This window comes from Helicobacter fennelliae (assembly GCF_900451005.1).
In the GTDB taxonomy this organism is placed as follows: domain Bacteria; phylum Campylobacterota; class Campylobacteria; order Campylobacterales; family Helicobacteraceae; genus Helicobacter_B; species Helicobacter_B fennelliae.
On sequence record NZ_UGIB01000001.1, the window covers coordinates 804398 to 919740 of the forward strand.

Genomic DNA, 115343 nt, shown 5'->3' on the forward strand with positions numbered 1-115343 from the left:
ATTGGGAAATAACAAAAGTATCCATAATTATTTTGCAATCAAATCAAGTGAATTAGTAAAAGACAATGGAATCGTAAGTTTTGTTATTACAAGTTATTTTTTAGATAGTGAGAGAAATGCCCATAGAGAAATCCTGCATAAAAAAGGAGACTTCCTTTCCGCTTATAGATTACCAAATGCAGTATTTAAGGAAAGTAACACTAATGTATTAACTGATGTTTATTTTTATCAAAAACTTAGCAAAGATGGTTTGGAGCGAAGAAAAAAAGCTTTTAAAAAAGAAGAGAGCTTAAAACAAAAACAAATAGCTTTTGTTAAGACTGCATTATTTGCCGAATTAGTTTCTGTAAATTCTCATTTTAATAAGAATGTAAAACATATTTTAGGGGAATTTGAAATTAGGGAAAACACAAGGTATGGACAAGAAAATATTAAATATGAAATGCTTGTGAAAGATAATGGAAATTGGAGTGAAACTCTTAAAAAACAATTAGGAGATTTAATCCCTGTATTCAAAGATAATGCACCCTTTGAGAAAGAATTAAATTTGATTAATTTCTCTCTTTTAAGCACTGAAGAAGCAATTAAAGTTAATAGTTTGAGGGTTGGAAATCTCTTTTTTATGGATAATAAAATTTATGTGAAAGGTGAGTATTCAAGTTGTGAAGAGGCTTATTTTAGTGATAGTTTAGATATAAGTAAAATGGATTTAGTGCCAAAGGCGCATATTCTTAGAATAGATAAAAAGAATTTTCAATATAAAAGCTTTTTAAACAGAGATGAAGTGCAAATTGCTAAAAAAAATCATAGATTTTAGAGATTTGTTTAATGAGAATTTAAAAAGTGAAAAACATTATTTGGACGATGAAGAGAGCAATACAATTATTTTGAAACAAAAAGAAAGATTAAGAGAGTTAAGAAGCGAAATTTTACATCTTGCGAATGTTAAATCTTTTCATCAAAATAATAGGAACAAGACAGATAAACAAGGAATAGTTTTGCAGCATAATTTACAAAATATTTTAAATTTGGATAAGCTTGCGCGATTTAGTATTCTTGCAACAGAAATAAAAAAACGATAAGGGAAATTATGAACTATATTCTATATTAAAGATGAGAGTTTATAAGCCTTTACAAAAAAGCCTAGCTAATTCAAATGAAGAAGCTTTACAAAAAACTATCAATGAAAAAGGTTTTATTGATGAGAAAACCTTGCAAGACTATAAACCAAATACACCACTTAATGAAATATTACAAGTTTATGCGAGAAACAATTAATCTTTTATAGGATAGATAGAGACCCACAAGATGATGTTTTTTATCAATTAGCAGGTGAATTTTTAAGCGGAAATGTAAAAGCAAAATATGAAAGAGTGCAAAGTTTAATTAAGCAAAAACAAGAGGGAACTTTTATAGGTTTCCCAAAGCCTCATTTAGATTTAAACCAAACAGCTTTAGCTTTGAAAGAAGCTTTCCATTCATATTTGTATTATGAGGATATAGAAACTTCTTTTGGTGCTAAATTTGTGCCAATAAAATATTATGAAGATTTTATTAAAGAAAGCTTTTTTAACGACCCAACTAAAGCTATTGTAAAAGTTAGTTTTTTAAATGGAGCATATTCTTTAGAAAAATTTAAAATTTTAAGAGAGGATTTTAATGATGGTGAAATAGTTTTAAAAGAAGTTGAAGCCTCCAATTATGATTTTAATGAAGTTGGACTAAGCTTAGAAATTTTGAGAGAAGATACAAGCACAATGTTTGCAAAAGAATCTTTTATTGAAAATGTATTGAATGGCAAAAGTCTTGAGGTTTATCATTTTGAGCCTCACCCACACGAGAAAGATAAAAAAATTAAAGTAAGCGAGAGTATTTCCACAAAAATTGCCCTAGAAAAAGCGGAGATTCTAAAAGAATCTTTTTCTAATTTTTGTTTTTCTAGTAAGGAAAGAAGAGAGACAATAGAAAAAATCTATAATGAGACTATTAATGTCTTTACTCATAAAAGATTTAATTATGGAAACTTCTTGGAAACTCCGCACTTAAATAAAGAGATTACTTTAATGACGCATCAAAAGAATGCTGCTTTTAAAGCGATTTCTAAAAATTCTTTACTTTTAGACCATCAAGTTGGAGCTGGAAAAACTTTGGCTGGAATCGCCATTGTAATGGAGCAAATTAGAATGAGTTTGATTAAAAAAGCTTTAATTCTTGTTCCAAATCATTTAAGTGTGCAATGGGGAGAAGAGTTTAAAAGAGCTTATCCAAACGCAAATATTTTAAATGGAGAATGGAAAATGTAAATGACGACCCAAAGAAAAACAATGTTTTAGCCTGCACGACAGATGCTAAAAAGCCGCACTTGATTTTAGACTTATAGACCAAAATGCACAAGACTATGGAGATTCTAAGATAAATAAGATGTGTGAGAAAGTCTTGCTTCACTACAAAGATGAAACCTATCAAAATGGCACACAACTTATCTTTTGTGATATGGGCGTGAGTAAGCAACGCTCTCAAAAAAATTGATGTTTATGCTGAAGATAAAATAGAATATAAAAGTATTGAAGATGTAGCTAGAGAAATGAATTTAGTGTTGCTCTATGATGAAAAAAATGAGGAAAATTTCTATGCTTTGCTTAAAAACTTTGATGAGCCATTAGAGGCAGAAAGTAATGGGATTAAGAAACGATATAGCATAGAAGACTTAATGGTATTGCAAGTAGAAAAATTTGATGTTTATGGGGATATACTTAAAAAACTTGTTAAGTCTGGAATCCCACAGGAGCAAATTGCTTTTATAGGCGATGCAAAGACCGACAATCAAAAACAAGAACTTTTTATGAAAATGAATGAGGGTGCAATAAGGGTTTTAATTGGTTCAACTACAAAAATGGGAACAGGCACAAATGTGCAAAAAAGAATTATCGCATTATACGAGCTTGATTGTCCGTGGAGACCTTGTGATTTAGAGCAAAGAATGGGAAGAGGGATTAGGCAAGGCAATATGTTTTTTGAAGAAGAATTGCAAAGAATGTTGGAAGCCTTGAAAGAAAAGGATTTGAGTTTGGAAGTAAAAAATCAAATCCTAGAAGAGAATATAAAATTTAATATAGCCCATTATCGTTATGCCACTGAACAAACTTATGATGCGAGAATGTTCCAGATTAATGAGCAAAAACTAAAACCTCTTGTGCAACTGAAATCTTTAAATTTTAACGATGGACAGAGAGTTTTTGAAGCAATAGATGCCGAAGTTGCAAATGTAGCTGAAATGAAAGCAGTTGCAACAGGAAACCCTTTTATTTTAGAAAAACATAAAATTACTTCACTTCTAAAAACAGAGGAGAGGTATTATGAACAATATAAAAAAGTATTTTACAAAACGAACGAAGCCTTGAGGTTTTAAAAGCCAAAAAACAAAGGCTAGAAAATGAAAATGAAATCTTAAGGGAATTTGTTAATAATAAAGAATTTGAAAAAGAAAATTATATCATAGAAGCTTTTGGGATAAAAATACACAAAAAGACTATTAATAAAGAGGAGGAAAAAGAACACAAAGCTTTAAAAGAGGCTATCAATTTAAATATTGAAAAAATATTTAAAAATCCTAGCAATAAAGAAGTAGAGGTTTTTAGGGTAAATAAAATCAAAGTCGTTTTAAGAGGAAAATTTAGCGAACTTGGTGGAGATTTTATCTATACAGGGATAATGATTGATGAAAAGAATAGAGAATATGTGCCAAATAATATGTTTTTTAAAGCTCAAGGCGGGTGTTTAATCTTTGATTCTATTCCTAACCTTGATGGGCTTTTAACAAAAACAAAAAATATAATGTCTAAAGCTTCAAGTTTTATTCATAAAAACAGCGAGAATCTAAAACTTATAATCAGTGAAATTACGCAAAAAGAAAACTTTCTTAAAAACAATACTTTAGGTAGTTATCCAAGAAAGATTTTGCTTGATACTTTAAAAGCTGATGAGAAAAATATCAATGTAATTTTTGAATTAATTGCACAAAATAAGAAAGAGGGCATAAGAATTACACTTGATAGCAAAGAAATTCAACATTTGCTTCCACAATATCCAAAGCTTTTAGATGAGAGAGGGAAATTTAATTCTCAAAATACACAGAGTATCAATATCAGTGAAAATCAAGAATCCAAAATGTCAGATTCAACGAATAGAGCAATTTCTAAGGTAAATTGGAGCGAGGAATCACAACCTATACAATGCAAAACAGAAGCAGATAAAAAACTTAAAATCTCTGATGAAGAGAAATATGTTGCATTAATTGACAACAAAATTATACAAATAGAGGAGGCAAACATTGAGTTTCAAACTTTTAGCAGAAAAGATGAATTGGAATATAGAATTGCTATCTTAGAGCAGAATCAAGCAAATATTTCAAATGCAAAAAGAAACAGGGACATATTATGAGCGGCAATATTGACTTATTCATAATATATCAATATAATTACTTTGTAATTATATTTTAAAGGGTAAATTTGATGACAAAGTTAATAAAAATTGGCAATTCTTATGGCATTCGTATTCCAAAAGTTTTTATAAAAAAAGCTCATTTAGAAGACGCTGTTATTGACCTAAAATTATTTAAAAATGGGCTTTTATTAAGCCCGAATAAAACACATCGTTCAAATTGGGATAGTGCAATACTTAGAAAAAGAGCAAAGCAAGAAGATGATAAGCAAAACACAATCTCTTTGCAAAAAGATTTTGCTTGTGAGGATATGAGGGAATGGGAGTGGTAATATTGAGGCAGTTTGAGATTTTTTGGATAGATTTAAATCTTACAAAAGGAGCGGAAATTTCTAAAAAAAAGACCTTGTGTGATTATCTCACCCAATGAATTAAACTATTTACAAACAAGACTTGTCGCACCTATTACTTCAAAGGGATTTGATGCTCCTTTTAGAGTAAATTTTGAATTAGAGGGTAAAAAGGCTAGAATCCTTTGCGACCAAATTCGTTGTGTGAGTGTGGATAGATTCTTAAATAAAATTTGTGATTTAGAATCTAGTAAGCAAGAGGCTCTAAAAAATATTCTCTTAGAGATGTTTGCTTAAAGTTTAAAGATAAGGAGGCTAAATGATATTGGATAATCAAGAATATATGCTAGATTTGTGTATAAGAATGGCTCATCACAGCACAGCAATAGAAGGTAATACGCTTACTCAAGATGAAACAGCCTCTATTATCCTAGATAATTTCATTCCAAGAGCAATAAAAGATAGGGAATTTTATGAAGTAAGAAATTATAAATACCTCTTGCCTTATTTTATAGAAAAACTTAAATCAAATACAAAGATTGACTTAGAACTTATAAAATTTTTTCATTCTTTTATAATGAAAGATTTGCACGAGGAAGCGGGGAAATTTAAAACCTTAGAAAATGCGATTATAGGTGCAGATTTTGAAACAGCTAAACCTTATTTAGTATCTTCATTGCTTAAAGATATGTGCGATAACCTATATTATAAATTAGAAAACTCTAAAAATGATGAGGAAAAAATTAAGGCAATTTTGCAATCCCATATTCATTTTGAAAAAATTCATCCCTTTAGCGATGGTAATGGGAGAACAGGCAGGCTTTTGATAGCCTATTCTTGTTTTGAGAATAATTTAACTCCTATCATTTTGCCCAAAGAAGAAAAGGCTTATTATATTTCTTGTCTAAGAGCAAACAAAATAGATGATGTGATGATTGATTTTATTAAAAAAATTCAAAAGGAAGAACAACAAAGGATAGAGAAATTTAAGTCGGTTGCTTTGAGTCTTAAGAATGATTTGAAGCCAAAGAATAGAAAATAAACTAAGGAGAACACAATGCTAAATTTAACTTTACGAAGAGTTGATTTCAATGAATTAAGAGTTGAGGACATTTCAAAAAGACCCATTTTAGAGTCTTTGCAGAAGTTTTGGAGCAAAAGTGAAAATGAATATATAGATTTTTTAGAAAAAAATAATATTGACTTTTACAAAAATTTCTCTTCTATTGCAGAGCTTAAAGAAGTTATGAAGCACGATATTACTATTCTTAATACCATAGCAGAGCAAGGCTTGGATAATGCCTTTGATTTTAAAACTATTAACTTGCTAAAATCTAAGAATCTTAAAGAGATACACGACCACGAATTTATGAAACTAACGATTGATTTAAGACACATAAACAATCCTGAATCTAAAGAGCTTATTAAAGATTTATTTTTAGAAACCAAGAGTGTTTCTTTGGTTGATTTCGTAGATGTCAATGAGGATTCTTGTTCTCTTATCTATCATAAGAAAGGAGCATTTTATTATAATGATGAACCCTATATGTGCAATACGAGAGAGAGTTTAACTTTGTTAGAAAATTATGAAGTGCCAAAAGATAATAATTTTATCCTTTCAAGACTTTTACTTGATTTAGCAAATAAGCTAGAAGAGAATGGCGTAGAAGAGAGTTTTTGTGTGCAATACAATAATGGAGAAGAAAATAATAAAAATATCCACGAAGTTATTTATTGGGGGCATTTGAGTGCAGAAGAAAAAAAAGAAATTAAAGCTGAAATGCGAGAGCAAAAAGAGTTGAATAATGAGGCAAAAAGTCAAGCAAAACAAGAACTAAAGGTAGAAGCAAATAACAATAGAAATTCTCTTAAGCCTCAAGAGGCGAAAGAAGTATTAGAACAAGAAAAGAATGTGCGTCTTTATAATATTTCTGAATTTGCTAAAGAACAAGCGGAGAATAAGACACAGGAATCTTTTAGTGAAGCAAAAGAAAGACAAGAAACGAAGATTAATGAGATTATTGCTAAAAGTATAGAACTTTATAAACAAAAAGAACAAGAAAAGCTCAAAGCAAAGCTAGAAAAAGCAGAAAAAGATTCCGCAAATGCTTATAATGATTTAAAAGATTATCTCCACAATGGCTTAAGTATCTTAGAAGCCCTTAAAAATATTCAGCAAAAATATCGCAATGAAGATACAATTAATTTTGCTTCTTTACTTTTTAGCAAGGATATTTTAAATCTAAGGAGCAAGGAAGAAAAAATCATAAGTCTTACCCAAGAAAAAGGAGAGTTAAGGGCAGAGTGTGAAAATGCTTATAATGAAATAGAAAAAAGAGAAGAGACTATTTCTAAGCTTAAAAGCACGCTTCAGAGCAAGATTAATGAAATGCAAAATTATGAATATGAGTTAGAAAAAAATTTTGAGGTAAAACTCCAAGAAAAAGAAGCAGCAATGCTTAAAGAGCTTGAAAGTTTGCAAAAAGAACAAGAGAAGGTAAATAATGAATATGAGCAAGAGATTAAAGAGCTTGATTGTGCAAATGAGGAATTAAGCAATGAAAATAAAAAGATTAATGAACAAAATTTAAAGCTTAACTCTCAAAATGCAGCTCTGCAAAAGTCTTTAAGTGAGATTGAAAATAGATATGAAAAAGACAAGGAGCAAATGAAGCAAGAAGTAGAAGTGTTAAATGATGAAAATAAAAAAATCAATGAAATAAACTTCAAATTAAGTTCTCAAAATACTCTCTTAGAATCTCATTTAAAAGAACAGAAAAAAGAGTTAGAATCCTTACAAAAAGAATTTAAAGAAAAGCTAGAGGTAGCAGAATCACACATTAAAAAACTCTATAAACTTGAAGCACAAGTAGAAATTTTTAATGACAAAGAAAATATGTATAAAGAACAAATCAAGGAGCTTAAGAGCAAAAATACTGCTTTAGAAGGAAAACTAAGTAACATAGTTGAAAATATGATGAATAAACAAAATAGTCAGCCACAAGCAAAAACTGAAAAATCCAAAAGAAGCAGAGACATATTGGGAGATATATAGAATGCAATATGTTTTAAAAAACAAAGACAAAGTGGTTTTAGAGTTTGAAGTAGAAATTGATAGTGAAATTCTTAAAGGACAAACCATTCATTATGTCTCTTTAAAAAATGCAAAAATTTTTAATGAAAATTTGCTTCCAAGAATGGTTGATAAAACAAAATTATTAAGCTCATTAGAATCTTGGATAAAGCAAAGAAAAATTCCTAAAAATAGACAATTTGCAAAAAATGTCCTTGCCTCAATTCCTACAAACATTGAAGATAATTTAATGGCTTATGTAGATATTTCTTTTGCACTTTCTCTAAATGATTCTTATTGGATAATTCCCACAAATAAAGATTACAAATGGAAAGATTATAATCTCTATGAGAATGAGTTTAGCGAGGCTTTAGCCTTAAGTGCTTTTGGGCTTAAAATGACAAAGGCAAATGGCTTTACAAGTTCTCCTGAATACACTACCAATGGAATGTTAAAAAAATGTTGGTATAGGGAAAATGATAAAGTTTGTCTTTATAAATGTATTAGCGAAATGTATAATGGTTTAGGCGAAGCATATAGTGAATATTATATGGCTCAAATTGCTGAAATTATGGAATTTGAACACATAAATTATGATTTAAAAATGTTTCATAATCAATTAGTGAGTTCTTGTGAAATCTTTACAAGTGAAAATGAGGGTTATTTGCCAATTTACACACTTTTAGATGAATCAATCAAAAACTATAATAAATTAAGATTAATGAGAGAGATTCCAAAAATTTATGGTGAAAATGCTTTTAATGACCTTATGGTTTTTGATGCTTTAATTATGAACATTGATAGACATTTAGGAAATTTTGGAATGATAGTAGATAATGATACAGGAGAGATTCTGCGCCCTGCACCTATCTTTGATAATGGACTATCTTTTATGGCAACTTTGGATAAAAATGATTTTTGTAATATAGCAAATAGTTTAGATAAAGATATAAGTTATTTTGAATTACAATTTGATGAGCAACTTAAAATATTCATAGAGCCTCGCCACGCTAAAAACCTCCAAAAACTCTCTAGTTTTAACTTTAAAAGACACGAAAAATATAACTTAAGTGAGGAATGGTTACAACCCATAGAATCTTATATACAACAAAGAGCCAAAATGGCTTTGAGATTTATAGAGGAGAAGTATATAAATGTAACCGATGAATTAGATATATCGCAAATTAAAGATGAGATTGTAATGAGCAAGGAATCTAACCTTAATGGTATGACAAGCCATATGGAAAAATTTCCATTGCATACAAGGAAAAAAAGGTGAATGAAATCCTTGAAATTTTACTTAGAGAAAAAAGGAATTCTCATAAAAATGGTTTGTATCATTATACACAAGTTCATTTTGCTTATAATTCCAATCACATTGAGGGAAGCACACTCACAAATGAACAAACAAGATTGATTTATGAAAAAGATACTTTTTTAGCAAATGAAAATCAAATCATTAAAACAAACGATATTTTAGAAGCAAAAAATCATTTTGTAGCCTTTGATTTTATTTTAGAAAATGCTTTGATTGATTTAGATATTGATTTTATTAAGAATTTACACTTTTTAGTAAAACAAAATTGCACTGATATAAAAACCATAGGTGATTTTAAAAAAAGCCCTAATTTTGTAGGCAATATTAAAACAACCCCACCAAGTCAAGTTTTAAAAGAAATGAATATTTTGCTTGAAAATTACAAGAAAGAAAATTCTTTAGAAAAAATTATAGAATCTCATTTTCACTTTGAGAAAATTCACCCTTTTGAAGATGGTAATGGTAGAGTAGGAAGACTTTTAATGTTTAAAGAATGCTTAAAAAATAATGTTATTCCATTTATTATTGATGAGGAACATAGATTGTTTTATTATAGAGGTTTGAAAGAATATCCTAACACAAAAGGATTTTTAATTGATACTTGCCTTTCTTGTCAAGATAAATTTAAAGAGATTTTGGAATATTTTGAAGTAGAAATTTCAAATAATCCTCAGGCTCAAAACACACAAGAATATTTAAACGAAAAATCAAATTCCCATATCAAAAGGAAAAGAAAATGAGAAATTTTCACAATCAAAAGGAAACAAGTAATGGCAATCTATTTTTTTGGTGATACTCACGCAGGAATTGATATTGATAAAATTTTCTTTGTGAAAGATTATACAAAAGAAGATTTTATTATAGTATGTGGAGATTTTGGAGTATTGTGGAGTGATTTAGATGGAAAATATAAGCAAATTGATGCCCTAAAAATGGAGGAAAATTTAAAAGAAAGGATAGAAAAACTTCCCTGCACTTTACTTTTCATTGATGGAAACCACGACAATTTCAATCGTTTAAAGGCTTTAAAACAAGTCAAAAAATTTGGTGGTGTGCTTGGAGAATACTTAGAAAACAAATGCTATCATTTGAAAAGAGGGCAAATTTATAACATTGATAATAAATTTGTCTTTACAATGGGTGGGGCTTTAAGTATTGATAAATATAGAAGAGAACCAAATTTAAGCTGGTGGGAAGATGAGGAAATCAGTGAAAAAGACCTTGAGACCGCCCTAGAAAATATTTCAAACTTCAAAGGAAAACTTGATTTTTGTGTAACACACACTTGCCCACAAAGTTTTTTTAAAAAACTTGGCGAACAAATGGATATAAGCCATAAAATAGAGGATAAGAATCCCTATAAGTTAGAAATCATCTATCAAACCTTATTTAAACAGAATAAGATTCCAAAATATTTTATGTTTGGGCATTGGCATAGAGATATTAGCTTTAATATAGGCACAACCACCGCAAATTGTCTTTATTATCACACTTTAAAAACAATAGAAAATGATGCTTTGGAGAGGAGAAATTATAAAGATGAAATTAAATGGGTTAAAAGACATAAAGGCATACTTTGTTAAGGAAAAGAATATGTTAAAAAAGATGTTTCAATCACAAAAATCAAATAAAAGAAAACTTAGATGAAGTTTGTTGAATTAAAATTTTGTATAAAGAGATTTTGCTAATGCTTCAAGCTGCAAGAAGTGAAGAATCAAGAAGTTTTTTAAGAGAGCTTGAATTTTCCCTTGTATTGATAGGAAATCCTAAAGCGAGAAATTATTTTTTAAAGAGTTTAGGACAAGTTAATGCTAAGCGTAGTGGTTCAAGTGATAGTGCAGGTAGCACAAGTGGCAGTTCAAATAAGCAAACAGGCGAAAAAGATACAAAAAGTGAGATTTTGGCTTATCTTAGACAAAAAGGTTATGTGCAAACAGCAAATATATGGGCAAGAGCCTTAAGTATAGATAAAGAAGATATTAATGAGCTTTTAAAAATTTTACAAATAAGGCTTTTACAAGAGGAAATAGAGGGTATTTTAGAAGTTCATTTACAAGATAGAGAAATTAATTCTCCCCATATTCAATTTGTGGGTATGAATGCTCCAAAAGCAGAGGTAATTATAGCGCAGACTTTGGTAGAATTAAAATATGAAACAAGCATAGAATCTGCACCAAGTAAAAAAGACTTTAGACCTTATTATAAAATTAATCCAAAAGCAAGGTATCCAAAGCATAATGATTTAGAATCCGAAATAAAATATCGTAAAAGTATTCAAATCAAAAAAAGTGAAGAAGAGATAGAAAAGCTTATTAATACTTTTGACAAAAAACTCTCACAATTAAAGCAAACACTGGAGAAAACAAAGAAAATTGCACTTAAGCCAAGCACTTTTGAAGCGAAACTTCAAGAAATTAGGACAAATAATACGAAATCTCTTACAAAACTTAGAGAACAAAGAATAAGATACAGAATAAGAAGATTAAGAAGACGAGGATAGTTTATACCTTAAAACCTGAATAGAGGAGTAATGAGATGTTAATCCTCTCATTTGAGAGTTTTTAAGTTTATTTTTATATTATTTTTTTGCCTTTTTGTTATATTTGTAAAATTTTAAAAAGGGCAAGTTGATGAATATAAAGGAAATTGTAGCGGAAGGCGTTAATAAATTTAACAACAAGTATAAAGAGTTTAGTAAAAAATGCAAAAGAATTTCTTTTGATTTGGAGCAAAATAAAATTGATATTAACAATGATGATTCTTTAGCAGATAAAACCTTTTTTGCATTTTTAGCAGACTTACTTAAAGCATTTAAAAAAGATAAGCATAGTGAATTAATGGATGAACTTAAAGAGAATGAGAATCTCACACGAGAGAAATTAAACGCAGTTTTAAAAATAGAGCTTGAAAACAATGATTCTTTGAGTAAAGAACAAAAAGAAAGCGTGAATAAAGTATTAAATGCCGATAATGATTTTTGTGTGGAAATAGTGGGTAATAAATTTAAAGAAATTAATGATTTTTTGGGAAAAGCAAAAGAACTTGGAATGGACAAGATAAGCATACAAAGCAAGCTTGATGATTTTGCATTTTCCGCTAAAGATGTGCAAAAGATTACAACTCAAAACTTGCAAAATTCTATGCAAAACATCGTCAAAGATGTTGCAAAAAATGCAGTTAAAGCTGTATTAAAAATTAAGTAATGCAACAATATCTTTCAATTTTTTTATTTTTCTTGCCCTTAGAAATTTTTGCAAATCAGATTTCATTAGATATTGCGAACGCTTTAAAAAAAGCTTCTTTACAAAGTGGTATAGATAAAAAAATGCTTTATACTCTTGCGAAGATTGAAAGTGAATTTAATCCGCATATTATTGCTTTTGTTAGTAAAGAGAAATTTAATATTGCTAAAGAAGCTAAGAAAAAAATTCATATTAGAAATATCCCCTATAAAAACAAATATATCGTGCAAATTAGAACTGATAAGGAGAATCTAAAGCACATTGCTTCGCAGCTAATAAAGCAAGGGTTTAGTGTTGATATGGGTTTGATGCAGATTAATTCAAGCAATGTATCCGAGAAAGAATTGAATCATATTTTTGAGTTAGATTATAATCTTGCCAAATCAACAGCTATTCTCAAATTTTGTATTAAACAAAAAAAATCACTCAAAGAATCCATAGAATGTTACAACAAGGGCTTAAGAAAGGTTACAAACTATAATTACTATGAAAAATTCAAAAGAAGTTTTATTAGAGATTTTGCAAATATTAAAAATTAAATCTTTTATCCTCTCATTTGAGAGTTTTTAAGTTTATTTTAAAGTAATTATTTTATTCGTTTAATACAATGTCTCATTTTATTCACAAGGAGAATCTAAACAATGCTTATTGAAAAGGCTGTTGCATTATTAAATGAGTTTGCAGAAAGCAAAAAAGATGATGAATTTAAAGAATTTGCCAACAATTTAGCTCTTTTCACCCTTAAATATAAAAATGAACACAATATCAATGATATAAAAGTCTTTGTAGATTTAGTCAAACAAAATACTAATGATAAAGATAAAGAGCAGTTAAAAAGAGCAATTTCAAGTATTTCTTTGGCAGAAGAGTGTATTCAAAATGGTTTTGTAGATTACGAGAAATTCTACATAAATTTTAGAGAATATAAGATAGATATTGCTTCAATGCAAGAAAATATAGATGCAGAGATTTTAGAATCTAATACAGATAAAGACACTATCTCTAACGAATTATTGGAATCTTTGCAAGATTTAGCTACTCTAAGTGAAGATTCTCAAAGCAAAAAGCAAGAAATCAAGAAATTACAAGAAGTAAAAGAAGATAATGATTTCTATATTCCTAAAGACGAAAAAATAACAAATTCAATTCATAGTCCTAGTGTTAGTGAAATGCTAAGTTTTATTAAGGATAAAGAAAATACACAATTCCCTTTTTCAAAGGAAGAAACGCTCAATAATAAATTTTTTATGTTGGATTTCAATAAGCAGTTAAAGCGTATGAGTGTGCAAGAGATTCAAAAATTGATTGATAATATAAAGGCTAAAAATGAAGCCTTAAGAAAAGAAATTGAGGAGCTTGATGAGCAAAAAATTAATTTAATGAAAGAACTAAAAGGAGAGTTAATAGATAATCAAAAACTTAGCACACTGAATGAAATCAATCAAAAAGATGCAGAGCAAAGATTGGAAGAAAATAAATCTAGCATAGAGGAATCTCCTAAGCATAATATACAAAATGAAAAATTTTCAAAAGTTTTTAAAGCAACAAAAAATAGGAATAGATAATGAACGAAGCCATTTCAAAAGCACAATATGCTTTAAAAGCAAAAATATTCTATTTTTTATTTTCTAAACTCAATATTCTTATATTGGTTTGTGTCTATGTTTTTAGCGATAGTTTAGATGCCTTTTTAATAGCTTATATTGCGCTTGCACTTTTGGCTTATAAATTTGTTTTTTCTCAAACAAAAATGGATAATCCCTATAAAACTTACCTGCTTGATTTTATTAGTAGATTTATAAAAAATCTAAGGAGCAATGTATGATGAATATGAAACATTTTATCTTAAATGAATTACCTATTTCAAGTGATATTCAAAACAAAATTGATTTCATTAAGACATCAAAATTAAGTTATGATGATTTTAGTAATTTTAGATTTTTAATGAATAATTTAGATAATTTCAGTGTGAATTATAAGCTAAGCGAGGAAAGTATTAAAAGAAATATCAATAATTTTGTGCATAAGCTTATTAAAGATTTAGATTTTATTGTAGATAAGGTTCAAAATACCCAAGAACAAGGACAGAATGAAGCAATAAATACCCTAGAGAATCAAATCTCTTTTTTTGATTATTCAAAATCTAGCAACACTTTGTTCTATGAGGCTTTAGCAAGAATAAGTGAATTTAATGAAAATAAAGAGACAGATAATATCCAAATGGGGAATCTAATACAAGAAGTGCAAGAGCTTCTTTGGAATAAAGAAGAGGATTTCAATAAAGAACAAAAAGAAATTTTAGATGAAATTGTATCCACATTAAAAGAAGAATTTGTTTTGTATTTAGGAGATTCCAAAAATATCCAAAATATAGTAGCCATTCCACGAGATGAAATCAAAGAACTTGAAAAATTGGGAATGCTTGAAAAGGTAGAAAATGAAAATTTAAATGTAGGACAAGAATTTTCAGAAGATATAAAAAAAAATTTTAAACAAGCCTCACTTTTTTCTGAAGAATATAGCGATGAAGCAAAGCACATAAGGAGACAAAAATGAAAAAATTTATACTCTTTGTGTTGATAAGTGCTGTTTTTAGCACAAATTCTCTTGCTTGTCTTTGCACACCTTTTATGGCAGCTTCTTTCACGGCTAGTGCAACAACAATTAGTGGATTCTTACAAGCTCAAGTTGGAAGCTTGCAAGTTTTAAAACAAAGCGTAGAAAAGGTAAGCGCAAACATTAAAGAGCAGAATAATTTGCTTGACAAAGAAAATAAGCTTTTGCAAGATGAGGTTATACGAGATAGTGAGCTTATTTTTTATCTCAAACAAAAAAATCAATTAAGGTAAAAAAAGATGGAGAATACTTATATAGAAACCATAGAAAAGCTTGATAAGTTAGATTATAAAGAACTAAGTAAAGCTATTTTTTATATTGTAAAGTCCTATGAATTTAAAGAGCAGTATAAGCTTAATGAGAAACAAGCTGATGAAGTTTTAGAAAGAACTTATGATTTCTTTATGGAGAGTGATTTAGGAAGCTTTGTTGATGAGAGATTGCTTGATAAGATTGATGAATTTATTGATGAAGTGTTGAGAGAAGAAAAAGATTTACAAGATTCCAACCAAGAATCTAAAACTCATAAAAAGAGACGCCAATGAGTGAAAAAGAAAGAGAATTAGCGATTTTTCATCTTTGTAAGGCTCTCGTAGATTTATTGGGAGAAGAACAAGCCATTGCTGATTTACAAATTCTATATGAACGACACCCTGAAATGTTTAAAAACAAAGATGAAGTAAAAGAAGTGATAGAAAAAGTAGTAAGTGAGCCTGAAATCATCATTAAAAATCCCTCTCCAATGAGTGAAAAGGACTACATAGCAGGGAAAAAGCTTGATGATAAAAAAATGGGTGAAATTGGCGTTAGGCAAGATGAGAATATTGTTAAGATTTTTCACGCCGATGAAAAGAATATCAAACACTTGAAGCGATTACATAAAAAAGAAGTTGTATATAGGCAATCGGTGGTAGGTTCGCTCAATTCCTACACTCAAGCCCAAAGTCTTGACGAGCGGCTGGTTGATAACAACAGTTCACCGACTACCAATGACATTATACCACAAGAAGTAAATGAGATTTTTCACGCAAACAAGAAAAATATTAAAGAATTTGAAAGGTTGCAAAAGCAGGTAGAAACAGGCAGTAGGGACGCCCATTTCCTACACCCTGATTTACAATCAGCTTGGGCTGGCTCAAAAGAGCATTTACCTGCAACTACTAAGGAAATTATACCACAAAACGAAGTTTCTTTAGAAAACAAAATTTTTTTACAAAACCCAAAGGATAAATCCCACTTTAACAACCTCTCCTTAGAGGAGAAACTTACTCACTTAACAAATAACCAAAACTATATAGAGAATCTCCCAAGAGCAAGAGATATTTTAAACCAACAAAGCACAATGAATTTACAAAATCCAATACAAGAGAAAGAATCTAATCAACAATTAAACGACTTGCAAGATTCCAACCAAGAATCTAAAACTCATAAATTTAAAAAACACAGATAAAGGAGAAAGTTATGAGACTCTTCATTGCCGAAAAACCTGAACTTGGACGCTCTATTGCTGAAGCAATACAAGGAACACAAGAAAATAAACAAGGCTATATTGTCAAAGGGGATTCTCTTATCACTTGGGCTTTTGGACATATCCTAAAACTTGCAGAACCTGAAACTTACAATCCAACCTATGAAAAATGGAATCTTAACGCTTTACCTCTTAATTTGCCTTATCCTCTTAGGAGAATCCCGATTCATAATGCACAATCTCAACTTAAAACGATTATAGGATTAATCAATAAAAACGAAGTTACACAGATAATCCATTGTGGCGATGCTGATGAGGAGGGACAGATTCTCATGGATGAGATTTTAGAATATACAAAAACAAACAAACCCATTTTAAGATGTTTGATTAATGATATTACTCCCAAAGCCATACAAAAAGCAATGTCTTGTATGCAAAGTAATAGCAACTTTAAAGGTTTAAGCGAAAGTGGCTTTGCAAGAAGTGAGGCAGATTTTATCGTGGGGCTAAATGCTACACGACTTTATACACTTTTAAACCAAAGAAATGGAGGGCAAGGCGTTGTAAGTGTAGGTAGAGTGCAAACTCCTATTTTAGCTTTAATTGTAAATAGGGAACTAGAGAATAAAAACCATAAGAGTTTAGAGTATTTTTCTATTAATGGAGATTTTTGCATTCAAGATTCTATGATAAAAGCCCCCCTAAAGATTGAAAAAGAGGAAAGAATCACAGAGGAATCCCAAGCTTTTAATATTAAAAATCTTTGCGAGGGACAAGAAGCGAGTTTAACGATTACAAAAGAGGAGAAAAAAGAATATCCACCGCTTCCTTTTAATCTTTTGGAGTTACAAGCAGAATGCTCTAGGCTTTTTGGTTATTCGCCCGATAAGGTTTTAGAAAAAACACAGAGCCTAAGAGAGAAACACAAAGCCATCTCTTATAACCGAAGTGATTGCCAATATTTACCCGAGAATCTTTTTGCAGAATCCCCACAGATTATAGAATGTCTCAAAGCAAACTTTAAAGAGGATATAGGACAACACAATGCAAATACAAGCATTAAATCTAAAGCCTTTGATGATTCTAAACTTTCAGCCCATTATGGAATTATTCCTTTGCAGACCAAACTTAATTTAGATAATCTTGATAATGCAGAGCTAACAATTTATCAATTAATTGCAAAAAGATTCTTAATGCAATTCTATCCCCCTTGTCTTTATCAGAGTTTCAAGTTTAGTTTTCAAGTTAAGGGCTATATTTTTGAAACAACCAAACGACAAGATGTAGATTTAGGATTCAAAGCCACTTTTGAAAAGGAAGTAGAACCTAACAAAGAAAGCTTAGATTTTAATACCCTTTTAGATTCTAAAGTTGCAACTGCTCAAAGTGTTTCTTTGTCCAAAGAAAAGACAAAACCAAGACCGCTTTATACAATGACAACCTTACTAAAAGATTTAAATCAAGTCTCTAAATATGTAAAAGATGAAAAGATTAAAAAACTTCTCTTAGAAAAAGATAAAGATAAAAAGGGAGAGAGTGGAGGCATAGGCACACCTGCTACAAGAAGCAATCATATTAAAACACTTATTGAGAGAGAATATATCAGTGTGAGCAAGGATAAAAAACAAAACATTAAAGTGTTGCCTAAAGGGTTTAAGTTAATAGAGAATCTCCCGCAAATGCTAAGTGGAGTAGATATGACTGCTCTTTGGTATGAACAACAAAAAGAGATTCAAAAACAAACTTTAAGTAGAGAGGAGTTTTTAAAGGGCATTCATACCTTTATCTTAAATTTAATCCAAGAAAACAAGGAAAGTAAAATGAGTTTTAATCAAGCAGAAGCAAAAACAAATTAAATGTCCTAAATGTGAGAATGGAATCCTAAGAGAGATAAATGGAAAGTTTGGCAAATTCTTTTCTTGCTCCAACTATCAAAGCGGTTGTGATTTTAAAACAAAAAGCATTAATGGCAAACCTGATTTGAATCCACAACCCAAACAAGAAGCACAAACAAGTGAATACCAATGCCCACAATGCAAAAAAGGATTCCTGATTAAAAAAGAGGGAATCTCTAAGAAAACAAACAAGCCTTATACTTGGTATGGTTGCAGTGAATGGAGGAATGGTTGTAAGTTTAGTTGCTTTGAGAAAGAGGGGAAACCTAATTTAGAGGGAAATAATGCGGGCGGTTGAACTTATAGAAAAAAACAAAGACAAAAGAAAACAAATAAAAGGAGGCAGTAGATGAAACCGCAAGACATTGACTTTAGGATTTGGAATAGGTTGCGAGAGATTATTTAAAAGACCACTCATTCGTAAATGAAGGGTATCGTTCCGAAATTAACTTTTGTATAGGGCAAGGAAAAGTCTTTGCAATCGATGATGAAGACGAAGTAGTTGATATAATAAAAGATTACGATGTAGAATTTTACACAGGTTTTAAAGATAGCAATGGCGATAAAATCTATGAGGGAGATATAGTAGATACAGGTGATTTTAGAGATGTTGTAAAGTTTGAAAAAAGTATGGGGTGGATATTACAAAAAACACTAGACCGCTTAGATGATTATCAGGATTGGCAACTTAAAGTCATAGGTAACATACACGAAGATAAAAATCCTAATGAGGATTCCATAGAGCAAAATGAACCAAGCAATACCAATAAGACAAGGAGAATGCGATGAAAATCTTTAAGATTCTTTTATATTGTTTTCTCCTTACAAGTTTTTCTTATGGAGCAGCTGCAAGTGTAGCAGTTAATGCAATGAATACATCAATATTAACTTTTTATGCTACAACGCAACAACAGAATAATCAGATAGAAAAATACCTTAATTTAGAAAAAAGAGTTCTATTAGAGGACAAAAAAGGCATATTTCTAGCTAAACAGAGAAATGAATTGCTTTTAAATTCTTTGCACATTGAAGTTACCAATGAAAAATAATTTAAATAAAGGAGTGAAAGTGAAGTTAGTAAAGTTTGTAGTTAAATTAGGGTTGGGACTAGGAATAGTAGCTTTAGTTTTTAATGCGTGTTCTGATAAAACAACTCAAAAAAAGCTTGAGTTTTTAAATAACTTGGGAGAGAGCAAATTAAGCTTTAGTGAAAATGAAAAGATAGAGCGAATCAAGGCTTTTTATAGGGAAAAATTGCATAACATTGAGGATTTAAAGATTGATTTTGTAGAGAAAATTAAGGCAAATGGCGATTTAGAGTTTGATGCCTATGTGTTTGATTTTAGTGTCAATGGGGAAAGTCAAAAAGAGATTTTATTTGTCAAGGATAATTTTTTCTTCAGTGATTTTGCAAGTATGGAAACTCTTAGCACGAGTAAAGAAAAGGCAATCAAAATTTTAGAAAAAGAAGCAAATGCTCGTATTATAGAAGCTTTAGAAGAAGATAAAGATTTTATTATTACTCTTGGAAGCGGTAAAAAAGAAGAGTTTATTTTTAGCGACCCCTTATGTTCATTTTGCAAGGAACATTTAGCAAAAATTGATAATAGTTATCTTAAAAGCCATACTTTACACTTTATTTTTGTAAGCGTTCACGGAGAAGCTGGGTTTGATAGGGCAAATTTGATTTATGAAAATATCCAAAAAGCACAAAATGATATAGAAAAGTTAGAGATTATTAAAAATTATTATGAAGATAATATCAATCAAGAACCACTCTTTGCACAAAAGTCTTTGGATTTAAAAATACTTTTTGATAAATATGCAAATTTAGGCTTAAAATATGTGCCTTATATAATTGAAAAGTGAAATATATGGATTTAGGAACTTCTAGCACTCAACTCATTGCAACAGCTTTTACTTTTGGGCTGTCCGCTTTGGCTTTTGCTTATTTGCCTTTTATTTTTGTGCTTGTTAATGGACTTGTAAAGGCAAATGGAGGACACAATGCACATTCAAGCTCAATTCTTAGTATTTTTATTTTTGCTTTTGCTGTGCATTTTATCTCTTGCATATTTTTTATGATGGGTATAAAAATGCTTGATATTTTAGGGGCTTTATATCAAAACAATTATTTGCAAGACAAAATCTTTCCTATTTTTTGGGCTAGGGGAGAAACGAGTGTTTTTTCCTTAGCAAATGCGAGTGGGAGTATAGAGGATAAGGGTGCATACCTACAACTTTATATTGTGCAAACTATTTCAGATTGGTTGGAATTAGTAGGAGTTTGGGTAGTATTTTTTACCGCTTTTGCGTATGCAACGATTCAGACAAAAAGAGATGTGATGCAATTTAATGTTGTGAATTTTCTTGTATGGCTTATCATTGCTAATATCGTTGGGTATTTCGTGTATTTTCTGTGGGCAAAAATTGCAACTTTAGCACTTTTTATTCCAGATTCTGATTTGGTAAAAAGAATCGTAGAGAGCTATAAAGAGCTAGTTTCTTAAAAATAAAGGAGTGTAAAATGTTTATTTTTATCTTGTTTGCCATTATTACCTTTATGTTTTACCTTAAAAGTAAATTTGGCAATGAAAATGAAGAGATACTCACAATGATAACTTACAATGGATTCTGATACTACGCCTAAAGAATTAGGACGATTGATTCTAGGATTGATTAAAGGAGTAGCCGCTCAAAAGGCAAAATTTGCAAAAGAACCAAAGATTCCCTTTGCGTGTTTCTTAGATGAATTAGGAAGTTATGTCATAGAGGGATTTGGGAGATTAGAATCCAAAAGTAGAAGTCTTGGAATCTCTATTTTTCCATTTTTTCAAAGTCCAGCCCAAATTGATGTCGTTGCAAAAAATGATTATGAAAGAAAGGAAATCATAGATGTAACAGGTGTGCATATTTTAATGAAAAATATGCACCCTGAAACCACAGAATTTTATGCCAAAATGGTAGAGAAAATCAAAGTGATGAGTAGAGACTTTGTGAAGCGAAGAGATTTTGCAAAAGGACAAGGCGCAGTAGAGGATACTTATAAAGTAGAGGAAAAAGATGCGATAGAACACAATGAAGTGGTTAATATGAATAATGGAGAAATGATAATCTTTGCTAATGGTAAATTACATAGAGCCATTGCTCAAGCAGAATCCTCATTGCTTTCAATGGGCAAGAAAACAACTTATCAAGGTATGAGTGATGAGAAAATCCCTTTAACGCAATATGTGAGCAAGAGGGAGTTTTTTAACAAAGTGAGCAATATTCTAAACGAACTTCAAAATGTAGGATAAAAAATATTAAGAATAGAAAGGCAGATACCATTCCATTTTAAAAATTTGTTTAAATACCAATTTATTAATGACTACCAATATAATATCTATGTAACATAAAAGAGCAATGATTAACACGATAAGTGTTAGAATCTTAAAAACTCTATTTTCTATGATATAAGTGCTAACATAAAAGAACCATACTGCTACTAAAGCAGGAGCAAAAAAAACAAACATTTTTCAATCCTTCAAATAAGATTTCAGTATTATACAAAAAATTTTAAATCCTCTCATTTGAGAGTTTTTAAGTTTATTTTTATTTTTTAATTTCTCTCTTTTTCTATACTTCTTTAACTTTTTACAACAAAGGAGTATAGAAATGTTAATGTTAAGGAACATTGTAAAAATCTTATTGGTGCTTGGAATTTTTGCAAGCTTTGGCTTAGGTGCTAATGAATTTAGTGATGCTGAAAACATTGTAAGCTCTGCTTCAACTTCAGGAAAATCAGTGCTTGGAGAAGGTATTAAATGGGCAACTGCTGTTTTTTTACCTCTTGTTTGTCTTGTCGCTGGTATGGTTATGGGTTATTCACAACAAAAGAAAAAAGCAGAGCAGGACCAAAATACTAACAAAATTTATTTTGTAACAGTGATTGCTGGACTTGTAGGATTTTTTGTTTATATCCTTATTGCTACGATTATTTCAAAAATGCTTTTTGGGGATACTTCTTATTTATTTAATGTTATTACAACATTTTGGAAAAATGCGGTTATCTAATGAGATTTTTCACTCAAGTTTTATTTTTATGTTTTTCTGCTTCTTATGCGTATTGTGCTTGTGCCAAGATTCATTGTCCAAGCACAATTGCAAAAGGTTTTGAAAAAGTAGCAGAATCTACTTTGAATGCTAGTTATAAAAGTGTTGATAGTGCATTAAAGAGTGTCAAAAATCAATATGATGATTTACTAGAGAATCTTAAAGAAAGCAATAAGAAACTAGAACTTGCCATCAAGCTTAATCAGCATAAGCTCTTAAAAGAAAAAGAACTCGTGTTTTTACTCAAGCAGTTTAATTCGCTGCAAGGAATACAAAATGGCATCAGAGCTGAAAATTTCAAATAAAAATGGATAGGACAATGAACAAAAAATTAGTATTGCGAACAGCTAAATTTCCTTATTTCTTTTGGAGTTTTAATAGGGCTTATACTTGTGAATTGGATTTTGCAAACCATACCTATAAAAACTTAGATAAAAAGACACGCTATGTTTTTAGAGATTTTAATCCTTATGTCTTTTTATCTTTGAAATATTTACCTATTCTTTTAGTCTTTTATTTTTGTTTTAGTATGTATGACTTTAGCTTTAATAAAAATACAATAGTTGCTTATGTTTTAGCTTTTATTCTCACTTTGAGCGTAAATTTCTTAGAGAATTTAGCAAGAAAATTTACAAGTGCAATCATTTTATTACTTTCTTTTGGCATCGGGTTTTTTATGGAAAATTATTTTTTAGTTGCTTATGTTTTAAAGTATTTTTTATTGATTTGTGTGTTTTTGATTTTTTATTTAGATTTAGGATTTAAACCTTTTAGTCTGATAGAAAATAATAAAGTCATTTAGAACCAAAAAATTTCATTGCTCCAACGCAGCAAGAATTAGTCCAACAACAAGCACAAGGTGGCAAACAAGAGGATTTAAGTGATTTAAAGACAAATGAGTTTTACTTAAATTTGACTTCTGAAGATATTAAAAATGTGCAAAATAAAGATAAAGAAATAAGAGAGGCTTTTGATGGATTTTCTCAAAAAGAAATTAATTATAAGCCTGTAATTCGTCCAATAGCTAGTATGGATTCTATTTCCTTACATCCTTATTTTACCTTTTCTTTGCTTTTACCAGCTGGAAGTATTATAAGTCATATTGATTCTTCTTCTGCAATGGCTGTCTTAAAGTATGAAAATAATGCAGTAATGATTCGTCCTAATGCAGATTTCAAAGTAGCAAACATTACCATATTGTATAAGCTTGGTGATAAAAACCATATTCTCAATGTTTTAGCTACATTTTATGAAAAAAATAAAGAACTTGATAAGCTTAATCTTGTTTATGCTTATGAAAATACGCCAAAGCTAGATGATTTAGCTGTAATTGAAGCTTATGTGCGAGAACACAACTCATTGCCAAGACAAAAATATTCTTACATTCAAATTAATGATATTTCTTATCGCATTGTGGAAGATAAAGAATATGGCAATGTATTTATTGACAATAAGAAATATCGTGTGGATAACAACACAATCTATAAATAGGAAAGAAAATGGATAAACAACAAGAACTATTATCTGTTAGCGAGAATTTTGTAAATCTTATTTTTGTTTTACAAAAAGAAGTAGGGAGTTTAAAACAAGAGAATAAGGACCTCATACGAGATTTAGAAATTTTAAAATCTTGCATTGAGATTTTAAGCACACATATAAATGTTTTAGAACAGAGAAATAAGGGATTTAGCGACCGCTTTAAACTTGGGATATTTAAAACTAAAAGTATCAATGAGGATTTAAAGCGAGAGTTAAGTCAATTAAAAGCTACCAAAGAATTTTTTATTCTAAATGACGATTAAGGAGCAACAATGGAATCACTAAAAGCAATTTTGTCAGATGTTACAAATGCAATAAAAACAAGAAATTTTAAGAATCTAAATCCCCATTCCAAAAGGATTTTAATCTTAAGTATTATCGTTATTGTATTATTTTTTCTAAGTTTGTGGTTAATGAGAGATAGTAGTAGCCAAACACAAATTAATAAAGAAATTTCCCAATCTTATGAAGAGACGCAAAAGGAAAATACAGGTGAATATGTTCCTCCAAAAATTGATATTTCAAAAAATAATGAGCAAAAGCAAGAGACAAAAGAAAATTCCAATGTTGCTACTCCCCCTCAACCTATTAATCCATTTGTAGCGCAAGATAAGGACAAAGAGCAATTTTCAAATATTCCAGATTTAAGTGGGCAGAATCTTTCTCAACAGGAACAAGAAGAAGTCATCAATCAAATTGCCAAAACACAAAAACCAAGCGATATGATAGCTTTTCTTAAAGAGGCACAAAGTAAATTTGACTTTCTTAAGACACAAAAGCGGTTTAAATATGATTTAAAAAATTATCAAATAGGAGACATTTTTTTATGGTGGGAAATTGAAGAGATTACACCTGTATATATACGTTTTAAAGATGAAGACTATTCTTATAATTTAAGATTTTTGGAGGATTAATATGGAAGTACTGAATTTAGCAGATTTAATTGCAGAGTTTAAAGCACTAGCAAATACTTTAAGGGCAAGATTGGCAAAAATTGAGAACGCAATTAATGCTCTTGAAGACATTGAAGAAGAAAATGCAGAGATTCTCACGAATGTGCAACAGATAGAAAAACATATTTCAAAAAGGAATGCACTATGAAAAAAATAATTTTACTAGGTTTTTTAGCAATCAGTCTTGCTTTTGGTGCGAAAATGAATATAGAAATTTATGAGCCAAACTCTAAAAATTTTAGAGATGGTTTTGAGGCTGGCATTAAGGCATTAGATTTTCAGGCAAAAACTGATGGTTTTCAGCAGAAGCTTATAGTAATTAATAAACCTTATTTGCTCGTCTTTGATATTAAAAATACTCCTTTCCACGAAGCATTATTTTTGCAAATTATTAGTGCAAGGGAAGGATTTGATACACATTTTACGAAAGAATTTATAAGTCTTGGGGAGTTTGAGCGGGATATTGATGCTAAAGATGCAAAAGAATTGATGATAAGAAAATACAGGTTAAATCCCAATGATTTAAAGATTCTGACTAACCAAAGTAGCATCGTTACTTATCCTTTTCTTTTCCATAATTTTTATAAGAATATTTTAAATGAAGTTCAAAAATTGGGATATGTAATTAAAACAGAAGTGGCATATACAAATAAAATACAGATAAATACGCCCAAAAGAACAACTCCAACAAAAGTGATAAGCAAAAAAATTGTTTTCAAGAATCCTAGAGCTATGGGATATATTTTACAAGGAGATTTTAAATCTTCCTCAAGTTTTGTAGAAAAAGGCTTACTCAAAGCAACAGACTATGAGTTTGAAAAAAGTATTACGACAGATGAGGGAGAGATTTTTGTAAAAGTCAAAGAACAAAATCTTTATTTTCCAAATTCTGATGTTAGTATAAAATAGGGAGAGAAAATGAAAAATATAAAGGTGTTTATTTCGGCTATCCCTCTTGCATTTTTGTTTATTGCTTGCAGTGGAAAAGTGCAAACAAATAAGATTCCTAATGAAACAAAATATTATCTTCCTAAAGGTGCTAAAACATCGGATAAAGTAGCCTTAGATTCTAAGGAGTTGCAGAGTTATTCTCTTACTTTGGAAGAATTTTTTAAAAGAAATGTCAAAGCTGATGAAGAAAAGAAACAAGATATTTATCAAACAGGGATTAAGAGGGGATATTTTCAATGAGAAGGTTATTTTTCGCACTTCTTTTCTTTGGTTTTCATAATCTTCTTGCAAATGCAAGTGATGAAGCGAATAATATTATTAAAAGCGCAAGCGAGGGAAGAGAAGTTATTGTAGAAAACAATGCAGAAGAAGAGAAAGCACAACACAAGAATGATAAGTTATTTTATAATGAGGTTATATTAAATTGGCATTATTCATTTCAAAAAGAAAATAAAAGATTTAACGAAGCGGTAGGTAAAAGTGCTGAAAACTCCCTTGTGAAAAATGTTAGTGCAAGTGAAGATAAAGCTAAGGATAATCAAAGCACAAATGAAAAATTAGCTGTAATAAAAGGATATTGTTTTATTACAGATGAAATTAATGTTGGCAAACAACCAAGCTCTCTAAGAACAGAGTGTCAAACAAACTATGGTGCAGTTACACTCTTTGGGAATCTTATTAATCTTAATGAGAAAGCAAGCCTCGTTTTAGATGCGAAATACATTGAGAAAGATGGCTATCGCTTTGAAGTTGTTTCTAGCATTGTTACAAACGAAGAAAAAACAAGTTATAACATTGCAACTTTTGTAAATGATAGAAAGATTACACAAGTTGGTTTAGAAAGCTTATCGCAAGCAAGCACTGAAGTAAAAACTTATACAAATCAATATCTTAAAGCCCTAGAACAATCTAAAACTAGACAAGATGTTGTTTATACTACCACAGCAAATGGCTCAAATGCCTATGTAACACCTACTACAACTACAAATACGCAAGCACCAGACCCGCTCAATTATTTAGCAATAGCAGGCACAAATATCATTACTTCAGCAGTTAAAAGCACAGCAGACATCTTCAAAAAAGATTTGCCTTATCTTTACCAAATTGTAGGCAAAAGCAAAATTTGGATTGATTTGCAAGTGAAAGAAGAGGGAGAATATGTCAAATGAAACGATACATAATATTTAAGGAGGAAATAATGAGTAAATTAAGTAGGGGTTTTGCAAGTCTTGTAATATTTGCAAATTGTGTTTTCGCAAGTGGTGGCACAAGCACAGAAGACTTTTTCTACCAAAGAGGTTATGAAGTAGGTTTTTCTAATGGATTTGAGGAGGGTGTTAAGCAGGCAATGGCAGAATCTAAAAAAATGTTAGAGCTTTATGGCAATGAACTCAAAGCCTATGAAATAGGAAAATATCTTATTAAAACACAAAATCTTACCTACCCTCAAGTATGGCAAGAGCTTGATGAAAGTAGCGGTATGGTAAAGCTTAGAATTATCCCCTCACGCATAGAAAAAGAGCTTAATGTTGATGAACTATTTAGTAAATTTACCCAAATTCCAACAATGAACTCTTTAACGCAAAATAAAGCAAAACTAAGTTTAGAAGAAAAGAATAGCGTATATCTTTCAAATAGGGATTCCAATATTAATGCTTTGCCTCAAAGTGTTAATAGTGCTAGTAATCAGCATACTTTAAATGTGAAAAAGACATCTAAGAATTTAGATATTTTAAAACGAGCTAATGTTGTTTTTAGTGATGAGGGAGAAACTTATAATGTGCTTTTCTTTACAAATATAGAAAAACAGGATTTTTGTAAGCAATATGAGATTTGTAAGTGAGTTGAAAGGAGTTTTCAATGTTTTTAATTAAAAGAGTTTGGGTATTAGCTTTAGGTATTGCTTTCTTTTGTGGCAATGTGAATGCAGTTAATATCAATAGTATAGCTGGTGGAGCTTTAAATTCTGCACTTTCAAGTTTAGATTCTAAATTTGATAATCTCTTTAGTAATTCTGTTAATTTTGCTAATGCCTGTTTTAATACAGATTTTAAATTAGGTGTTGATACCACAGATATTTGTGCCTTAGCTTCAAAACTTGATGGTGTTAAAGTCAATGCGTGTAGCGTTTTTGGCGGAAACTATAATGTAGGATTAAGTGGTTTTAGAAGGCTATGCAATACCCAACAAAAAGAATTTAATGATTATGCTTCAAAGGGTGCAGTAAATTTTGCAGAGTGGGCGATGTTGCAAGAGGATAAAACAAGCACAAATTTCACAGCCAAACTTCCAAATGGAATGGACTTAAATACCTTTAATAGAACTTGGGATATTGATAATATTTTAAAAGATAATTCAGCGACAAACATTGTTGGAAATTACCTCAAAGATGGGAAAATGAAAGAGTTATCATTGCTTATGGATTATTCCAAAAGCTATGGCTCAAAAACCAATCCATCAGAGATTAAAGTTGAAGATATAAAAGCACCACAGGATTTGAATGCTTATAGGCAAAGCATTGATGAAAGTGTTAAGAATCATAGAGCTATTTTAAAAAGCGCGAATCCCACCCAAAGTGCAACTTTAGCAAGAACTAAGCTCTCTAAAAATTCCACAGCCGATATGAGAGAATTAACTAATCAACTAAAAAGTGAATATGATAATGCCAAGATTGCGGAAATTGGTAATACCCTAGCTATTAATGATTATAAAAAGTTAGCCATTCCTACACAAGAATATGTTAATTCTTTAAGGAGTGATTTAAAAATCAGTGCCATTGCTCAAATTAGAAAGCAACAAGCCACAGAAGTTGCGCTTATCACTCAAATAGAAGAAAAGTGGGAGAAAAAATATAATCTTGCTAAATTATTGATTGATAAAGAATCCATTTTAGCCCAAAAATTTGATGAGGTAAGTGCCAAAAAAGAAATAGAAAAGATAGCCAATGGAATCTAACAAGGAACAAAATATGGAGAAGCCTAAAGAGACAAAAACAATAAAAAAAGAATCTCTAAATTTTAAATGTGAGCAATTCTTTGGTAAAAATTGGAAATATGTTGCTTCTTTTTTAGGAATTGCTATTTTAGTTGGAGCGTATGAATTAAATAGCATAAGCCAAAGAATGCAAAAACTTGAACAAGTTGTCTTAGAAAACAATGAAAAAGTTGTTTTAACAACAAGTGATGGTAGGGCAATCAAAGTTACTAAAGAACCTTTAAAAGCGGAATATTTGAAGCAATTTGCAGTTAGCACCTATGTGAATAATTTTATTGTCTCACGCTCTCAACTCACTAATAACTTTCAGCAATCGCAATTTAAAGATTATGGGGAAGTAATGGATAATGTTCCTCAAATTAGAAACATTTTAATAAATTTTATAGATTATAAAAATGATGAGGAAAAAAATATACAAATCAATCAAATTGCAGTAGGAGATTTAAGAGCTTATGTTCAATGGCTGATTTCTGCAACTGCGCAGGATAAATTACCCGAATATATGGCAATTAAAGATTATAGTGTTGAAAAGTATGAATACACAGGTAATAAATTTAGCATTGAAATTATTATTAAAATAGTTGCACAGAGCTACATTCTAAGTGAGAATGCTTATAAACAGCAACAAGGAAATTTTAAAATTGTAAGTGAGGGAAGTTTTGATTTGGGAAAATCAAGTGATATTAATCCCTATGGTATGCGTATAGAAAAGCTCAAAATTGAACCAATTACAAAGACAAAGGGGAATTAATGGACTATTATCAAAAAGTAGAAAAACTCAACGAACAATTAACAGAGCTTACACTTGCTTTGCAAAAAGAGGTTAAGGAACTTAAAGAGGATACCCTTGTTAATGCTCAACATATCAAAGTGCTAAAACAAAAAAATATAAAAAATTTAGGTGTTGTTAATGATAAGCTTAAAGAACATATTGATGCGACTGCTGATTTAGCTGAAGATTTGGGGCAAATGAGTGAAGAAAAAGAAAACAACAATTATGCAAGTTTTTTAAAAAGCCTATTGGAATCTGATTTCAAAGCCTTACAAAGTGAAATGTTAGAAGAAAGCAAAAGAGAAATTTTGAATGCAAAAACTTCAAACAATACAAAAGGTAGTTTCAGTTTTGGAATCATCTTTAATATCCTTAGTTTAGTAAGCTTTGTGCTTATTGTTTTTATCTCGGTGAAATATAAGCTATTTTTTGGATAAGCAATGAAAAAACTATTATTCATTATTAGCATTTTTGTTTTTGCGCCAAATCTATATTGTGCGATTCCTCCCTGCTCTTTTATTATAGATTCTGGCTCTAAAGAAGCTTATGGAGACTTGGACAATTTTTTAGAAGAAGAGAACAATAAAATTAAATCTTATTGGGAAAATGAAATTGGGCGAGTAATTGAGGAAATCAAAAAACAAAGCGAGGAAAGAGAAAAGCAACTAAAGATTCTTAAAAATTTAGAAAAAGAAAGGCTTTTTGCAAACAAAGAAATAGAATTTTTATTAAAACAGGAAAGCGAACTTTTAGGCAATGAAGCAAATATTGAATCGGAGGTGAAATAATGGAATAAGCAGGATTATTAAAATAAGTGCGGCTTGTGGTTATGATAAAACAATAAAAAAGGAAGCAAAATGAATTACAAAAATAAAGAAACTTTGATTCAAAGTTTTAATGGGAATATTGACCAAGTTTATTTTTCACATCTAAACAAAAAAGCAAAAATACAATTTTTAGCGGACAAAAACGAAAAGCTAGATAAAGAAGTTGATAAATTTAGTGGAGCGTTGAAGCTTAATATATGTGGTGCTTTGAACTTAATTGAAAGACTTACAAAAATTTTAAAGAAAGAGTTTAAAAAAAGAGATAAAAAAGTCTTTAAAGAGTTTAGCAAAAAGCTTAAAGCACAACAGAGGCTAAACATCAATGAAGAAGTGCTAAATAAAGTTGAGATTCCAGATAGAGAGATACTTCATTACTTTGCTGATTTGCATTTTATTATTGATAGGTTAGAACAAAGCAATACCAATAAGACAAGGAGAATGAAATGAATACAATCAACTTAAACCAAGAAGAGCAAAAAGAGCTTAAAGGTCTCTATGCAAAGCTAAGCAATCTCTATAAAGAGAGAGCAAAACTAGAAGTGCTTAAAAAAGATAGAGAAGAAAATCTTAAAGAAGAAATAGCAAGTGCTTGCAATATTATCAACAAACAAGGAGAAACGCAAAGCTCAAAAGTCAAAATGCCTTTGGTAAATGCCATTTTAGATGAGCTTTATAGAGATAAGCCTAACAAAGAGGAAATCAAAGCAAGCACTATGGAAGATTATAAGCTTGCTATTAACAATAAAGAAGTCAATGAAGATTGCATTAAGAGCTACATAAGCAGCGATGAGAGCATTAAGGAAAATAATGATTCTATCAAGGAAGTCTATAAAGAAAGCTCAATTCTTTCTAAAGAGATTTTAGACGCACTGAATGCTCTATTAAAAGATGAATATAAGCTTCATTTGAATGATGAGCTTGTAAAGGGAGGATATGAAATCAAAGAAACAAAAGGTAAAGAAGAGCTATTAGAACTTAAAGAGCTAATAAAGAAGTTGGTAGGATAAAAACAGCAATGAGTGATAAAGAATTAGAACAAGAAATCCTAGCTTTAGAAAATGAAGTCAAAAGACTAGAAGATTCTACTAAAGAGATTATTCAATCTATCAAAGAAAGAATCCAAAATCTTAAAGACATTGCTTGGGAGAGAGAATCCAAAAAAGAAAGCAGCAAGATGTATAAAGTGCTAGAGAATGATAAGCCCAGCACTATTGTAAGAAGCAATGTTGGAGATGTGGTTGTAGATAGGGAGTTTATGGAAAAAGAAATACACAAACATCTTGATAATCCAGCATTAAGAGGAATGGTAACCACAGAAGAAATGCTCCCTTATCCTAAAGTAGCTAAGAATGTGGAGGCTGAAATAGATAAAAAGCATAAAAACTTTACTTGGAAAGTAAAAGCTGATGATGAAAGTATATTGGCTTATGGAAGCAGAGAATATATGAAAGATGATAAAGAAATTAATAGGCTTTTAACTGCTCATAGTAAAGCAGAATCAAATGAAAGAATGGCGGAAGTGGATAGGCGTGGTCATCCCTATCATTCCATATTTAACGACTTCAATTTTCGCAAATCCGCCAACAATGAAAGTATAACACAAAATGATTACATTATTCCACAAGAGAGAAATATATTTAACGAAAAAGACATTAAGAAAATATCTCTTGATGAAAGACTAACCTTATTACAATCTAATCAACAAGAGATTGCTAATCTCCCAAGAGCAAGTGAAGTTTCAATCAAAGAGGAAGAAGATACAAAGCATAATAACAAGTTAGATGAGGTAAAACATATCAAAAGGATTAAGCAATGAATTTAGCCTTAATGACTTTAGTAGGAGCAAGTGCTTTTGCGCTCTATCAAGGAGCGAAAAAGCAAGATAATAAAGGTAATTATTTCTTGGAAAAAATTGCAAGACCCTTTCATAATCTTTTCATAGAATATCACTCTAATTCTTTATTTCATATTGATTATATTAAAGAAGACCATATCATTTGCAATACTCCTTATGAAAAGCTCTTTGGCATAGAGATTTTAAGCAATGAGAATATACAAAATTTTTTACATAAGGAAGTGATAGAATCTTTAATAAGAGATAATAAAGATAATGAAGATGCTTTTTTATACTATGTTTTACATAAACAAGGAAAATTTCAAAAGCAATATATTTTCTCCCATAATAAAATCATTGTAAAGACTCTAGCCGATTATTTTGATGTGCAGCTTTTAAGTGGATTAGAATTAACCAATGCTCTTTATAATCAACTCTTGCAAAATAGCTTTTTTATTGAAAATAAACAACTCAAACAAAGCCTTGAAATCCATAAAGACACACTAGAGGCTGAACCTGAATTTGTAATGTTTAAACGCCTTGCTAAACAAGCTATTGCTAAAAACTACAAGCAAATAGATATTTATCAAGCATTTAAACATTTAGAAATCAATGAAAGCAATATTCAACAATTATTCAAACTCAATTTTGAGGGTTCTATTTGGTTTTATATAGATATTGCCACTAAACATATCCAAAACCATATTACGAGGCTTTTAAACTATGCTAAACTCGTTGGAGATAAAAAGCCTTTTATTGAATTGCAACAAGCTTATAATGCTAAAGAATGTGATTTAGCTATAATTAATGCTATTGCTTATTTAAAAGATTATGATGATGAAATTATAGGAAATTTAGGTAGTTCTCTTAAAACAAGTTTTATAAATAAAGAGCTTTTGCGTAGTGCGCATTTGCAAAAGAATCTTATTAAATTTAGAGATAGCGATTTTGATTTCCTTGTAAAAAGCGATTATTTGTATCATTTTATTGCTTCAGTGCATAAAAGAAACACAAGTAAGCCTGATATTTATGGCGTAGATAAGAATGGCGCATTCATAAATTATTCTTTTTCTAAAGAAAATGATAATCCTCATCTATGTCTTATTGCAAAGCCCGGTTCAGGTAAAAGTGTGAGCAAACAAAAGATAATGGCTCAAATGATAGGGCTTGACTTTAGCAATGGAGAATGCTCACATCTTGGTAAAGAAGCTGGGCAAACTAGAATTAGAAGTTATGATATAGGATTCTCTGATGAGAAGTTCATCACTTTGCTTAAAAATAATCCACACAATAAAGTTGCCCATATAGAATCTGCTTTTTCTAGCTTTGCTTATAATATTGTTAATCTCCCAGACCCTGAAAAAAATGCAGAGATTTTTGAAGCAGATATGCAATTTAATATAGACTTAGCAAGTGTTATCCTTGAAACTCAAAATGCACAAGCTTTAAGTATTAATGAAATGGCATATTTTAAAGAGATTTTGAGAAAAGTATATAGAACAAAAGAATATCAGAGATATAGAGTTAGGGACCTAGAGACAAAAAATAAGGAAAGTCATCAAAAGCTTTTAAACTTAGGTTATGACAACACAACATTTTTACAAGATATTAAAGAGAGCGAGTTTGCCTATCTCAAAGTGCCAAAGCTAATTGATATAGTTAAATTCGCTAGAAAAGAGGGGCAAAATATGCAACTCAAAGAAAGTGATAGAGCTGATTATATAGAATTAGCACGAAAGCTTGATGCGATTGAAAAGCTAGATTTATTTAGTGAGTTTGATAAAATTAATATTGATGATGTAGATGTGCTTTCAATGGATTTAAATAACTTCAAAGAATCTAGTCTCTTTACTCCTATCTTTTTAAGTATCTTTCAAAAAGTGTATCTTAAAGATAGAGAATATGCACTCTCTTGTAAAAGAGCCAATCGCCCAGCCCCTAAACTTTTTTATGCCATAGAAGAAGCAAAGAACTATTTTGTCGTGCCCTATTTTACAAGAATGCTTGAAAAGGTAGCCTTAGAAGCTAGAAAATACAATGTGCATTTGTGTTTTGTAGTGCAAAATGCAGAACATATCCCGATAGGAATTTTAAAGAATTTAGATACAAGAATCTTTCTATTAAGACCTGATAAAAAGTTAGAAGTGATTAATGAAGCAAAAAATAACTTAGAGATTCCAAAAAATGTAGAAATAGGACTTTTAAATACTGATAAACACGAACTTTGTGTATGGTATAGCAGTGGAGTATTTCATTTGAAATTTGAAATTGATGAAAATGAAATGAAAGTCTTTAGCACAAATCCAAATGAGGTGTAAAATGAAATTTATAAAGAGCAAAATTAAGAAAAAATACATTTTAACATTTTGCTTGATTATTCTTGGCGTAATTATTAGCCAATTTAGCAATTTTAATCTTACCTATCTTATGCCAAGTAAAGAAGTGCAAGGAAGTATTATTAAGGTTTATGATGGCGATACTCTAACAATACTTCATAATGGAGAGAAGTTTAAAGTAAGGCTTTATGGCATTGATGCACCAGAATCTAACCAAAGCTATGGCAAAGAGGCTACATCTCATCTTTTAACTCTTTGCCCCATAGGAAGTAATGCCACACTTAAAATCAAAGATAAAGATAAATACAACAGAATTGTAGCCATAGTCTTTTGCAATGATATTGATGTCAATGCAAACTTAGTAGAAAATGGTTTTGCTTGGGCCTATAAAGAATATTCTAATGCTTACACTCATTTAGAAATAAAGGCAAGATTAGCTCATAAAGGCTTATGGAAAGATTCCAATCCTATAAAACCGAGTGTGTTTAGGAAGCAACCTAGAGGAAAGAATAATGAACCTTAAAAGCTTTGCACAAAAATTTAAGGACATTAGTAAAGAATTACAAAAAGAAACAAGAGGAATCTATAATGTAACTTTTAATGATAAGAATGCTACGCCTATTAATTTAGAACCTGATTTACTAGAAGAATTGATTGAAAGCACAATTAAAGAAGCTATTATAATGTATATGAAAGGATTTCACGATTACAGAAGAGACAAAGGCTTGGGTGCAGAACATATTAAAATCCATTTAGAAAAAGGGAGCGAGGGAGAAGTTAATATAGAAGAGCTTTTAAATCTTGGAAATTCTTTGAGAGAATATCTAAAAAACTTCAATGAACCTTTTATTGACAGCGATGGTAGAAAAATCTATGAATGGAAAAATGATAAAGGGGTAAGGTTTAGAGCTGTAAGCGATTGTATATCACAAAAAGTATTAGAAAAAATCAATCAAATGGGAGGGAGTCAGCTTCCACTTTCCCCATTTGAAAACACTATTATAACCTTTTACTCTGATAGAAACTTTAATGAAAGAATGGAATTTAAGAGTCCCAAAGTCAAGGAATATTATGAGAATAAAAACAATACATCAAAAGTAAGGAGAAAATAATGAAAAAAGTATTATTGATAATATTGTTAAGTTGTGGAATTTCAATGGCAAATACTACCACAGGAGTAAGCATTGAGGCAAAAATATTTTCAAACCCTAATGATAAAATTATTAATGGAGGTGCTTGTTCTTGGGAATGTAGAGATGTGAATAGTGGCTAAAATTATAGGGTTTGATTTTAAAAGCGGAACGACATATTGTAAAGCTTTTAATGACAACAATTTGGACCAAGATTTGGGCGTTGATGCAAGTCGTATTAACACAGCTTGTGCTTTAAAACCTAATATAGAATCAGAGTATAATCAAATTATTGGAGGTAACGCTTCTAGTTACAACAGCAAGAGAGAAAGCTCCATTGCCTATGTTCAAAATGATAAGCATATTAACCTCACAACATTTCTTACTTCTCTAGTAACGCTCAATCCCAATATAATAGATAGAGAACAGACAAAACTTTTAGGAGAGATTAAATTAAAAAATGGCTTGGATTTCCATAGTGTGCAAACCATTACTCAAGGTCGTATGGTTGAAATGTCTATCCTAGACTCAAAGTGGCAAGGAATTAAAAATGATGCACAATATATGGCAAATGCCTTTAAAGATTGGTTCAGCGAAGAAAAACCAGCTTTATCTAGTCATACAACAAGCTATGAAAAAACCTCTGCTACTGATGGCTTTAATAAAAGCAATATGGCTTATTTTTCTGACCTTTTTTGGCTCATGAAAAGATTTATCAACATTTACAGATTCTACTTTTTGTCTTAGTAGGAGGATTTTTCGTAACTCAAATTGGTGCGAATAAGCTTCAAGCGTATTTGGAGAATAGAGGAGAGAGTAGCGCAAAAGAACCTTATTTGCATAAATTTTATATCCCATTACTAATGGTTGGAACATTTTTTATGCCAATTCCTGAAGCAAATGGAATGGCTCATTCTACAATCGTTCAAAATGTGATTCGTAGTTTTACAATGATTAATGAATTGTTTATATTTCTATCAGTAGAGCAATTTAGCGGAATTGAAACAAGTTGGTATAATTTTCATACAAATTTTATAACAGGAGCTATAACAGGACTTTTAATGATTTTTGGCACACTTGCTTCAGGTTATATTATGTGGAAACTCATTGTTTCAGGACCTGCTTGGACACTCTCTTTAGTTGGAATTGATGGCAAGCAAGATGATGTCATAGCAAGTGGTATAGAATCTAATTTAGCAAAAAGAGCCTTTGTGGCTTAAAACTTAATAATTCTTAAGTTTTAAGTTGCGTTTTTTTGGTAAAATAACTACTTTTATTTTTGAAAAGTAGAGGTGTTGTATGATAAATATAAAGCAGTTGAAGCTATTAGCAAGTGCAGTGGTATTATTGTTATTTGTAGGTTGCACAAGCCATTATGGCAATCAAACTCTTGCCAAAAAAAGCCCAGCGGACTTAAAAAAAAGAGCTTGTAAAGGGTAAAACTACAAAAGCGCAAGTTGTAGAAATGTATGGAAAGCCTGAACAAACAAGTTTTGAGGACAATGGCGATGAGGTTATTTTATATAGCTATTCAGAGGGTGATTTTGATGCAACTAATTTAGTGCCTGTTGTTGGGACCTATATTGCAAAAGATGAAGTGAGAATGAAATACATTTATATAATTTTTAACAAAAAGGGAATTCTTAAAAACTACACGATTACCGAAATGGCACAGCAAACAGGTAGAAAAGGCATAAGTTTTTAGAGGAGCAAAAAAGTGTTTAAACTCACAAAGGAAATCATCTTAGAATATCTTAGCAGCATCAAAGAAGAACTAAATCAAGATGGTATTGTAGAGATAGGGCTTTTTGGTAGCTATGCAAAAGATAAGGCAGACCTTGCAAGTGATATAGACATAGTGATTTGCTCAAGTGAATCATTTTTAAAAAAGTTTAGAGGTTTTGAGAGTGTAATTTACTTAGATGATTTACGACAGAAAATAATGAAACATTTTAAGATTCAAGTAGATATTTGTGATACTTTTTCTATGAATGAAGAGAGAAAGAAAAATCTTTTAGAGAATGCAATTTATGTGTAGCGAAGAGAATATAAAAAAATTGCGTGATATAAAAGAAAGAATCGCATATATTCTTGAACTTTGTAATGAAATAGGCATAGTCAAAGCCCTTAAAGATGTCAAGGAGAAACAACCTGCTATTGTAATGCACCTTATTGTCATTAATGAAAATCTCCAAAAGTTGCAAGATAGTTTTGATATAAATATGGCAGACATTTTTACCAAAGAGGATATTAGGGGGCTAAAAGCGATTAGAAACATTGCCTCACACGATTATGAGGGATTAAATTTAGAGATTATAGAAGATGTAATTAGATTTAAACTACCCCCTATTCAGGAAAAGATTAATGAGTTTTTAGCAAATACCAGCTCTAAAATTAAAAAATATTCTCGTAAATAATATTTAAATTTTATACAAAGAAAAGGTTTTTTATGAAAGAAAATGAAATAGAATCTTATGAAATAGAAAATGATATAAGATATGATGAAGAATTTAGAAGCTTTCTTAAAAAGGTTCTTGGTGTTTTATGGACTTTGTGTATTGTTGGTATCTTTGTAGGTGGAGATTTGGAAGGCAGCAAAGGACTATTAAGCTATTTTGTTAATCTAACATTATTGCCTATTACTACAATACCTATTTGGTTTATTTTTGGTAAATGGAAGTTTGTGGCTATACCACTTAGTATTTCCTTATTTTTGGCTTCTATGGCTCTAGCAGGTGCGATACCAGATAATAAATATATAGTTGTAGGGGTTATGATTCTTTCTTTGATTGGTATTACAGGAACTCTCTTGATAGCTTTGATAAGAGCTGTTTGGAGCTTGATTAAAAAAAGGAAATAAATAAAACAACTTGCAGGATTAGGAACTAGAAACGAACACAGCAATAAAAAGTTTCTTAATCTGAATGATTGTTGATAATTCCATTTACATTATTTTGTATTCGTATGTTATTAACTTCAAGGTCAAATACAGTATAGACAAAAACTCCTACAACGATACATAGAGGCAAAGCAATTAAAATTTTTTTAAGATACATTCTTTGAAAATTTTGCCAAAAACTCTCCTTGATAATTCCATCATAAGCTTTTGTAAAAGCTAGTTCTTCATCAACATCATCATATAATGGTATGAGGGAAGAAGCGATATTATTGCAAAAAAACAAAATTCTTTCTTCCACATCTTTATTATTTGAGTATTTGCCTTTGTAGCCCAATACAAGGCAGGCATAAATAAATTCTAAAAAATCTTTATTTTTTGCGGGATTATTAAGCCAAGAAGATGTTATATCATAAAAATTATCTCCCCCTAAAGTTTCGTCAAATAAACGCACTGTTAGGGTATTATTTGCCCAAGAGCTATTAATAAAAAGCTCATTTTTCATTAACATCTCATCAATAAAAACACAAAGGCAATATCTAAGCCTAATAATATCTTTTTCATCATATTCTTTTAAAACACTAAGTTTAGAACTCCAAGTTAAAATATCATTGACAATTTTTTCTCTAAGGGATTCTATGGTGCTTGTATCAAGTAAGGTTACTTTAGATAGTCTAAAAGAGAGTAAAAGAAGTTCCAAACAATAATCAACAACTTTATTGTTTTTAAGACCGCTTAAATCAGAACTTAAAAGTAAGCTAAATTCTTGTGTCTCTGCATTTGATTGTTTTTGCATTTTATTTCCTTAAAATACTGCCCACATTTTTATATCAGGATTCTTAATATTATGAGTAAGGTAAATACTTATTGCGTTTTCTCCTTTAAAATGTTTAAATAATTCATCTTTTTTATCTAGTTTATAATAAATATAGCCATTTAAATAAGGGATAGCCGAAGGAATATTTGGAATTTGGATAACATTTAATCCTTTAAGTTGGGTGGCTACTATATTTTTGATTTTACTCTGCGTATGAATTTTGCTTTGTGTTTTAAAATTTTTTAGTAAATATTCGTGATTAACATCAGCATTAATGGCTAAGAAAAGTTCGGCTTCTTCCAAAATTCCAGCATTATCAAATAACAAATCATAGAAACCATTGCTATTATCTATAAGTTTTGCCATTGAATATCTCGGAGAAGTAATTTTAGCAAATAGAATCTTTATGTTGTTGATTAAAGGGAAGAAAGTTTCATTTAAATTATCGTGTTGGTAAGCAATAAACTCTAAAAAGGAATTTTCAACACCAAATGCTCCAAGTTCACCCTGAAACTCAATAAGCTTTTCATATAAATACTCGGGATGTAATTTGTCTTTATGGATTAGGCAAGAAAAAATTAAAAACCATTTTTTAAGAAGATTTAAAGATAAATAAGTGCTGAAATCCAAAGTATTTTTTGTTTGGTCAATGCCTTTAAAGATTTCCCAAAGTATTTCTTTATGTTGTTTGATAGAATATAATGTTTCTTCTAAAAAAGACTTGACAATAGAAACTTTATTGATATTAATACATGTAGGAATAAAATTTTCTTCAAGCTCTATTTTTTTGTTTGAATCTATATTTTTAATTTTGGCAATAGGAATCTCAAGTTCATCAGGTGTTGCATTGCCTAAAATTCCAAGTTTCAGTCTCAAGCTCGCAAGGGTTAAACTGATTTTTTCTTGGGTAAAAGTTGCATTTTGTAAATCTCTTTCATCCTCTAATAATTCTTTTGAAATACCTATATTATGGTTATCATCATAAGTTCTTGAGGCGATAATACTTCTTAGGGCTAGATATTTAGAATTAGGAAAATTATTTTGTAGAGCGACATCAGCAATGCTAGCAGAACCCAAAGGAATTTTTAATACTATAACTGAATTTTCTAATGATTCGTAATTGATTTCTAAAGCTTCTGGCAATAAATCTTGTTCTGGAGCGTTAAAAATACTTCCATCTTTAGCTATCCCAGAAATTTTTTCTAATGCAATTTTACCTTGTATAAGCATTTCATCAGAGAACTTTAAATTAATAATTCCATAAAGGTTACTTAATATTTTAATAGTTTTTAAATCTATATTTCTTTGAAAATATCTTTCTTGTTGTTCAAAATGAATTTTATCAATATTTAAGCCATTAAACCAAGCAACTTTTAGTTGATTTGCCATATTAATATCCTAGAACTCATTTAATCGTTTTAATTCCTTTTTGTGTGATTTCAAATTTTAGTGTTTTTTCATTCCAAAATCTACTCCAAAATCCACTTGCATCTTTCGTTTTTACCCAAGCTTTAGTTACTTTTTTTGTATCATTGGCAAATAAGGCTAAAACGCCAATGTAAGGAACTTCTTTGTCATTAACTTTTATTGCTACAATTTCATTTTTAGGAGCAATTTGTAATTTGATTGAATCTATTTTATCTTTACCAAGAGATCCATCTTCTCTAGTAATTAAGTCTTTGTCGCTTGCTTCTTCAAATTTTTCAATATTCTTGAGCTTATAGATGATAAGAGTAACAGGAACATCATCAAGTCTATTGTTAAGATTTGATTTTTCAATGTTATTGATTCTTACACTCACAGTGTTTGAGCAAGCTCCAAATAAAAGGCATAAAACCAAAATCAATATTTTTTGATACATTAACAATATCCCCTTTTTAAATTTTTCTAAACCTTAATTATGTGATAATTTTAATATTTGATTGCTAAAACTTTTATAAAATATTGGTGAGGAATTAAATCAATGCAATTTGCTAGTCATTTAAAGGATAATTTGGATAACTTGGAAATTTACCATTTCCTTGAAGATGAGATGTCAAAATATAAAACATTGAATCACGAGAATATAAAGTGGAACAAGGTTTATGAGTATTCTTTAGAAATCCTACAACAATTTTCTATGGATGCTAGAATTTATAATTATTTTGTTTTATCGTGTATAGCATTAAACAATGAAGAATCTTTCGGGACAATGAGTAAGCTATTTGAATTTTTGGTTGATATTTTGCAAAATTCTCCTAAGAATTTAGGCAAAAATGTTGAAATTTTAAATACCCAGAAAAAGAAGATAAAGAGTGTCGTGCAACATTTTATAATAGAAACTGACAGACTTAGTTTATCACATTTTCCTCAGATTATAATGGATTTAAACCATACATTCAGGATTTTAGGGAAAATTTTAGAGTGCGATTTTAAAGAGATTCAAGTTAAACAGGAGATACAAAAAAGTGAAGTTATATCATCAACTATAAAACAAGTTGAATTTCATACTCAAAACCCAAATACCAATTCCTTAAATGATAGAGAATATAGAATATTTTTCAACCATTTAGCTTTCGAGCTTTTGGAAAAAAATAAAGATAATCTTAATGCTTATGCTATGTTTGTTGAAGCAATGTGGGGGAGGATTAGAACCCTTCCTGTCGATAGTGAAAGTATTACTCAAATTAAGTATCCAGATAAAAATTTAATACAAATTTTGCTTGAAAATAATTTTGATGAATTAGAACACATTAAGTGTTTTATGTCAAATCTTGTGTTAAATCCTTTTTGGATAGAGGGCTTAAAGTTTTTTTGTGAATTTTTATACAAGCGTAAAAAAACAAATGCTTCCAAATTGCTTAATACTTTAACTAGAGAGTTCCTTATTAAATTTAAGGAGATTTCTAATCTTAAGTTTAGCAATGGCGAATCTATGTGTGAAGAGCAAGTTTTTAATTATTTTTTGAAGCAAGGCATAGATTTTAATTGTATAAAGCCTAAAGCAAATAAGGACAGGCAAAATAATATAGATGAAATTTTATTAGATATGAATACTCAAAATAGTAATAACTCTCTATTTGCACATATAAATGCTTTAATTGAGATGGCTAAACTTTTTGAGGAGAAAAATATGCCAAATAATGCTAGGATACTTTATATCCAAATCAAAGATTTAATGGAGAAAACATTACTAAAGGATTATTTATTAGAAGATTATTCAAAAATTAAAATAAAAAGTGAAAAAATGTAAAAATTTAGCTAAATTTTTACATAGTTTTAGTTATAATGTATCTTAAAATTGAGAAAGTTTTAAAACAGAAAGGATTTGAACAATGTCTGATGGTTCTAGTGCTCCAAAAGAGCGTATTAATATCACATACAAAGCAAAAACGAATGGACAAGAAGCAGATGTTGAGTTACCCTTAAAATTGATGGTAATGACAAATTTGACAGGAGGAGCTGATAAATTACCTTTGGAAGAGCGAGAGATTTTACAAATTAATAAGGTAAATTTTAGTCAGGTAATGCAGAAATTGGATATTAGTTCTAAATTTAGTGTTAAGAACACCTTGGGCACAGGAGCAGAAGAGCTAAGTATTAATCTTAAAATTTCTAGTATGAAAGACTTTTCCCCAGATAGTATAGCAAAGCAAATTCCAGAGCTTAATAAACTCATACAACTAAGAGAGGCTTTAGTGGCTTTAAAAGGACCTATGGGTAATATTCCAGATTTTAGAAAAGCAGTTTTAACCGCTTTAAAAGATAAAAAAACAAAAGAGAAATTGCTTTTAGAAATTAAAGAAGAAGTCAAAGAATAGGAGAGAAAATGTCAAGCGATAAAGTGGTTGATACACCTATTATTGAAAGCATTATGGAAAAAAGTAAGTATTTAAAAAATGATGAAAGTTATAGTATAGCTAAAAGAGGTGTTGCCGAATTTATCTCTGCTATTGTTGAGAATGATGATGTAGAAGATAAAATCAATAAATTTGCTTTAGATGAGATGATAGCACATATTGATGATTTAGTATCTAAGCAAATGGACGAGATTTTGCACAATGAGGATTTCCAAAAACTAGAGTCTGTATGGAGAGGCTTATATTTCTTAGTAGAAAGAACAGATTTTAATGAAAATATTAAAATCAACCTTTTTGATGTAACCAAAGAAGAAGCTTTAGAAGATTTTGAGAACAATCCTGATATTACCCAAAGTGTCATTTATAAAAATATTTATTCTTCAGAATATGGACAATTTGGTGGAGAGCCTGTTGGTGCTATCATAGGCGATTATCAGCTTAGCACCAATAGCCCAGATATGACTTTTTTAAATAAAATGGCAAGTATTGCTGCAATGAGCCATTCGCCATTTTTAACCTCTTGTGCTCCTAGTTTTTTTGGGTTAGAGAATTATTCAGAGTTAGCAAATATTCAAGATTTAGGAGGTTTGCTTCAAGGTCCTCAATACACTAGATGGAGAACCTTTAGAGAAAATGAAGATTCAAAATATATAGGGCTTATGGTAACAAGATTTTTAACACGCTCTCCTTATAGTCCAGAAGAAAATCCTATCAAAACTTTTAATTATAAAGAAAATGTTCATAATTCACATAATCATTTATTATGGGGCAATTCAGCTTATGCCTTTGCTACAAGATTAACTGAAAGTTTTGCAAAATATAGATGGTGTGGAAGTATTATAGGTCCAAAAAGTGGAGGGAGCGTGAAAGATTTACCTACTTATCTTTACGAGAGTTTTGGCACTATGCAATCCAAGATTCCAACCGAAGTGCTTATTACAGATAGAAGAGAATATGAGCTTGCTGAAGCAGGGTTTATTGCTTTGACTTTAAGAAGAGATAGTAATAATGCAGCTTTTTTCTCTGCAAATTCAGCTTTAAAACCTAAAGTATTTCCAAATACACCTGAGGGAAAGGAAGCAGAAACGAATTATCGATTGGGAACACAGCTTCCTTATATATTCCTTATATCAAGATTAGCACATTATCTTAAGGTTTTACAAAGAGAAGAAATAGGTAGTTGGAAAGAAAGAACTGATATTGAAAACGGACTCAACGAATGGGTAAGACAATATATTTCAGACCAAGAAAATCCTCCTGCTGAAGTCCGAAGTAGGAGACCATTTAGAGGAGCTCAGATCAAAGTGGATAATGTGGCTGGAGAGCCGGGATGGTATAAGATAGGGCTTAGTGTTCGCCCTCATTTTAAATATATGGGCGGAAATTTCGAACTTTCATTAGTGGGCAAACTTGATAAAGAGTGAAGATGTCATTGCTTGGCAAGATCATTCATCAGTTAGACGATCAGTGTCAAAATATTCCTTTTTATCAAAACGAATTTGAGGATATTAAGACCAACATTCAAGCTTTACTTAATACCAAGTTAGATGATTGTATTATAGCTAATGATTTGGGTTTGTCAAATGTTGTAGAATTTAATTTAAACGCAAGTGATTTATGCTTCAAAATGGCTAAAGAGATTCATTTCCTTATAAGCAAATATGAGCGGAGAATTAGAATCTTATCTATTCGTTATGACAATTCTTTGACGCCTTGGCAAATTTCATTCTTTTTGCAATGCAATTTTTTTCAAGACCATTTTAAAGAATTTAGTTTAGAAATTATTTTTAAAAATGATAGATATTGTGAGGTCTTTTAGTGAATAATGAAGATGTATTTTACTACCAAAAAGAGCTTTCCTATCTCTATCAAACAAGAGAATATTTTGTCAAAAAATTTCCAAAACTCGCACCATTTTTAGCTCTTGATAGTAAAGACCCAGATATTGAGAGAATTATTGAAAATCTTGCTATTTTGACTTCTAAAATTCATCAGGAAATGGAACAAAATATTCCATACATAGCAGAATCTTTGTTGAATGTAGTCTCTCCTAATTATACTAATCCACTACCTTCTTTGTGTATGCAAGAGTTTCTTTTAAATAAAGATAGTAAAAAAAATAAGATTATTGTTCCAAAAGGAAGTCGCCTTCAGTCTATAACCATAGAACAAATTGAGTGTGAGTTTAGAACGATTTATGATGTTTATCTCTACCCTTTAGATATTGATGAAGTGTTTATGAGCAGTGAAAAACAATATCACACAATGGATTTAAGGTTAAAGGTTAATAAGCCTGATTTAAAAATTTGTGATATAGGATTAGATTGTTTAAATTTATATCTTGGAGATGACATCTACACTTCCGCAACTTTACTTTTATTCATTCACCTTTATTTGGAGGAGGTAAAAATCATTTCTTGTGATACTTCTGAAAAGTTTAAGCTTAATTCTTGCAACATTAAAACAATAGGGCTTGAACCAAATGAAAGTTGTTTAAATTATGATGATTTAGGGTTTGAGGCTTTTTCTTTGCTTAGGGAGTATTTTTTTATCCCTGAAAAATTTAATTTTATAAGAATACAGGGTTTAGATATTTTAAAGGATTGTCAAGGCTCAAATTTGAGTATTCAATTTAAGTTCAATAAAATTTTTCCAAAGAATTGCATCGTCAGAGCAGATTTATTTTCTTTAAGCATTACGCCTATTGTGAATATTTTTCCCAAAAATGCAGAATCAATTATTAATGACCATACCAAAGATGGATATAGGATTTTTGTAGATAGGGTGCATTTAGATTCTTATGAAATTATCAAGATTAATCAAGTCAAAGCTCACAATAGTGATAGTGGAAGAAGGATTCTTAAAAATTATAAGAGTTTTGAACGTTTTGAGTTTTTAAAAGACAATCAAAATGAATTTTATAGTATAAATGTTAAAAAAAATTCTAAAGGTGAAACATACAAAGAAATTTCTTTTTTTTCAGAGCATTCTTACAATGAGATAATTACCATTGATGCTTTGTGTTGTAATAAGAATTTACCCTCTAAGCTTAAGATAGGCGATATAAGACATATTAATTTTGAGGATATATCCACTAAAAATATTAAAATCCCAAGTATGATGAGAGAATATAGCGTTGATGGGCATTTACTTTGGAAGCTTGTATCTATACTCTCTTTTAATTATCAAAGTATTCTTAATACAACTTCATTTTTTGGAGTATTAGAAAGTTATAGTTTTGTCAATGACAAGGAGAATGAAGAAACTTATAAGCGTTTAAAAAATTCTATTGCATATATAGAATCTAAATCGACTTACCTCGTTGATGAATACATTACAAAAAAGGGAACACTCTGTATAATGGGCATTAAGGATTCTAATTTTTATTCTTTGGGAGAAGTTTATAAATTAGGGCTTATAATATCTAAATTTTTTGCTTCTTTTGTAAGCATTAATTCTTTTTGCGAATTAAAGATAAAATGCTTGGATAGCAAAGAGATTTTGTATTATCCAGCTACTCGCGGCAAAAAAGTTTCTTTATGAACAATACGACTTATTTTACTTTCCATAAGCTTCTTTATAAGCTTCTTAAAAAATACGACAAAAGGGACATTTTTTTAAGAACCAATAAAAGCCTCAAACACCCTCATAAAGAGATTGAATACATTGAAGAAAATAAAGAGTTTTTGATTGAAATAATGGTAAATTTTATGGGATTGCAAGGCAATACATCACAACTACCCTCTTATATGCTTGATAAGCTCTCAAGGAATGAAGATGGAGGCTCTGGATGGACATTATTCTTTGATTTTTTTAATCATTATATTCTTTGGCTCTTTTTTGAAAGCGCGAATTTGAAAAATTATTCTAGAAGTTTCAAAAAAGATTTTAGTGATTCTATTTCAAAGATTTTATTTTCTATATTGGGCATTAATGATAGAGAAATTGCTAAAAATTATTTGCCTTTTGCACCTTTGCTTTTAAGTGCCTCTCGTCCTAAATATTATATAGAAAAAGTATTGCAAAGTAATTTTAATTTGCATAATAAATTATATATCATTGAAAATCTCCCACATCAGATTTTCATCGCTCCTTCTCAAAAAAATAAATTAGGTATTAAAAATGATGTTTTAGGTAAAAATTTTATTTTAGGGAGTAAATTCCTCTCTTATCAGAGCAAGATAGGTATTTATATCAAAGACATTGAATACCATAGAGCCATAGAATATTTACCCAATCAAAATAAACACGAAGAACTCAAAGAGAGCATACTATTTCTTACCAATCATCAATTTTGTATTGACTTGTATTTGCGTATTAACCATAATGAAAAAATGAATTTTATTCTAGGTGATGAAAGTGTAGCAAAACTTAGTTGGGGATTAGCATTAGGGAATCTTAATAAAAAATATCATTTAATGTGTATTAAAATGTATGAGTAAATTTTTATATTTCCAAATTAAGTAATTTTATTGTTTTTTATGTTGGATTCTGCTCTAATCATAAAAATTTAGGGGACGCATTAATGACTGGAGAATTATTAGCCAAAACAAAACAACAAACACAACCTGAACAATTAAAACCTTTAAGCACTGCAATGCTTCACCCTCTACTAGAAGATAATGAAATAAAATGTCCTCATAATGGAGTAGTGCAATTACAATCTAATAAGGGTAAAAGCATTACAGATAAGAATATCCCTTTTATATTAGAAACAGATTTACTCTATAGCTCTATTGTAGGTTGTCCTAATCCTCATATAAGTGGAGGACCTTGCACACAAGTAGCATTCATACTTCCTAGTGCTAGAGGACTAAAGAAACATAATGATGATTATCCTATAATGCAAGATTTAATTATATAATTACAGAAAAGGACAAATAATGAAATACTTTATCTTAATTTTTATTAGTCTTATAACTTTAGTCATTATTACTTCTTGTGGGTTGATTCGAACAAGTTCAGCTGATAAAGAAAAAGTAAGAATAGCAGAGGAATATGGCGGAATCTATGTCTTTGATAAAAAACTAAGAGATGAGATAATACAGAGGGAAAAGGAAAAGAAAGAATATAGAGGAAAATATTTAGGGGAATATATACAAGTAGGGAATGAAACACATTTTGTGGATTTTACATACCTCAATAATAAATTCCCTCAAATCCTTTCTAATGGTTGCAAATATTTTGCTAAAGGGCTTTCAGTGCAAGAATATGAAAGAACAGATTTAAGTCCTTATAAGGAAAAAATCAAAGAATATACGGGGGAAGAAGCATATAACATACTTCATAAAGGTTTATCTGTATCAAGTTATTATGTTGATAAAAATAATAAAGTAATACCTATAACATTCTATACCTACATCTATGATACCATAACCACTTATGGACTCTATGGTGATGAGGGAGCAGGGTTTAGGCTTACAAATCGTTATTCTGTTGGTATAGCAGGTGGTAATATCTTTTACCTAGAAAATGGTAAATTTATAAAAAGTGATGAGATAAGAAAAGGGGAACGAGAATGACGCCCAAAGACTTCATAGAGCATGCTAAAGACTATGCAGATATAGCAGATGCAAGTTATGCTATGTTGCACTATATAGATAATAATGAAGAAATTGATACTTTCTTAGATACTATGAAAGCAAACAATCCTAATCCTAAAGTAAGACCTCCTGCTAGATGGATATATGCTGATGGGATACATCTAGGATATGAGATACAAGACAAGCATTTAAAAGATGAGAGAATTAAAAATTTTATAGAGAAAAATCAAAGAGAGTTAAGACAACCCACTGCTTATGCTTTAGCTATAGAGGCTAGATTTAGTAAAGATATAAAAATCTTTAAGCCTAGTGAAAACGATTCTGTAAAAATCAACAATGAAATCCAAAGTTTTATTGATAGGGATAAAGAAGACTCAAAAGCCACCCAACAAAAAATCCTAGTCGCTATCAATAAATCCCAACAAGACGCAAACAAAGACCTTACCTACCACCTCTCCCCTCGCACTAAATATTTCACTTCTCGCTTTGAGATACTCCATCATCAACTTAATACTTCTATGAGTGGATATTCTCACACACTCTTTAAAGACCATTTAGCTAAAGATTCTAAAGACACTTATCTTTTAGCCTTTCGCGGCACAGAAATAAGAGGGGCAGAACTTTTTAAAGATATAGTTTTAACTGATGGCTCTATTGCTATTGGAGTTGCTATCCCTCAAATCATTTCTTTAGTAAAATTTAAAAAAGAAGTCTTAAAAACTATTGAAAAAGATATAAAGGATTCTATCTATAAGCTTAATGTAGTAGGGCATTCTTTAGGAGGACATCTTGCACAAGCCTTTTGTCTATGCCACAAAACAGAAGCTATCCATAAACTCTATACTTTTAATGCGCCGGGATTTGGAGGAATACTAGCTAGTCTTTTAAATATTGCCATAAGAGTTATAAGGCTTGTAGGCAAACTCATTGTCAAATGTGCAAAAAAACTTTTTAATCTTTTAGGCTTTACAAGAAAAATAATTGATAAATGTGTCCATACTTGTAATCCCAATGATACTTTAGAAAATTATACAGAATATGCAGATACACTTAAACAAGAAATAGGAGAAGAGGAGATTGAGAATCTTGCGATAAATGCAAAAGAACTCTCTAAAGCACAAACAAAAATAGAAGTGCATCATATAGAAACTATAAAAAATCCTCTACCTAAAGAAGAATCTTTTGCAAGAGAATGGAAACAAACCCTAGAACCCTCAATATCTGTGATTTCTGATTTAGGATATAAGTATGGATTAAATATTATAGATAAACTAGATTATAAAAACACACAAAGGCTACATTTACTCTATGTAGGAGAGCTAGAAACAAGTTATGTAGCGACAAGTCATTTCTTGGAAAGTATCTTACAAATATTGTATTTTTATAATTATCTCCTGCAATCCCCAAGTAATCAAGCCAAAATACAACTTAGCCAAAGTATAGAAAAAGCACTAGATTATCTTAACTCCTATTCTAAACTGCTTATGGAATTAATATATGGCAATAAGCTTATAACAAATGCAACAACTATTACAAAGACAAGCAAAAATGATAACTATCTTAGTGTGTATCAACAAGAAATTTTACATATTTTTGTTCATAATCCTAAAAAAATGGCACAAAGATATGAATACGATTTCAATGGAAAAAGTGAAGTGATACAAATGGAGGATATAAAAGAGAGAGTTATAAAGAAAGAGCTAAGCAAGAATGATACAATGAATACCTTTTTACTTTTACTTGCTCTTGAGATTTATACTAAAATTGTAGATAAAAATGATATGAAATGTTTGCTAAAAGGAGCATAAATGAATAAATACAGAACGCTCTATAAAGCCTTACCTTTTTGTATAGAAGACAAAGAAAATCAAGATATATTAGAAAAAGAAAATATCTATAAAACTTATACTTATAAATCCAATTTTGCCAATATTGTCTTATCTGATGATAACGAAGAATTTTTCAATGCTAAAGAAAAACAAATAATTAATTTACTTTATGATGAAGAATGCAAAAGCTTGTATCTTGCTAATCAAAATAGTGAAATACAGGCTACATTTAACCCTATGAGCTCTACCATTTATATAGATACACAAACAAAAGAGTTATATCTCTTTGCCAACGATAAAGATTTCATTGATTGTGATACAATCTATGAACAAATCAAACAAGAATTAAATCTACAAGAAAGCATAGAGGAATTACAATCCTATAAGCCCTCTCTCTTTTTTTATTCCACCCTTCTCACAGGCTCATCTGAAATACAATCTAATCCCTTTTTCTTTGGCAAATTAGATTCTAAGTCTAACACAGGATTAGACGAATCTCTTCCTATCTATCACTTCTCCCCCAAAGATGAAGAAAATAATCTAGGCACACTTACTATCTTTTTAAACTCTTCTACTCTTACTCTTTTAAACTACTCTCTCTTAGATTCTACTCTAAATATTAAACTCACATTAACAAACAAAGAATCTAAAGCCAAACAACAACAAGCTAAAGCCAAAACAAAACAACAAAAACAACCTGAACAATTAAAACCTTTAAGCTTAGCTATGCTTCACCCTCTACTAGAAGATAATGAAATAAAATGTCCTCATAATGGAGTAGTAAAGCTAAAGAGTAATAAAGGCAAACCTTTTAAATCTAAAGGTATTCCTATGGTTTTAGAATCTGATTTATTACATAGCTCTATCATAGGCTGTGCTAATAATACATTAACATCAGATTCTAAGACATTCTCTACAAATCAATGTATAATACCTAAAAACAAGGCAATAAATGCAAGTTAAAAGCTCAAAGTGTAAGAAAATGCTCCATATTATAGCAGGAATTGTTGTGCTGCTCTTTGTGTATCTAGCCAGTGGTTGCTCTATCTATTATCCTACAAGCCCTCGGGCATTTATCCCTAAACAATGGGATAGTGAATATAAAGAATATGAGAGGTTGTGTGAGGCTTCTAAGAAAGGCATTATCTATTCTCGCCCGATTCCACAATACATACAAGATTACTATACGACTATGCAAAAAACAGGGTTTAAAAATAGCTCCATAAAGACTCCTACAAATAATATTCCTTGGGAGTCTGGTTGGGATAGATTGTGGCTTGATGAAAAGCCCAATGGTTTTGTACGTCTTGCTAAAGGAGACCAAATAGTCTTATATCGTAGTTACGAACTTTTATCTAATGAAGCAAGCAATAAAAAGCTTATTCTTCCCCAAAAACATTTCATATTTCTTAAGCCTTACATATATCTCCTGTATGCCGAGATAAAGATGAGTCATACTTATGCTTATGTATATGCTCTTATAGATTCTCAAAATGGAGAGATATATGCGTATTTCATTACGGGCGTGAGGTATCATACAGGCTGGAGGCAAAGTCCATATCTTACTTGGGGTCCTCCGAACGAACGTAAAATATATTGCAAAACCTACAAGGAAGATGACTATTTTTATGCGGCAGACCCCATTGCCTCCTTGCATACATTGCAATCAAAGGGCGAGAAACAAGATATAGAATTTTTGGAGCAGATTGCTACATATTTTACACGCAAACAAGCAGACTTAAAAGATTTGATATTCCAAGATGAAAGAGAGGATACACAATGACAATACAACATAAGCACTACAACATAACATATAGTCTAGGAATCTATGTGAATGACTGGGGCTTTATGATGGGTAGTGAGGGAAATCCTCATGTATTTCTAGGATTAAAAAGAGAGAAAGTAAAATGTAATGATATACAAATAAACATGCAAGAAGATTTGTATCGACATTATCTAAAATACAATAGCTGTGCTAATACTATATTTCTACAGAATCTAATCCCAAATACATTTGATATAATACCTAAAAACAGGACAGCAAATGCAAGTTAAAAACTTCAAGACAAAGTGTAAGAAAATGCTCTATATTGCGCTAGGAATCTTTATAATATTTTTTGTGTATCTAGCCAGTGGTTGCTCTATCTATTATCCCACAAGCTATCGAGCTTTTATCCCTAAACAATGGGATAGTGAATATAAAGAATATGAGAGGTTGTGTAAAGAAAATATAGGCAAGGTAGTGTATGCAAGACCTATCACACAAGAGGAGTTTGAAAAAATGAAAGCCTTGTATGCTGAGATAGGATACTATTTTTTTTCTTATAGGTATGTCCCTGTATCAAAAAGTCTTTATGAGTATCGCATGAGTCTTCATAAGGATTTCCGAACTTACCCAGAGCATGAGAGTTCTAGGATTGTTTATCAAATGGTTCTTGGTTATGCGTACGACCGGTATTGGACAGAATTTATCTTTTTTACTAAAGGAAGCCCGACAAGTGAGAAGTTTTTAAAGTGCAAAAAAGAGACCCCCAAAAAAGATTTATTCTTAACTATGGCTTTTAAAGAACAACGCAATATTGGCACAAAAAATGATGTAAGGCTTGGAGAACATGCGAGGATTGAATTTGCAAGGAAAGATAACAATGTCAGATAAGCTTTATCAAAAATACTACACTCTAGGAGTATATGTAGATACTTGGGGTTGGAATGAAGGAAAAATCTCGCATGTCTTTTTAGGACTTAAAAAAGAATATCAGCTTGTTAATGAGAACTTTAAAGGCACATTAAGTGATGAATTAAAGAAAAAATATATAGTAGAATCTGAACTAGAACAACATAGTAAAACCACACAAATAGAACTTATAAATAACCTTACGCAAGAATATGAAAACAATGAAACAAATAGAGCAAAATGGACAGGGCAAACAAAGGTTTTTGATGAAAATTATCTATTCTTTAGACGAGGCTATAAGGACATAACGCTTCCAGCAAAGCAATACTTTAAAGGTAAAACACTCTATCATTATCAAGCTTATAAAGATTCTCTAGCAAAATTTATCCAAAGCAATGTAAGTAACATATATGACATAGAGGGATTCTTTGGCTTTGCTCCTTATAGTTCTGCCCCCTTAAGGACTTCTAGCTATGGAGATAGGGAAAGAGGGGGCAAAGTCTTTCAAAATAATCACTATGAGTATGAAAGAGGGGAAAATAATAATACTGACAAAGAAAAACAATCAAAAAATAGTGATAAGAACTTAGAGGATAATGAATTAAGCACATATTCCTTTAGTAAAGGACATATTCTTAAGGGCATTCGCCCATTAAGCACTTTCCAAAGTGAACACGCCTATGCTATCAAAATACCAAATGAGAAGTATATAGAAGTGGCAAGCAAGGTATTAGAAGATGTGCTTATTTCAGATGATGACTTAAGAGGTGGCTTTTCTTTTGTAAGCAATGATAATCAATTTAGATTCTACGCACTTATAGGTCGTTCGTGTGTAGATTTTGTAATAGATAAGCTTAAAATTCTTTTTGGTAATAGATTAAATTGGTGGGATAATGTTACTTGGACTCCGCAAGGAGCTTATGATGTAATAAAAAAACATTCAAAACAATTTAACACACAAGAAACTTCAATGCTGCAATCACTTTTGGATATAGCCATTTTCTACCAAAACTACGCTACCTTATGTCAGATAGATTCCACTTGGGATTGTGAGAAAGGCTTGAGGGCTTTTAGCACATATTGTTATAGCACTTTACATAGTAGTCTTTTAGACGATACAAAGCTTAATCGTTTAGGAGAGCATAAGATAGAGCCATTACCAAGAGATAATGCAATAGAAAATATCGCAGATGATATAGCTATGCGTATCAACACAGGCTTATGTATCAATGCGTATTTTCAAGATGTATTGCAATACGATAACAATCTTATGTGTGATGTTGCCTTGCTTTGCGTAAAAGAGCTTAATGGCAAACAAAGATTTGTTAAAGCAGATTCACAAAGTGATTTTATCTATCAAGATTTTGACTTTGCTAGTGATGATGAGATAATACAAAAGTCCTATAATTTAGCTATGGATAGGCAACAGCCTATTATTTTTGCTAAGATTCCACATTACAATGTGCCTCATATTGCAAAAGAAAGCAAAGGAGTGTATATCCAATCTTTCTTAGAAAGATACGCTGGGCAAGATAGAAGTATTGGGGATTATAGAGATATATTAGAATCTAAGGAAACACACAATGCCTAAACCATTTATCGAAAGAAAAAATAATGCCATACTAGATGTCATAGAGCTACAAAAAGAGGGCTATACTGATATACATTTTCAAGGTGTCCATTTACTAGGCGGCTCTGAATCTAACAAACCTTATAACGAATGCTTCTTTGGCGAATTAGATTCTAAAGATAATAATCTAGGCTTAGATACTCTTAAGCCTATTTATCACTTAATCGGCGAAATAGATTATGATTCAAAAGATTCTAAAGAGAGCTTTACTCAAACCCTCCAAGTATTTCTAGGTAGCAATACCCTAACACTCTTACATTACTCTCTCCTAGATTCTAGCCTTAACATTAAGTTAGAATGTAACTCTAAAGAATCTAAAGAAATACTAGAAAAAGAACAAATACAAAGAGAGCAGATACAAAGAGATTCTAACCCCATAGATTCTCTAACAAGCACCGCAATGCTTCACCCAATACTAGAAGATGATGAAATTAAATGTCCTCATAATGGAGTAGTAAAGCTAAAGAGTAATAAAGGCAAACCTTTTACTTCCAAAGGTATTCCATTAGTCTTAGAATCTGATTTATTACATAGCTCTATCATAGGTTGCGCTAATAATATAGCAGGAGTGCCTACTCCTTGTGCCTCTGTATCTGTAATACTCCCTAGTGCAAGAGGATTAAAAAAATTTAATGATGATTATCCTATAATGCAGGATTTAGTAAGCTCTGGAGTATTCTCTGATAAAGGCTTTCCTCTTATTTGCACACCTAAACCTAATAGTTATAAAATCAATGCACCTAGTCCTACTCATACTAAGAATATAGACAAAGAAGCTTTAAAGACACAAATAGAATTTCATAAACCTATACTAAGATTACACTATAAAATCTATCCTTCTCAAAAAGATAATCTTCCTATATATAGAATAAAGCTTGATGATAGTATTATAGAATCTAACAATGATACACCACTAGATGCCCTTAATATTGATATAGCTAAAGATACAAAAACATTAGATACAGGAACATTAAATGATAGTAGTTTAGATTCTAATCTGCAAGATATACTCTCTAAAATCTACTCTAGCTTAAAACAAACTTATGCCAAAGACTATCTTTATCAATATCTATCCTTACAATTAGATTCTAATGTCCTTATTCTCATACTTCTTATCCCTCAAAGGATTCCAAAAGTCTATAAAGAGCCTTATAAAAACTATGAACATAAAGACTATGGCATAGGGAAATATAACTATCTCTATGAATATTGCACTTTTACAACACTTAAGATAGCAGATTCTATGCAGGCGGGATTAGATTCTTATCCTAGCAATGCTACTATCCTTACATTACACACACCTTATAAAGCACAAAGACTAGAGTTGCAATTAGCAAGTGGATTAGATAGTGTGATAGAATCTGATAGAGAGCAAACACAACAAATCATAGATTCTCTACTCACACTTCAAGTTATCAATGGAGGGCATGAAGAGAAGCATTGGGGATTTAGAGAGGAGACAGAAAACAAAGATACACAAGCAAATCCCGTGCAAACAAATATAAATACAGAAAGCAAAGATTCCAAAGCAACACAAGAAAACAAAGACAAACAAATACTAGAGATATATTTTAGTTATGGTGATGATATGACGAGATTACAAGGAGATTCAAGACACACACAAGATGTGAATTTGCATATAAAAACACAAGGGTATAGCAATGGGGAGGAGATACATACAACATTGGAGATTCAAGGGAAAAAGCTTAGTGTAAGTGGCATAATACAAGATAATCAAGCTATAATTATGAATGTGTTAAGCTCAAAGGATAAGTGATGTTAGATACAAATGTGTGTAGAGTAAAATGTGGTGATAAAGAGATAACAATTAGGATTCAAAGACCAGATTTTGTAAGTGTAGAAAGTGCGTATAGGGAGATAAATATAGTTGGACGCATAGAAGCAGAAGAAGCGTATAAGAAACATTATGCTGAAACAGGTAATAAAGAGGAATCTGACGAAATATACTCTTTAACTTTAATTAAAAAGAAATATGAAACGGTAGGTGGAAATGCTTACGCACAATTCATAAGTGATATGGATAAATATTACAACACCTGTGCCTTGCGTATTAGCTATGCCTTGAATTATAGCACCCACCCTATTAAAAATATGAAAAAGCAAGTTGTAGGCAGAGGCTACAAAGGTAAAGATAACCACACTTACTATTTGGGTGTATTTGACATTATCGAACTTCTAAAATTAAATTGGAAAGCGTTATCTTGGACTAAATCCACTTATAATCAAGTAAAAGACAAGATTCAATGTGGTTGCTCTGAGGATTTTTACCACAATATGACCTCAAAAGCTGAAAATCAAAAGTTTTTTAAAGAATTGCAATCCATTAAAAGAAAAGGCATTGTAGCAATGATTGGCACAGATGGGCTAAGACACACAACACTATGGAATGAAAGTAATTTTGTCGATGTAGAATTTAATTATTATAATTTCTTAGATGGAACAAATTACATTATCAAAGAATTATATTTTTGGGATTTGTTATGAAAAAAGTTCTTGTTGCATTGTGCTTCTGTCTTTCTTGTGTGTATAGCAGTAGCGATAGGTATAATATGTCGCTTCAGTTGCATTTACTGAAAGCAAGGGAATACATAGATGCTCTAAGGTCATTGGGAGTAGGGTATTGCTTGGGATACGATATAGAAAAGCTTTATGATGAAGCAATATTGTGGTTTGGTTTTGATGATTCTAAACGCAATGATGTAATCAATGAAATAAAAATGCTTATCAATACTCAAAAAATAGAATTTGTAAAGCCTAAAAGAAAATATGATGAAAAGGCACAATTATTTCATAATTGTTTTTTAATGTACAATTCTAGCGTGTATCAAGATGAGATAGAGAATATAGCAAAGAAATATTGTAAAAATGCTGAAGTTTGCGAAAATATAAAACGACTTACAGAGCGGAAAATATGGAAAGATTGCAAGATATTACGTTAAGGGCTACCGTCCAAGCACAAAAGCGGTATGAGAAAGTAGGAGGACAAGCCTTGCGTGAATTTAATAGAGATTCTGAATCTTATATAAACACCTGTGCTTTTAAATTGAGTTATGCACTAAATTATGGGGGTATGCCACTTAATAAATATATATCAAGACAACAAATAACAAGCAGACCGATTGCTTTTCAAAACGCTTTAATTCTTGGGGATAAGGCCAATAATAATTACTTTATGAGAGTAAAAGAAATACGACAATTCCTTCAGTTAAAAAGTGTTTGGGGTAACGCAGATGAACCATATAATCCTAAAATTATGAAAACCAAGCAGGAAAACATCGATTTTTACAACAACGAATTTTCAAAGTTTGATAAAAGTGGAGTAGTAGCAATGATAATTAGTGGGTGGAGTGATGCTGGAGGGCATATCACGCTTTGGGATGGAGCAAATGAACTGAATAAAGTATTCTTGGATTATGATGAAAATTTATACAATAATTATTTATTATACGGAAATGCTATTGTAACAGAGCTTTATTTTTGGGAACTAAAATAAAGGAGGTTGGATTGAGATATGCTGTAATGACAATAGCGATAGTTTGTTGTTTATTGGGCAGTGAATCTAGTGATACAGAATGGGATAAACATAGATTTATAAGTAGGAAAAATCTTGGATTCACTCTTTGCTTAAAAGAATTTTACAAAGATTTACCAAATGAAATAGTCAATGCTGATAGGTTATTTGGCGTGATTGAGTTAGCTGACCCAGATGATAAGAAAAGATTTATCGATTTTATTACAACCAATATCAATAGCTATATACCACATTTTAAATATCCTGAACTTTATCCTAAGAATTGGTATTTTGTAGCCTGCCTGAATATGTATAATTCTCAAGAATATGAGGATATGATACAGAGAAAGGGTAAGTATGCGAAGTGAAAAAGGACATACGACTTTGTGGAATGGAAAAGATAAACACTTTGAGGACTTTGAGATTAGCGAAAATTATTTAATTGGTAACCATAATGTGGTGGATTTTCAGTTTTGGGAATTAAAAGGGTGAGTAATGAAAAAGATAGCCTTATTTTGTATTACACCATTTTTTTGTTTTTGCATTGCAAATGCAGAGGAGTTTTTGGATTCTTACAGAAAAGTCGCAGAGCTGGGTTGGTTAGGATTGGCATATTGTATGGGTATAGATGATGAAAGCGAGATTAAAAAAGAACTTGATAATTTATCGCTTGACCCCACTAGGCATAAGATAAAAATAATGGATTCAAAATCTGCATTTAATGAGTTAAAGCAATATATTGATACAGAAAAAGAATTTTATGACATTAATGATAATAATCCAAAATTAGGTTATAAAAATTTTAAAGGTTGTATAAAAATGTTTTATTATGGCACAGGATATGGGTCAGGCTATCAGTTTGAAGTAGAACGCATAGTAGAGAAATACTGCAAGGATTGCAAATAAAATGTCTTGTAGAATACCCTCAAACTTAGAATCTAATATTGAAATCAAAGAAACACTCTACCAAGATAAAATCATTCTCTTTGATTCTCTAAAGCAAGAATTTCAAAAATACTATGAATTCAAAGAAGTAACTCTAAACTTAGGAATCCATACTTTCTTTTTAATCTTTGTAATACCAAAAAGAATTCCTAAAATCTATCAAAAAGACTATAAGGCTTTAGATTCACAAAGAAAAGATTATGGCATAGGATATTTCAAAGAATTATTAGAATACAACAAAGACTACAAAGAAACCAATACACAAAATAATCCCTACACTCCTTTTTTACTTTATCATACTAGAGTATTTTTAGCTCCAGCTAAAGCAAAAAAGATTCACTTTGAATTTGCTTTAGGCTTAGATAACTATGATAGAGAGTAAAGATAAAGAAAGCAATACTAATGTTTGTAAGTTTAAGGTGTTAAGTGGAGATGTTATAGAAGAAAGAGAAGAGGTAGAGAGCTTAGAAGCAAAAGAGAATCAAGTATCAATACAAGGAAACAACACAGATTCTAAGAATCAAAACAAAGAAAAGCAGATACTAGAGATATATTTTAGCTATGGTGATGATATGGCAAGATTACAAGGAGATTCAAGACATACACAAGATGTGAATCTACACATAAAAACACAAGGATATGAGGATGGGGAGGAAGTGGGAGTGCTTATTAAAACTAGTAGTGATAAGTTTAGTTTGCAGGGAAAAATTAACAATAATGAGGCTATACTCCATGATGTTTTTAAAGGATAGATATATTGCCATAGGAGAAGTAGAAGTCTATGTCTAAACAATTAATGAAAACATTGAATCTTAAAAGACCTAAATGGGAAAGTGTAAGCAAGGCGTATATAGAAATAAATGAGATTGGAAAAAACCTGAATGATGATTATATAAAATCAGAATTAAGATATAATTTTTTGGGCGGAAAGATTCAAAGGGCTTTTGAGAGAGAGAAAACAAAATATGTTAATACTTGTGCTGTAAGAGTAAGTTATGCTTTGAATTATGGGGTATGCCTCTTAAAGAATCATTAATTAGCAATGTAAAGAGTGATAGACATAAGGTAATGTTGCAAAATATGAAAAATGCAATAGAAACTTATAATAGATTAGACAAAAGCAATAATTACTATATAACAAGTTCCATAGATATGGAAACATTTTTGTGGATTAAGTTTGGGTCACCTGAAATAATACAAAAAACTATGACAACCAAGCAAGAAAATATAATTTTTCTTAATAAGCTGAAAAGTCTTAATAAACAAGGGATTATTACTATGAGAATCAACTTTAGTGACGCACAAGGGCATACAACTTTGTGGAATAAGGATAGATTTATGGATAGTAGCAATTATTTAGTAGAATATATTATTCAAAATAATGCCAGATATTACAACCCTGTCGTAACAGAAGCTCATTTTTGGGAATTAAAATGAAAATATTGCTTTTATTGTTAGCACTTTGTTTGCATATGAACGCCAAAGAGAATCTGCATTCATTATTAAAAATACAACTAACACAAAAGGAATATCTTACAACATTGCAGACTATGAAAAGAAAGGGGTTGCTATATTGCATAAATACCTTCAAAAGTGATGGTAAGGTGTTGCGAGATATAGCATTAACAGAGCAATCTCTATCTATTGAACAAGATTTTATACAAACCTTTTATCAACAATATCCACAACTTTTGTCAATGAAAAATGGTTGGAATGCCAATAAAACAGGCAATGTAACATTTGAATACATTAAAAGATACATAAATGTTAATATTCCCTTTATGTCGTATTATCAGGCATATGCACCTTATAATAGATTTCCAATTTCCATACAAAAAACTAATAATGTTGATTATCTTAACAGTTTTTTACAAGAACCAATAACAGAAAGCGCAGATTATTTTATCCCTTGTATGCAATTATATGATTCTAAAGAGTATCAAGAATATGTTGTTAAAATAATAGACTTTATTATCTGCAAAAACTGCAAAAGCTATAAAACTCAATATATGCAAAGATATCAAACAATGTATGATTCAATCGTAGGTCTTGCTAAAATGCAAGGCTTTGCACGTTGCATAGGGCATTATCAAGAAAATACTCAACATAACTTTAATAATGGCTATGATAAGATAACTAATGATATACAAAGTGGGTATTTTTTACTTTCCCATTTTTTTGTTACTTATAATCGTATGTATGATTATAGAGGCATAGAAAAAGAGTTAGATTCATATATTCATACCATTATGAAACACGTAGTAAAACATAGCGGCAACCAATCACCTTATGTGCTTGATTGCCTAAAACTCTATGATTCCAAAGAATACCAAGACGAAGTAGAACGCATAGTTAAGAAATATTGTAAGGAATGTAAGTAAAATAAGTCTTAAAGATTCTAAAATTATGATAACTAAACAAGAAAATATAATTTTTTATAATAGCAAATTTTCAAAATTTAGTAAAAATGGAGTGGTAGCAATGATAATTAGTGGGTGGGGTGACGCTAATGGACATATTACATTGTGGAGTGGAAAAGATAAAAAGTTTTTAGATAATTCTAATTACTTGCTTGATAGTAGAGATACAGTTATTGTCAAAAAACTTTATTTTTGGGAATTATTGTAAAGGAAACTTATGAAAAAAATTATATTAGCCGTATTGTTTAGCATAAATATCGTATTTGGGCTTGGAGAAATGAGCTATAAAAATGAAGAAGGCAAACGAAATGAACTAGAACAACAACACTTTACCTATGAACTCAAAGTCGATGCACTAAAAAAGCTAGGCTTTCGCTACTGCATTAAAAAGTTTGTTGATGATAAGGGCGATGTGTATTATATCATTAAAGAAAAGTTGAATATGCCCTTGTTCTTTGATGATAAGAATCCAGACAATATCACACAATTTTTAACGCTTGTAGAAAATCTTAGCACATGGAATAGCAAATATACAATTGATTACACATATAAGCCTTTTAAATGTCTTATGGTTTATGAACTTAAAGAATATCAACAAGAAGTAGAACGCATAGTTAAGAAGTATTGCAAGGATTGCAAGTAAAAAGCAGAAAGATTTTAAACCATAACAATCAAAAAAATATTGATTTCTGTGATAATGAATTGTAAAGTTGCCTAAAAGTGAGTTGGAAAAATACAAAAAACATAAACCAAAATATGAGGGGGGTGATAAATCAAAAAGTTTATGGTAGAATAAATTTTTAGGCAAAAAGGTGACTAAATGATAATTTCAAGCAAAGAAGAATTATTACAAGAAATTAATAATTTATTAGGCTTAAAGACACATAAGACAATAGGACGTATCATATTTCTTTGTCCAAATATTGCAAGTCTCATTACGCGTGACAACCAATCACCACAAAATCTAGGGCAAGAAATTCTAAAAAAACTACAACAAACAAACATTGAGATGACAATCTACAGCTTTGAGGCATTAAGTCAAGAACAAATCTTGGGGACAAAACAACCTTACAACCTACCCAAACATATTACCATAGAGACATATCATAATGATAACATCATCAAAGCCCTATTAGATTCTATTAAAGAATCTGCAAAGATTAATACAACTAAGCAATATAAAGACCTAGAGACTATGCTTGATGACATCGACCCTGAAAACATAGATAAAATTTCTCTAGCAAAGCCTAAAAATGCAATAATAAAACATATTGAGGAATTACTCATAGAATCTAACTTGTTTGCAGATATGATAAAAGCAGATGCTAAGGCAAATATTGAGCAACTTTTTAATAAGCTAGAGCAGTATATCAAACAAGCCCTAGAGGATAAGAATAACGATGATTATAAAAATATCATAAAAACAATCTTTGGCGTGATTCTTACTATTGCCACAGGTGGAGGTGCAGCAATCATATTGCTAGGTATATCTGCAGTATTGCTTTCATCACTTATGGACTATCAAGATGCTAAAAATAACAAATATAGCTATATCAAAAATCCAATCATAGAGTTTCTTGCCACCGAGTTAGCAATGTATATACAGCTTGCAAACACACAACTACTCTCTTGTATGCTGATTGTGGAAAGCACACAAGAGACAGACAAGAAAAAAATAGAATTTCTTGACTTATCAGGTTTTAATCTTTATTTGGAAAATACGTTATTATCGTGTACTCAATCTATCGCCTTTAAGGGTGAGTTTATGCTTGATAGCCCTATGATAGATATTCCAAACCTATTAGCTCAAAAAGCAATTACCCTACCCACAACACAACACAATAGTATAAAAGCTCAAATGCTCCACATACACCAAAATGAAACTAAACAACAAAATATCAAAGACGTATCTCTTCTTACAAATATGCTCCAAGCAGTGCGATACTTCAATCATCTTGCCTATATAGAATCTCCACATTTAAACTCTGCCTTATTAGCTGAAATTTGTGCTAACAAAAACACTCAATACCCCAATAATCACACTACAAATATGGCAAAAAATTATCTTATTATCACCAATGCCCCAAGCAAATATAATGCAAAGCTTACAGAGACGATTACCCAACACATCATTGGTAATACAATTAAAGACGATATAAACAATCGCACCAAACAAGAGCTTACTCTCTCAAGAGAGGGCGAAAAGAAAAGCTACAACACCACAAGAGATTACAGCACATATAGGATAGAAATCAATAAAAAAGATGATGAGCCTTATATGGTGCAGCTTTCGCCATTTGTGAGAGTGGATATGAATAAGATTAAAGCGAGTTTTGAAAATAACGAATCCTATAAAAAAGCACAAAAAGAACTACAACAATTACATACACAGTATCATGCAAGCTTTTATTCAAATTATTCACCCGGCAATATGACCTTGTATGATTTAATGAATAAAAAAACATCTCAATTAAATCACATAAAAAAATCCTATGGTATAGATTATATAAACCAATTCTTTAAAACTCCAAAAGAGATTGAGGATATTATTACAAAAGAAGAGCAAACAGCTAAAGATTTTCTTACTCAATTACAATATTTTCATAATAGCAATACAAACTTAGATAATTCTTTATTAGCGATTTTTACGCTTTTTTATGGACTCTATGTGTTTAAGATACATTTTCCAAGCTTTGCGTTGAAAAGTAGCATTGCAAAAAAGACAACAAGTAGTGGCTATCTTTTCACAAACGAGCGCGATTATCTTAAAGTCTCTTGTTTAAATGAAACTTGGGAGTTTTATCTCACCAAAGCATATCCAGACTATAAAGTCCAACCATCTCAAAATGTCCAAATCGCCAAAGTTTTACAAGAAAAACTCTTGCAACATAGCAGCCCACAAGAGACAGAGCTAAGTAAAGACTTCTTAGACTATCTTAGAGAATTTATAAATACTGATATTGCGAATAACGATGCAAAAGCATTTGATAAGACAATGCAGCAAGAAATAGGGATTGATTTGGATAAGGAGCTAAAGCAAGAGCTAGCACAAATCGAAAAATATGGAGAAGAATACAAAAAGATTGTGCAGCAAGAACACACACAAGAAGTATTTTATAACTCACTTTATAAGATATTAGGCATAATATGCCCCTTTATGAATTTCGCTCACGAAGATATGATTAATACGACAAAGCATTGTATTGCAATTTTTATCAATACCCTTGAATCTCTAAGTAAAAATCAAAGCTCAAATTTTGCTTTGCATTTATATCGGGCATTGCTTACAGAAATAGGAGGAGTGCTATTTTTATCATATCCTACAACTATACGCGTGCATATTGAGATTAATGGAGGCGTTCAAGACACATCAAAAAAATTGAATAACAAAGTAGATATTACACACAAGATGAAAGCAAAACTCACAGAGTTATTAAAGCCAGAAAACGAAAAGCAAAAACAAAATTTCCTCAAAGGCTTTGCCCAAGTAGAGCTAAGACACACACAAGCACAAATAGCACATTTTGAAGCAAAAACTGCTTTTATCCTTGATCACATTGATAAAAATGCCAAAATATTAAACCTCCAAGCTATCAAAGAAAATCTAAAGCAAACTATGAGCTCACCCAAAGACAAAGCACTTATTGATAAAATTTGCTTTACATATAGCAGTGGCAAGGCGCAATCACACTTTATAGGCAAACTTCAAGCACGAGAGATTTTCTCTCAAATCAAGCAATTTCGTTATAATAAGATTGCCTATTCACTCAAAGTCAATACTGCTGCAACCGCAGTAGATATAGCACTAGATATTGTGCTTAATTATTATTTTAGCACCAATTATGAGGCATACCAAAAAGAGTTTGAGAGCATTATGCACAAACGTTATAGCTTTTATTATGATTTACCCTATGCGTTAAAAAGACAAGAGAGCCTCCTAGAGCTTGATGACCAGAACCAAACAATCAAAAAAGACAGAGAACTCACCTACTATCCTATGTTAGTGCATTCCAAATTTATGTCTTTTGATTTGCAATCAATGATATATGGCACAGAGCTTTGCACAGGTGGGCTAACACATCATATAGGACTAGCCTATTTATTACGACAAAACAAAAGCGATGTTTTGCAAGAATTCTTGCTTACAAAACTCCTATCCTATCTTATCATCGATGAGAAGCGAACAGCAAAAGATAAGCAAGATTATGAGATACACTATAATAAACAAGTGCCAGATTATACATTCTTTCATCATAAGAGTGTAGATAGCACAGGCAATATCACAAACACAACAAGCCATATATCCCTCAATGATATACGCAAATACCAAGTGCCAAAAGATAGTAGTTTGTATAAGGAGTTTAAGAATTTAGAGAATGAGAAAGATGATGTATCAGCTATTGATGCCTATAATGAAGCCCTAGAAATCTTAGCAGATTATAAAGACTACTTTTTTACCAACACTCCAAAGAAAAATGACCAAGGCAAGATATTAAGCTACAAAGATGATAAAAATAAAGCAAGGAGATTATTGCAATGCCTTAATACCATAGGGCAGAATAATATTAGAGCGTTGTATGTAGGGACAAGCGAAAGTAGCAAAAAAATGAAACGCCCTAAATTCATAGGTCGTCTAGCCACGACTATCATTATAGAAGATGGATTATGGTTAGGATAAGATTATATTGATTATAGAAAGGGAGAGAAAATGTTTTTATTTAATGATAAAGAGAATACACAAGAGAAGCAAAAAGCAGTTAAGAGAGTAAAAGATGTCTTTGGTAATGATATAGAGCTAGATTCTAATGGTAATGTGATATTGAAAGATTATAGATTTGATATTCAGACAATTTTTGATGATGAAGTTAAAAAAATTCCTACAACAGATGAAGAATTCTTAAAACAAGATTCATTAAGAGCTACCAAACTCCTTAATGAGACAAATGCTATCTTAGAATCTTCCCCCTATAAATCCTACAAGCCTATTTATTTAGACCCAAGCCTTAAAACAGGACAGACATCGACACTTTTAGAGTTTAAGGCTTGGAGAGATTTATATCTTAAAGACCCTATAAAAAAAGCTATAGCCCCTTGGACTAAAGCTGAAAAAGCCTATTATGAATCCTTACAAACTAAAAGAGAGAGATACCAATACTTAGTGATAAGAAGTGGATTAAGAAGTGCAGTCATAGATATACCTTATGATGCTATTGGTGGAGTAGATGAGAGAGGCAGAGTAATCAATGAAGAATATGAAGAGATCTTTTATCAAGTAGATAGGAATAAAGATACATTAAAATCCTATCTACACATACAAGAATGGGGTATAGCCGCAGGGATATTAGGGAATCCTAGGTATCTTTCAAGCGATAATATGGGTTTTCACGCACGACATATACAGGCTCTTATCTTAAGAATGCAGCTTGATGCAACTAGCACTAATTTTTTGGAACAAAGAAATTATGAAAGTTATGTAAAAAATTTTGACTATATATCCGGTATACGCAAAAACCCCTTACGCCAGCAACAGCTTAGAGCCCTAGCTAAGAGCATAAAGCCTGATAGATTTGGTATGCTCCCATATATAGATGAGATAATGGGAGTGGATTGGGTAATGGATTTTTCACAATATGATGTCTATGGTGATGTAATCATGGAACTTTATCAAGATGGACTAATAGATAAAGGGTTAGTTGCTAAAGGGCTAATAAAAGACCCTAGAGATACAGATTCTACTAAAGAGAGCAGAGATGAGTTTAGGCAAAAAGCTATCTTTTTAAGTCAAAGAAGAGCTGAAGCTTCAGCGCTCAATTTACCATATCCACCAACAAGAAGTGATGCTCAAACAGAATTAGAAGATGATATGATAACACTTTATGCTAAAATTCGTGCAGTAACTCCCCCTCAAGGCTACCCTAATGCTCCTACTTACTATATCCCAGAGTATTTAGATGAATTCTATGAAGCAGGTAAGCTTGACAAAAAACTAAATCCCACAATCCCAGCCATATATAGAGAATCTTTCCCACAAGAATTACGTGATAAAATAGAATGGTATGCCAAAAAGCATAATATCAAATAGAGGTGCAATGCACAAACAACAAATCAATAACCCATAAATCACAACCAAAGGACATTCATGCCAAAGAATAACCCCAAAAACACAAACATATTGTCAAAAAATGCTCACATAGATTCTAAAAGACGTGAAGCTATGAAAGATTTAAAAGACTTAAGCTTACTTAGTGTAGGTAGCATACTAGGATTGCAAATATATAAAGATTCTAAGACTCATAACATAGAATCTCATTTCTTAGATTCTTATACAAATACATTAGATTCTACTTCTCTCTTAGAATCTAATACCCTAGATTCTTTGCATTTTCCCTCTTATTCTAATATCCCCAGTGAAATCCTCTCACTCCCTCTTAAATACTTCAATGTGCCACAAATATACACTATGCTTTTAGAATCTAAACTCCCAAGAAATCAAAGAGAACATCTACTCTATATCGTGCCATTACTTACAAGTAAAGACTTTAAGCATACAATGCCTAGTCTCTATCATCACTATAATGCAGAAAATAATACACATAGCATAATCTATAATGAGACAAGCCAATTCTTACAATATCATTATGACACTTTAGGCTCTTTATTCAAAGACTTGCAATCTCATTATTTTATAGCAAGAGATTATAGAGCACTCAACCAAGATTCTAACCTTACAGAAAATCCCATACAAGAGATTATGCAATATCTTATCATCGATGAGAAGCGAACAGCAAAAGATAAGCAAGATTATGAGATACACTATAATAAACAAGTATCAGATTATACATTCTTTCATCATAAGAGTGTAGATAGCACAGGCAATATCACAAACACAACCAGCCATATATCCCTCAATAATATACGCAGATACCAAGTGCCAAAAGATAGTAGTTTGTATAAGGAGTTTAAGAATTTAGAGAATGAGAAAGATGATGTATCAGCTATTGATGCCTATAATGAAGCCTTAGAAATCCTAGCAGATTATAAAGACTACTTTTTTACCAACACTCCAAAGAAAAATGACCAAGGCAAGATATTAAGCTACAAAGATGATAAAAATAAAGCAAGGAGATTATTGCAATGCCTTAATACCATAGGGCAGAATAATATTAGAGCGTTGTATGTGGGGGTGAATGATGATAAACCAAATAATGATAATAATCACACGCCCTCATCATTATCTGCAGACACAGATTCAAAAGAAGATAACAACCAATCACCACAAAACAAGAAACGTCCTAAATTCATAGGGCGTCTAGCTACCACTATTATTATAGAAGATGGATTATGGTTGGGATAAGATTAAAAACAATAAGATAAGGAGAAACAATGAGTGAGACATATCAAATCTATGCACCAAATTCAATAATACTTCAAGTAGATAAAGGCACAAATAAAATTCATCTTACACCATATACTAATATAGAAACAGGTAAATACACAGAGGAATATTCTAAAGCCCTGCTTGAAGCTTGGCAGATAATGGAAGAAGCAAAGAAACAATACGCCCCCCTCTACCTAGACCCAAGCCTTAAAACAGGACAGACATCGACACTTTTAGAGTTTAAGGCTTGGAGAGATTTATATCTTAAAGACCCTATAAAAAAAGCTATAGCCCCTTGGACTAAAGCTGAAAAAGCCTATTATGAATCCTTACAAACTAAAAGAGAGAGATACCAATACTTAGTGATAAGAAGTGGATTAAGAAGTGCAGTCATAGATATACCTTATGATGCTATTGGTGGAGTAGATGAGAGAGGCAGAGTAATCAATGAAGAATATGAAGAGATCTTTTATCAAGTAGATAGGAATAAAGATACATTAAAATCCTATCTACACATACAAGAATGGGGTATAGCCGCAGGGATATTAGGGAATCCTAGGTATCTTTCAAGCGATAATATGGGTTTTCACGCACGACATATACAGGCTCTTATCTTAAGAATGCAGCTTGATGCAACTAGCACTAATTTTTTGGAACAAAGAAATTATGAAAGTTATGTAAAAAATTTTGACTATATATCCGGTATACGCAAAAACCCCTTACGCCAGCAACAGCTTAGAGCCCTAGCTAAGAGCATAAAGCCTGATAGATTTGGTATGCTCCCATATATAGATGAGATAATGGGAGTGGATTGGGTAATGGATTTGAATATGTTATATGGGTATGCCATAGATGGAGATGGATACAATGTAGAAGCATATATTAAGGAGATAGATGAAGGTAAGCTCCTAGACCCTAGAGACTCTAAATCCACAAAGCAAACACGATTAGAATTTCGCAAAAGAATAAAATCTATTCCTCATCTTAGAAAATACCATTTAGATTTTCCAAATGACTGGACACAAAAAAAGGTAGATTTATATATAGATTCTATGCTTTTAGAAGCTAAGATTATGGCAGTTACTCCCCCTCAAGGCTACCCTAATGCTCCTACTTACTATATCCCAGAGTATTTAGATGAATTCTATGAAGCAGGTAAGCTTGACAAAAAACTAAATCCCACAATCCCAGCCATATATAGAGAATCTTTCCCACAAGAATTACGTGATAAAATAGAATGGTATGCCAAAAAGCATAATATCAAATAGAGGTGCAATGCACAAACAACAAATCAATAACCCATAAATCACAACCAAAGGACATTCATGCCAAAGAATAACCCCAAAAACACAAACATATTGTCAAAAAATGCTCACATAGATTCTAAAAGACGTGAAGCTATGAAAGATTTAAAAGACTTAAGCTTACTTAGTGTAGGTAGCATACTAGGATTGCAAATATATAAAGATTCTAAGACTCATAACATAGAATCTCATTTCTTAGATTCTTATACAAATACATTAGATTCTACTTCTCTCTTAGAATCTAATACCCTAGATTCTTTGCATTTTCCCTCTTATTCTAATATCCCCAGTGAAATCCTCTCACTCCCTCTTAAATACTTCAATGTGCCACAAATATACACTATGCTTTTAGAATCTAAACTCCCAAGAAATCAAAGAGAACATCTACTCTATATCGTGCCATTACTTACAAGTAAAGACTTTAAGCATACAATGCCTAGTCTCTATCATCACTATAATGCAGAAAATAATACACATAGCATAATCTATAATGAGACAAGCCAATTCTTACAATATCATTATGACACTTTAGGCTCTTTATTCAAAGACTTGCAATCTCATTATTTTATAGCAAGAGATTATAGAGCACTCAACCAAGATTCTAACCTTACAGAAAATCCCATACAAGAGATTATGCAATATCTTATCATCGATGAGAAGCGAACAGCAAAAGATAAGCAAGATTATGAGATACACTATAATAAACAAGTATCAGATTATACATTCTTTCATCATAAGAGTGTAGATAGCACAGGCAATATCACAAACACAACCAGCCATATATCCCTCAATAATATACGCAAATACCAAGTGCCAAAGGGGAGTGATTTGTATAAGGAATTTAAAGCAAGAGAAAGAAAAGGGGCAGCATCAGCCATTGATGCTTATAATGAAGCCCTAGAAATCTTAGCAGAATATAAAGACTACTTTTTTACCAGCACTCCAAAGAAAAATGACCAAGGCAAGATATTAAGCTACAAAGATGATAAAAATAAAGCAAGGAGATTATTGCAATGCCTTAATACCATAGGGCAGAATAATATTAGAGCGTTGTATGTGGGGACAAGCGAAAGTAGCAAAAAAATGAAACGCCCTAAATTCATAGGTCGTCTAGCCACGACTATCATTATAGAAGATGGATTATGGTTAGGATAAGATTATATTGATTATAGAAAGGGAGAGAAAATGTTTTTATTTAATGATAAAGAGAATACACAAGAGAAGCAAAAAGCAGTTAAGAGAGTAAAAGATGTCTTTGGTAATGATATAGAGCTAGATTCTAATGGTAATGTGATATTGAAAGATTATAGATTTGATATTCAGACAATTTTTGATGATGAAGTTAAAAAAATTCCTACAACAGATGAAGAATTCTTAAAACAAGATTCATTAAGAGCTACCAAACTCCTTAATGAGACAAATGCTATCTTAGAATCTTCCCCCTATAAATCCTACAAGCCTATTTATTTAGACCCAAGCCTTAAAACAGGACAGACATCGACACTTTTAGAGTTTAAGGCTTGGAGAGATTTATATCTTAAAGACCCTATAAAAAAAGCTATAGCCCCTTGGACTAAAGCTGAAAAAGCCTATTATGAATCCTTACAAACTAAAAGAGAGAGATACCAATACTTAGTGATAAGAAGTGGATTAAGAAGTGCAGTCATAGATATACCTTATGATGCTATTGGTGGAGTAGATGAGAGAGGCAGAGTAATCAATGAAGAATATGAAGAGATCTTTTATCAAGTAGATAGGAATAAAGATACATTAAAATCTGAATTCTTTGCTACAGAATGGGGTATCGCAGCAGGGATACTGGGGAATCCAGAATATTTTGCTTCAGATTTAACAGGTTTTACCGCACGATATGTGCAATCCACAATACTCTATATACAGCTTAATCCAAAAATAGATTATAGAGATATATTAAAAATCATAGAAATATATGGAGAGGATTATGTGGGGAGTTTTAGGACTTTTAAATCAGGATTGCGTAAAAACCCCTTACGCCAACAACAGCTTATAGCCCTAGCTAAGAGCATAAAGCCTGATAGATTTGGTATGCTCCCATATATAGATGAGATAATGGGAGTGGATTGGGTAATGGATTTTTCACAATATGATGTCTATGGTGATGTAATCATGGAACTTTATCAAGATGGACTAATAGATAAAGGGTTAGTTGCTAAAGGGCTAATAAAAGACCCTAGAGATACAGATTCTACTAAAGAGAGCAGAGATGAGTTTAGGCAAAAAGCTATCTTTTTAAGTCAAAGAAGAGCTGAAGCTTCAGCGCTCAATTTACCATATCCACCAACAAGAAGTGATGCTCAAACAGAATTAGAAGATGATATGATAACACTTTATGCTAAAATTCGTGCAGTAACTCCCCCTCAAGGCTACCCTAATGCTCCTACTTACTATATCCCAGAGTATTTAGATGAATTCTATGAAGCAGGCAAACTAGATAAAAAACTAAATCCTACAATCCCAGCCATATATAGAGAATCTTTCCCACAAGAATTGCGTGATAAAATACAATGGTATGCTAAAAAGCATAATATTAAGTAGAATATATTAGTATAAGATAAAGAATAATTAAATAATATGTGATTATATATAAAACTTTATTGCATTGCTCTCAAAAGCGGCTAGTATAAAGGTAAGTAAGTTGATAAGCTTAAGAATATTTCTAGGGATAAGGTATAATACATAAGATTGAATAAGGAGTTAAAAATGTTAAAGCAAATAGTAAATGCTGCTGGTGCTATCAGTATGTTTGTTTGTAGGGTGTTCAAAGCTCTTGCCAGAATGCAAGAGTAAGGAGGATATGATGTATTGCGAAAGAATATTATGATAATGGACAGCTTAAATATGAAGCTTCATACAAAGATGGTAAGAGAAATGGTGAAGAAGTGGGGATAAGAAAGTATTTTATTAAAGTAGAGGGTAGGGCATTGTTTATAAAATCTAAAGTGTGAGAAGTAGAGTGTGATTGAGGATAGGGATTGCTGATTTTAAAGGTTGCTTGCTTGTTAATTAAAGCATTGGGGTGAAAGTTTAAAGTGCTCTCCTTATGTGGGAAAGAGTTAAAAGTGTTCCCTTGGTCTTTCCTTGAAGAGTTGAAAAAGTCTAAAGTAAAAGGATGCTCTTCTAAGCTTTCTATATATCCTTCACACTCAATTCTCCATAAGGATTCTAAACTCTCTTTAATATGGGCTTTAGTGATAGTAAAAGAGAGGGAATCTATACTCAGTTGTAGATAAGACATAGGGGTCCTTTAAAAGAGAAATACTACTAAGAATATTGGCTTTACTTTTAGGGAGAGGTAAGGCATAGATAATCCTTAGTAACCTTTTAGGTTTTGATTAATAGTGTTTGGGTTGCCAATCACTAGAAGTATCATCAGTAGATTCTATCTCACCTTTTTCTACAAGCATATTAAGCACATCGCAGAGGTCTTTGACTATTTGCTCTAGTATTTTATCTTGTGGATTCTTGTGTGCAGGGCGAATTTGATTTTCTGCAAAGTCTAAGTCAAATTTCCAAGTGTAAGGTTTATCGTTTATTGTAAAATCCCAAATAGTTTCAGATGGTCCCAAAAGATAATCTTTGTTTAATACCACATTATAGTGCTTGTATTGTGCTAAAACTTTAAGACAATAAGGGCAAGCATCTTCATAATTAAAATTATTTAGGCATATTTCAAGTCTCCTAATATCATCTCTATAAAGTGTGTAATAATCAATAATTTTCATTCCGTTTTTTAGCGTATTCATTCTCTCTCCTTTTATTGTCTGAATAAGTTTATGTAGCCATTTCATTTATTTTATTCCCATTTTGATATTTACGCTTGTCCTTGTGCGTTGTGAGGCTTCAATAATATATTCATAGATTTCATCTCCTTTTTTACCTTTATCTTTAGCTTTTTTAACTAAAAAATCCCAAGTATATTCTTTTTCTGTTTTATCTAATCTTTGAGCTTCTTTTTTATCTTTCATCAAATCCCTTGTATCTCTTTTAGCCTGATTGCGAAATCTGTGTGCCATTACAGCTTGTTCTCTTTTGGATTGAACTTGTTTGATTAGTCGTGGTATCTTTTCAATTTGTATCTTTACATACCATTTTCTTGCTAATTCATTTCCTAATATTTCTCTTGACATTCCCTTACTTATTCTTATTTCAGGTGCAAATATTTTATCAACTTTATAACTAGAAACAATATATCTTGTTTTATCTATTACTTTGATTGCTAAATTCCTTCCCACAACCCCTACAATCCCTATTACATACCCACTTACATCAACAAGCCCCTCCTCTTTGTATTCAATAGGTGCATAGATATGTAGCGTATTGCCCACCTTATGATTGGGATTCTCTATATAGGCATAAATCCTTATTGTTTGATTGAGCCATTCTTGTTTTAGATTTAATATTATTTCTTCTCCTTTAAGTTCATAGTCATCTTTGTTTTTAAGTATCTGAAATGCTACATTATCTTTTACAGGTTGGGATTCATTTGGATTGCCTATGATAATACCCCACTTCGTCTCTTTCTTTTGCTCTTTATAAGCTTGTTTTTGTTTATTGCTTTGTTTATCTTTGTTTGGGATAGTGTCTTGGTTATAGTAAGCTTTGAGATAAATTTGTAAATGATTGATTGCTTGTAGTGCTTCTTGTTCTGCAAATGTATTATTGTCTATATTGTATGTTCTTTTTGGTAGGCATATTGTATTTGCCCTATTATCCTCACAAGTATTTTGTATTTGTTCTCTTATTTCTACATATACATTGCTTACTAAAAGTTTCTCTTGATAGTGAAATTCTAAGGTATGATATTTTCCTCTATGTGCCTCTCTAATACAAAAAGAATCTGTTTTTGGTTTAGAGTGATAATGAGAATGTTGTATCTCTACTTTAAAAGCGTGGCAATCTTTAAGATTCTCTATATCATCTAAAATAACTTCCCCATTTGCACTCTCTTGATTATAGAGAATCTTATCACTTCTTCTTTCAATTATTTTTATAGTAGCATTGTGTATAGGATTATAATACACATCTCTTATTTGTATTTTTATAGGTTCAGAATTAAGCTTTGACATTACAATATCCTATTCATTCCTTTTTCCTTTCCCCTCACTCCGCTTTAATCTCCCCACCTTTAACTATAAGTCCTTTAGAATCTATGACTACTTCTACTCCACCAGCTTTAATAATGATAGAGTTGCCTTTTGCGACAATAGAGGTATCTTTAACTTGAATAGTCGCTTCAGTATTAGCATTAAGAGTATAATTAGAATCTGCTATCATTGTTACATTATCAGCAACCATTATAGCAGCAGTTTCAGATTCTAAACTTAAAGATTGTGGTGAGGATAGATGAATATTTTCATTGGAGTGGATAGCTATTTCGCCTTGTGTTTGGATATTAAGTTTTTGATTGATACTTATATCGCTATCTCCCTCCACCACCTCCCTCTTATTCCCCCCTACATTCCTATTCTCATCTTGCTTAATACTTGTATTGAGGTTTGCTTGTATCTCTACACTCTTATCCTCTCCTACATACTCACTACTATCCTTAGCTACTCTAAGTTTATTACTTGCTCCTACATTTAAAGTATGACTTAATCCTACAATGGTATCTTTAGATAAAGCCACATTTGTATTATATTCTCCTCCAATACTTACAATCTTTGCTAAATCTATGGTTTGCGTATGAATCTTTTTAATCCTTTCATTATATGCTCCCTCTACTATGGAATCTTTATTATTCTGTATCTTTTGAGTGAAGTTATGTTTAATGAGTTCTTCATAATCTCTTTGTGCTTGAAGATAGATTTGTTCTTTCTCTTTTATATTAGAGAGCGTGATTTCATTTAATCCAGATTCTACTATAGAAGAGTTTGTATCCTCTGTCTCTTTTGTATTATTAAGAGTTCTTGCACTTAAACTTGTTTGATGAGCATTTAAAGGCAAAGGAGGCAAGGCAGGATTACTTTGGTTATACAGACTAGCACTGATATAAGGCTTATCTATATCCTCATCAAAGAAACTTACAATCACTTCATCTCCCACTCTTGGAGTATGATACAAACCTGAACTTATACTTGCAATAGGAGAGCTTACTCTAAGATAAGGAGAGTAATGATAAGAATAGGCTTTCGTTTGTGAATTGTTACTATCCACATCATTGTTTGTTGTATGATTTTCTTGTGAGTGTATATTCTCCTCTGTCTGTGTTGTATTGCTTAAAGTATCATTGGTTGTTTGTGTATGAGTGTTAGTATTTCCATTAATGTTTTGAAGAGTGCCTTGTGAATGGTTATTCTCTATATTTTTTCCTTGAACATTATTTTGTTCTTTCACTCTTGCATTATCTATAACCTCTTGAGAAGCAAAGCAATTTATTCGGACCTTTACTCTACCAAAGTTATCTGTATGAATAGTATTTCTTTCTCCATCTATATCCTCACTCTCTCCAATAACAACTCCTAAAGTGCTACTAGGAGCTTTAGGCTTACTCTTTAAAGAGGGAGTATAGCTAAAGGTAATAGGTAAAAGGGTGAGGGTATTACTATAAGAGTGAGATTTACCTAAAGAAGAAGGAGAAGAAAGAGATTCTAAAGCATTAGAAGTATTTTGAGTGAGGGGATTAAAGCTTTCATTCCCTTTGTTTATCTGCTCTGTATTCATTAAAGAAGTAACACTTTCTTTTAAATGTTTTGCATTCTCTTTTTTAATGGCATTATCATTAGAATTAAAGTTATTCTCTAATAAAGATTCATTAATAAGTTCTTGCTCCATTCCTATAATTATAAAATCTCTTAAACTCTCTTTGTTTTCTTTTAAACTTGAGGAGAAGTTTAAAGTAATACTTTCATTTAAAGCTAAATCATAGATATTACTCTGTGCATTGAGACTTTGTTCAATCACTCTTAATCTTTTTTCTTTTAAAGTAATGGGAGTTTTTAAATCACTGCTTTGAGTAAAGGAGGATTCATTGCTATAGTGATGCTCATTTATATGTAAAGAGTGTGTGAAATTATTCTGCTCTCCTTCTTGTAATAAGGAATCACTCTTTAGACTTAAACTTTCTAATGAAAAAGGATTGAGAGCATTCTGGCTACTTTGGCTAAAAGTATGAGCTCTTAAAGATTGAAGTTTAGAGACACTAGAGATACAAGGTTCATTTAAAGTGTTATTCACATTAGGATTAAAAGTAAGTTCTCTACTAGAGTGTCTTTGTGCGCTATCATAAAAGCATATACTCCCTCTCACATCACAAAAGTATATGCCATTATTATGGGCTAATCTTGTGATGAAGTCTAAATCACTCTCCTCATATTGAGAAATAAGTTCTAACTTTGGATAGTGTAAAGCAATCCCAGAGAAATCCAAAGGTTTGATTAAATCGTGTGTATAAAAGTTGAGTGTAGAATGTATGGCTTCTATAACACTCTTATTGGTATAGATTCTATTTGCTTTATTTAAAGACATTCTATAAAGAGAAGAGCAAAGAGTAAGCTTAAAGAAATGCTTATGATTTAAAGAGGGGGTAAGATTACCTCTATGAAACACATTTGCACTACTTTGAGTATTTAATCCTAGATACTCTACAAAGCAGAGTATGCCTTGATATTCTTTTATCCTCCCTAAAGAATCTAAAGATTCTTGAGAGTTTTTAGAATCTTTACTTGTTTGATTATGATGAGTGTCTTTGTTTTTATTCTTAGCACTCTTGATAGTATCTTTAAGAGATTCTAAAGTAGAGGGTAGGGCATTGTTTATAAAATCTAAAGTGTGAGAAGTAGAGTGTGATTGAGGATAGGGATTGCTGATTTTAAAGGTTGCTTGCTTGTTAATTAAAGCATTGGGGTGAAAGTTTAAAGTGCTCTCCTTATGTGGGAAAGAGTTAAAAGTGTTCCCTTGGTCTTTCCTTGAAGAGTTGAAAAAGTCTAAAGTAAAAGGATGCTCTTCTAAGCTTTCTATATATCCTTCACACTCAATTCTCCATAAGGATTCTAAACTTTCTTTAATATGGGCTTTAGTGATAGTAAAAGAGAGGGAATCTATACTCAGTTGTAGATAAGACATAGGGGTCCTTTATGTTAAGTGGGAGGGATGGGGGAGTGAATGCAATCAATTTTACTGAATCTAACAATTAAAAATGGCAATACAAAAAAGTAAAATACCAAAAAGAATAATATACTTACACTTCCACGATTGTAGAGAGGGTGGATTTGCCGTGATGTCATAGTAAGCCTTTATTATAAGTCTTTTGCGGTGTAGTTTGCAAGAGCTAAAAAGAGAGTATCGGCGATAATTTGTCTTTTAGCTTGATTATTAAGTTCGTTTTTATCTTTAGTATTGCTTATAAAACCAAGTGTAACAAGAACTGATGGTATATTGGCAAATTTCATTATATACATATTTCCATTATGCTCAAAATTAGCATTATTTTTTCTTGGATTTATTTCTTTTAATCTGGCAATAAATTTTCTCTCTTGCACTGCATATTGTCTGTTATTATAAAAACAACGCATTCCACTTGCTAATCCGCTTTTTTCACTATCAATATGTAAAGACAAAAGAAGTATTTTTTCACTTTGGGAATTATGTTTAATAGCATTAGCAATTTGCACTTTTTGTTTTATATCCATTGTTGAATCGTTGTTTTCTTGCAGCACGATAAGAGCAACAATGCTCTTAACTTTTACTTTTAATTTATCAACAACATCGCTTATTATTTCACTTCTTTTTAGACTGCCTTGTTCATATTGAGGAGCTAATGTGCCACTGCTTCCTATATCCAAAACAACAATAGGCTTTTCTATAAATGCAGTCTTTGCATAAGGTGTTTTTTGTTGAGTATTAAAAAAAGCAAAAAATACAACAACTTTGTTTTCCCAATCTTTTTTAATAGGATATTGAGTTTTTAAGCCATTTCCTAAAGAATTAAGCCCACTCATTTGTCTGTTTTGTAAAGTAATGTTTTTTATGCTCGTATCTATTTGAGTATCTGTTATTTCAAATACCATATAAGCAAATTGTAGATAGGGTTTATATCTACTCTCTTTAAGATTGGTTTCTGGGATAAGTGTAATTGTATTGGTGCTTTTATGGATTTTTAGGCTTAATACTTCACAATCACATTGTAACTTAGCTTGTGGAATATTAAAACTAAAATGAGCCTTTGGAAGTTTTAATTCTTGTGTCTTTTTATGTTTTGTTTGGACATTAGTAATTGATGAATATTGGGCTATGCTTAAATCAAAATTATCCTCACTCAAATTCTCCCTATCCACCACAAAACTTAATCTGTCTATACCTATTTCTTTTCCTACACTCACTTTCTCTACTTGCAATCTCCCTTTATCATCACTCTTACTCTTTGCAACTACTCTTTTAAATCTTTCATTATAGATATAGATTTCTTTTTCTTTAAGTAATTCTGCTTTGCTTGTATCAATACATTTTTCTATATCCAATGTAAGAAGAATAGCGTCTTTTACAGGCTGTATTTTTCTTTCTTGCTTTCCTTGTTCTTTTTCTTCCTCTTGTTTTCTATCAAGGTATTGTGGAAAGCTTAACATTAACAGGATAGTTTTGAAGTAGCTACTATAAATATTGCTAGATTCTTTACAAAGGCTCTCTGCTTCATTAGAATGAGCTAAAGGATTGCCAAATATATCTTTATCAAGCTCCCTTAATTCTACATAATTATTTCTTATAAGATAGTCATTAATGCGATTGATTTTTGATATATAAGTATATTCCAATTGTTTAATTCTTTCATTTTCTACTTTGGCAGATTCTAGGGCTTTATCTTCGTCAGAAAACCACCATTCCTCAGCTTTACCAGCCAACCAAGCTCCAGCAATAGCACCGAGTATTGTGCCACCAACAGGTATCACAGAACCTACTGCACCACCTAAGATTCTACCTGCCATAACGATACCAAGCCTTGAGGCTGTTTTGGTGGCGAGTTTTTGGGTAGCATATCCGCCAAGATTTCCTCCTTGCCAACTTGCTATAAACTCTAATGTAGCTTCTCCTGCTGCTCTGCCATCGCCTTTCCCCTCCACCTTTTTAAAAAGATAGGCTATTACTCCATAATTTACACCTAAAGTAATGGTAGGAATATTTGGAACATAAAAAGGGCGATTTTTAGGATAGATTGTATCACTCATAGCACTTACAAAACCAGCATTTGCAGGCAGATAAATATTTAAGAAATTTTCAGTAGTACTCCCTAAATCATTGAAAGTTTTTTGCTTTTGTGGGAGATTTTTATCAAATTCACATTGACAGACATTCAAAGAAGCATAAATGCTTTGTTGTTTATTCATTTTTATCCTTTAGTGATTCTATCCTATCCTTGTAGGGTGCAAGGTAGTCCATATCAAATCGTAAGTCCTTTTTGGTATTATATAGTTTTCTATTATTACAACCTTGTTCGTATCCCCGATAAAAACTCAACTGCTTGTTTGCAGAAAGACTATTAAATGTATTTTGTATTTCTTTACAAAAATATTCTTTGAGTAATTCTTGATGAGGAGAAAAATCTATTGTAAAAACATTATTACTTCTCTCTTCATTAAATATATATTCTATATTATTAGCATATAAAATATAAAGTTCTACTATTTTTTCTGTATCCATAGATTCTAAAGCTTGTTGTGTATATGTGGTGCAAAGTTCTTTAAATGCTTGATTGTTTTCAAAATTTCCAAGAGAATCATAACCACAAGGAAAGAGAAATTCTTTTTTATTGTTGGGATTGTGTATTGTTATTCTCTCAAAAAATCTTAGTCCAACTGCAATAGAATAACTCATCACAAATTTTCCATAAGGGTAAAAAATCTCTCCATTAAAGCGTGTTTTTACTAATAACCCTTTTTCTGTTAAAAGCATAGATTGAAAATTTAATGCCTTATAAGATTCAAAGGCAAAAAAAATACTAAGCCCAAGAGCCAATATAAAATACCACAAAGATTCTTTAAGCAAAACAAACCAGCAAAACCAACAAAAGAAAATTGCCATACCAAAATAAATAGCATATTGCAAAATCGCAAGGAAATAAAATTTTCTTTTTGGTTTCCATAATATTGTATCAACATAAGGAGATATAAATTGCGTATTATTTGACATTTGCTTTTTCCTCTCTTAGCTTGTCTATTTTTATTCTTATAAAGATTAGAATGGAAGTCTTGGGTTGTGGGAAGTAGAATACTATATGCTTTATCATAGCTATCTTTATCCAAAGATAATAAAAATTCAGTTATAAAAGGATTCAAAGTAGCATAAAGCTGATTAATATTTTCTATATCTCCCTCAATAAGTTGCAAAGTATATATAGTTTTTCCATTGAAATTGGCAATTTCTACATCATCACATACCAGTAATGCAGCAAACCAAGAGGGGCTACTAATATCTACATAAAAAGTTCCTAATGGGAGTATTATATCGCTACCGATGTATTTTTGTAGGACTAAACTCTTTTTTGTTAGAAACATTGCTTTGAGATTTATTGTTTTATATATTAATTGCGGACTTGTCATAAACCATAATAAAACTAAAACTAACAAAATAATAGTAATAAATAAACTATTATCATCTCTGCTTAAATATTTTTGTAAGCCCAAAATAATAAAACATATTCCACCAAAAAAGAAAATCATTCTAGCAATCCAAGACCAAAAAAACTGAAATGTTTTTTTATGTTTCAATTTCCAAAGAATCTCATTGCTCATCTATCACCCTTTCCCTCTGTTTTTTTGTAAAGAAAGTTTAGGATTCCAAAATTCATCATTATATTAATCTTTGGAATCTTTCTTATCTTTTCTTCTATGCCATTATTTTTAAGATGTTTATCAAGTGTTTCTATAGATAAATTTTCTGTAATTACTAATCCATTAGAAATAATAACTCCCGTTGTTCCAAAGTCTCGTCTGTGGATAGGAATCTTTTCAAACTCATTACAATTACACTCTAAACCTTTATAGATATTTTTATTTTCAACCATTGTTTGTTTGTTCCTCTCTTAGTTTGTCTATTTCTTTGAAACCTCCAAAGAATCTCTTTCCCCTCACTCCGCCCTTACCTCCCCACCTTTAACGACTAATCCTTTAGAATCTATGACTACTTCTACTCCACCAGCTTTAATAGTAACACAATCTCCCTTAGCAGTAATAGAAGTATCTCCTACTTGGTGAATTATAGTGTTACCAGCTTGTATGGCACAATCAGATTTTAATTCCAATGTAGCATTGTCTGCTTGAAGTGAATATTGTTCTTCTATATTATCTTGCATAGATTTTGCATTAGTAGATAAGTTTTCTTTAACATTAGTAGAGTAATTTTCATAAACATTAATAAACATTTCTTTTTCTACATTCTTCGTTAAACTCCCCTCTATATGTGTTTGCACTTCTCCTTTAATCTCTTCGTGTTTATCTCCCTTTATCTCTTCTTTTACACTTCCCCCTATCTCTACCCTTTTATCTTCCCCTACACTCTCACTACTATCCTTAGCTACTCTAAGTTTATTACTTGCTCCTACATTTAAAGTATGACTTAATCCTACAATGGTATCTTTAGATAAAGCCACATTTGTATTATATTCTCCTCCAATACTTACAATCTTTGCTAAATCTATGGTTTGCGTATGAATCTTTTTAATCCTTTCATTATATGCTCCCTCTACTATGGAATCTTTATTATTCTGTATCTTTTGAGTGAAGTTATGTTTAATGAGTTCTTCATAATCTCTTTGTGCTTGAAGATAGATTTGTTCTTTCTCTTTTATATTAGAGAGCGTGATTTCATTTAATCCAGATTCTACTATAGAAGAGTTTGTATCCTCTGTCTCTTTTGTATTATTAAGAGTTCTTGCACTTAAACTTGTTTGATGAGCATTTAAAGGCAAAGGAGGCAAGGCAGGATTACTTTGGTTATACAGACTAGCACTGATATAAGGCTTATCTATATCCTCATCAAAGAAACTTACAATCACTTCATCTCCCACTCTTGGAGTATGATACAAACCTGAACTTATACTTGCAATAGGAGAGCTTACTCTAAGATAAGGAGAGTAATGATAAGAATAGGCTTTCGTTTGTGAATTGTTACTATCCACATCATTGTTTGTTGTATGATTTTCTTGTGAGTGTATATTCTCCTCTGTCTGTGTTGTATTGCTTAAAGTATCATTGGTTGTTTGTGTATGAGTGTTAGTATTTCCATTAATGTTTTGAAGAGTGCCTTGTGAATGGTTATTCTCTATATTTTTTCCTTGAACATTATTTTGTTCTTTCACTCTTGCATTATCTATAACCTCTTGAGAAGCAAAGCAATTTATTCGGACCTTTACTCTACCAAAGTTATCTGTATGAATAGTATTTCTTTCTCCATCTATATCCTCACTCTCTCCAATAACAACTCCTAAAGTGCTACTAGGAGCTTTAGGCTTACTCTTTAAAGAGGGAGTATAGCTAAAGGTAATAGGTAAAAGGGTGAGGGTATTACTATAAGAGTGAGATTTACCTAAAGAAGAAGGAGAAGAAAGAGATTCTAAAGCATTAGAAGTATTTTGAGTGAGGGGATTAAAGCTTTCATTCCCTTTGTTTATCTGCTCTGTATTCATTAAAGAAGTAACACTTTCTTTTAAATGTTTTGCATTCTCTTTTTTAATGGCATTATCATTAGAATTAAAGTTATTCTCTAATAAAGATTCATTAATAAGTTCTTGCTCCATTCCTATAATTATAAAATCTCTTAAACTCTCTTTGTTTTCTTTTAAACTTGAGGAGAAGTTTAAAGTAATACTTTCATTTAAAGCTAAATCATAGATATTACTCTGTGCATTGAGACTTTGTTCAATCACTCTTAATCTTTTTTCTTTTAAAGTAATGGGAGTTTTTAAATCACTGCTTTGAGTAAAGGAGGATTCATTGCTATAGTGATGCTCATTTATATGTAAAGAGTGTGTGAAATTATTCTGCTCTCCTTCTTGTAATAAGGAATCACTCTTTAGACTTAAACTTTCTAATGAAAAAGGATTGAGAGCATTCTGGCTACTTTGGCTAAAAGTATGAGCTCTTAAAGATTGAAGTTTAGAGACACTAGAGATACAAGGTTCATTTAAAGTGTTATTCACATTAGGATTAAAAGTAAGTTCTCTACTAGAGTGTCTTTGTGCGCTATCATAAAAGCATATACTCCCTCTCACATCACAAAAGTATATGCCATTATTATGGGCTAATCTTGTGATGAAGTCTAAATCACTCTCCTCATATTGAGAAATAAGTTCTAACTTTGGATAGTGTAAAGCAATCCCAGAGAAATCCAAAGGTTTGATTAAATCGTGTGTATAAAAGTTGAGTGTAGAATGTATGGCTTCTATAACACTCTTATTGGTATAGATTCTATTTGCTTTATTTAAAGACATTCTATAAAGAGAAGAGCAAAGAGTAAGCTTAAAGAAATGCTTATGATTTAAAGAGGGGGTAAGATTACCTCTATGAAACACATTTGCACTACTTTGAGTATTTAATCCTAGATACTCTACAAAGCAGAGTATGCCTTGATATTCTTTTATCCTCCCTAAAGAATCTAAAGATTCTTGAGAGTTTTTAGAATCTTTACTTGTTTGATTATGATGAGTGTCTTTGTTTTTATTCTTAGCACTCTTGATAGTATCTTTAAGAGATTCTAAAGTAGAGGGTAGGGCATTGTTTATAAAATCTAAAGTGTGAGAAGTAGAGTGTGATTGAGGATAGGGATTGCTGATTTTAAAGGTTGCTTGCTTGTTAATTAAAGCATTGGGGTGAAAGTTTAAAGTGCTCTCCTTATGTGGGAAAGAGTTAAAAGTGTTCCCTTGGTCTTTCCTTGAAGAGTTGAAAAAGTCTAAAGTAAAAGGATGCTCTTCTAAGCTTTCTATATATCCTTCACACTCAATTCTCCATAAGGATTCTAAACTTTCTTTAATATGGGCTTTAGTGATAGTAAAAGAGAGGGAATCTATACTCAGTTGTAGATAAGACATAAGGGTCCTTTAAAAGAGAAATACTACTAAGAATATTGGCTTTACTTTTAGGGAGAGGTAAGGCATAGATAATCCTTTATGTTAAGTGTAGGGATGGGAGAGTGGTCTAGCATTTATAGAAAGTTCCCCCTGATTGAAAGTTTTTGTATTTGAATCTTTGTTTGCACTAAAATCCTTGCAATCTTCTAATTGAACAACTTGGGGGGAAAGAGACAAAAGGTATCCAAGATTTTTGTAATTCCCAGACTAATACATCAATACCCCCTTTATTTTTTCTAACTTCTATAATCTCTTCCTCATATGAACTTGAATCCTCTAATCCCTCAACAATAATTCTTTTTTCTTCATCAAATAATATAATTTCATTGCCCACTATTGCATAATCCAATGATACAAAAAGAGGATTATTAGGATTATCATATACCAAATTTCCTCTCTTAAATTCATAAATTTGTCCTTGATTTTTATTATTTACTATAAGATATTTATTATCTAAAGAAAAATCAACTCTTGTGCATTTTTTATCTTTGTAATGCTCAAGTTCATATAAATTTTTGTTTAAATCAAATATATGTAGCTTTCCTCTATCACAGATTCCTAAATATTGCTTATCGTAAGAAATATTAAACGCTGCAGCTTCATTATCATTATATACTTGTATGATAGTGTTATTGGTTTTATTCTTTATTATGGTTTTTTCTTTATTTTTAGTAATTTCGTATTGATTTATTTGGATATTTCTTCCATTTTTAAAATATTGTTTCTTGCAATCTATTAAGCCTTTATTGCTTAGAATCTCCTCTTCATTTTTGACCGATTCTTTTATTATCTTGCTACATTGTATGATATCAAAACCTGATAGTTCTTGCATTTTTGCCCTGCTTGTTTCAAAGTTTGTGAAAGGCTTTGTGCAGGAGGCAAGCATCGCACATAAAGGTATAAGGCAAAGTAGTTTTAATACTCTCATTCACATTCTCCCAATTCGTAAGGTATAGGCAAGAATACCATAGCACCAAAATTATAGCTAAGGTAATCTGCCAAGGTAGGTTGATCTAATTTTCTGTCTATTTCGCCCCAAGTTACTACTTCTTGTGTAATGGCAGCATTTTTTATGTTTAAATCTATATCTTTTCCATTGCTTTGTGGTGCAGTCTTCCACACTATCCAATGAGATTTAAATTTTAAAAAAGTTTTTTTATTGGAAAATAATCCTGCATTAACCAAAGAAACAATATGAGCCTGTGAATATTGTTGTTTATATTTAACCAAACACAACAATTCGTCTTTACCAATATGTAGACCATAAGTTACATTAGAAAACAATAATTTTGCTCCGACCTTTAAAAACCACTCTTTTAGTGCACCTGCAAGGGTGATACCTGATGCTTGATCGGTTACTTCCTCATAGCTAAATGCTATATTTTCAGAATCTCTTAGACTTGCTAGAGTTATCCAATCTACGCCATTGATTTTATTTCTATCATCTCCAAGTGATTTTGGTTTTTTGCAGTTTCCGCTCGGTTTAATACTTAGATTTTTTATTTTTGCTTTCCCATTTTCCCACAAATCAATAACACATTTGACATATAAATCAGGTCTATCTATCAAAAGACAATAAAAAAATGCAGCTGGTCCGCAAAGTGAAGTTGGTCCTTGATTTGGATAGTAGGAATTTGCAAAATTATTGATATTAGGTAATATAGCATTTGTTATATGATAGTTACTTCTCACAAGATTAACCATTCTTTCTTTGAGTGTTTTTATAATCAAATTTTTATCAAATGGATTTGAATTTTCTTTTGCTTTTGTAAGCCTTTCATCTGAAAATACTCCTTGAGTATCTCTGTTTTCAAATTTATTAATAAGTTGTAAAGCCTTTGCTATAAAATCTGGCACATCATAATCAACAATAAACTTATGTATAGATTGTATATTACCCTTTTTCTCATTCATTTTTATAATAGACTCTATTTCTTTTTTAAATTTCCTTAAGGTGTCATCATTATCAAAGTTTAGATTTTTGTTCTTTTCAGGTTGCGTTGTTGTTTGGCCGGAATCTTCTAAATGTAAAATATACTCACTTTCTTGTGTGAGATTCCCATCTTTATAAATGTTAAAGCTTTTTTGATTGCTTTGTAATTGTATATAATATTCTTTTTGTGTTTGATTATTAGAATCTTGATTTAGTAGATTTTTCAAAGCGTATTTCTTAGTAGGATTTGGACATTGAGATATATTGAGCATTTTACCATTAAAATAAAATGTAGGTATCTTGTCAAAACTTTCTACGCATAAACGCCCATACTCATAACTTCTACATATTTTCCTATTGCGGTTTATAGGATAGGAATAATAATCTGGGTGATTGATTGTGATTTCAAATCTATTGATATTTTTAATATATCCTTGGAGGTTAAAAAGAGTTTCTCCTTGAGAATTTGTTTTATTTGGCAAAGCAATCTTTTGTCCTTCTCTTTGTCCCATAGCCAATAAAATAACCTCCGCATTTTCAATAGGATTGTCTTTAAAATCTACAATCTGTATTCTTAATGTATCTTTACTATACTCTTGGGTGTTTTCTTTATTTGACATTTGTTCTATTAATTCCTATCAAGTAATATATTTTGAGATTTTTTAAAGTTTTCTTTTCCCCTCACTCCGCCTTAACCTCCCCACCTTTTACTACAAGCCCATTAGAATCTATAACTACTTCCACACCACCTGCTTTGATGATGACAGAATCTGAAGTAGCTGTTATGGTAGTGTCGCCTACTTGGTGGAGGATTTGGTTGCCTGCATTCACTTCATAGTCTGTTGTTATTTCACTATATTTAGAATCCACACTCTCTGTGAGCTGCTTATCTGTTTGGTAGAAAAGTTGCCTCTCATTGCTTCCTCCTATCAAAATAATATTCATAAGGCATATTTTGTATTACTTCAGCTTTGGTGTTTGATTTAGATTCTTGTTTGGGGAAGTCTTGTATTGTTTTATGCCCAATATATTCTTTACCTTGTATATGGCTAGGAGCAAGGGTTATCTTAGTTATATTACCTACCATACTAGAAGTATCCATATTGAAAAATTCTTTGTGGCAGTGTAAGGCAAGGGTAAAACTTTTATTGCTTTCTTCAAATGATAGGCAAAAACACAACAATCCATATTCATCAGTTTTGCTCTCATAAATCTTATGGTGAAAATACGAATAAATATAAATGGGGGTATTTTGCAACAAACCCTGCTGATTGCTAAGAGTAAGGCTAATTGTTACTGTGCCATTTGGATTCTCTGTTTTTTGCTCTGGTGCTTGTCCTAATATACCATTTCTTTTATACCATTGATAATACATTAGCTCTAGCTCTACATCTACCTTTTTAAAATTAGCAGTTCCTGAAATCACTTGAAACCAATTATTATACGAATCTTGTTGGTCTTTATTTTTAGAATCTATTTTCCCATTTTTATATCTCCTATATAACAAAATTTGTTGTTTGAGTTTTTCTTTTTCTTGTAAGAAATATTCACAGATTCTAAACCCCCTAGAATCAACATCTTTAGCGGTATAATATAATCCTAAGTTTTCTTTTATTGTGTTTGGATTGTGGAGCGTATAATATTTTTCAGAAGTAAAGTAAGGGAAAAAGCGTCTGCCCTTTGGTGTTTTTATCTCTAATAAATTAGAATTTTTATCATAACTATATTCATAAATTTTATTCAAACCATCTGTTTGAATGATTGCTTCTTGCTCATCACAATGTGTTTCTTTTATCTTATAAGCTGTATTCCAAAATACTGCTGGATTAAGTAGTCTATCTTTAGAATCTTGTATTTGATAATGCAAATGGATAGCAAATTTATTTCTTAGATGTCTAATAATTTCATTTTTTATTATTTGCTCTTTTTTATCTCCTAAATCCTTGCGTTCCATAAGTTTTAAAAGTGTATTAAGATGTATAGCTTGGATACCATTTTTATGCAATGTGTCTATATATGGCTTGTGTTGTTTTGTAATGCTTTCTTGCCACTTTTTATTAATGAGCTCTTGAGCTTTTTGCATTTGTATATCATCTGTTATTTTTTCCAAAAAAGCAAAATCATTTTTTAAAAAATCAATGAATGCTTGAAAATAATCCACTTCTTGAAGTTTCAGCACATTATCATAAATGATATTAACTTGCTGATTATCTATATTAGATAAAGACTTACCGATACCACCGATAATTCCTACCAAATCCCCTTGTTTGATTTTTTGCCCATTTTGGACAAATACGACATCCATATGAAGCAATCCGTGTTTATTTTTATCTTTATCAATGATATACACAGAGTTTAAAGAAGACTTTTCATTAAAAATAATTTGCCCATCTATTGGTGAAAATAATGGTGGCTTTTTATAGGTAAATTCCCCCATTGAAAAGCTTTGTGAAAAGCATATATCTATGCCAGAGTGTGGTTCTCTGTTTTTTAAATCCGACCTCCTGCCAAAGGTGCTTGTTATTCTATATTTGCTGTCCTTTTGAAATGGTTTGATTGTTGGGTTTTCTTTATTAGATTCCAATACATCAGTGTAGAGATAGCCATTCCCCAATACCCTACCTTGTGCATCTTTAGGTATTGGTATTGCTTGATTTTTGTCTTTATTTCCGAATAGCATCATTGTAATCACATTTTTAAAATCATCTGCTAGTAACATTGCATTCCTTAAGGCATATCGGGCGATTCTTGTGCCAGAATCTCAAGGGCATTTTGCGTGCGTGTCTCAAAGGCTTTGTGATAATCTTGTATCGCTTTTTGTGGGAGATTCTGCTCTTGTGCGACATAGTGTGCCAGCTCATCAAAAATCTGCATATACAGATTACAACTTGCCTCGAACTCCAAACCATCAAGGCGATGGCATACATTTTCTACATCTTGCAAGGGATAAGACACTTCAAAGCCGAGCACACTGCGTGGTAAAGATTGCAAATTTGTGGTGCTTAAAAAAGCCATGATTTTATACTGCAAGATAGAATCTAGTGAATGCATATCAGTGGCTATGCGTTTTTTAGCCATAAGTTCTGCAGTAGCGGCTTTGAGATTTTGTATTGCCACATAGTAGCAGCTCTGCTCCTCACTATAAGATTCCTCATTTTGTGAATCTTGTGGCACATTGTAGGTGCGACTTAGGTTTTTGCATTCCTCTTGTGTTAAGTCATTTAGAGAATCTAACTTGGCTTTAGTGATAAGGTTTTGCAATACAGAATCTAGCGATACAATGCTTTGCGTTGTAGATTTTGCATTATCTTGTATCGATATACTCCAAACATAGCCTATAAGACTACATAATAGTAATGGTATTATTTTCATTTTTGCTCCTTTTATTTTCTCTCACTCACTCTTAACTTCTCCACCTTTAACGACTAATCCTTTAGAATCTATGACTACTTCTACTCCACCAGCTTTGAGGATTATTGTATCACTTGTTGCGTAAATAGTGGTTTCATTAATCTTTAAATTAATAGTATTACCTGCATTGATAGAATAATCACTTGTTGCTTCTGATACAATATTATCAGCTATAAAAGTAGCATTTTCATCTGTTTCAAGTCCCATAGAAGCATTAGATGTAAATAAAAGATTCCCTTTAGTCCTAAGTGTAGTTTCATTAGTAGATTCTATATTGATACTATCTTCAACTTGCAAATGATATTCTTTACCTACCACCTCCCTCTTATTCCCCCCTACATTCCTATTCTCATCTTGCTTAATACTTGTATTGAGGTTTGCTTGTATCTCTACCCTTTTATCTTCCCCTACACTCTCACTACTATCCTTAGCTACTCTAAGTTTATTACTTGCTCCTACATTTAAAGTATGACTTAATCCTACAATGGTATCTTTAGATAAAGCCACATTTGTATTATATTCTCCTCCAATACTTACAATCTTTGCTAAATCTATGGTTTGCGTATGAATCTTTTTAATCCTTTCATTATATGCTCCCTCTACTATGGAATCTTTATTATTCTGTATCTTTTGAGTGAAGTTATGTTTAATGAGTTCTTCATAATCTCTTTGTGCTTGAAGATAGATTTGTTCTTTCTCTTTTATATTAGAGAGCGTGATTTCATTTAATCCAGATTCTACTATAGAAGAGTTTGTATCCTCTGTCTCTTTTGTATTATTAAGAGTTCTTGCACTTAAACTTGTTTGATGAGCATTTAAAGGCAAAGGAGGCAAGGCAGGATTACTTTGGTTATACAGACTAGCACTGATATAAGGCTTATCTATATCCTCATCAAAGAAACTTACAATCACTTCATCTCCCACTCTTGGAGTATGATACAAACCTGAACTTATACTTGCAATAGGAGAGCTTACTCTAAGATAAGGAGAGTAATGATAAGAGTAGGCTTTCATTTGTGAATTGTTACTATCCACATCATTGTTTGTTGTATGATTTTCTTGTGAGTGTATATTCTCCTCTGTCTGTGTTGTATTGCTTAAAGTATCATTGGTTGTTTGTGTATGAGTGTTAGTATTTCCATTAATGTTTTGAAGAGTGCCTTGTGAATGGTTATTCTCTATATTTTTTCCTTGAACATTATTTTGTTCTTTCACTCTTGCATTATCTATAACCTCTTGAGAAGCAAAGCAATTTATTCGGACCTTTACTCTACCAAAGTTATCTGTATGAATAGTATTTCTTTCTCCATCTATATCCTCACTCTCTCCAATAACAACTCCTAAAGTGCTACTAGGAGCTTTAGGCTTACTCTTTAAAGAGGGAGTATAGCTAAAGGTAATAGGTAAAAGGGTGAGGGTATTACTATAAGAGTGAGATTTACCTAAAGAAGAAGGAGAAGAAAGAGATTCTAAAGCATTAGAAGTATTTTGAGTGAGGGGATTAAAGCTTTCATTCCCTTTGTTTATCTGCTCTGTATTCATTAAAGAAGTAACACTTTCTTTTAAATGTTTTGCATTCTCTTTTTTAATGGCATTATCATTAGAATTAAAGTTATTCTCTAATAAAGATTCATTAATAAGTTCTTGCTCCATTCCTATAATTATAAAATCTCTTAAACTCTCTTTGTTTTCTTTTAAACTTGAGGAGAAGTTTAAAGTAATACTTTCATTTAAAGCTAAATCATAGATATTACTCTGTGCATTGAGACTTTGTTCAATCACTCTTAATCTTTTTTCTTTTAAAGTAATGGGAGTTTTTAAATCACTGCTTTGAGTAAAGGAGGATTCATTGCTATAGTGATGCTCATTTATATGTAAAGAGTGTGTGAAATTATTCTGCTCTCCTTCTTGTAATAAGGAATCACTCTTTAGACTTAAACTTTCTAATGAAAAAGGATTGAGAGCATTCTGGCTACTTTGGCTAAAAGTATGAGCTCTTAAAGATTGAAGTTTAGAGACACTAGAGATACAAGGTTCATTTAAAGTGTTATTCACATTAGGATTAAAAGTAAGTTCTCTACTAGAGTGTCTTTGTGCGCTATCATAAAAGCATATACTCCCTCTCACATCACAAAAGTATATGCCATTATTATGGGCTAATCTTGTGATGAAGTCTAAATCACTCTCCTCATATTGAGAAATAAGTTCTAACTTTGGATAGTGTAAAGCAATCCCAGAGAAATCCAAAGGTTTGATTAAATCGTGTGTATAAAAGTTGAGTGTAGAATGTATGGCTTCTATAACACTCTTATTGGTATAGATTCTATTTGCTTTATTTAAAGACATTCTATAAAGAGAAGAGCAAAGAGTAAGCTTAAAGAAATGCTTATGATTTAAAGAGGGGGTAAGATTACCTCTATGAAACACATTTGCACTACTTTGAGTATTTAATCCTAGATACTCTACAAAGCAGAGTATGCCTTGATATTCTTTTATCCTCCCTAAAGAATCTAAAGATTCTTGAGAGTTTTTAGAATCTTTACTTGTTTGATTATGATGAGTGTCTTTGTTTTTATTCTTAGCACTCTTGATAGTATCTTTAAGAGATTCTAAAGTAGAGGGTAGGGCATTGTTTATAAAATCTAAAGTGTGAGAAGTAGAGTGTGATTGAGGATAGGGATTGCTGATTTTAAAGGTTGCTTGCTTGTTAATTAAAGCATTGGGGTGAAAGTTTAAAGTGCTCTCCTTATGTGGGAAAGAGTTAAAAGTGTTCCCTTGGTCTTTCCTTGAAGAGTTGAAAAAGTCTAAAGTAAAAGGATGCTCTTCTAAGCTTTCTATATATCCTTCACACTCAATTCTCCATAAGGATTCTAAACTCTCTTTAATATGGGCTTTAGTGATAGTAAAAGAGAGGGAATCTATACTCAGTTGTAGATAAGACATAAGGGTCCTTTAAAAGAGAAATACTACTAAGAATATTGGCTTTACTTTTAGGGAGAGGTAAGGCATAGATAATCCTTAGTAACCTTTTAGGTTTTGATTAATAGTGCTAGTCATAATAAGCCTTTAAAAATGTGGAATCTTTGGTTGATAAAATCTTTATTCCTCATCATATTGTTATCTGAATCTTTTGAAATATTTTTATCTACTCCTTGCAAAATACTACCTCCCACAATAAACTCCATCTTTGCATAATTCCAAGCACCTACAAACTGCATAGGTTTGTCCCCAAAGTCAAAGCTATCATCAACATAAGCTTTAATTTATGTAGCTTTTGTAATGCAAAATGTTATAGAGCTTACAATACTAAAAAATAAGAATCCAAATTTAAAACTTCTTGTTTTAGATGAAGGCGTTATTTTAAAATGCGGATTTTTATAATAAATAATTAAAAATAAGACGATAAAGATTAGGCTCATATGAATAGGAGTTATTAAGGGTAAATAAAATATTGAAACGAAATGACTTGTCCTAAAGAAATCAACAAAATTATCAACACCTCTTGATTTTATTATATGCAATATAGTACCTAAAGAAGCTCCCAATATAGTACCTAAAGAATTTCCCAATATACTACCTAAACAAAAAAGTGTAGGATACTGATTAATATACTTTCTAATTCTATACCTATAACAAAATAAAATTAATATTACTATTATATTAACCGCAACTAAACATATTAAAACTTGAATAATAGCCGCATACGATAAAAACCCCCAACCATCCATCAAAAATCCTTTATTATTATTTTAAATATTCTTTTTAAGTTAGCATCTTGTGGAACTACTATATCCTTAAAAGTCTTACTTGTTACTAGAAAATCGCAACCTATATGAAAGTATGTTTGAGTTTGTTGATAGTCTTGATTGTAAATTGGATAGATATTTATTTGCTTATAGTCTAAATATTCTTTTTTAGTTATAGCGGTATTTGTTCGAAGAGAAAGAAAGAAAAATGCGCCAACATTATTTGCACTAAATGTTCCGCTTTTTTCTGCATATTTATTCATCTGTTGTTCCGAAACATCTTTATCAAATCTCACCTCTTTATAATCCCAAGCACCCACAGGCTGTCCTAATTCTTTTATACTCCCATTATCATCAAAAGTATGGTTTTGGTCTCTAAAATCAAAGCTATCATCAATATAAGCCTTTATCTGTGTGGGATAGATAGCTATTTCTTTTTCATTGATTCTCTCTACTTCAAAACTATCTAGCACATAATAAATTTGGAATTTACCAGAGAGTGCATAAAGAGCTATGGCTTGGTTTGAGTTTTCTTCAGATTTTAGTTTATATTCTATCCCAAAGTTAGTGTCAGAGATGCTATGACAGTATATGTAATCCACCAATTAGCCTCACTAAAAAACTCATAAGTCTCTGTATTATATAAAAAAATGCTAGAGATGGTATGGGTGAAAGTAAAAAGTGTAAAAAGCTTACCATAGCTATGCCTATCTTTTCATTTTTAGATAAGGGTTTTTTGATGATTTCTTGATTACTAAAGAATTTAAAGATTGCAAAATATATGACAGATACAATACATAGTATTATAAAGATTAAGTAGAACCCGAGCCATTCATAAATGCTATAAACCTTCAAGCTTTTAAAAAAGCTCCAAAAAAGCACAGCCACTATCCAATATACCACACTATAAATACCCCAATATTTTATAAAATCTTTCTTATGTATTATTGTATTTACTCGTGGAATCACACTCCAAACAAGCAGTGCAATACCATATAAAACAACAACATAAAAGATAAACTCAAGAAAAGAAACACTCATTAATTTACCTTTATTTGAATAGGCATTGATAAGGGGAACACCTCTATATCCTTAAATGTAGAAGTAAGGATTCTAAAATCCAAACCGAGATGAAAGCAAGTTTGGGTGTTTTGGTAGTCTTGTTTTTGCATAAAATAGTTCCTTGCATTTAACTAAGCTTATAAGATAAATAAAAGCCATTTAGAAAGAGCGTAATACTAGACGAGCAGACAGTGATAAAAAAATGTCTTGTATTATATACTCTTTTATCCCATTGCTTCTTATATGCTCTATATGTAAGAAAACATACATAGCACCATACTAAGAAAAAAGACAATACATTAATACTGCCAAAAATAATAGGTGCAAGAATCCTTACATACTCTATTGTTTCCTTTCTCAATATACAACCTAATAAACTACCCAATACACTGCTAACTATGCCACCACACACAATACTTATAATAAAACGCTTGTTTGCAAAAAGATTATATTTTTTGTCTGCAATAGCAAATATCACAAAAAGTGGAATATGTGCTACAATCTGACATATAAAAATATCAAATAAGGATGCAATAACTAAAAACCCAAATCCATCAGTCATTATCTAGTCTCGCGTTTTACTATAACCCTAAATAGATTTCTTGTATCCAAATTATTTGGAAGCTTAATGTTTTTAAAGCTTTTGCTTGTAACGATAAAGTCCAAACCTAAGTTGAAATATTTTTGCGTGTTTTGGTAGTTGAGATTTCGCATTATGGCTTCCTTTATCGCTACATTTCTTTAAAAAACTTAGCTACTTCGCTAAATAAATTATATTCCAATATTACCCTGCATATTGCATAAAAGAGCAAAGAAAAGATAAAGTTTAAACCAAGTATGCAATATTTTTCTGTTTTATTCAAAAAATCATTTTGTTTCTTGTTAGATAAAAATTTCAATAACAAAAGATACACAGATGAATACATAGTAAAAAACACCACACCTGATAACATAAAGAATACAACATACTCTCTTATTGACAAATAAAGCATTATATATGCTATTAGAGTAAGCACAATATAACACAATAAACCACTAAGTAGCCAATATCTTATGCTCTTTTTCTTAAGAAACATATTTCTAATTTTAGGCACAAAACTTATAAGGATAAATGGCAAAAGCCCTACTACAACAAGCTGATACAATATAAGACTATAAGGAAAGAGTATAATCCCACTAGCCAAACCCTCTATAAATAACATTAATCTATTCCTATTTGAATAGGCATTGATAAAGGGAACACCTCTATATTCTTAAATGTAGAAGTAAGGATTCTAAAATCTAAGCCTAAATTGAAATATGTTTGAGTATTTTGATAATCTTGGTTTCTCATTATAACCTCTTTTAAGTCCTTTGCACTATTTCTTTCTAAGTTCACAAACGGCAGTTTATTTGCCACATCAACAGCATTATCCTTGAAATACCCCTGCCAAATGCTACCACCCGCGATAAACTCCATTTTCTCATAATCCCAAGCACCTACAAACTGCTCTGGTGTGCCTATGAAATCAAAGCCATCAAAGATATAAGCCTTTATCTGTGTGGGATATATGGATATTTCTTTTTCTAAGGTTTTCATATAGATAATACCATTTCCAAAAAAATAAGGACTATCGTGGGAAACAATAGAGCAAAAAGAAAATTTAAACCTAATAAAAAATACTTTTCTTTTTTGCCTAAAAAAGCATTTTGTTTATTGTTGGAAAAAAACTTAAATAACACAAGATATATAGTAGAATAAATATTAAAAATTACTGCTCCAAGAAGCACTAAATACATAGAATCTATATCAATTTTAAAAAAAAATGCCACAAAATGAACTACAATATAAATGATATAAGAAATAAAACCACCAATAATCCAATAAACAATACTTCCATTTTTGAGCAACATTCTATGTATTTTGGGAATAAATGTTGTAAAAATAAAAGGCAACATTGCAGGAATCACGAGCCAAAACATAGCAACACTATAAAGAAATGCTGTCAAAATCCCCTTTGATAGAATTATAAATGAATCTACAACATTCATCAATTTAGCTTTATTTGGATTGGCATTGATAAGGGATAGACTTTTATGCTTTTGAATGTAGGAGTTACAATCCTAAAGTCTAAACCTAAGTTGAAATATTTTTGGGTATTTTGGTAGTCTTGATTAAACATTATATTCTCATTTGCTTCTTTGACATTACCAATAGAAATTACTTTTGTTGAACCTGTAACTTCTCTAAACATTTTTCTTGTGCTATTAAATACCTTAAACTCCATTTTTTCATAATTCCAAGCACCCACAAATTGCCCTGATGTGCCTATGAAATCAAAGCCATCAAAGATATAAGCCTTTATCTCTGTAATTTGAATATCTATTGCATTATTTTTACCTTGAGTGATTTTAAAGAGGCTAGGAATATAATAAATATTAAATTTACCTGTTAAAGCATAAAGGGCTATGGCTTCTTTGAAATCCAAGATACTTGCAAAAGCAGTATCTCCCAAACCATAAGCACGCATACATTGCCCCCATAATTTATAAGGTCTTTCTATATCAACAAGAAATTGCTTTTTGCAGACATTATCACTTTTCCAATCATTGCCTTTTAATGAAAATATTTTCTCATTTTTTGTAAAACCTTGATAGATATTGTCAAGCATAACAACTATTTTTGCATTTGTATTTTTACTGCTTACAATGTCTTGTAAGTCTTTTTGTATAGAATCGCTTTTGAGCCATTCTATAATCTTTTCATAAAAAGCACTATCAAAAAAATTATTATGCAAAATCTTTGGTGTCCCTGTTGCTCTGCGAACATATTCAAAAGATTCATAAGTCATTTCTTTTATAGAATCCTTAACAAATTGATTAATATCGTTTCCAAAAGCAGGAACTTTCAATATTTTATCCTCTAGCCCTTTCATCAAAGGAAACTGCATATAAAACTTGTCCCAATCTAGCTCTACATAGAATCTTAAATTATTCTTGTCATTTTGTTGAATTTGGGATTTTACTTTTGGGCATTGATTAGCTATCTCTCTTGCAAACTCCCTCATCTCTATTCTAGGCAATATCTCTTTTACTATTTCTTTCATTGTTTCATTAGGGATAGAATCTATAAAGTCTTCTTGCCTAGAGTCTATGTATATCAATTCTCCTAATTCTTTAGCATTAGCAGGATTATCGTGCCATAATCTTTGGCATATATAGCTTACTCCCCAGCCAAGCCTTGAGATTTCATCATTTCTTGCATTAGCTCTTAAAGTCTCTGCTAAGGTGCAATCAATAGTAATTTGAGGATAATCATTTATCCTTATAATTTGACATACTTTCCAATTTGGTTCATTTTTGTAAGCAAAAATAGCAATTTGTTTATTTTCAAAGCCTTGAGGGATAGTGATTTCTAAAGTTTTGCCCTTATAGATATTTTCGGGTTCTGCTTCGTTGGATTTTATATTTTTAATCGTATAAGCAGGAGTATTTGAAAAAAAAGTTTTAGAATCTTGTAGGATTTGTAAGGTATCTTTTGGGATTTCATCAAGTTCAACAGGGTGTAGTTGTGTGCTGTATGGATTCTTATCTTTAGAATCTTGTTGATGAAACATTTGGATTTCATCAGGTTTCATAGCTTTATATACCCATTTAATCTCATTTTCTTTTACTTTATTCTCATCAAAACTTGCCTTCAATGTGAGAGTATCACCCACTTTATAAAAGTTTTTAGTAATGATTTCATTATTAGTGTCTGTAAGTATATATTCATTTGGTTCTAATTTAACTTGCTGCACTGCAAAATTATCTAACTTTTGCTTAAACCTTAATTCAAGTGGCTTTTCTCTTCTTTTGATAGAATTGAGGATAATACTTCTATCTAAGATAGGGTATTCTTGGTAGTCTTTATGGATAAGTTTAGCTCTAAAGGACTTAAGATTTTGCTCGGAATCTATTTCAAAAGTAGTTAAACCTTGAGTATCACTTATTGCCTCTTGTCCTAGATTGACATTTTGTAATTGGAGTTTTGCATTAGCAATAGGCATTCTTGTGTATTCATCTAAGGCTTGGATTTGGAATTGTATTTCTCCCTTTCTATGAGAATTAATAGTATTAGGAGGGAGGATGGTTTCTTGGGGGGAGTGGGGGAACAATAGGAGGGGATTAACTTGTGAAATATTCTCGTTGTTTTTACTTATATTAAAATCAAAAAGAAAAAATGAATTTGGATATAAAATGCTATTAAAATTATAAAATAAATCATCTCTATTGAATATTGTAGATTTAGTATGTGGCACTATTGTTTGGATTGTTTTACAATTTTTCATTGGAACTAATTTGCCCTCAAATTGCCTTTCGTTATACCCAGCAATTTCTAAGGCTTTCCATACATAATCCACACAGCTATTCCACATAAAATTATAATCATTATTGCCAAATCCTAAAGATTGTGCATAGTTATTTGTTTTATCTGCAAACTCTTTTAGTTTTTCATAGGTTTCTTGTGTAATTTCTAATGCTTGAGATTCACAAGCAGCTTTTTCTCTTTGATAAGTTATATTATCATCATTAACTATACCATTACTGGTGTATCCTGCATTCTTTTCTTCTATAATATTACTATCTTCATCAAGTGCATAAATTTTAAACCACATATGTCCTGCTCTAGATTTATCACCATTATTTAAGGGTGTTCCAGCTTCCTCTATGAAAATTTGTATATAGTAGCTTGACATAAAAACTCCTACTTGTCACTTGAAGATTTGATAATTACAAGAGGTTTAATATCATTTGGCAAAGTCGTATCCTCTAAAACTTCAAGTTTAACATAATATTTTTTCCAAGTTTTTACATTTACTCTCATATTTGTTATATATTTTTGCTTGCTTCCTATGAAATACAAAGGAAACTCTATGATTTGTTCTTGTTTTGCTTTAGGATTTGCTAAAGGAATAAAAGTAATTTTAAATTTAAAGTATTGATTAGGGTGATAGGCTTTTAAGAGTTGCATTATTTTTTCTTTTCTCTCTGGTATCCAAAAATTAGGACTAAGATTAAGCTTGTTATTATATGGAGACTTTATAATCTCAAGTCTATTAAAAAAGTCTTTTGCATTTTGTATTGGCAATGTTTCTAAATCATTACTTTTTACATAATTTAAATTATCTGCATAGCCAAAAGAGATAAAAATATCTACATAAAGATTATCTCTCCATAAATCAAGTGGCATTCTAAATTTTTTTTCATAAACATTGCCTTTTTGGGTAAAATCAAATTCATCTCTTAAATGTAAATAATCAACACTCAAAGGATTAAGCACCAAAGAATTAGCCCACAACTGCGCATAAGAACTAAACAACATAAACAAAACATATACTAATTTTGTTTTCATAGCGCAATTAACTCCTTTTATAACTCACAAACTTTTCATACCCATATTGTTCTTTTAATTCTTCTTTTTCCTCTATACTTAAAGCATTTCCACTATAAGCCCTAAAATAATCTATTGCCTTATTGCCATTGGTTATATAGATCTCTTTTCCATTGAAATATAATCTAAGTTTAGATAAAAGATTAAGAGAGATTGTATTATTTGCATCATTGTAATTATTTGTAGCTCTAACTACATTATTTTTCGCTTTTTTATAAAATCTTTCGTCAGAAACTTCAAATTCAAATTGATTGGTATTATTAGGAAAAGTAAAGATAACTTCTCCATTTTTATCTATGGTTTTAGAATTTCCCATAAAGGAGAGCGTTTTACCTTTTACTTTATCCAATAATTTCTTACTAGATATTTGTATATGGCATTGAAATTTGATTGTATTGCTCATTACTTATTCTTTATATATTAAATCATTAAAGAGTAAGCCAGAAGAAGTTTATCTATTCCCATTTCTTTACCTCTCACTCCGCCTTTATCTCCCCACCTTTAACTATAAGTCCTTTAGAATCTATGACTACTTCTACTCCACCAGCTTTAATAATAACACAATCTCCCTTAGCAGTAATAGAAGTGTCTCCTACTTGGTGAAGGATTTGATTTCCTGCTGTGGCAGTAAGATTACTCTTAGATTCCATATCAGTATTATCTGCAATAAAAGAAAGTTCTTTTTGCGTTTCAAACGAAGCAGATTCTTTGCCAAAGAATAAGATATTATTTTTAGCATTAAAATTCATTTGGGATTGGGTAGAGAGATTACATTCTCTCCCACTTTGTATATCTAAACTCCCTTGTATGATTTCTCTCTTATTCCCCCCTACATTCCTATTCTCATCTTGCTTAATACTTGTATTGAGGTTTGCTTGTATCTCTACACTCTTATCCTCTCCTACATACTCACTACTATCCTTAGCTACTCTAAGTTTATTACTTGCTCCTACATTTAAAGTATGACTTAATCCTACAATGGTATCTTTAGATAAAGCCACATTTGTATTATATTCTCCTCCAATACTTACAATCTTTGCTAAATCTATGGTTTGCGTATGAATCTTTTTAATCCTTTCATTATATGCTCCCTCTACTATGGAATCTTTATTATTCTGTATCTTTTGAGTGAAGTTATGTTTAATGAGTTCTTCATAATCTCTTTGTGCTTGAAGATAGATTTGTTCTTTCTCTTTTATATTAGAGAGCGTGATTTCATTTAATCCAGATTCTACTATAGAAGAGTTTGTATCCTCTGTCTCTTTTGTATTATTAAGAGTTCTTGCACTTAAACTTGTTTGATGAGCATTTAAAGGCAAAGGAGGCAAGGCAGGATTACTTTGGTTATACAGACTAGCACTGATATAAGGCTTATCTATATCCTCATCAAAGAAACTTACAATCACTTCATCTCCCACTCTTGGAGTATGATACAAACCTGAACTTATACTTGCAATAGGAGAGCTTACTCTAAGATAAGGAGAGTAATGATAAGAGTAGGCTTTCATTTGTGAATTGTTACTATCCACATCATTGTTTGTTGTATGATTTTCTTGTGAGTGTATATTCTCCTCTGTCTGTGTTGTATTGCTTAAAGTATCATTGGTTGTTTGTGTATGAGTGTTAGTATTTCCATTAATGTTTTGAAGAGTGCCTTGTGAATGGTTATTCTCTATATTTTTTCCTTGAACATTATTTTGTTCTTTCACTCTTGCATTATCTATAACCTCTTGAGAAGCAAAGCAATTTATTCGGACCTTTACTCTACCAAAGTTATCTGTATGAATAGTATTTCTTTCTCCATCTATATCCTCACTCTCTCCAATAACAACTCCTAAAGTGCTACTAGGAGCTTTAGGCTTACTCTTTAAAGAGGGAGTATAGCTAAAGGTAATAGGTAAAAGGGTGAGGGTATTACTATAAGAGTGAGATGTGTTTGAAGCACTCATCTATTAATCTTTCCTATCCACTTTATAATATTTCCTTTTGAATCTATTTCAACACTTAAGTCTTTGTATTTGTTATAAAATCTAGGGGCTAGGATTTCATTAAAGTATTTTGTGCCTTTGGGCGTAATATCCACCCACACATTATATCTGCTCCAACACTTAGGATTATCCCAAAAACTTTCTTTGGTAAGTTTTGCATCACATTTCACTTCCCACGCAAAATATCGTTCATTATTGATAAAGTTTTCCTTAAAATACTCCCAAGCTTCCTTGCAAGATTGCTTATAATTAGAGAGATTATAGAGAGAATCTATCGCCTCATCAAGACTTGAGCCAAACTCTATGTGTTGCTTTAAAAATGCCTCTTGTATAATATGCAAATATTCCTTTTCATAGTCATTTAGCCATTCACTCATCAATACTTCATCAACCTCGTGCCATTCATAAAGTAGCTGATTATAAAGACTAAATTCTATCAACTCCAAAACATCTGCCCTATTTGCATTGGGATAAGCGATGCGATATATATCCATAAGGCTTGTGTTTGTATTTCTTAAAGCCTTGTGATTACGCCAATCTCCAAAGAGACGATGAGTTTTAGAATCTATCATTTTATAATGCTTAATGCTAAAGTTTTGCATATAGGATTTTATCATTTTTCAAACCATTCTAAGATTTTGATTATAAATGTTCCATCTTCTTTTTTGATTTTAGTATATCGTATATGAATTTTATGAATCATATTGACTTGTTTGCCATTATGCGTAGTTTGAGTCCGAATATCAATAGTCGGTTTTCCTCCACTCATTCTTTGATTAGAATAAGTCCTATATTGCACGATAGTGTTTGTATAGTCTCTTAAGGCATACTCCTCTCTGACACCTTTTGCTTCTATCTTATCTGGCAATCTGTATGTTCCATGAGTAAATTCATCTTTTAGCTCTCTTAATTCTTTTAGACTACTAACCTCATAAATAGCCTCCTTATTTCTTGGTAAATTCAACTTTTTGACATTATGCAAAGTATCAAGTCTTTGTTCTATCTTTTTCCAAGTAATAGGCTCTTTTGGGGTATTGCTTCCAAATTTTGAAAATATTTTTAGTCCTCTCAAAATAGGGATAAACATAGCACTCATATCTTGCAGTGCAGGGTCGTCCATATGGTATGGAGTATAAAGAATCTGCAACATTTCACTATCATCATCTTTAGCTTTTATAATTATTTTGTCATAATAAGCTTCATTTACAAAATGTGTTGCATATTCAAACTCCACATCTATTCCCACATCTCTATTTGCTCTCCATAAATAAGCAAAGAATCTTATTTGCTTATTCTCCCATTCTTCTTTGAAAGGAATATTGACTATTTCCCCTTTAATATTTTCTAATTCTTTAAATCTCTTAGAATAAACCAGAGGTTGTGTCTTATTGACTTGCTTTAATGTTTGCTCTATCTCTTCATCTCTATCAAATACAATGTATCCCCATTTAGTTTTATGTTTATATCTTTGTATAGATTCTTTAAGAAGACTTTGTTCATCACCTTGTATATTTTTCTTGTGAGAATCTTTAAGAACATAATGGGCTTGAAGTGTGATAGATTCTATAAGATGATGTTCTAAAGGTGAATTAAAAGAATTGTGATTGTATTCTTGTGGTATATACTCTATGGCATTAACTTTAATATTGGGCTTTATATTGTCATTGAGAGTGATAGCTTTAGGAATGTTTTTCTCAAAGCTTAATCTTTGCTCTAAAAGTTCTCCTACTTGTTTATCCTTTGGTTGGATAGTTTTAGAAGGAGAGATTTTGATATGAAAGTCTTTTTGTTCTTCATCTAAACCATACCTATTTAATACAAAATACAAATCTGAATTAGTCATCTTAGAGCTGACATAAGCATTATGAAATTCTATAAAGCCATTTTCATCACTTTTAGCCCTATCTACAAAAGAATAAAAGTTTGGAGAATACACATAAATCTCTCTATTACTTAAAGCTTCTTTTTTATGATTAAAGCATTGGGCTTTGATGTGTATAGGGAGAGCATCTTTTGGAGTAGAGAGAGAAAGAGAAGAGTTTGTGGAATCTTTAGTGGAATAAGAGTGGGTAGGATAAGCAAGATAGTTTGGAAAAGTATGGAGAAGTGTATCTATATCAAGGGCATTAGAGTTTTTGTTTAAGAGAAGTTCTATAAGGGATTGGTAGTCTTTGGAGGATAAAGTAGGATTTGGCACTAATTCATATTCTAAAGGATTAGAATCAAACATAGAAAAGAAAGATTGGAGTTTGGATTCAAGGGAGTCTATGAGGGGTTTAAGAACATCATCAGCAAGGAAATTTATAAAGTCTTTGCCTGCTTGGGTGTTCATTAAAATACCTGCAGTTAGAGCAGAGATAGCACCAACAATAACAAAGGCAGGAATGGAAGTCATGCCTAATGCTGCAAGGACACCTTCTAATGCTAAACCAATAAGATAATTACCGAACAATTCTATCCCTACACTTACAGCAGTTTTCACCATATCCCTATTATTACTGCCATATCCATAAGTAGCAGATACAGAGATACCCTCTGCTTTAAAAAGATATTTTGCTATTTGATATTTACCTCCAGCAAGTTCTGTTATTTTTTCTGCTCCTTTTTCCACAGCTCCAAATATCCCACTTATTCCAGCCATTAAGGTATCTGTTACATTGCCTTTGTATTGAGAGTAATTTTGTATTACCTCTAAAATATCATGAAAACTATCATATTGCGTAATGATTTCAAAACTATTTTCATTTGTGATTTGTGCGGTTGTGGAATAGTTTGAATCTTGATAATGATAGATGATACCTAATTCCTTTTGTATATCAATACCTAAGCGATTTGCTAATAAGTTTGCAAGATAAGAATCTTTAGGATAAAGAATCTTTAGTTCATGAATAACCTCTTCTCTTTTGCCACTTTCTAATAATGCTTTTAATCTCTCATATTCTTTTTGGGGATAATCTGGGCCAGCATAGATAACAATTCTTGGCATTGTTAGTGTAGTAATATCTTGTGGCATTAGATATCCTTATACAATAAATGTTTGAATTTATCTTTAAGTTCTGAATCTGAAATTTCTATCCCTTGAGATTCTAAGGCTTCTTTGGTTTTTTGACGCATGAAAGTGATGATTTCTTTTATATCATCACGATACAACTCAGTCATGACTTTACAAAATATATAGCGTTTATAGTTTTTGTCTCTAAACCTAACAAGAGCCATATGTTTATAAGTAATACCAATTGAATGAATCATGAAAATATGAGTGGCTGTATCAAAATATGCAGGTGCTGAAAAATAGCTTAAAACTAATCCTACTTCTCCAAACCTAAAGAATCCTTTTTGCATCACAAACCAATGCCTATACTCAAAGCCTATGCCATTATTTGTAACATAGAATCGATTTTTTCGCATGTAAAAGAGACGATAAAAGCCCACTAGTGTAAAAAGAATACCAAGAATTGACAGCATTACAAACATCACCCCATCCATCTTGTTAGCCAATAAGAAATCCCTTATGCCCCCATAGATCATAATAACACCAAAAAAGAGCATCACATTAAACATAAAGCAATCCCATAAGCTTAGTTTATGTTTCACCTCATACACTATCTCATCACCATTGGAATCTAATCGCACTTCACCTTTGTTTGCAGAATCTAGCTTTGTAGATTCTATGTGCTTTGTTGTATTGTTAGATTCTCTATCGCTTTTTAGATTCTCACTCATTATGCTATCCTTTCTTTAGTTTTTCTTAATAATGTTGCCACAGCTCCAAATATCCCACTTATTCCAGCCATTAAGGTATCTGTTACATTGCCTTTGTATTGAGAGTAATTTTGTATTACCTCTAAAATATCATGAAAACTATCATATTGCGTAATGATTTCAAAACTATTTTCATTTGTGATTTGTGCGGTTGTGGAATAGTTTGAATCTTGATAATGATAGATGATACCTAATTCCTTTTGTATATCAATACCTAAGCGATTTGCTAATAAGTTTGCAAGATAAGAATCTTTAGGATAAAGAATCTTTAGTTCATGAATAACCTCTTCTCTTTTGCCACTTTCTAATAATGCTTTTAATCTCTCATATTCTTTTTGGGGATAATCTGGGTCAGCATAGATAACAATTCTTGGCATTGTTAGTGTAGTAATATCTTGTGGCATTAAATGTCCTTGTTTTTTATATAGCCTTTAATTTTTTCTTTGAGTTCAGAATCTGTGATGTGTATTCCCTTGGCTTCCAAAGCTTCTTTAGTTCTTTTGCGGATAAAAGTTATCAAATGTAATATATCCTGCATACTTGCACTTGGATAAATTGTGATTTTTATATAATCTTTTGGCAAGAAAAATAATCTTTTATTCTTAGTTTGTTAAATGGATAAATAATAAATATATCGCCACTACCACCATCAGTTGAACCAATATAGCCAAAAAATATATTTACTTCCCCAAACTCAAAGAATCTCTTTTGCATTCTAAACCAATGCCGATACTCAAAGCCTATGCCATTGTTTGTAACATAGAATCTATCTTGATTTTTATAAAAAAGCATTGTATAAGACCAATTTAAACACAATGTGCCAAACAATATAAACAAGAAAGATAAAAAATGATTTGTTTGTATGAAACCAAAATACATTAAGCACATACCAATAAACACTATGATTCCGCCATATACAAACCATTCCCAAAAATTCAATTGATGTTTCCTATCAAAAACAATTTCATTGAAATTTTTAGATTTTTTGATATTTTTAGATTCTATATTATTTGGGATAGGATTAGAATCTATTGTGCTTTGTTTAGTGTTATTATTTGTATGATTGCTTATAAGATCATCGCAGTTTATATAACACACTATTGCATTTACACTAGGAATACGATTGTATGTATCTTTAGAATCATAGAGTTTAAGATTGTTGTTTGGATTATTTACATTATAAGGAGCATTAGGATTAGATTCTATTATTCCAGCTTTTATACCAAATCCTTTATTGCTAGAGTTAGGTAAGCCTATTTTAATACCTGCTGTGTTGGGTTGGTTAGGATTGTTGGGATTCATAAGGTCATCTCCCAAGGGTAAGTAAAATTTTTTCATCTAAATTATAGTGATTAATACCTTGAGATTCTAAAGTTTTTTTAGTTTTTTGTTTAAAGATCTCAAGGAATTTATCTACATTTTCTGCCATTTTCTTGTCAAATAAAGGATAATAAAAATTACCTTTTATCTTTGCGTCAAACCAACCAAAAGGCAATTTTTGTTTTTTCATATCATAAAATATAAACACATAAAAAAGAGGAGGTCTAAATCTTACCACCAATCCATATTCTCCATAATGGAGATACATTGTCTTTTTGAAGAAAAACTGATAGGTTTGCACAATAAAATAATCATTATAGAGAACTATTTTACGTTGATTGTTGAAAATAACCTCATTCAGACAAAAAATAAATCCCCATATCATTAATACTGTAAATGGAAAAATAAGTATGGTAGCCCACTCTTTCTTGATAGCTTCAATCAACTCCATTAGAGAAGTCGTCATATATAAACTATATAATATACCAAAACTAAAAAGTATCACTATGATATTGATGAATTTGTGTAACACACCCATTTTAGATTTTATCTCAAAGATAGGTTGTATATTGTTCATTGTCCTGTCCTCCCATACCTATTTAATACAAAATACAAATCTGAATTAGTCATCTTAGAGCTGACATAAGCATTATGAAATTCTATAAAGCCATTTTCATCACTTTTAGCCCTATCTACAAAAGAATAAAAGTTTGGAGAATACACATAAATCTCTCTATTACTTAAAGCTTCTTTTTTATGATTAAAGCATTGGGCTTTGATGTGTATAGGGAGAGCATCTTTTGGAGTAGAGAGAGAAAGAGAAGAGTTTGTGGAATCTTTAGTGGAATAAGAGTGGGTAGGATAAGCAAGATAGTTTGGAAAAGTATGGAGAAGTGTATCTATATCAAGGGCATTAGAGTTTTTGTTTAAGAGAAGTTCTATAAGGGATTGGTAGTCTTTGGAGGATAAAGTAGGATTTGGCACTAATTCATATTCTAAAGGATTAGAATCAAACATAGAAAAGAAAGATTGGAGTTTGGGTTTTAGATTATCAATAAGAGGTTGTATGAGATGTTCGGCAATTGAATCAGTTACCCATTTGCCTACTTGAGTATTAAGAAATAATCCAATGCCTACTGCGGCAAGGGCAGAGATAGCAACAGCGGGCAAGACAGGTAAAGCTGCTATACTTAGCCCCATTGATGAAGCCATTAAGGATAAACCTATCTTTGTTGCAATATATGTCCCAGCTATTTCTGCTCCAAGAGTTACCCCAGCTTTTAATAAATCCTTACCATTATTGCCATAATTATAAGTTAAACTTACTGAAGCACCCTCTGTTTGAAATAATACACTAGCCAAGATTCTGCCTTTAGTTCCAAGTCCTTTAGTTGATTCTTTGAGTGATTTATCTACCCCATATTTCTCTGCTAATGTTGCCATTGAAGCAAACACTCCACTTAATCCACTCATTAGAGTATCTGCTATGTTACCTTGATATTCTAGCAAATTTGTATTAGATTCTATGACTAAAGTTGAAGTATTATCCTTATTGATAATTTCTTTAGCTGTAATGTTAGAATCTTCATAGGTAAAGGGTTGGTTTGTATTATTTTGGTGTGCAGATTCTGTGTTGGTCGTAGATTCTATATTGTTTTGTTTGTTTAATGTTGTGGCATTTTTTAAAAACTCTTCACAATCAATATTGCACATTATAACTTCTGCAAAAGGAATACGATTATATGTATCTTTAGAATCATAAAGTTTAAGATTATTATTTGGATTATAGGGAGCATTGGGGTTAGAATCTATCATGCCAGCCTTAACATCAAATCCTTTATTACTAGAGTTAGGTAAGCCTATTTTAATACCTGCTGTGTTGGATTCATTGCTATCGTGATTCATTGGTTATTCCTCAACAAAACAAATAAAAAGCGTGTTAAAGCTTATAAATTGAGTATCAATACCTTTAGATTCTAATGCTATTTTACTCTTTGTCCTTATAAAATCCCATATTTCATAAATTTTCCTATCATTCTTTAAGTAAAAATTTAGAAAATGTAAGCGATAAATATTTTTTCGCCTATACCAACCTTTTGCGTTAAATGGAGCAATAAACATTTCGTTGTGATTATATAAAACAAAAACTTGATATTCCCCTATGCTTACTTCTACTTCTCCAAATTTAAAAAATTTTTTTTGGATTCCAAATAGCTTTCTGCGCTCAAAACCTATACCGCTGTTTGTAACATAAAAGCGCACCATTCCAAATAAAATATTATAAATCTGATAAATAGTAAATCCAAAAAATATACTCCATAAAATTTTAACTAGCAATGTTGTAAAAATATCTGTAAATACCCCTATACACAAAAGAATTACACATAATGCAAGAATTATTATATGAGTAAATGTATTGAAAAAATAATATTTGGATTTTACCTCATACACAATCTCATCGCCCTTAGAATCTAACTTTATATTCTCTTGGTTTTTAGTGTCGTTGATTTCTTTAGATTCTGTGTTTGTAATAGATTCTCTTTTAGAAGCTAACTTCTTAGATTCTATATTGCTTTTTAGATTTTTGCTCATTAAACTATCTCCACTTTTAATAAATCCTTACCATTATTGCCATAATTATAAGTTAAACTTACTGAAGCACCCTCTGCTTGAAATATCCAATAAGCAATTCGTCCTTTCACTCCAAACTTTCTAACATTATTTTTGATATGTGAATCTAATTTCTCTGCTAATGTTGCCATTGCCCCAAACACTCCACTTATTCCACTCATTAGTGTATCAGTGGTATTACCTTGATATTCTAGCAAATTTGTATTAGATTCTATGACCAAAGTTGAAGTATTATCCTTATTGATAATCTCTTTAGCTGTAATGTTAGAATCTTCATAGGTAAAGGGTTGGATACTATTGCTTTGTGAAGTAGTAATGCTTATTGGAGATTTTGTATTTTCTTGAGTAGTAATATTAAAATCATCTTGCTTTATTGGTATTGAAGTATTTTGTAAAAACTCTTGACAATCAATATTACACATTATAACTTCTGCGAAAGGAATACGATTATATGTATCTTTAGAATCATAAAGTTTAATATTATTATTTGGAGCAAATAGAGTCCTATAATCTACCCCTCCCTTCTTATATGGCAATCCTTGCAGAAGCAATGGGTCAAAGTTGCTCTTAGCATCTTCCCCTCACTCCGCCTTCACCTCCCCACCTTTAACTATAAGTCCTTTAGAATCTATGACTACTTCTACTCCACCAGCTTTAATAATAACACAATCTCCCTTAGCAGTAATAGAAGTGTCTCCTACTTGGTGAATTATAGTGTTACCAGCATTAACACTATAATTGGTTTGAATCTCTGAATTTGAAGAATCAGCCTCAAGACTTAAATTTTCATTTGTTGTTAAACTCATTGCTTTAGAAGATTTTAATATCGTTTTTTCATTGCTTACGAGAGTATAGTTTTGTGTGGTATTTATATCCATATCTCCCTCTACATTTTGCATCAAAGATTTTTCTATATGTGTTTGCACTTCTCCTTTAATCTCTTCGTGTTTATCTCCCTTTATCTCTTCTTTTACACTTCCCCCTATCTCCACCTCCTTATCCTCTCCTACATACTCACTACTATCCTTAGCTACTCTAAGTTTATTACTTGCTCCTACATTTAAAGTATGACTTAATCCTACAATGGTATCTTTAGATAAAGCCACATTTGTATTATATTCTCCTCCAATACTTACAATCTTTGCTAAATCTATGGTTTGCGTATGAATCTTTTTAATCCTTTCATTATATGCTCCCTCTACTATGGAATCTTTATTATTCTGTATCTTTTGAGTGAAGTTATGTTTAATGAGTTCTTCATAATCTCTTTGTGCTTGAAGATAGATTTGTTCTTTCTCTTTTATATTAGAGAGCGTGATTTCATTTAATCCAGATTCTACTATAGAAGAGTTTGTATCCTCTGTCTCTTTTGTATTATTAAGAGTTCTTGCACTTAAACTTGTTTGATGAGCATTTAAAGGCAAAGGAGGCAAGGCAGGATTACTTTGGTTATACAGACTAGCACTGATATAAGGCTTATCTATATCCTCATCAAAGAAACTTACAATCACTTCATCTCCCACTCTTGGAGTATGATACAAACCTGAACTTATACTTGCAATAGGAGAGCTTACTCTAAGATAAGGAGAGTAATGATAAGAATAGGCTTTCGTTTGTGAATTGTTACTATCCACATCATTGTTTGTTGTATGATTTTCTTGTGAGTGTATATTCTCCTCTGTCTGTGTTGTATTGCTTAAAGTATCATTGGTTGTTTGTGTATGAGTGTTAGTATTTCCATTAATGTTTTGAAGAGTGCCTTGTGAATGGTTATTCTCTATATTTTTTCCTTGAACATTATTTTGTTCTTTCACTCTTGCATTATCTATAACCTCTTGAGAAGCAAAGCAATTTATTCGGACCTTTACTCTACCAAAGTTATCTGTATGAATAGTATTTCTTTCTCCATCTATATCCTCACTCTCTCCAATAACAACTCCTAAAGTGCTACTAGGAGCTTTAGGCTTACTCTTTAAAGAGGGAGTATAGCTAAAGGTAATAGGTAAAAGGGTGAGGGTATTACTATAAGAGTGAGATTTACCTAAAGAAGAAGGAGAAGAAAGAGATTCTAAAGCATTAGAAGTATTTTGAGTGAGGGGATTAAAGCTTTCATTCCCTTTGTTTATCTGCTCTGTATTCATTAAAGAAGTAACACTTTCTTTTAAATGTTTTGCATTCTCTTTTTTAATGGCATTATCATTAGAATTAAAGTTATTCTCTAATAAAGATTCATTAATAAGTTCTTGCTCCATTCCTATAATTATAAAATCTCTTAAACTCTCTTTGTTTTCTTTTAAACTTGAGGAGAAGTTTAAAGTAATACTTTCATTTAAAGCTAAATCATAGATATTACTCTGTGCATTGAGACTTTGTTCAATCACTCTTAATCTTTTTTCTTTTAAAGTAATGGGAGTTTTTAAATCACTGCTTTGAGTAAAGGAGGATTCATTGCTATAGTGATGCTCATTTATATGTAAAGAGTGTGTGAAATTATTCTGCTCTCCTTCTTGTAATAAGGAATCACTCTTTAGACTTAAACTTTCTAATGAAAAAGGATTGAGAGCATTCTGGCTACTTTGGCTAAAAGTATGAGCTCTTAAAGATTGAAGTTTAGAGACACTAGAGATACAAGGTTCATTTAAAGTGTTATTCACATTAGGATTAAAAGTAAGTTCTCTACTAGAGTGTCTTTGTGCGCTATCATAAAAGCATATACTCCCTCTCACATCACAAAAGTATATGCCATTATTATGGGCTAATCTTGTGATGAAGTCTAAATCACTCTCCTCATATTGAGAAATAAGTTCTAACTTTGGATAGTGTAAAGCAATCCCAGAGAAATCCAAAGGTTTGATTAAATCGTGTGTATAAAAGTTGAGTGTAGAATGTATGGCTTCTATAACACTCTTATTGGTATAGATTCTATTTGCTTTATTTAAAGACATTCTATAAAGAGAAGAGCAAAGAGTAAGCTTAAAGAAATGCTTATGATTTAAAGAGGGGGTAAGATTACCTCTATGAAACACATTTGCACTACTTTGAGTATTTAATCCTAGATACTCTACAAAGCAGAGTATGCCTTGATATTCTTTTATCCTCCCTAAAGAATCTAAAGATTCTTGAGAGTTTTTAGAATCTTTACTTGTTTGATTATGATGAGTGTCTTTGTTTTTATTCTTAGCACTCTTGATAGTATCTTTAAGAGATTCTAAAGTAGAGGGTAGGGCATTGTTTATAAAATCTAAAGTGTGAGAAGTAGAGTGTGATTGAGGATAGGGATTGCTGATTTTAAAGGTTGCTTGCTTGTTAATTAAAGCATTGGGGTGAAAGTTTAAAGTGCTCTCCTTATGTGGGAAAGAGTTAAAAGTGTTCCCTTGGTCTTTCCTTGAAGAGTTGAAAAAGTCTAAAGTAAAAGGATGCTCTTCTAAGCTTTCTATATATCCTTCACACTCAATTCTCCATAAGGATTCTAAACTCTCTTTAATATGGGCTTTAGTGATAGTAAAAGAGAGGGAATCTATACTCAGTTGTAGATAAGACATAAGGGTCCTTTAAAAGAGAAATACTACTAAGAATATTGGCTTTACTTTTAGGGAGAGGTAAGGCATAGATAATCCTTAGTAACCTTTTAGGTTTTGATTAATAGTGTTTGGGTTGCCAATCACTAGAAGTATCATCAGTAGATTCTATCTCACCTTTTTCTACAAGCATATTAAGCACATCGCAGAGGTCTTGCATAATTTTTTCTAGGGTTTCTCTTTTTAGACTGCTTGGATTGCCATTAACTTTTATCCTGCTTCTCCAAGTATCAGTTTCCCATATCCAAAAACAGGATAAATCATTGATAGTAAAATCCCAAATACTCACATCAGGACCAAAGAGATAATCTTCATTTAACACTACATTATAATGCTTGTATTGTGCCAATGCTTTAATACAAAAAGGACAAACATATTCTTCACAATAGAAATCATCTAAATAAAATTCAAAACGCCCCTCTATCTCCCGATAACCGCCCCAATAAGTAACCTTTCTTTTTTCTGTCTGCATTAATTCTCCTTTTTTAAGTTTAAATGGTTTGATAATATATTGCACTATTTGTCGTATCATTTTGGGCTTACCCCCAAGTTTTCATTTACACTGGGTCTTGACCTACTTGAAGCTTCAATAGTATAATTATATATATCCTCCATTTTTGTCAATCCCTTTTCTTTTTTTATATATTCTATCCATTCTTCCCAAGTTTTAATCTTTTCTTTATATTCTAGTCTCCCAGCTTCAGCCCTATCCCTCATAACATCTCTTGTATCTTTTTTAGCTTGATTACGAAAATTAAAACAAAATCT

135 protein-coding genes and 4 pseudogenes (2 of these 139 running past the window's edge) are annotated in these 115343 nt (G+C 31.0%); 91 read left to right on the forward strand and 48 right to left on the reverse strand.

Features of this window, described 5'->3' with window-relative positions; genetic code table 11:
- The 57 genes from DY109_RS11895 to DY109_RS04155 all read left to right on the forward strand — a co-directional run.
- Positions 1-817 carry the 3' portion of an Eco57I restriction-modification methylase domain-containing protein gene (locus DY109_RS11895; protein WP_235148497.1) on the forward strand. 350 nt of this gene lie to the left of the window's left edge, so the window shows 817 of its 1167 coding nt (coding positions 351-1167); the start codon falls outside the window, past its left edge; it ends in the stop codon at positions 815-817.
- Complete coding sequence (locus DY109_RS11900; protein ID WP_023946007.1) at positions 792-1082, forward strand: hypothetical protein; 291 nt, start codon at positions 792-794, stop codon at positions 1080-1082. The genes DY109_RS11895 and DY109_RS11900 overlap by 26 nt, the downstream gene beginning before the upstream one ends.
- Positions 1083-1373: 291 nt before the next feature.
- Positions 1374-2303: a DEAD/DEAH box helicase family protein gene (locus DY109_RS03895; protein WP_023946005.1), complete on the forward strand. Its 930-nt coding sequence runs from the start codon at positions 1374-1376 to the stop codon at positions 2301-2303.
- A gap of 281 nt (positions 2304-2584) precedes the next feature.
- On the forward strand, positions 2585-3409 hold the full coding sequence (locus DY109_RS03900; RefSeq protein WP_235148492.1) for a helicase-related protein: 825 nt from the start codon (positions 2585-2587) through the stop codon (positions 3407-3409).
- A 302-nt stretch (positions 3410-3711) separates the two neighbouring features.
- On the forward strand, positions 3712-4440 hold the full coding sequence (locus DY109_RS11905; protein ID WP_023946003.1) for a hypothetical protein: 729 nt from the start codon (positions 3712-3714) through the stop codon (positions 4438-4440).
- A 71-nt stretch (positions 4441-4511) separates the two neighbouring features.
- Positions 4512-4772 carry an AbrB/MazE/SpoVT family DNA-binding domain-containing protein gene (locus tag DY109_RS03910; RefSeq protein WP_023946002.1) on the forward strand — a complete coding sequence of 87 codons (261 nt, stop codon included), beginning with the start codon at positions 4512-4514 and terminating at the stop codon, positions 4770-4772.
- A gap of 78 nt (positions 4773-4850) precedes the next feature.
- Positions 4851-5087, forward strand: a complete 237-nt coding sequence (locus DY109_RS03915; RefSeq protein WP_023946001.1) for a type II toxin-antitoxin system PemK/MazF family toxin — start codon at positions 4851-4853, stop codon at positions 5085-5087.
- A 22-nt stretch (positions 5088-5109) separates the two neighbouring features.
- Positions 5110-5832 (forward strand): Fic family protein, encoded by a 723-nt coding sequence (locus tag DY109_RS03920; protein ID WP_023946000.1) that lies wholly within the window; start codon positions 5110-5112, stop codon positions 5830-5832.
- Positions 5833-5847: 15 nt separating this feature from the next.
- Complete coding sequence (locus DY109_RS03925; RefSeq protein WP_023945999.1) at positions 5848-7845, forward strand: hypothetical protein; 1998 nt, start codon at positions 5848-5850, stop codon at positions 7843-7845.
- A 1-nt stretch (position 7846) separates the two neighbouring features.
- Positions 7847-9142, forward strand: a complete 1296-nt coding sequence (locus DY109_RS03930; RefSeq protein ID WP_023945998.1) for a HipA domain-containing protein — start codon at positions 7847-7849, stop codon at positions 9140-9142.
- On the forward strand, positions 9139-9921 hold the full coding sequence (locus DY109_RS11910; RefSeq protein WP_023945997.1) for a Fic family protein: 783 nt from the start codon (positions 9139-9141) through the stop codon (positions 9919-9921). Before DY109_RS03930 ends, DY109_RS11910 begins: the two co-directional genes overlap by 4 nt.
- Before the next feature lie 30 nt (positions 9922-9951).
- Complete coding sequence (locus DY109_RS03945; RefSeq protein WP_023945996.1) at positions 9952-10764, forward strand: metallophosphoesterase; 813 nt, start codon at positions 9952-9954, stop codon at positions 10762-10764.
- A 104-nt stretch (positions 10765-10868) separates the two neighbouring features.
- Complete coding sequence (locus DY109_RS11915) at positions 10869-11681, forward strand: hypothetical protein (RefSeq protein WP_023945995.1); 813 nt, start codon at positions 10869-10871, stop codon at positions 11679-11681.
- Between the two features lie 130 nt (positions 11682-11811).
- Positions 11812-12384 (forward strand): hypothetical protein, encoded by a 573-nt coding sequence (locus DY109_RS03955; RefSeq protein WP_034548956.1) that lies wholly within the window; start codon positions 11812-11814, stop codon positions 12382-12384.
- Complete coding sequence (locus DY109_RS03960; RefSeq protein ID WP_023945992.1) at positions 12384-12962, forward strand: transglycosylase SLT domain-containing protein; 579 nt, start codon at positions 12384-12386, stop codon at positions 12960-12962. The genes DY109_RS03955 and DY109_RS03960 overlap by 1 nt, the downstream gene beginning before the upstream one ends.
- A gap of 102 nt (positions 12963-13064) precedes the next feature.
- Positions 13065-13988: a coiled-coil domain-containing protein gene (locus tag DY109_RS03965; RefSeq protein ID WP_023945991.1), complete on the forward strand. Its 924-nt coding sequence runs from the start codon at positions 13065-13067 to the stop codon at positions 13986-13988.
- Entirely contained in the window at positions 13988-14248 is a 261-nt protein-coding gene (locus DY109_RS03970) for a hypothetical protein (RefSeq protein ID WP_023945990.1), read from the forward strand. Before DY109_RS03965 ends, DY109_RS03970 begins: the two co-directional genes overlap by 1 nt.
- Positions 14245-14979, forward strand: coding sequence for a hypothetical protein (locus DY109_RS03975; RefSeq protein ID WP_114998117.1), 735 nt, complete (start codon positions 14245-14247; stop codon positions 14977-14979). Before DY109_RS03970 ends, DY109_RS03975 begins: the two co-directional genes overlap by 4 nt.
- Positions 14976-15272, forward strand: coding sequence for a hypothetical protein (locus DY109_RS03980; RefSeq protein ID WP_023945988.1), 297 nt, complete (start codon positions 14976-14978; stop codon positions 15270-15272). The genes DY109_RS03975 and DY109_RS03980 overlap by 4 nt, the downstream gene beginning before the upstream one ends.
- A 6-nt stretch (positions 15273-15278) precedes the next feature.
- Complete coding sequence (locus tag DY109_RS03985) at positions 15279-15584, forward strand: hypothetical protein (protein WP_023945987.1); 306 nt, start codon at positions 15279-15281, stop codon at positions 15582-15584.
- Entirely contained in the window at positions 15581-16489 is a 909-nt protein-coding gene (locus tag DY109_RS03990) for a hypothetical protein (RefSeq protein WP_023945986.1), read from the forward strand. The genes DY109_RS03985 and DY109_RS03990 overlap by 4 nt, the downstream gene beginning before the upstream one ends.
- Positions 16490-16500: 11 nt before the next feature.
- The gene (locus DY109_RS03995) at positions 16501-18363 is read left to right on the forward strand and encodes a DNA topoisomerase (RefSeq protein WP_023945985.1); all 1863 of its coding nucleotides are present in this window, start codon (positions 16501-16503) and stop codon (positions 18361-18363) included.
- Positions 18364-18487: 124 nt separating this feature from the next.
- On the forward strand, positions 18488-18700 hold the full coding sequence (locus DY109_RS12435) for a hypothetical protein (RefSeq protein WP_023945984.1): 213 nt from the start codon (positions 18488-18490) through the stop codon (positions 18698-18700).
- 212 nt (positions 18701-18912) lie between these two features.
- Complete coding sequence (locus tag DY109_RS04000) at positions 18913-19191, forward strand: YopX family protein (RefSeq protein WP_235148496.1); 279 nt, start codon at positions 18913-18915, stop codon at positions 19189-19191.
- Positions 19188-19451: a hypothetical protein gene (locus tag DY109_RS04005; protein WP_023945982.1), complete on the forward strand. Its 264-nt coding sequence runs from the start codon at positions 19188-19190 to the stop codon at positions 19449-19451. Before DY109_RS04000 ends, DY109_RS04005 begins: the two co-directional genes overlap by 4 nt.
- Before the next feature lie 19 nt (positions 19452-19470).
- Positions 19471-20271: a hypothetical protein gene (locus tag DY109_RS04010; protein ID WP_051404597.1), complete on the forward strand. Its 801-nt coding sequence runs from the start codon at positions 19471-19473 to the stop codon at positions 20269-20271.
- 5 nt (positions 20272-20276) lie between these two features.
- A complete protein-coding gene (locus DY109_RS04015) occupies positions 20277-20912 on the forward strand; it encodes a hypothetical protein (protein ID WP_023945980.1) in 636 nt (211 codons plus the stop codon).
- A gap of 117 nt (positions 20913-21029) precedes the next feature.
- Positions 21030-21701 (forward strand): TraM recognition domain-containing protein, encoded by a 672-nt coding sequence (locus DY109_RS04020; protein ID WP_023945979.1) that lies wholly within the window; start codon positions 21030-21032, stop codon positions 21699-21701.
- A gap of 358 nt (positions 21702-22059) precedes the next feature.
- On the forward strand, positions 22060-22458 hold the full coding sequence (locus DY109_RS04030) for a hypothetical protein (RefSeq protein ID WP_023945978.1): 399 nt from the start codon (positions 22060-22062) through the stop codon (positions 22456-22458).
- Positions 22458-22802, forward strand: coding sequence for a hypothetical protein (locus DY109_RS04035; protein WP_023945977.1), 345 nt, complete (start codon positions 22458-22460; stop codon positions 22800-22802). The genes DY109_RS04030 and DY109_RS04035 overlap by 1 nt, the downstream gene beginning before the upstream one ends.
- Before the next feature lie 14 nt (positions 22803-22816).
- The gene (locus DY109_RS04040) at positions 22817-23299 is read left to right on the forward strand and encodes a hypothetical protein (RefSeq protein WP_034548951.1); all 483 of its coding nucleotides are present in this window, start codon (positions 22817-22819) and stop codon (positions 23297-23299) included.
- A 110-nt stretch (positions 23300-23409) separates the two neighbouring features.
- A complete protein-coding gene (locus DY109_RS04045; RefSeq protein WP_023945975.1) occupies positions 23410-23988 on the forward strand; it encodes a hypothetical protein in 579 nt (192 codons plus the stop codon).
- A gap of 8 nt (positions 23989-23996) precedes the next feature.
- Positions 23997-24299, forward strand: a complete 303-nt coding sequence (locus tag DY109_RS04050; RefSeq protein ID WP_023945974.1) for a hypothetical protein — start codon at positions 23997-23999, stop codon at positions 24297-24299.
- A gap of 9 nt (positions 24300-24308) precedes the next feature.
- Complete coding sequence (locus DY109_RS04055) at positions 24309-24950, forward strand: hypothetical protein (RefSeq protein WP_023945973.1); 642 nt, start codon at positions 24309-24311, stop codon at positions 24948-24950.
- A 1-nt stretch (position 24951) separates the two neighbouring features.
- Entirely contained in the window at positions 24952-25137 is a 186-nt protein-coding gene (locus tag DY109_RS04060) for a hypothetical protein (RefSeq protein ID WP_023945972.1), read from the forward strand.
- Complete coding sequence (locus DY109_RS04065) at positions 25134-25898, forward strand: hypothetical protein (protein WP_023945971.1); 765 nt, start codon at positions 25134-25136, stop codon at positions 25896-25898. The genes DY109_RS04060 and DY109_RS04065 overlap by 4 nt, the downstream gene beginning before the upstream one ends.
- A gap of 9 nt (positions 25899-25907) precedes the next feature.
- Positions 25908-26180, forward strand: a complete 273-nt coding sequence (locus DY109_RS04070; protein WP_023945970.1) for a hypothetical protein — start codon at positions 25908-25910, stop codon at positions 26178-26180.
- The gene (locus DY109_RS04075; RefSeq protein ID WP_023945969.1) at positions 26177-27109 is read left to right on the forward strand and encodes a hypothetical protein; all 933 of its coding nucleotides are present in this window, start codon (positions 26177-26179) and stop codon (positions 27107-27109) included. The genes DY109_RS04070 and DY109_RS04075 overlap by 4 nt, the downstream gene beginning before the upstream one ends.
- Before the next feature lie 29 nt (positions 27110-27138).
- On the forward strand, positions 27139-27783 hold the full coding sequence (locus tag DY109_RS04080) for a hypothetical protein (RefSeq protein WP_023945968.1): 645 nt from the start codon (positions 27139-27141) through the stop codon (positions 27781-27783).
- Between the two features lie 17 nt (positions 27784-27800).
- The gene (locus tag DY109_RS11920; protein ID WP_023945967.1) at positions 27801-28895 is read left to right on the forward strand and encodes a hypothetical protein; all 1095 of its coding nucleotides are present in this window, start codon (positions 27801-27803) and stop codon (positions 28893-28895) included.
- Positions 28896-28908: 13 nt separating this feature from the next.
- The gene (locus DY109_RS04085) at positions 28909-29685 is read left to right on the forward strand and encodes a hypothetical protein (protein ID WP_023945966.1); all 777 of its coding nucleotides are present in this window, start codon (positions 28909-28911) and stop codon (positions 29683-29685) included.
- On the forward strand, positions 29685-30143 hold the full coding sequence (locus tag DY109_RS04090) for a hypothetical protein (RefSeq protein ID WP_023945965.1): 459 nt from the start codon (positions 29685-29687) through the stop codon (positions 30141-30143). Before DY109_RS04085 ends, DY109_RS04090 begins: the two co-directional genes overlap by 1 nt.
- A 3-nt stretch (positions 30144-30146) precedes the next feature.
- A complete protein-coding gene (locus DY109_RS04095; protein WP_023945964.1) occupies positions 30147-30494 on the forward strand; it encodes a hypothetical protein in 348 nt (115 codons plus the stop codon).
- 69 nt (positions 30495-30563) lie between these two features.
- Positions 30564-30980, forward strand: a complete 417-nt coding sequence (locus DY109_RS04100; RefSeq protein ID WP_023945963.1) for a hypothetical protein — start codon at positions 30564-30566, stop codon at positions 30978-30980.
- Entirely contained in the window at positions 30977-31540 is a 564-nt protein-coding gene (locus DY109_RS04105; RefSeq protein WP_023945962.1) for a hypothetical protein, read from the forward strand. Before DY109_RS04100 ends, DY109_RS04105 begins: the two co-directional genes overlap by 4 nt.
- Positions 31541-31548: 8 nt before the next feature.
- On the forward strand, positions 31549-32349 hold the full coding sequence (locus DY109_RS04110) for a hypothetical protein (protein WP_181894615.1): 801 nt from the start codon (positions 31549-31551) through the stop codon (positions 32347-32349).
- Entirely contained in the window at positions 32346-34685 is a 2340-nt protein-coding gene (locus DY109_RS04115) for an ATP-binding protein (protein ID WP_023949939.1), read from the forward strand. Before DY109_RS04110 ends, DY109_RS04115 begins: the two co-directional genes overlap by 4 nt.
- 1 nt (position 34686) lies before the next feature.
- Positions 34687-35226: a thermonuclease family protein gene (locus DY109_RS04120; RefSeq protein ID WP_023949938.1), complete on the forward strand. Its 540-nt coding sequence runs from the start codon at positions 34687-34689 to the stop codon at positions 35224-35226.
- Complete coding sequence (locus DY109_RS04125) at positions 35216-35815, forward strand: hypothetical protein (protein ID WP_023949937.1); 600 nt, start codon at positions 35216-35218, stop codon at positions 35813-35815. Before DY109_RS04120 ends, DY109_RS04125 begins: the two co-directional genes overlap by 11 nt.
- On the forward strand, positions 35815-35976 hold the full coding sequence (locus tag DY109_RS11340) for a hypothetical protein (protein ID WP_158413041.1): 162 nt from the start codon (positions 35815-35817) through the stop codon (positions 35974-35976). The genes DY109_RS04125 and DY109_RS11340 overlap by 1 nt, the downstream gene beginning before the upstream one ends.
- Positions 35969-36580 (forward strand): hypothetical protein, encoded by a 612-nt coding sequence (locus DY109_RS04130; RefSeq protein WP_023949935.1) that lies wholly within the window; start codon positions 35969-35971, stop codon positions 36578-36580. The genes DY109_RS11340 and DY109_RS04130 overlap by 8 nt, the downstream gene beginning before the upstream one ends.
- A gap of 158 nt (positions 36581-36738) precedes the next feature.
- Entirely contained in the window at positions 36739-37053 is a 315-nt protein-coding gene (locus DY109_RS04135) for a hypothetical protein (protein ID WP_147291164.1), read from the forward strand.
- A gap of 79 nt (positions 37054-37132) precedes the next feature.
- A complete protein-coding gene (locus DY109_RS11345; protein WP_023949932.1) occupies positions 37133-37273 on the forward strand; it encodes a hypothetical protein in 141 nt (46 codons plus the stop codon).
- Between the two features lie 25 nt (positions 37274-37298).
- The gene (locus DY109_RS04140; RefSeq protein WP_023949930.1) at positions 37299-37538 is read left to right on the forward strand and encodes a hypothetical protein; all 240 of its coding nucleotides are present in this window, start codon (positions 37299-37301) and stop codon (positions 37536-37538) included.
- A 12-nt stretch (positions 37539-37550) separates the two neighbouring features.
- On the forward strand, positions 37551-37871 hold the full coding sequence (locus DY109_RS04145) for a nucleotidyltransferase family protein (protein ID WP_023949929.1): 321 nt from the start codon (positions 37551-37553) through the stop codon (positions 37869-37871).
- Positions 37864-38250, forward strand: coding sequence for a HepT-like ribonuclease domain-containing protein (locus DY109_RS04150; protein WP_023949928.1), 387 nt, complete (start codon positions 37864-37866; stop codon positions 38248-38250). The genes DY109_RS04145 and DY109_RS04150 overlap by 8 nt, the downstream gene beginning before the upstream one ends.
- A 32-nt stretch (positions 38251-38282) precedes the next feature.
- On the forward strand, positions 38283-38693 hold the full coding sequence (locus DY109_RS04155; protein WP_023949927.1) for a hypothetical protein: 411 nt from the start codon (positions 38283-38285) through the stop codon (positions 38691-38693).
- A 55-nt stretch (positions 38694-38748) separates the two neighbouring features.
- Here DY109_RS04155 and icmH read toward each other — a convergent pair whose 3' ends face one another.
- The 3 genes from icmH to tssJ are packed head-to-tail and all read right to left on the reverse strand — an operon-like array spanning position 38749 to position 41407.
- On the reverse strand, positions 38749-39525 hold the full coding sequence (gene icmH, locus DY109_RS04160; RefSeq protein WP_023949926.1) for a type IVB secretion system protein IcmH/DotU: 777 nt from the start codon (positions 39523-39525) through the stop codon (positions 38749-38751).
- Positions 39526-39534: 9 nt separating this feature from the next.
- Positions 39535-40935, reverse strand: coding sequence for a type VI secretion system baseplate subunit TssK (gene tssK / locus DY109_RS04165; RefSeq protein WP_023949925.1), 1401 nt, complete (start codon positions 40933-40935; stop codon positions 39535-39537).
- 16 nt (positions 40936-40951) lie between these two features.
- Positions 40952-41407, reverse strand: coding sequence for a type VI secretion system lipoprotein TssJ (tssJ, locus tag DY109_RS04170; RefSeq protein ID WP_023949923.1), 456 nt, complete (start codon positions 41405-41407; stop codon positions 40952-40954).
- A gap of 102 nt (positions 41408-41509) precedes the next feature.
- On the opposite strand from tssJ, the gene DY109_RS04175 reads away from it, so the two are divergent.
- The 34 genes from DY109_RS04175 to DY109_RS04340 all read left to right on the forward strand — a co-directional run bounded on the left by DY109_RS04175 (position 41510) and on the right by DY109_RS04340 (position 73214).
- The gene (locus tag DY109_RS04175) at positions 41510-42778 is read left to right on the forward strand and encodes a type VI secretion system domain-containing protein (RefSeq protein ID WP_023949922.1); all 1269 of its coding nucleotides are present in this window, start codon (positions 41510-41512) and stop codon (positions 42776-42778) included.
- An 82-nt stretch (positions 42779-42860) separates the two neighbouring features.
- Positions 42861-43346 (forward strand): type VI secretion system contractile sheath small subunit, encoded by a 486-nt coding sequence (gene tssB / locus DY109_RS04180; RefSeq protein ID WP_023949921.1) that lies wholly within the window; start codon positions 42861-42863, stop codon positions 43344-43346.
- Between the two features lie 8 nt (positions 43347-43354).
- Positions 43355-44809, forward strand: a complete 1455-nt coding sequence (gene tssC / locus DY109_RS04185) for a type VI secretion system contractile sheath large subunit (RefSeq protein ID WP_023949920.1) — start codon at positions 43355-43357, stop codon at positions 44807-44809.
- A 2-nt stretch (positions 44810-44811) separates the two neighbouring features.
- Positions 44812-45204: a GPW/gp25 family protein gene (locus DY109_RS04190; RefSeq protein ID WP_002957596.1), complete on the forward strand. Its 393-nt coding sequence runs from the start codon at positions 44812-44814 to the stop codon at positions 45202-45204.
- On the forward strand, positions 45204-46928 hold the full coding sequence (tssF, locus tag DY109_RS04195) for a type VI secretion system baseplate subunit TssF (RefSeq protein WP_014667067.1): 1725 nt from the start codon (positions 45204-45206) through the stop codon (positions 46926-46928). Before DY109_RS04190 ends, tssF begins: the two co-directional genes overlap by 1 nt.
- On the forward strand, positions 46925-47827 hold the full coding sequence (locus DY109_RS04200; RefSeq protein WP_023949919.1) for a type VI secretion system baseplate subunit TssG: 903 nt from the start codon (positions 46925-46927) through the stop codon (positions 47825-47827). Before tssF ends, DY109_RS04200 begins: the two co-directional genes overlap by 4 nt.
- A gap of 83 nt (positions 47828-47910) precedes the next feature.
- On the forward strand, positions 47911-48249 hold the full coding sequence (locus DY109_RS04205) for a hypothetical protein (protein WP_023949918.1): 339 nt from the start codon (positions 47911-47913) through the stop codon (positions 48247-48249).
- 19 nt (positions 48250-48268) lie between these two features.
- Complete coding sequence (locus DY109_RS04210; RefSeq protein ID WP_023949917.1) at positions 48269-48907, forward strand: hypothetical protein; 639 nt, start codon at positions 48269-48271, stop codon at positions 48905-48907.
- Entirely contained in the window at positions 48904-50736 is a 1833-nt protein-coding gene (locus DY109_RS04215) for an alpha/beta hydrolase family protein (RefSeq protein WP_115737774.1), read from the forward strand. Before DY109_RS04210 ends, DY109_RS04215 begins: the two co-directional genes overlap by 4 nt.
- The gene (locus DY109_RS04220) at positions 50737-51720 is read left to right on the forward strand and encodes a hypothetical protein (RefSeq protein WP_023948277.1); all 984 of its coding nucleotides are present in this window, start codon (positions 50737-50739) and stop codon (positions 51718-51720) included.
- Entirely contained in the window at positions 51710-52540 is an 831-nt protein-coding gene (locus tag DY109_RS04225; protein WP_023948275.1) for a hypothetical protein, read from the forward strand. Before DY109_RS04220 ends, DY109_RS04225 begins: the two co-directional genes overlap by 11 nt.
- Complete coding sequence (locus DY109_RS04230; protein ID WP_034549748.1) at positions 52537-52812, forward strand: hypothetical protein; 276 nt, start codon at positions 52537-52539, stop codon at positions 52810-52812. The genes DY109_RS04225 and DY109_RS04230 overlap by 4 nt, the downstream gene beginning before the upstream one ends.
- On the forward strand, positions 52802-53413 hold the full coding sequence (locus DY109_RS11350; RefSeq protein ID WP_023948273.1) for a hypothetical protein: 612 nt from the start codon (positions 52802-52804) through the stop codon (positions 53411-53413). The genes DY109_RS04230 and DY109_RS11350 overlap by 11 nt, the downstream gene beginning before the upstream one ends.
- On the forward strand, positions 53403-55022 hold the full coding sequence (locus tag DY109_RS04240; RefSeq protein ID WP_023948271.1) for a hypothetical protein: 1620 nt from the start codon (positions 53403-53405) through the stop codon (positions 55020-55022). Before DY109_RS11350 ends, DY109_RS04240 begins: the two co-directional genes overlap by 11 nt.
- Positions 55015-56838 carry a hypothetical protein gene (locus DY109_RS11925; protein WP_023948269.1) on the forward strand — a complete coding sequence of 608 codons (1824 nt, stop codon included), beginning with the start codon at positions 55015-55017 and terminating at the stop codon, positions 56836-56838. Before DY109_RS04240 ends, DY109_RS11925 begins: the two co-directional genes overlap by 8 nt.
- Positions 56838-57566: a T6SS effector amidase Tae4 family protein gene (locus DY109_RS04255; protein WP_004085367.1), complete on the forward strand. Its 729-nt coding sequence runs from the start codon at positions 56838-56840 to the stop codon at positions 57564-57566. Before DY109_RS11925 ends, DY109_RS04255 begins: the two co-directional genes overlap by 1 nt.
- Positions 57563-58021, forward strand: a complete 459-nt coding sequence (locus DY109_RS04260; protein WP_004085368.1) for a hypothetical protein — start codon at positions 57563-57565, stop codon at positions 58019-58021. The genes DY109_RS04255 and DY109_RS04260 overlap by 4 nt, the downstream gene beginning before the upstream one ends.
- Positions 57994-58575: a type VI secretion system amidase effector protein Tae4 gene (locus DY109_RS04265; RefSeq protein WP_023948266.1), complete on the forward strand. Its 582-nt coding sequence runs from the start codon at positions 57994-57996 to the stop codon at positions 58573-58575. The genes DY109_RS04260 and DY109_RS04265 overlap by 28 nt, the downstream gene beginning before the upstream one ends.
- Before the next feature lie 11 nt (positions 58576-58586).
- Positions 58587-58961 carry a hypothetical protein gene (locus DY109_RS04270; protein WP_034549745.1) on the forward strand — a complete coding sequence of 125 codons (375 nt, stop codon included), beginning with the start codon at positions 58587-58589 and terminating at the stop codon, positions 58959-58961.
- A complete protein-coding gene (locus DY109_RS12325) occupies positions 58951-59085 on the forward strand; it encodes a hypothetical protein (protein ID WP_023948264.1) in 135 nt (44 codons plus the stop codon). The genes DY109_RS04270 and DY109_RS12325 overlap by 11 nt, the downstream gene beginning before the upstream one ends.
- A 3-nt stretch (positions 59086-59088) precedes the next feature.
- Entirely contained in the window at positions 59089-59499 is a 411-nt protein-coding gene (locus tag DY109_RS04275) for a hypothetical protein (protein ID WP_023948263.1), read from the forward strand.
- A gap of 1 nt (position 59500) precedes the next feature.
- Complete coding sequence (locus DY109_RS04280) at positions 59501-59920, forward strand: hypothetical protein (RefSeq protein ID WP_023948260.1); 420 nt, start codon at positions 59501-59503, stop codon at positions 59918-59920.
- Positions 59907-60290: a hypothetical protein gene (locus DY109_RS11930; RefSeq protein ID WP_023948259.1), complete on the forward strand. Its 384-nt coding sequence runs from the start codon at positions 59907-59909 to the stop codon at positions 60288-60290. Before DY109_RS04280 ends, DY109_RS11930 begins: the two co-directional genes overlap by 14 nt.
- Positions 60291-60319: 29 nt before the next feature.
- A complete protein-coding gene (locus DY109_RS04290; RefSeq protein ID WP_034549743.1) occupies positions 60320-60574 on the forward strand; it encodes a hypothetical protein in 255 nt (84 codons plus the stop codon).
- A complete protein-coding gene (locus DY109_RS04295; RefSeq protein ID WP_034549740.1) occupies positions 60553-60975 on the forward strand; it encodes a T6SS effector amidase Tae4 family protein in 423 nt (140 codons plus the stop codon). Before DY109_RS04290 ends, DY109_RS04295 begins: the two co-directional genes overlap by 22 nt.
- Positions 60972-61919, forward strand: a complete 948-nt coding sequence (locus DY109_RS04300; protein ID WP_023948253.1) for a hypothetical protein — start codon at positions 60972-60974, stop codon at positions 61917-61919. Before DY109_RS04295 ends, DY109_RS04300 begins: the two co-directional genes overlap by 4 nt.
- A 25-nt stretch (positions 61920-61944) precedes the next feature.
- Positions 61945-62166, forward strand: a complete 222-nt coding sequence (locus DY109_RS04305) for a T6SS effector amidase Tae4 family protein (RefSeq protein WP_034549738.1) — start codon at positions 61945-61947, stop codon at positions 62164-62166.
- A gap of 9 nt (positions 62167-62175) precedes the next feature.
- Complete coding sequence (locus DY109_RS04310; RefSeq protein WP_023948251.1) at positions 62176-62601, forward strand: hypothetical protein; 426 nt, start codon at positions 62176-62178, stop codon at positions 62599-62601.
- Between the two features lie 177 nt (positions 62602-62778).
- Positions 62779-66636, forward strand: coding sequence for a hypothetical protein (locus DY109_RS04315; RefSeq protein WP_115737775.1), 3858 nt, complete (start codon positions 62779-62781; stop codon positions 66634-66636).
- A 30-nt stretch (positions 66637-66666) separates the two neighbouring features.
- Positions 66667-68040 (forward strand): hypothetical protein, encoded by a 1374-nt coding sequence (locus DY109_RS04320; RefSeq protein WP_115737776.1) that lies wholly within the window; start codon positions 66667-66669, stop codon positions 68038-68040.
- A gap of 57 nt (positions 68041-68097) precedes the next feature.
- Complete coding sequence (locus DY109_RS04325; protein ID WP_115737777.1) at positions 68098-69312, forward strand: hypothetical protein; 1215 nt, start codon at positions 68098-68100, stop codon at positions 69310-69312.
- Between the two features lie 29 nt (positions 69313-69341).
- Positions 69342-70604, forward strand: coding sequence for a hypothetical protein (locus DY109_RS04330; RefSeq protein WP_115737778.1), 1263 nt, complete (start codon positions 69342-69344; stop codon positions 70602-70604).
- Between the two features lie 57 nt (positions 70605-70661).
- A complete protein-coding gene (locus tag DY109_RS04335; protein WP_115737779.1) occupies positions 70662-71795 on the forward strand; it encodes a hypothetical protein in 1134 nt (377 codons plus the stop codon).
- A gap of 30 nt (positions 71796-71825) precedes the next feature.
- Positions 71826-73214, forward strand: a complete 1389-nt coding sequence (locus DY109_RS04340; RefSeq protein WP_115737780.1) for a hypothetical protein — start codon at positions 71826-71828, stop codon at positions 73212-73214.
- Between the two features lie 280 nt (positions 73215-73494).
- On the opposite strand, the gene DY109_RS04345 is transcribed toward DY109_RS04340, so the two are convergent.
- The 45 genes and pseudogenes from DY109_RS04345 to DY109_RS11960 all read right to left on the reverse strand — a co-directional run.
- Complete coding sequence (locus DY109_RS04345; protein ID WP_023946015.1) at positions 73495-73914, reverse strand: hypothetical protein; 420 nt, start codon at positions 73912-73914, stop codon at positions 73495-73497.
- Positions 73915-74011: 97 nt separating this feature from the next.
- Positions 74012-74422 carry a hypothetical protein gene (locus DY109_RS04350; protein WP_023946020.1) on the reverse strand — a complete coding sequence of 137 codons (411 nt, stop codon included), beginning with the start codon at positions 74420-74422 and terminating at the stop codon, positions 74012-74014.
- Positions 74423-74467: 45 nt separating this feature from the next.
- A complete protein-coding gene (locus tag DY109_RS11935; RefSeq protein WP_244916639.1) occupies positions 74468-75745 on the reverse strand; it encodes a hypothetical protein in 1278 nt (425 codons plus the stop codon).
- A 34-nt stretch (positions 75746-75779) separates the two neighbouring features.
- Positions 75780-77198: a bacteriophage T4 gp5 trimerisation domain-containing protein gene (locus DY109_RS12505; protein ID WP_425323545.1), complete on the reverse strand. Its 1419-nt coding sequence runs from the start codon at positions 77196-77198 to the stop codon at positions 75780-75782.
- 369 nt (positions 77199-77567) lie between these two features.
- Positions 77568-78740 (reverse strand): annotated as a pseudogene (locus DY109_RS12510) (contractile injection system protein, VgrG/Pvc8 family); the annotation flags it as partial.
- 173 nt (positions 78741-78913) lie between these two features.
- A complete protein-coding gene (locus tag DY109_RS04365; RefSeq protein WP_023948776.1) occupies positions 78914-80995 on the reverse strand; it encodes an N-acetylmuramoyl-L-alanine amidase family protein in 2082 nt (693 codons plus the stop codon).
- Entirely contained in the window at positions 80988-81560 is a 573-nt protein-coding gene (locus DY109_RS04370) for a hypothetical protein (RefSeq protein WP_147291165.1), read from the reverse strand. The genes DY109_RS04365 and DY109_RS04370 overlap by 8 nt, the downstream gene beginning before the upstream one ends.
- Before the next feature lie 11 nt (positions 81561-81571).
- Positions 81572-82399, reverse strand: coding sequence for a hypothetical protein (locus tag DY109_RS04375; protein ID WP_023948772.1), 828 nt, complete (start codon positions 82397-82399; stop codon positions 81572-81574).
- Positions 82396-82671, reverse strand: coding sequence for a hypothetical protein (locus DY109_RS04380; protein ID WP_115737783.1), 276 nt, complete (start codon positions 82669-82671; stop codon positions 82396-82398). Before DY109_RS04380 ends, DY109_RS04375 begins: the two co-directional genes overlap by 4 nt.
- Before the next feature lie 63 nt (positions 82672-82734).
- Positions 82735-84150 carry a bacteriophage T4 gp5 trimerisation domain-containing protein gene (locus DY109_RS12515; RefSeq protein WP_425323546.1) on the reverse strand — a complete coding sequence of 472 codons (1416 nt, stop codon included), beginning with the start codon at positions 84148-84150 and terminating at the stop codon, positions 82735-82737.
- A 369-nt stretch (positions 84151-84519) separates the two neighbouring features.
- Positions 84520-85692: pseudogene (locus DY109_RS12520) on the reverse strand (contractile injection system protein, VgrG/Pvc8 family); the annotation flags it as partial.
- Between the two features lie 166 nt (positions 85693-85858).
- A complete protein-coding gene (locus DY109_RS04390; RefSeq protein WP_023950009.1) occupies positions 85859-86659 on the reverse strand; it encodes a hypothetical protein in 801 nt (266 codons plus the stop codon).
- Positions 86656-88284, reverse strand: a complete 1629-nt coding sequence (locus tag DY109_RS11940; RefSeq protein ID WP_244916640.1) for a hypothetical protein — start codon at positions 88282-88284, stop codon at positions 86656-86658. The genes DY109_RS04390 and DY109_RS11940 overlap by 4 nt, the downstream gene beginning before the upstream one ends.
- A gap of 61 nt (positions 88285-88345) precedes the next feature.
- A complete protein-coding gene (locus DY109_RS04400; RefSeq protein WP_034550606.1) occupies positions 88346-88609 on the reverse strand; it encodes a hypothetical protein in 264 nt (87 codons plus the stop codon).
- Complete coding sequence (locus tag DY109_RS04405; RefSeq protein WP_023950015.1) at positions 88578-90383, reverse strand: M23 family metallopeptidase; 1806 nt, start codon at positions 90381-90383, stop codon at positions 88578-88580. The genes DY109_RS04400 and DY109_RS04405 overlap by 32 nt, the downstream gene beginning before the upstream one ends.
- 8 nt (positions 90384-90391) lie before the next feature.
- Positions 90392-91036, reverse strand: coding sequence for a hypothetical protein (locus tag DY109_RS04410; RefSeq protein WP_023950016.1), 645 nt, complete (start codon positions 91034-91036; stop codon positions 90392-90394).
- Between the two features lie 21 nt (positions 91037-91057).
- A complete protein-coding gene (locus DY109_RS12525; protein ID WP_425323547.1) occupies positions 91058-92476 on the reverse strand; it encodes a bacteriophage T4 gp5 trimerisation domain-containing protein in 1419 nt (472 codons plus the stop codon).
- Between the two features lie 369 nt (positions 92477-92845).
- Positions 92846-94018, reverse strand: a pseudogene (locus DY109_RS12530) (contractile injection system protein, VgrG/Pvc8 family); the annotation flags it as partial.
- A 110-nt stretch (positions 94019-94128) separates the two neighbouring features.
- The gene (locus DY109_RS11365) at positions 94129-94293 is read right to left on the reverse strand and encodes a hypothetical protein (RefSeq protein WP_002957632.1); all 165 of its coding nucleotides are present in this window, start codon (positions 94291-94293) and stop codon (positions 94129-94131) included.
- Positions 94294-94338: 45 nt separating this feature from the next.
- Positions 94339-94803 (reverse strand): hypothetical protein, encoded by a 465-nt coding sequence (locus DY109_RS04420; protein WP_115737786.1) that lies wholly within the window; start codon positions 94801-94803, stop codon positions 94339-94341.
- The gene (locus DY109_RS04425; protein ID WP_232000202.1) at positions 94803-95423 is read right to left on the reverse strand and encodes a DUF6402 family protein; all 621 of its coding nucleotides are present in this window, start codon (positions 95421-95423) and stop codon (positions 94803-94805) included. Before DY109_RS04425 ends, DY109_RS04420 begins: the two co-directional genes overlap by 1 nt.
- A complete protein-coding gene (locus DY109_RS11370; protein WP_002957635.1) occupies positions 95401-95862 on the reverse strand; it encodes a hypothetical protein in 462 nt (153 codons plus the stop codon). The genes DY109_RS04425 and DY109_RS11370 overlap by 23 nt, the downstream gene beginning before the upstream one ends.
- Positions 95862-95993 carry a hypothetical protein gene (locus DY109_RS12330; RefSeq protein ID WP_002957636.1) on the reverse strand — a complete coding sequence of 44 codons (132 nt, stop codon included), beginning with the start codon at positions 95991-95993 and terminating at the stop codon, positions 95862-95864. Before DY109_RS12330 ends, DY109_RS11370 begins: the two co-directional genes overlap by 1 nt.
- A 451-nt stretch (positions 95994-96444) precedes the next feature.
- Positions 96445-96597 carry a hypothetical protein gene (locus DY109_RS11375; protein WP_015453626.1) on the reverse strand — a complete coding sequence of 51 codons (153 nt, stop codon included), beginning with the start codon at positions 96595-96597 and terminating at the stop codon, positions 96445-96447.
- A gap of 17 nt (positions 96598-96614) precedes the next feature.
- A complete protein-coding gene (locus DY109_RS04440) occupies positions 96615-97085 on the reverse strand; it encodes a hypothetical protein (RefSeq protein WP_002957638.1) in 471 nt (156 codons plus the stop codon).
- The gene (locus tag DY109_RS04445) at positions 97085-97462 is read right to left on the reverse strand and encodes a DUF6402 family protein (RefSeq protein ID WP_002957639.1); all 378 of its coding nucleotides are present in this window, start codon (positions 97460-97462) and stop codon (positions 97085-97087) included. The genes DY109_RS04440 and DY109_RS04445 overlap by 1 nt, the downstream gene beginning before the upstream one ends.
- On the reverse strand, positions 97459-97914 hold the full coding sequence (locus DY109_RS04450; RefSeq protein ID WP_002957640.1) for a glycosyltransferase family protein: 456 nt from the start codon (positions 97912-97914) through the stop codon (positions 97459-97461). The genes DY109_RS04445 and DY109_RS04450 overlap by 4 nt, the downstream gene beginning before the upstream one ends.
- Positions 97914-100601 carry a DUF6402 family protein gene (locus DY109_RS04455; RefSeq protein WP_115737787.1) on the reverse strand — a complete coding sequence of 896 codons (2688 nt, stop codon included), beginning with the start codon at positions 100599-100601 and terminating at the stop codon, positions 97914-97916. Before DY109_RS04455 ends, DY109_RS04450 begins: the two co-directional genes overlap by 1 nt.
- Before the next feature lie 8 nt (positions 100602-100609).
- Entirely contained in the window at positions 100610-101173 is a 564-nt protein-coding gene (locus tag DY109_RS04460) for a GNAT family protein (RefSeq protein ID WP_244916641.1), read from the reverse strand.
- Between the two features lie 91 nt (positions 101174-101264).
- A complete protein-coding gene (locus tag DY109_RS04465) occupies positions 101265-101699 on the reverse strand; it encodes a hypothetical protein (protein ID WP_002957643.1) in 435 nt (144 codons plus the stop codon).
- A gap of 73 nt (positions 101700-101772) precedes the next feature.
- Complete coding sequence (locus DY109_RS04470) at positions 101773-103245, reverse strand: bacteriophage T4 gp5 trimerisation domain-containing protein (protein WP_115737788.1); 1473 nt, start codon at positions 103243-103245, stop codon at positions 101773-101775.
- Entirely contained in the window at positions 103242-103901 is a 660-nt protein-coding gene (locus DY109_RS04475; protein WP_002957621.1) for a hypothetical protein, read from the reverse strand. Before DY109_RS04475 ends, DY109_RS04470 begins: the two co-directional genes overlap by 4 nt.
- A complete protein-coding gene (locus DY109_RS11945; protein WP_244916642.1) occupies positions 103898-106297 on the reverse strand; it encodes a hypothetical protein in 2400 nt (799 codons plus the stop codon). Before DY109_RS11945 ends, DY109_RS04475 begins: the two co-directional genes overlap by 4 nt.
- Positions 106297-107007 carry a hypothetical protein gene (locus tag DY109_RS04485; protein WP_181894616.1) on the reverse strand — a complete coding sequence of 237 codons (711 nt, stop codon included), beginning with the start codon at positions 107005-107007 and terminating at the stop codon, positions 106297-106299. Before DY109_RS04485 ends, DY109_RS11945 begins: the two co-directional genes overlap by 1 nt.
- The gene (locus DY109_RS04490) at positions 107007-107450 is read right to left on the reverse strand and encodes a hypothetical protein (protein ID WP_115737789.1); all 444 of its coding nucleotides are present in this window, start codon (positions 107448-107450) and stop codon (positions 107007-107009) included. The genes DY109_RS04485 and DY109_RS04490 overlap by 1 nt, the downstream gene beginning before the upstream one ends.
- A complete protein-coding gene (locus DY109_RS04495; protein ID WP_115737790.1) occupies positions 107450-107629 on the reverse strand; it encodes a hypothetical protein in 180 nt (59 codons plus the stop codon). The genes DY109_RS04490 and DY109_RS04495 overlap by 1 nt, the downstream gene beginning before the upstream one ends.
- Complete coding sequence (locus tag DY109_RS11950; RefSeq protein ID WP_244916643.1) at positions 107611-108348, reverse strand: hypothetical protein; 738 nt, start codon at positions 108346-108348, stop codon at positions 107611-107613. The genes DY109_RS04495 and DY109_RS11950 overlap by 19 nt, the downstream gene beginning before the upstream one ends.
- A 4-nt stretch (positions 108349-108352) precedes the next feature.
- Entirely contained in the window at positions 108353-108943 is a 591-nt protein-coding gene (locus tag DY109_RS04505) for a hypothetical protein (RefSeq protein WP_002957709.1), read from the reverse strand.
- Positions 108940-110271, reverse strand: a complete 1332-nt coding sequence (locus DY109_RS11955) for a hypothetical protein (RefSeq protein WP_244916644.1) — start codon at positions 110269-110271, stop codon at positions 108940-108942. Before DY109_RS11955 ends, DY109_RS04505 begins: the two co-directional genes overlap by 4 nt.
- Before the next feature lie 3 nt (positions 110272-110274).
- Complete coding sequence (locus DY109_RS04520; protein WP_014667014.1) at positions 110275-110958, reverse strand: hypothetical protein; 684 nt, start codon at positions 110956-110958, stop codon at positions 110275-110277.
- The gene (locus DY109_RS04525) at positions 110958-111419 is read right to left on the reverse strand and encodes a hypothetical protein (protein WP_244916645.1); all 462 of its coding nucleotides are present in this window, start codon (positions 111417-111419) and stop codon (positions 110958-110960) included. Before DY109_RS04525 ends, DY109_RS04520 begins: the two co-directional genes overlap by 1 nt.
- Before the next feature lie 159 nt (positions 111420-111578).
- Positions 111579-112997 (reverse strand): bacteriophage T4 gp5 trimerisation domain-containing protein, encoded by a 1419-nt coding sequence (locus DY109_RS12535; protein ID WP_425323548.1) that lies wholly within the window; start codon positions 112995-112997, stop codon positions 111579-111581.
- A gap of 369 nt (positions 112998-113366) precedes the next feature.
- A pseudogene (locus DY109_RS12540) lies at positions 113367-114539 on the reverse strand (contractile injection system protein, VgrG/Pvc8 family); the annotation flags it as partial.
- Between the two features lie 97 nt (positions 114540-114636).
- Positions 114637-115047, reverse strand: coding sequence for a hypothetical protein (locus DY109_RS04535; RefSeq protein ID WP_110511266.1), 411 nt, complete (start codon positions 115045-115047; stop codon positions 114637-114639).
- A 56-nt stretch (positions 115048-115103) separates the two neighbouring features.
- On the reverse strand, positions 115104-115343 hold the end of the coding sequence (locus tag DY109_RS11960; RefSeq protein WP_244916646.1) for a hypothetical protein. The gene runs 1038 nt beyond the window's last position; the window shows 240 of its 1278 coding nt (coding positions 1039-1278); the start codon falls outside the window, past its right edge; the stop codon is at positions 115104-115106.

Excerpts from the sequence above, each read along its gene's own strand:
- DY109_RS04240 (WP_023948271.1), top strand. The coding sequence starts at position 53,403 with ATGTCAGATAAGCTTTATCAAAAATACTACACTCTAGGAGTATATGTA.
- tssC (WP_023949920.1), top strand. The coding sequence starts at position 43,355 with ATGTCAAGCGATAAAGTGGTTGATACACCTATTATTGAAAGCATTATG.
- DY109_RS04140 (WP_023949930.1), top strand. The coding sequence starts at position 37,299 with ATGTATGGAAAGCCTGAACAAACAAGTTTTGAGGACAATGGCGATGAG.
- DY109_RS03900 (WP_235148492.1), top strand. The coding sequence starts at position 2,585 with ATGAATTTAGTGTTGCTCTATGATGAAAAAAATGAGGAAAATTTCTAT.
- DY109_RS03930 (WP_023945998.1), top strand. The coding sequence starts at position 7,847 with ATGCAATATGTTTTAAAAAACAAAGACAAAGTGGTTTTAGAGTTTGAA.
- DY109_RS04310 (WP_023948251.1), top strand. The coding sequence starts at position 62,176 with ATGAAAAAAATTATATTAGCCGTATTGTTTAGCATAAATATCGTATTT.
- DY109_RS04365 (WP_023948776.1), bottom strand. The coding sequence starts at position 80,995 with ATGAATAAACAACAAAGCATTTATGCTTCTTTGAATGTCTGTCAATGT.
- DY109_RS04485 (WP_181894616.1), bottom strand. The coding sequence starts at position 107,007 with ATGAGTGAGAATCTAAAAAGCGATAGAGAATCTAACAATACAACAAAG.
- DY109_RS03945 (WP_023945996.1), top strand. The coding sequence starts at position 9,952 with ATGGCAATCTATTTTTTTGGTGATACTCACGCAGGAATTGATATTGAT.
- DY109_RS03910 (WP_023946002.1), top strand. The coding sequence starts at position 4,512 with ATGACAAAGTTAATAAAAATTGGCAATTCTTATGGCATTCGTATTCCA.
- DY109_RS04475 (WP_002957621.1), bottom strand. The coding sequence starts at position 103,901 with ATGATAAAATCCTATATGCAAAACTTTAGCATTAAGCATTATAAAATG.
- DY109_RS04390 (WP_023950009.1), bottom strand. The coding sequence starts at position 86,659 with ATGAGAGTATTAAAACTACTTTGCCTTATACCTTTATGTGCGATGCTT.
- DY109_RS04325 (WP_115737777.1), top strand. The coding sequence starts at position 68,098 with ATGCCAAAGAATAACCCCAAAAACACAAACATATTGTCAAAAAATGCT.
- tssJ (WP_023949923.1), bottom strand. The coding sequence starts at position 41,407 with ATGTATCAAAAAATATTGATTTTGGTTTTATGCCTTTTATTTGGAGCT.
- DY109_RS04210 (WP_023949917.1), top strand. The coding sequence starts at position 48,269 with ATGAAATACTTTATCTTAATTTTTATTAGTCTTATAACTTTAGTCATT.
- DY109_RS04225 (WP_023948275.1), top strand. The coding sequence starts at position 51,710 with ATGCAAGTTAAAAGCTCAAAGTGTAAGAAAATGCTCCATATTATAGCA.
- DY109_RS04215 (WP_115737774.1), top strand. The coding sequence starts at position 48,904 with ATGACGCCCAAAGACTTCATAGAGCATGCTAAAGACTATGCAGATATA.
- DY109_RS04230 (WP_034549748.1), top strand. The coding sequence starts at position 52,537 with ATGACAATACAACATAAGCACTACAACATAACATATAGTCTAGGAATC.
- DY109_RS04450 (WP_002957640.1), bottom strand. The coding sequence starts at position 97,914 with ATGAATGTTGTAGATTCATTTATAATTCTATCAAAGGGGATTTTGACA.
- DY109_RS04060 (WP_023945972.1), top strand. The coding sequence starts at position 24,952 with ATGGAAGTACTGAATTTAGCAGATTTAATTGCAGAGTTTAAAGCACTA.
- DY109_RS03965 (WP_023945991.1), top strand. The coding sequence starts at position 13,065 with ATGCTTATTGAAAAGGCTGTTGCATTATTAAATGAGTTTGCAGAAAGC.
- DY109_RS04260 (WP_004085368.1), top strand. The coding sequence starts at position 57,563 with ATGAAAAAAGTTCTTGTTGCATTGTGCTTCTGTCTTTCTTGTGTGTAT.
- DY109_RS04085 (WP_023945966.1), top strand. The coding sequence starts at position 28,909 with ATGGAGAAGCCTAAAGAGACAAAAACAATAAAAAAAGAATCTCTAAAT.
- DY109_RS04330 (WP_115737778.1), top strand. The coding sequence starts at position 69,342 with ATGAGTGAGACATATCAAATCTATGCACCAAATTCAATAATACTTCAA.
- DY109_RS04445 (WP_002957639.1), bottom strand. The coding sequence starts at position 97,462 with ATGAAAACCTTAGAAAAAGAAATATCCATATATCCCACACAGATAAAG.
- DY109_RS11370 (WP_002957635.1), bottom strand. The coding sequence starts at position 95,862 with ATGAGTGTTTCTTTTCTTGAGTTTATCTTTTATGTTGTTGTTTTATAT.
- DY109_RS04055 (WP_023945973.1), top strand. The coding sequence starts at position 24,309 with ATGGAATCACTAAAAGCAATTTTGTCAGATGTTACAAATGCAATAAAA.
- DY109_RS04350 (WP_023946020.1), bottom strand. The coding sequence starts at position 74,422 with ATGAATACGCTAAAAAACGGAATGAAAATTATTGATTATTACACACTT.
- DY109_RS04410 (WP_023950016.1), bottom strand. The coding sequence starts at position 91,036 with ATGAAAATAATACCATTACTATTATGTAGTCTTATAGGCTATGTTTGG.
- DY109_RS11920 (WP_023945967.1), top strand. The coding sequence starts at position 27,801 with ATGTTTTTAATTAAAAGAGTTTGGGTATTAGCTTTAGGTATTGCTTTC.
- DY109_RS03985 (WP_023945987.1), top strand. The coding sequence starts at position 15,279 with ATGGAGAATACTTATATAGAAACCATAGAAAAGCTTGATAAGTTAGAT.
- DY109_RS04135 (WP_147291164.1), top strand. The coding sequence starts at position 36,739 with ATGGCTCATTCTACAATCGTTCAAAATGTGATTCGTAGTTTTACAATG.
- DY109_RS04065 (WP_023945971.1), top strand. The coding sequence starts at position 25,134 with ATGAAAAAAATAATTTTACTAGGTTTTTTAGCAATCAGTCTTGCTTTT.
- DY109_RS03960 (WP_023945992.1), top strand. The coding sequence starts at position 12,384 with ATGCAACAATATCTTTCAATTTTTTTATTTTTCTTGCCCTTAGAAATT.
- DY109_RS04290 (WP_034549743.1), top strand. The coding sequence starts at position 60,320 with ATGTCTAAACAATTAATGAAAACATTGAATCTTAAAAGACCTAAATGG.
- DY109_RS04275 (WP_023948263.1), top strand. The coding sequence starts at position 59,089 with ATGAAAAAGATAGCCTTATTTTGTATTACACCATTTTTTTGTTTTTGC.
- DY109_RS04150 (WP_023949928.1), top strand. The coding sequence starts at position 37,864 with ATGTGTAGCGAAGAGAATATAAAAAAATTGCGTGATATAAAAGAAAGA.
- DY109_RS03925 (WP_023945999.1), top strand. The coding sequence starts at position 5,848 with ATGCTAAATTTAACTTTACGAAGAGTTGATTTCAATGAATTAAGAGTT.
- DY109_RS04345 (WP_023946015.1), bottom strand. The coding sequence starts at position 73,914 with ATGTCTTATCTACAACTGAGTATAGATTCCCTCTCTTTTACTATCACT.
- DY109_RS11955 (WP_244916644.1), bottom strand. The coding sequence starts at position 110,271 with ATGAATCACGATAGCAATGAATCCAACACAGCAGGTATTAAAATAGGC.
- DY109_RS04220 (WP_023948277.1), top strand. The coding sequence starts at position 50,737 with ATGAATAAATACAGAACGCTCTATAAAGCCTTACCTTTTTGTATAGAA.
- DY109_RS03995 (WP_023945985.1), top strand. The coding sequence starts at position 16,501 with ATGAGACTCTTCATTGCCGAAAAACCTGAACTTGGACGCTCTATTGCT.
- DY109_RS04535 (WP_110511266.1), bottom strand. The coding sequence starts at position 115,047 with ATGCAGACAGAAAAAAGAAAGGTTACTTATTGGGGCGGTTATCGGGAG.
- DY109_RS11925 (WP_023948269.1), top strand. The coding sequence starts at position 55,015 with ATGCCTAAACCATTTATCGAAAGAAAAAATAATGCCATACTAGATGTC.
- DY109_RS04005 (WP_023945982.1), top strand. The coding sequence starts at position 19,188 with ATGAAAATCTTTAAGATTCTTTTATATTGTTTTCTCCTTACAAGTTTT.
- DY109_RS11945 (WP_244916642.1), bottom strand. The coding sequence starts at position 106,297 with ATGCCACAAGATATTACTACACTAACAATGCCAAGAATTGTTATCTAT.
- DY109_RS04105 (WP_023945962.1), top strand. The coding sequence starts at position 30,977 with ATGAATACAATCAACTTAAACCAAGAAGAGCAAAAAGAGCTTAAAGGT.
- DY109_RS04520 (WP_014667014.1), bottom strand. The coding sequence starts at position 110,958 with ATGAGCAAAAATCTAAAAAGCAATATAGAATCTAAGAAGTTAGCTTCT.
- DY109_RS04315 (WP_115737775.1), top strand. The coding sequence starts at position 62,779 with ATGATAATTTCAAGCAAAGAAGAATTATTACAAGAAATTAATAATTTA.
- DY109_RS04490 (WP_115737789.1), bottom strand. The coding sequence starts at position 107,450 with ATGCCACAAGATATTACTACACTAACAATGCCAAGAATTGTTATCTAT.
- DY109_RS12325 (WP_023948264.1), top strand. The coding sequence starts at position 58,951 with ATGCGAAGTGAAAAAGGACATACGACTTTGTGGAATGGAAAAGATAAA.
- icmH (WP_023949926.1), bottom strand. The coding sequence starts at position 39,525 with ATGCAAAAACAATCAAATGCAGAGACACAAGAATTTAGCTTACTTTTA.
- DY109_RS04190 (WP_002957596.1), top strand. The coding sequence starts at position 44,812 with ATGTCATTGCTTGGCAAGATCATTCATCAGTTAGACGATCAGTGTCAA.
- DY109_RS04040 (WP_034548951.1), top strand. The coding sequence starts at position 22,817 with ATGAACAAAAAATTAGTATTGCGAACAGCTAAATTTCCTTATTTCTTT.
- DY109_RS04400 (WP_034550606.1), bottom strand. The coding sequence starts at position 88,609 with ATGAATATTATTTTGATAGGAGGAAGCAATGAGAGGCAACTTTTCTAC.
- DY109_RS04205 (WP_023949918.1), top strand. The coding sequence starts at position 47,911 with ATGACTGGAGAATTATTAGCCAAAACAAAACAACAAACACAACCTGAA.
- DY109_RS04100 (WP_023945963.1), top strand. The coding sequence starts at position 30,564 with ATGAATTACAAAAATAAAGAAACTTTGATTCAAAGTTTTAATGGGAAT.
- tssB (WP_023949921.1), top strand. The coding sequence starts at position 42,861 with ATGTCTGATGGTTCTAGTGCTCCAAAAGAGCGTATTAATATCACATAC.
- DY109_RS04265 (WP_023948266.1), top strand. The coding sequence starts at position 57,994 with ATGGAAAGATTGCAAGATATTACGTTAAGGGCTACCGTCCAAGCACAA.
- DY109_RS11365 (WP_002957632.1), bottom strand. The coding sequence starts at position 94,293 with ATGCAGTTTGTAGGTGCTTGGAATTATGCAAAGATGGAGTTTATTGTG.
- DY109_RS04030 (WP_023945978.1), top strand. The coding sequence starts at position 22,060 with ATGTTAATGTTAAGGAACATTGTAAAAATCTTATTGGTGCTTGGAATT.
- DY109_RS11345 (WP_023949932.1), top strand. The coding sequence starts at position 37,133 with ATGATAAATATAAAGCAGTTGAAGCTATTAGCAAGTGCAGTGGTATTA.
- DY109_RS11905 (WP_023946003.1), top strand. The coding sequence starts at position 3,712 with ATGATTGATGAAAAGAATAGAGAATATGTGCCAAATAATATGTTTTTT.
- DY109_RS04525 (WP_244916645.1), bottom strand. The coding sequence starts at position 111,419 with ATGTGTAATATTGATTGTCAAGAGTTTTTACAAAATACTTCAATACCA.
- DY109_RS04280 (WP_023948260.1), top strand. The coding sequence starts at position 59,501 with ATGTCTTGTAGAATACCCTCAAACTTAGAATCTAATATTGAAATCAAA.
- DY109_RS03975 (WP_114998117.1), top strand. The coding sequence starts at position 14,245 with ATGATGAATATGAAACATTTTATCTTAAATGAATTACCTATTTCAAGT.
- DY109_RS04465 (WP_002957643.1), bottom strand. The coding sequence starts at position 101,699 with ATGAGCAATACAATCAAATTTCAATGCCATATACAAATATCTAGTAAG.
- DY109_RS04200 (WP_023949919.1), top strand. The coding sequence starts at position 46,925 with ATGAACAATACGACTTATTTTACTTTCCATAAGCTTCTTTATAAGCTT.
- DY109_RS04125 (WP_023949937.1), top strand. The coding sequence starts at position 35,216 with ATGAACCTTAAAAGCTTTGCACAAAAATTTAAGGACATTAGTAAAGAA.
- DY109_RS04080 (WP_023945968.1), top strand. The coding sequence starts at position 27,139 with ATGAGTAAATTAAGTAGGGGTTTTGCAAGTCTTGTAATATTTGCAAAT.
- DY109_RS04115 (WP_023949939.1), top strand. The coding sequence starts at position 32,346 with ATGAATTTAGCCTTAATGACTTTAGTAGGAGCAAGTGCTTTTGCGCTC.
- DY109_RS04050 (WP_023945974.1), top strand. The coding sequence starts at position 23,997 with ATGGATAAACAACAAGAACTATTATCTGTTAGCGAGAATTTTGTAAAT.
- DY109_RS04035 (WP_023945977.1), top strand. The coding sequence starts at position 22,458 with ATGAGATTTTTCACTCAAGTTTTATTTTTATGTTTTTCTGCTTCTTAT.
- DY109_RS04295 (WP_034549740.1), top strand. The coding sequence starts at position 60,553 with ATGCCTCTTAAAGAATCATTAATTAGCAATGTAAAGAGTGATAGACAT.
- DY109_RS04155 (WP_023949927.1), top strand. The coding sequence starts at position 38,283 with ATGAAAGAAAATGAAATAGAATCTTATGAAATAGAAAATGATATAAGA.
- DY109_RS04120 (WP_023949938.1), top strand. The coding sequence starts at position 34,687 with ATGAAATTTATAAAGAGCAAAATTAAGAAAAAATACATTTTAACATTT.
- DY109_RS04380 (WP_115737783.1), bottom strand. The coding sequence starts at position 82,671 with ATGGTTGAAAATAAAAATATCTATAAAGGTTTAGAGTGTAATTGTAAT.
- DY109_RS04420 (WP_115737786.1), bottom strand. The coding sequence starts at position 94,803 with ATGGATGGTTGGGGGTTTTTATCGTATGCGGCTATTATTCAAGTTTTA.
- DY109_RS04020 (WP_023945979.1), top strand. The coding sequence starts at position 21,030 with ATGGATTCTGATACTACGCCTAAAGAATTAGGACGATTGATTCTAGGA.
- DY109_RS03955 (WP_034548956.1), top strand. The coding sequence starts at position 11,812 with ATGAATATAAAGGAAATTGTAGCGGAAGGCGTTAATAAATTTAACAAC.
- DY109_RS04370 (WP_147291165.1), bottom strand. The coding sequence starts at position 81,560 with ATGCTTTTAACAGAAAAAGGGTTATTAGTAAAAACACGCTTTAATGGA.
- DY109_RS04015 (WP_023945980.1), top strand. The coding sequence starts at position 20,277 with ATGGATTTAGGAACTTCTAGCACTCAACTCATTGCAACAGCTTTTACT.
- DY109_RS11935 (WP_244916639.1), bottom strand. The coding sequence starts at position 75,745 with ATGTCAAAGCTTAATTCTGAACCTATAAAAATACAAATAAGAGATGTG.
- DY109_RS04070 (WP_023945970.1), top strand. The coding sequence starts at position 25,908 with ATGAAAAATATAAAGGTGTTTATTTCGGCTATCCCTCTTGCATTTTTG.
- tssK (WP_023949925.1), bottom strand. The coding sequence starts at position 40,935 with ATGGCAAATCAACTAAAAGTTGCTTGGTTTAATGGCTTAAATATTGAT.
- DY109_RS04300 (WP_023948253.1), top strand. The coding sequence starts at position 60,972 with ATGAAAATATTGCTTTTATTGTTAGCACTTTGTTTGCATATGAACGCC.
- DY109_RS04075 (WP_023945969.1), top strand. The coding sequence starts at position 26,177 with ATGAGAAGGTTATTTTTCGCACTTCTTTTCTTTGGTTTTCATAATCTT.
- DY109_RS04305 (WP_034549738.1), top strand. The coding sequence starts at position 61,945 with ATGATAACTAAACAAGAAAATATAATTTTTTATAATAGCAAATTTTCA.
- DY109_RS03980 (WP_023945988.1), top strand. The coding sequence starts at position 14,976 with ATGAAAAAATTTATACTCTTTGTGTTGATAAGTGCTGTTTTTAGCACA.
- DY109_RS04175 (WP_023949922.1), top strand. The coding sequence starts at position 41,510 with ATGCAATTTGCTAGTCATTTAAAGGATAATTTGGATAACTTGGAAATT.
- DY109_RS04470 (WP_115737788.1), bottom strand. The coding sequence starts at position 103,245 with ATGAGTGCTTCAAACACATCTCACTCTTATAGTAATACCCTCACCCTT.
- DY109_RS03970 (WP_023945990.1), top strand. The coding sequence starts at position 13,988 with ATGAACGAAGCCATTTCAAAAGCACAATATGCTTTAAAAGCAAAAATA.
- DY109_RS04255 (WP_004085367.1), top strand. The coding sequence starts at position 56,838 with ATGTTAGATACAAATGTGTGTAGAGTAAAATGTGGTGATAAAGAGATA.
- DY109_RS04340 (WP_115737780.1), top strand. The coding sequence starts at position 71,826 with ATGTTTTTATTTAATGATAAAGAGAATACACAAGAGAAGCAAAAAGCA.
- DY109_RS03990 (WP_023945986.1), top strand. The coding sequence starts at position 15,581 with ATGAGTGAAAAAGAAAGAGAATTAGCGATTTTTCATCTTTGTAAGGCT.
- DY109_RS11940 (WP_244916640.1), bottom strand. The coding sequence starts at position 88,284 with ATGTCAAATAAAGAAAACACCCAAGAGTATAGTAAAGATACATTAAGA.
- DY109_RS04335 (WP_115737779.1), top strand. The coding sequence starts at position 70,662 with ATGCCAAAGAATAACCCCAAAAACACAAACATATTGTCAAAAAATGCT.
- DY109_RS11375 (WP_015453626.1), bottom strand. The coding sequence starts at position 96,597 with ATGCGAAATCTCAACTACCAAAACACGCAAAAATATTTCAACTTAGGT.
- DY109_RS04440 (WP_002957638.1), bottom strand. The coding sequence starts at position 97,085 with ATGTTATTTATAGAGGGTTTGGCTAGTGGGATTATACTCTTTCCTTAT.
- DY109_RS12330 (WP_002957636.1), bottom strand. The coding sequence starts at position 95,993 with ATGCAAAAACAAGACTACCAAAACACCCAAACTTGCTTTCATCTCGGT.
- DY109_RS04405 (WP_023950015.1), bottom strand. The coding sequence starts at position 90,383 with ATGTTACTAGCAGATGATTTTAAAAATGTGATTACAATGATGCTATTC.
- DY109_RS11915 (WP_023945995.1), top strand. The coding sequence starts at position 10,869 with ATGCTTCAAGCTGCAAGAAGTGAAGAATCAAGAAGTTTTTTAAGAGAG.
- DY109_RS04375 (WP_023948772.1), bottom strand. The coding sequence starts at position 82,399 with ATGAGCAATGAGATTCTTTGGAAATTGAAACATAAAAAAACATTTCAG.
- DY109_RS04320 (WP_115737776.1), top strand. The coding sequence starts at position 66,667 with ATGTTTTTATTTAATGATAAAGAGAATACACAAGAGAAGCAAAAAGCA.
- DY109_RS11350 (WP_023948273.1), top strand. The coding sequence starts at position 52,802 with ATGCAAGTTAAAAACTTCAAGACAAAGTGTAAGAAAATGCTCTATATT.
- DY109_RS11950 (WP_244916643.1), bottom strand. The coding sequence starts at position 108,348 with ATGAATCCCAACAATCCTAACCAACCCAACACAGCAGGTATTAAAATA.
- DY109_RS04505 (WP_002957709.1), bottom strand. The coding sequence starts at position 108,943 with ATGAACAATATACAACCTATCTTTGAGATAAAATCTAAAATGGGTGTG.
- DY109_RS04090 (WP_023945965.1), top strand. The coding sequence starts at position 29,685 with ATGGACTATTATCAAAAAGTAGAAAAACTCAACGAACAATTAACAGAG.
- DY109_RS03920 (WP_023946000.1), top strand. The coding sequence starts at position 5,110 with ATGATATTGGATAATCAAGAATATATGCTAGATTTGTGTATAAGAATG.
- DY109_RS04110 (WP_181894615.1), top strand. The coding sequence starts at position 31,549 with ATGAGTGATAAAGAATTAGAACAAGAAATCCTAGCTTTAGAAAATGAA.
- DY109_RS04455 (WP_115737787.1), bottom strand. The coding sequence starts at position 100,601 with ATGTCAAGCTACTATATACAAATTTTCATAGAGGAAGCTGGAACACCC.
- DY109_RS11340 (WP_158413041.1), top strand. The coding sequence starts at position 35,815 with ATGAAAAAAGTATTATTGATAATATTGTTAAGTTGTGGAATTTCAATG.
- DY109_RS11930 (WP_023948259.1), top strand. The coding sequence starts at position 59,907 with ATGATAGAGAGTAAAGATAAAGAAAGCAATACTAATGTTTGTAAGTTT.
- DY109_RS04095 (WP_023945964.1), top strand. The coding sequence starts at position 30,147 with ATGAAAAAACTATTATTCATTATTAGCATTTTTGTTTTTGCGCCAAAT.